103 protein-coding genes, 2 pseudogenes and 1 riboswitch (2 of these 106 only partly in view) are annotated in these 115,343 nt (G+C 60.4%); of the genes and pseudogenes, 47 read left to right on the forward strand and 58 right to left on the reverse strand.

What is annotated here, in order from left to right; genetic code table 11:
• The 3 genes from ISN74_RS20035 to ISN74_RS20045 form a co-directional block, all read right to left on the reverse strand.
• A protein-coding gene (locus ISN74_RS20035; protein WP_188795774.1) for an efflux transporter outer membrane subunit crosses the window boundary here: on the reverse strand, nucleotides 1-1,256 show its 5' portion. The gene continues 184 nt to the left of window position 1, outside the view; 1,256 of the gene's 1,440 nt are visible here — the first part of the coding sequence; the start codon lies at nucleotides 1,254-1,256; its stop codon lies beyond the left edge, outside the window.
• Nucleotides 1,257-1,441: 185 nt separating this feature from the next.
• Entirely contained in the window at nucleotides 1,442-1,900 is a 459-nt protein-coding gene (locus ISN74_RS20040) for a MarR family winged helix-turn-helix transcriptional regulator (RefSeq protein WP_188795776.1), read from the reverse strand.
• A gap of 87 nt (nucleotides 1,901-1,987) precedes the next feature.
• On the reverse strand, nucleotides 1,988-2,245 hold the full coding sequence (locus tag ISN74_RS20045) for a hypothetical protein (RefSeq protein ID WP_188795777.1): 258 nt from the start codon (nucleotides 2,243-2,245) through the stop codon (nucleotides 1,988-1,990).
• Between the two features lie 265 nt (nucleotides 2,246-2,510).
• Here ISN74_RS20045 and ISN74_RS20050 point away from each other — a divergent pair, with 265 nt between their 5' ends.
• The 6 genes and pseudogenes from ISN74_RS20050 to ISN74_RS21365 all read left to right on the forward strand — a co-directional run.
• Nucleotides 2,511-3,323, forward strand: a complete 813-nt coding sequence (locus ISN74_RS20050) for an AraC family transcriptional regulator (protein WP_188795778.1) — start codon at nucleotides 2,511-2,513, stop codon at nucleotides 3,321-3,323.
• Between the two features lie 71 nt (nucleotides 3,324-3,394).
• Complete coding sequence (locus ISN74_RS20055) at nucleotides 3,395-3,967, forward strand: TetR/AcrR family transcriptional regulator (protein ID WP_188795779.1); 573 nt, start codon at nucleotides 3,395-3,397, stop codon at nucleotides 3,965-3,967.
• Between the two features lie 70 nt (nucleotides 3,968-4,037).
• Nucleotides 4,038-4,916, forward strand: coding sequence for an SDR family NAD(P)-dependent oxidoreductase (locus ISN74_RS20060; protein ID WP_188795780.1), 879 nt, complete (start codon nucleotides 4,038-4,040; stop codon nucleotides 4,914-4,916).
• Complete coding sequence (locus ISN74_RS20065) at nucleotides 4,913-5,860, forward strand: SDR family oxidoreductase (RefSeq protein WP_188795781.1); 948 nt, start codon at nucleotides 4,913-4,915, stop codon at nucleotides 5,858-5,860. The genes ISN74_RS20060 and ISN74_RS20065 overlap by 4 nt, the downstream gene beginning before the upstream one ends.
• A gap of 149 nt (nucleotides 5,861-6,009) precedes the next feature.
• Nucleotides 6,010-6,693 (forward strand): annotated as a pseudogene (locus ISN74_RS21285) (DEAD/DEAH box helicase); the annotation flags it as partial.
• 240 nt (nucleotides 6,694-6,933) lie between these two features.
• Nucleotides 6,934-10,770: pseudogene (locus ISN74_RS21365) on the forward strand (Lhr family helicase); the annotation flags it as partial.
• A gap of 92 nt (nucleotides 10,771-10,862) precedes the next feature.
• Here ISN74_RS21365 and ISN74_RS20085 read toward each other — a convergent pair.
• The gene (locus ISN74_RS20085) at nucleotides 10,863-11,858 is read right to left on the reverse strand and encodes an integron integrase (protein ID WP_188795782.1); all 996 of its coding nucleotides are present in this window, start codon (nucleotides 11,856-11,858) and stop codon (nucleotides 10,863-10,865) included.
• 674 nt (nucleotides 11,859-12,532) lie between these two features.
• Between ISN74_RS20085 and ISN74_RS20090 the strand changes: the two genes are divergently transcribed.
• From ISN74_RS20090 to ISN74_RS20140, 12 genes are all read left to right on the forward strand, one after another.
• Nucleotides 12,533-12,997: a DUF4262 domain-containing protein gene (locus tag ISN74_RS20090; protein ID WP_188795783.1), complete on the forward strand. Its 465-nt coding sequence runs from the start codon at nucleotides 12,533-12,535 to the stop codon at nucleotides 12,995-12,997.
• A gap of 58 nt (nucleotides 12,998-13,055) precedes the next feature.
• Complete coding sequence (locus ISN74_RS20095; protein ID WP_188795784.1) at nucleotides 13,056-13,418, forward strand: hypothetical protein; 363 nt, start codon at nucleotides 13,056-13,058, stop codon at nucleotides 13,416-13,418.
• Nucleotides 13,419-13,491: 73 nt separating this feature from the next.
• Nucleotides 13,492-13,806 carry a hypothetical protein gene (locus tag ISN74_RS20100; RefSeq protein ID WP_188795785.1) on the forward strand — a complete coding sequence of 105 codons (315 nt, stop codon included), beginning with the start codon at nucleotides 13,492-13,494 and terminating at the stop codon, nucleotides 13,804-13,806.
• Nucleotides 13,807-14,308: 502 nt separating this feature from the next.
• Nucleotides 14,309-14,737 carry a DUF1801 domain-containing protein gene (locus tag ISN74_RS20105; RefSeq protein WP_188795786.1) on the forward strand — a complete coding sequence of 143 codons (429 nt, stop codon included), beginning with the start codon at nucleotides 14,309-14,311 and terminating at the stop codon, nucleotides 14,735-14,737.
• A 566-nt stretch (nucleotides 14,738-15,303) separates the two neighbouring features.
• A complete protein-coding gene (locus ISN74_RS20110; RefSeq protein ID WP_188795787.1) occupies nucleotides 15,304-15,546 on the forward strand; it encodes a hypothetical protein in 243 nt (80 codons plus the stop codon).
• A gap of 72 nt (nucleotides 15,547-15,618) precedes the next feature.
• A complete protein-coding gene (locus ISN74_RS20115; protein WP_188795788.1) occupies nucleotides 15,619-16,026 on the forward strand; it encodes a GFA family protein in 408 nt (135 codons plus the stop codon).
• 517 nt (nucleotides 16,027-16,543) lie between these two features.
• Complete coding sequence (locus tag ISN74_RS20120) at nucleotides 16,544-16,891, forward strand: hypothetical protein (protein WP_188795789.1); 348 nt, start codon at nucleotides 16,544-16,546, stop codon at nucleotides 16,889-16,891.
• 88 nt (nucleotides 16,892-16,979) lie between these two features.
• On the forward strand, nucleotides 16,980-17,450 hold the full coding sequence (locus ISN74_RS20125) for a group II truncated hemoglobin (protein ID WP_188795790.1): 471 nt from the start codon (nucleotides 16,980-16,982) through the stop codon (nucleotides 17,448-17,450).
• Nucleotides 17,451-17,532: 82 nt separating this feature from the next.
• Nucleotides 17,533-17,961, forward strand: a complete 429-nt coding sequence (locus ISN74_RS21190; protein ID WP_229678890.1) for a pyrimidine dimer DNA glycosylase/endonuclease V — start codon at nucleotides 17,533-17,535, stop codon at nucleotides 17,959-17,961.
• Nucleotides 17,962-18,019: 58 nt separating this feature from the next.
• Entirely contained in the window at nucleotides 18,020-18,766 is a 747-nt protein-coding gene (locus ISN74_RS20130; RefSeq protein WP_203546664.1) for a class I SAM-dependent methyltransferase, read from the forward strand.
• A gap of 96 nt (nucleotides 18,767-18,862) precedes the next feature.
• A complete protein-coding gene (locus ISN74_RS20135) occupies nucleotides 18,863-19,243 on the forward strand; it encodes a VOC family protein (RefSeq protein ID WP_188795791.1) in 381 nt (126 codons plus the stop codon).
• 20 nt (nucleotides 19,244-19,263) lie between these two features.
• The gene (locus tag ISN74_RS20140; protein WP_188795793.1) at nucleotides 19,264-19,776 is read left to right on the forward strand and encodes a DUF2199 domain-containing protein; all 513 of its coding nucleotides are present in this window, start codon (nucleotides 19,264-19,266) and stop codon (nucleotides 19,774-19,776) included.
• A 19-nt stretch (nucleotides 19,777-19,795) separates the two neighbouring features.
• Here ISN74_RS20140 and ISN74_RS20145 read toward each other — a convergent pair whose 3' ends face one another.
• From ISN74_RS20145 to zwf, 6 genes are all read right to left on the reverse strand, one after another.
• Nucleotides 19,796-20,167, reverse strand: a complete 372-nt coding sequence (locus tag ISN74_RS20145) for a nuclear transport factor 2 family protein (protein ID WP_188795795.1) — start codon at nucleotides 20,165-20,167, stop codon at nucleotides 19,796-19,798.
• Nucleotides 20,168-20,274: 107 nt separating this feature from the next.
• Nucleotides 20,275-21,858: a S10 family peptidase gene (locus ISN74_RS20150; protein ID WP_188795804.1), complete on the reverse strand. Its 1,584-nt coding sequence runs from the start codon at nucleotides 21,856-21,858 to the stop codon at nucleotides 20,275-20,277.
• 149 nt (nucleotides 21,859-22,007) lie between these two features.
• Nucleotides 22,008-22,661, reverse strand: coding sequence for a bifunctional 4-hydroxy-2-oxoglutarate aldolase/2-dehydro-3-deoxy-phosphogluconate aldolase (eda, locus tag ISN74_RS20155; RefSeq protein ID WP_188795806.1), 654 nt, complete (start codon nucleotides 22,659-22,661; stop codon nucleotides 22,008-22,010).
• 57 nt (nucleotides 22,662-22,718) lie between these two features.
• Nucleotides 22,719-24,530 (reverse strand): phosphogluconate dehydratase, encoded by a 1,812-nt coding sequence (gene edd / locus ISN74_RS20160; RefSeq protein WP_188795808.1) that lies wholly within the window; start codon nucleotides 24,528-24,530, stop codon nucleotides 22,719-22,721.
• Nucleotides 24,531-24,684: 154 nt separating this feature from the next.
• Nucleotides 24,685-25,380, reverse strand: a complete 696-nt coding sequence (gene pgl / locus ISN74_RS20165) for a 6-phosphogluconolactonase (RefSeq protein ID WP_268235678.1) — start codon at nucleotides 25,378-25,380, stop codon at nucleotides 24,685-24,687.
• Complete coding sequence (zwf, locus tag ISN74_RS20170) at nucleotides 25,380-26,867, reverse strand: glucose-6-phosphate dehydrogenase (protein ID WP_188795810.1); 1,488 nt, start codon at nucleotides 26,865-26,867, stop codon at nucleotides 25,380-25,382. Before zwf ends, pgl begins: the two co-directional genes overlap by 1 nt.
• Nucleotides 26,868-27,057: 190 nt before the next feature.
• Between zwf and ISN74_RS20175 the strand changes: the two genes are divergently transcribed.
• The 6 genes from ISN74_RS20175 to ISN74_RS20200 all read left to right on the forward strand — a co-directional run bounded on the left by ISN74_RS20175 (nucleotide 27,058) and on the right by ISN74_RS20200 (nucleotide 41,275).
• Entirely contained in the window at nucleotides 27,058-27,810 is a 753-nt protein-coding gene (locus ISN74_RS20175; RefSeq protein ID WP_188795811.1) for a GntR family transcriptional regulator, read from the forward strand.
• A 227-nt stretch (nucleotides 27,811-28,037) separates the two neighbouring features.
• Nucleotides 28,038-28,266: riboswitch (cobalamin riboswitch) on the forward strand.
• A gap of 402 nt (nucleotides 28,267-28,668) precedes the next feature.
• Nucleotides 28,669-30,573, forward strand: a complete 1,905-nt coding sequence (locus ISN74_RS20180; protein ID WP_229678892.1) for a TonB-dependent receptor domain-containing protein — start codon at nucleotides 28,669-28,671, stop codon at nucleotides 30,571-30,573.
• A 239-nt stretch (nucleotides 30,574-30,812) separates the two neighbouring features.
• Nucleotides 30,813-33,965 carry an efflux RND transporter permease subunit gene (locus tag ISN74_RS20185; RefSeq protein WP_188795813.1) on the forward strand — a complete coding sequence of 1,051 codons (3,153 nt, stop codon included), beginning with the start codon at nucleotides 30,813-30,815 and terminating at the stop codon, nucleotides 33,963-33,965.
• 415 nt (nucleotides 33,966-34,380) lie between these two features.
• The gene (locus ISN74_RS20190; protein WP_188795815.1) at nucleotides 34,381-37,548 is read left to right on the forward strand and encodes an efflux RND transporter permease subunit; all 3,168 of its coding nucleotides are present in this window, start codon (nucleotides 34,381-34,383) and stop codon (nucleotides 37,546-37,548) included.
• 214 nt (nucleotides 37,549-37,762) lie between these two features.
• On the forward strand, nucleotides 37,763-40,927 hold the full coding sequence (locus tag ISN74_RS20195; protein WP_188795817.1) for an efflux RND transporter permease subunit: 3,165 nt from the start codon (nucleotides 37,763-37,765) through the stop codon (nucleotides 40,925-40,927).
• Nucleotides 40,928-40,981: 54 nt separating this feature from the next.
• Nucleotides 40,982-41,275, forward strand: a complete 294-nt coding sequence (locus ISN74_RS20200) for a DUF6916 family protein (RefSeq protein ID WP_188795818.1) — start codon at nucleotides 40,982-40,984, stop codon at nucleotides 41,273-41,275.
• On the opposite strand, the gene ISN74_RS20205 is transcribed toward ISN74_RS20200, so the two are convergent.
• Genes ISN74_RS20205 through ISN74_RS20220 form a run of 4 tightly spaced genes read right to left on the reverse strand, consistent with a single transcriptional unit; the run spans nucleotide 41,268 to nucleotide 43,501 of the window.
• The gene (locus tag ISN74_RS20205; protein ID WP_188795820.1) at nucleotides 41,268-41,825 is read right to left on the reverse strand and encodes a GNAT family N-acetyltransferase; all 558 of its coding nucleotides are present in this window, start codon (nucleotides 41,823-41,825) and stop codon (nucleotides 41,268-41,270) included. The two genes, ISN74_RS20200 and ISN74_RS20205, sit on opposite strands and share 8 nt — an antisense overlap.
• Nucleotides 41,825-42,355 carry a phage tail protein gene (locus ISN74_RS20210; protein WP_188795822.1) on the reverse strand — a complete coding sequence of 177 codons (531 nt, stop codon included), beginning with the start codon at nucleotides 42,353-42,355 and terminating at the stop codon, nucleotides 41,825-41,827. Before ISN74_RS20210 ends, ISN74_RS20205 begins: the two co-directional genes overlap by 1 nt.
• Nucleotides 42,356-42,406: 51 nt before the next feature.
• A complete protein-coding gene (locus ISN74_RS20215; RefSeq protein ID WP_188795824.1) occupies nucleotides 42,407-42,946 on the reverse strand; it encodes a phage tail protein in 540 nt (179 codons plus the stop codon).
• Between the two features lie 36 nt (nucleotides 42,947-42,982).
• On the reverse strand, nucleotides 42,983-43,501 hold the full coding sequence (locus ISN74_RS20220) for a phage tail protein (protein ID WP_188795826.1): 519 nt from the start codon (nucleotides 43,499-43,501) through the stop codon (nucleotides 42,983-42,985).
• A gap of 317 nt (nucleotides 43,502-43,818) precedes the next feature.
• Here ISN74_RS20220 and ISN74_RS20225 point away from each other — a divergent pair, with 317 nt between their 5' ends.
• Nucleotides 43,819-49,170 (forward strand): putative Ig domain-containing protein, encoded by a 5,352-nt coding sequence (locus ISN74_RS20225; protein ID WP_188795828.1) that lies wholly within the window; start codon nucleotides 43,819-43,821, stop codon nucleotides 49,168-49,170.
• Between the two features lie 129 nt (nucleotides 49,171-49,299).
• Here ISN74_RS20225 and ISN74_RS20230 read toward each other — a convergent pair whose 3' ends face one another.
• From ISN74_RS20230 to ISN74_RS20250, 5 genes are all read right to left on the reverse strand, one after another.
• Entirely contained in the window at nucleotides 49,300-49,758 is a 459-nt protein-coding gene (locus ISN74_RS20230; RefSeq protein ID WP_188795830.1) for a hypothetical protein, read from the reverse strand.
• 80 nt (nucleotides 49,759-49,838) lie between these two features.
• Nucleotides 49,839-51,878 carry an alkaline phosphatase family protein gene (locus tag ISN74_RS20235; protein ID WP_188795832.1) on the reverse strand — a complete coding sequence of 680 codons (2,040 nt, stop codon included), beginning with the start codon at nucleotides 51,876-51,878 and terminating at the stop codon, nucleotides 49,839-49,841.
• Between the two features lie 208 nt (nucleotides 51,879-52,086).
• On the reverse strand, nucleotides 52,087-53,745 hold the full coding sequence (locus ISN74_RS20240; protein ID WP_188795834.1) for a multicopper oxidase family protein: 1,659 nt from the start codon (nucleotides 53,743-53,745) through the stop codon (nucleotides 52,087-52,089).
• Nucleotides 53,746-53,948: 203 nt separating this feature from the next.
• A complete protein-coding gene (gene glnA, locus ISN74_RS20245; protein WP_188795836.1) occupies nucleotides 53,949-55,358 on the reverse strand; it encodes a type I glutamate--ammonia ligase in 1,410 nt (469 codons plus the stop codon).
• A 78-nt stretch (nucleotides 55,359-55,436) separates the two neighbouring features.
• Nucleotides 55,437-55,637, reverse strand: a complete 201-nt coding sequence (locus ISN74_RS20250) for a hypothetical protein (RefSeq protein ID WP_188795838.1) — start codon at nucleotides 55,635-55,637, stop codon at nucleotides 55,437-55,439.
• 12 nt (nucleotides 55,638-55,649) lie between these two features.
• Between ISN74_RS20250 and ISN74_RS20255 the strand changes: the two genes are divergently transcribed.
• Complete coding sequence (locus tag ISN74_RS20255; RefSeq protein WP_188795840.1) at nucleotides 55,650-56,447, forward strand: undecaprenyl-diphosphate phosphatase; 798 nt, start codon at nucleotides 55,650-55,652, stop codon at nucleotides 56,445-56,447.
• 78 nt (nucleotides 56,448-56,525) lie between these two features.
• Here the strand turns inward: ISN74_RS20255 and ISN74_RS20260 are convergent, their stop codons facing one another.
• Nucleotides 56,526-57,506 (reverse strand): LysR family transcriptional regulator, encoded by a 981-nt coding sequence (locus ISN74_RS20260; RefSeq protein ID WP_188795842.1) that lies wholly within the window; start codon nucleotides 57,504-57,506, stop codon nucleotides 56,526-56,528.
• Between the two features lie 166 nt (nucleotides 57,507-57,672).
• Here ISN74_RS20260 and ISN74_RS20265 point away from each other — a divergent pair, with 166 nt between their 5' ends.
• The 3 genes from ISN74_RS20265 to ISN74_RS20275 all read left to right on the forward strand — a co-directional run bounded on the left by ISN74_RS20265 (nucleotide 57,673) and on the right by ISN74_RS20275 (nucleotide 63,728).
• Nucleotides 57,673-58,932, forward strand: coding sequence for an efflux RND transporter periplasmic adaptor subunit (locus ISN74_RS20265; protein ID WP_188795843.1), 1,260 nt, complete (start codon nucleotides 57,673-57,675; stop codon nucleotides 58,930-58,932).
• Between the two features lie 175 nt (nucleotides 58,933-59,107).
• Nucleotides 59,108-62,293, forward strand: coding sequence for an efflux RND transporter permease subunit (locus ISN74_RS20270; protein WP_188795845.1), 3,186 nt, complete (start codon nucleotides 59,108-59,110; stop codon nucleotides 62,291-62,293).
• 1 nt (nucleotide 62,294) lies between these two features.
• A complete protein-coding gene (locus tag ISN74_RS20275; RefSeq protein ID WP_188795847.1) occupies nucleotides 62,295-63,728 on the forward strand; it encodes an efflux transporter outer membrane subunit in 1,434 nt (477 codons plus the stop codon).
• 174 nt (nucleotides 63,729-63,902) lie between these two features.
• On the opposite strand, the gene ISN74_RS20280 is transcribed toward ISN74_RS20275, so the two are convergent.
• The 6 genes from ISN74_RS20280 to ISN74_RS20305 all read right to left on the reverse strand — a co-directional run bounded on the left by ISN74_RS20280 (nucleotide 63,903) and on the right by ISN74_RS20305 (nucleotide 67,239).
• Nucleotides 63,903-65,078 (reverse strand): AI-2E family transporter, encoded by a 1,176-nt coding sequence (locus tag ISN74_RS20280; protein WP_188795849.1) that lies wholly within the window; start codon nucleotides 65,076-65,078, stop codon nucleotides 63,903-63,905.
• Entirely contained in the window at nucleotides 65,075-65,386 is a 312-nt protein-coding gene (locus ISN74_RS20285) for a hypothetical protein (protein ID WP_229678894.1), read from the reverse strand. Before ISN74_RS20285 ends, ISN74_RS20280 begins: the two co-directional genes overlap by 4 nt.
• The gene (locus ISN74_RS20290) at nucleotides 65,383-65,847 is read right to left on the reverse strand and encodes an ABC transporter ATP-binding protein (RefSeq protein ID WP_188795851.1); all 465 of its coding nucleotides are present in this window, start codon (nucleotides 65,845-65,847) and stop codon (nucleotides 65,383-65,385) included. Before ISN74_RS20290 ends, ISN74_RS20285 begins: the two co-directional genes overlap by 4 nt.
• A 33-nt stretch (nucleotides 65,848-65,880) precedes the next feature.
• On the reverse strand, nucleotides 65,881-66,252 hold the full coding sequence (locus ISN74_RS20295; RefSeq protein ID WP_188795853.1) for an ElaB/YgaM/YqjD family protein: 372 nt from the start codon (nucleotides 66,250-66,252) through the stop codon (nucleotides 65,881-65,883).
• A 71-nt stretch (nucleotides 66,253-66,323) separates the two neighbouring features.
• Nucleotides 66,324-66,479: a DUF1328 domain-containing protein gene (locus tag ISN74_RS20300; RefSeq protein WP_188795854.1), complete on the reverse strand. Its 156-nt coding sequence runs from the start codon at nucleotides 66,477-66,479 to the stop codon at nucleotides 66,324-66,326.
• Nucleotides 66,480-66,615: 136 nt separating this feature from the next.
• Nucleotides 66,616-67,239 (reverse strand): YbhB/YbcL family Raf kinase inhibitor-like protein, encoded by a 624-nt coding sequence (locus ISN74_RS20305; protein WP_188795857.1) that lies wholly within the window; start codon nucleotides 67,237-67,239, stop codon nucleotides 66,616-66,618.
• Between the two features lie 178 nt (nucleotides 67,240-67,417).
• On the opposite strand from ISN74_RS20305, the gene ISN74_RS20310 reads away from it, so the two are divergent.
• Nucleotides 67,418-68,896 carry an AAA family ATPase gene (locus tag ISN74_RS20310; RefSeq protein ID WP_188795858.1) on the forward strand — a complete coding sequence of 493 codons (1,479 nt, stop codon included), beginning with the start codon at nucleotides 67,418-67,420 and terminating at the stop codon, nucleotides 68,894-68,896.
• Nucleotides 68,897-68,923: 27 nt separating this feature from the next.
• Here ISN74_RS20310 and ISN74_RS20315 read toward each other — a convergent pair whose 3' ends face one another.
• The 4 genes from ISN74_RS20315 to ISN74_RS20330 form a co-directional block, all read right to left on the reverse strand.
• Entirely contained in the window at nucleotides 68,924-70,504 is a 1,581-nt protein-coding gene (locus ISN74_RS20315) for an MBL fold metallo-hydrolase (RefSeq protein ID WP_188795861.1), read from the reverse strand.
• 137 nt (nucleotides 70,505-70,641) lie between these two features.
• Entirely contained in the window at nucleotides 70,642-71,586 is a 945-nt protein-coding gene (locus ISN74_RS20320; RefSeq protein ID WP_188799407.1) for a YheT family hydrolase, read from the reverse strand.
• A 223-nt stretch (nucleotides 71,587-71,809) separates the two neighbouring features.
• Complete coding sequence (locus tag ISN74_RS20325) at nucleotides 71,810-72,610, reverse strand: lysophospholipid acyltransferase family protein (protein WP_188795863.1); 801 nt, start codon at nucleotides 72,608-72,610, stop codon at nucleotides 71,810-71,812.
• Nucleotides 72,611-72,769: 159 nt separating this feature from the next.
• On the reverse strand, nucleotides 72,770-73,378 hold the full coding sequence (locus ISN74_RS20330) for a TetR/AcrR family transcriptional regulator (protein WP_188795865.1): 609 nt from the start codon (nucleotides 73,376-73,378) through the stop codon (nucleotides 72,770-72,772).
• 68 nt (nucleotides 73,379-73,446) lie between these two features.
• Here ISN74_RS20330 and ISN74_RS20335 point away from each other — a divergent pair, with 68 nt between their 5' ends.
• Entirely contained in the window at nucleotides 73,447-74,748 is a 1,302-nt protein-coding gene (locus ISN74_RS20335) for an MFS transporter (protein WP_188795867.1), read from the forward strand.
• 1 nt (nucleotide 74,749) lies between these two features.
• On the opposite strand, the gene ISN74_RS20340 is transcribed toward ISN74_RS20335, so the two are convergent.
• Complete coding sequence (locus tag ISN74_RS20340; RefSeq protein ID WP_188795869.1) at nucleotides 74,750-75,226, reverse strand: Lrp/AsnC family transcriptional regulator; 477 nt, start codon at nucleotides 75,224-75,226, stop codon at nucleotides 74,750-74,752.
• 149 nt (nucleotides 75,227-75,375) lie between these two features.
• Between ISN74_RS20340 and phhA the strand changes: the two genes are divergently transcribed.
• Nucleotides 75,376-76,269: a phenylalanine 4-monooxygenase gene (phhA, locus tag ISN74_RS20345; protein WP_188795871.1), complete on the forward strand. Its 894-nt coding sequence runs from the start codon at nucleotides 75,376-75,378 to the stop codon at nucleotides 76,267-76,269.
• Between the two features lie 133 nt (nucleotides 76,270-76,402).
• Here the strand turns inward: phhA and ISN74_RS20350 are convergent, their stop codons facing one another.
• The 11 genes from ISN74_RS20350 to ISN74_RS20400 all read right to left on the reverse strand — a co-directional run bounded on the left by ISN74_RS20350 (nucleotide 76,403) and on the right by ISN74_RS20400 (nucleotide 85,658).
• The gene (locus ISN74_RS20350) at nucleotides 76,403-77,068 is read right to left on the reverse strand and encodes an SGNH/GDSL hydrolase family protein (protein WP_188795873.1); all 666 of its coding nucleotides are present in this window, start codon (nucleotides 77,066-77,068) and stop codon (nucleotides 76,403-76,405) included.
• Between the two features lie 134 nt (nucleotides 77,069-77,202).
• The gene (locus ISN74_RS20355) at nucleotides 77,203-77,895 is read right to left on the reverse strand and encodes an RES family NAD+ phosphorylase (RefSeq protein WP_188795874.1); all 693 of its coding nucleotides are present in this window, start codon (nucleotides 77,893-77,895) and stop codon (nucleotides 77,203-77,205) included.
• Nucleotides 77,896-78,059: 164 nt separating this feature from the next.
• On the reverse strand, nucleotides 78,060-78,458 hold the full coding sequence (locus ISN74_RS20360; RefSeq protein ID WP_188795876.1) for an MbcA/ParS/Xre antitoxin family protein: 399 nt from the start codon (nucleotides 78,456-78,458) through the stop codon (nucleotides 78,060-78,062).
• A 145-nt stretch (nucleotides 78,459-78,603) separates the two neighbouring features.
• Nucleotides 78,604-80,361 carry a DUF885 domain-containing protein gene (locus tag ISN74_RS20365; protein WP_188799408.1) on the reverse strand — a complete coding sequence of 586 codons (1,758 nt, stop codon included), beginning with the start codon at nucleotides 80,359-80,361 and terminating at the stop codon, nucleotides 78,604-78,606.
• Nucleotides 80,362-80,408: 47 nt separating this feature from the next.
• A complete protein-coding gene (locus ISN74_RS20370) occupies nucleotides 80,409-82,049 on the reverse strand; it encodes a SulP family inorganic anion transporter (protein ID WP_188795878.1) in 1,641 nt (546 codons plus the stop codon).
• The gene (locus tag ISN74_RS20375) at nucleotides 82,046-82,663 is read right to left on the reverse strand and encodes a ParB-like protein (protein ID WP_188795879.1); all 618 of its coding nucleotides are present in this window, start codon (nucleotides 82,661-82,663) and stop codon (nucleotides 82,046-82,048) included. The genes ISN74_RS20370 and ISN74_RS20375 overlap by 4 nt, the downstream gene beginning before the upstream one ends.
• A 94-nt stretch (nucleotides 82,664-82,757) precedes the next feature.
• Complete coding sequence (locus ISN74_RS20380; RefSeq protein ID WP_188795882.1) at nucleotides 82,758-83,462, reverse strand: helix-turn-helix transcriptional regulator; 705 nt, start codon at nucleotides 83,460-83,462, stop codon at nucleotides 82,758-82,760.
• A gap of 162 nt (nucleotides 83,463-83,624) precedes the next feature.
• Complete coding sequence (locus tag ISN74_RS20385; protein WP_229678896.1) at nucleotides 83,625-84,275, reverse strand: glutathione S-transferase family protein; 651 nt, start codon at nucleotides 84,273-84,275, stop codon at nucleotides 83,625-83,627.
• Nucleotides 84,276-84,298: 23 nt separating this feature from the next.
• A complete protein-coding gene (locus ISN74_RS20390; protein WP_188795883.1) occupies nucleotides 84,299-84,703 on the reverse strand; it encodes a GFA family protein in 405 nt (134 codons plus the stop codon).
• Between the two features lie 49 nt (nucleotides 84,704-84,752).
• The gene (locus tag ISN74_RS20395; RefSeq protein WP_188795885.1) at nucleotides 84,753-85,028 is read right to left on the reverse strand and encodes a hypothetical protein; all 276 of its coding nucleotides are present in this window, start codon (nucleotides 85,026-85,028) and stop codon (nucleotides 84,753-84,755) included.
• A gap of 9 nt (nucleotides 85,029-85,037) precedes the next feature.
• Complete coding sequence (locus ISN74_RS20400) at nucleotides 85,038-85,658, reverse strand: DJ-1/PfpI family protein (RefSeq protein ID WP_188795887.1); 621 nt, start codon at nucleotides 85,656-85,658, stop codon at nucleotides 85,038-85,040.
• Nucleotides 85,659-85,807: 149 nt separating this feature from the next.
• On the opposite strand from ISN74_RS20400, the gene ISN74_RS20405 reads away from it, so the two are divergent.
• Entirely contained in the window at nucleotides 85,808-86,824 is a 1,017-nt protein-coding gene (locus ISN74_RS20405; RefSeq protein ID WP_188795889.1) for a class 1 fructose-bisphosphatase, read from the forward strand.
• 38 nt (nucleotides 86,825-86,862) lie between these two features.
• Here ISN74_RS20405 and ISN74_RS20410 read toward each other — a convergent pair whose 3' ends face one another.
• The gene (locus ISN74_RS20410; RefSeq protein WP_188795892.1) at nucleotides 86,863-87,768 is read right to left on the reverse strand and encodes a 2OG-Fe(II) oxygenase; all 906 of its coding nucleotides are present in this window, start codon (nucleotides 87,766-87,768) and stop codon (nucleotides 86,863-86,865) included.
• 198 nt (nucleotides 87,769-87,966) lie between these two features.
• A complete protein-coding gene (locus ISN74_RS20415) occupies nucleotides 87,967-90,027 on the reverse strand; it encodes a M3 family metallopeptidase (protein ID WP_188795894.1) in 2,061 nt (686 codons plus the stop codon).
• 130 nt (nucleotides 90,028-90,157) lie between these two features.
• Here ISN74_RS20415 and ISN74_RS21265 point away from each other — a divergent pair, with 130 nt between their 5' ends.
• Both ISN74_RS21265 and ISN74_RS20425 read left to right on the forward strand, forming a co-directional pair.
• A complete protein-coding gene (locus tag ISN74_RS21265; RefSeq protein WP_188795896.1) occupies nucleotides 90,158-91,921 on the forward strand; it encodes a patatin-like phospholipase family protein in 1,764 nt (587 codons plus the stop codon).
• A gap of 9 nt (nucleotides 91,922-91,930) precedes the next feature.
• Nucleotides 91,931-92,464: a gamma carbonic anhydrase family protein gene (locus ISN74_RS20425; RefSeq protein ID WP_188795897.1), complete on the forward strand. Its 534-nt coding sequence runs from the start codon at nucleotides 91,931-91,933 to the stop codon at nucleotides 92,462-92,464.
• A 14-nt stretch (nucleotides 92,465-92,478) separates the two neighbouring features.
• Here ISN74_RS20425 and ISN74_RS20430 read toward each other — a convergent pair whose 3' ends face one another.
• From ISN74_RS20430 to aroE, 5 genes are all read right to left on the reverse strand, one after another.
• Complete coding sequence (locus tag ISN74_RS20430) at nucleotides 92,479-92,991, reverse strand: hypothetical protein (protein ID WP_188795899.1); 513 nt, start codon at nucleotides 92,989-92,991, stop codon at nucleotides 92,479-92,481.
• A 316-nt stretch (nucleotides 92,992-93,307) separates the two neighbouring features.
• The gene (locus tag ISN74_RS20435) at nucleotides 93,308-93,604 is read right to left on the reverse strand and encodes a hypothetical protein (protein ID WP_188795901.1); all 297 of its coding nucleotides are present in this window, start codon (nucleotides 93,602-93,604) and stop codon (nucleotides 93,308-93,310) included.
• Between the two features lie 102 nt (nucleotides 93,605-93,706).
• Nucleotides 93,707-95,479 (reverse strand): peptide-N4-asparagine amidase, encoded by a 1,773-nt coding sequence (locus ISN74_RS20440; RefSeq protein WP_188795903.1) that lies wholly within the window; start codon nucleotides 95,477-95,479, stop codon nucleotides 93,707-93,709.
• Nucleotides 95,480-95,567: 88 nt separating this feature from the next.
• Nucleotides 95,568-95,831, reverse strand: a complete 264-nt coding sequence (locus ISN74_RS20445) for a YkgJ family cysteine cluster protein (protein ID WP_188795905.1) — start codon at nucleotides 95,829-95,831, stop codon at nucleotides 95,568-95,570.
• 9 nt (nucleotides 95,832-95,840) lie between these two features.
• Complete coding sequence (gene aroE, locus ISN74_RS20450) at nucleotides 95,841-96,668, reverse strand: shikimate dehydrogenase (RefSeq protein ID WP_188795907.1); 828 nt, start codon at nucleotides 96,666-96,668, stop codon at nucleotides 95,841-95,843.
• Nucleotides 96,669-96,937: 269 nt separating this feature from the next.
• Between aroE and ISN74_RS20455 the strand changes: the two genes are divergently transcribed.
• Nucleotides 96,938-97,195 (forward strand): hypothetical protein, encoded by a 258-nt coding sequence (locus ISN74_RS20455; RefSeq protein WP_188795909.1) that lies wholly within the window; start codon nucleotides 96,938-96,940, stop codon nucleotides 97,193-97,195.
• A gap of 262 nt (nucleotides 97,196-97,457) precedes the next feature.
• On the opposite strand, the gene ISN74_RS20460 is transcribed toward ISN74_RS20455, so the two are convergent.
• Nucleotides 97,458-98,945, reverse strand: coding sequence for a RimK family protein (locus tag ISN74_RS20460; protein WP_188795911.1), 1,488 nt, complete (start codon nucleotides 98,943-98,945; stop codon nucleotides 97,458-97,460).
• 254 nt (nucleotides 98,946-99,199) lie between these two features.
• Between ISN74_RS20460 and ISN74_RS20465 the strand changes: the two genes are divergently transcribed.
• Nucleotides 99,200-99,676, forward strand: a complete 477-nt coding sequence (locus tag ISN74_RS20465) for a GNAT family N-acetyltransferase (RefSeq protein ID WP_188795913.1) — start codon at nucleotides 99,200-99,202, stop codon at nucleotides 99,674-99,676.
• 51 nt (nucleotides 99,677-99,727) lie between these two features.
• Here the strand turns inward: ISN74_RS20465 and ISN74_RS20470 are convergent, their stop codons facing one another.
• Complete coding sequence (locus ISN74_RS20470) at nucleotides 99,728-100,006, reverse strand: hypothetical protein (RefSeq protein ID WP_188795915.1); 279 nt, start codon at nucleotides 100,004-100,006, stop codon at nucleotides 99,728-99,730.
• A gap of 115 nt (nucleotides 100,007-100,121) precedes the next feature.
• Nucleotides 100,122-100,811, reverse strand: a complete 690-nt coding sequence (locus ISN74_RS20475) for a hypothetical protein (protein WP_188795917.1) — start codon at nucleotides 100,809-100,811, stop codon at nucleotides 100,122-100,124.
• A 115-nt stretch (nucleotides 100,812-100,926) separates the two neighbouring features.
• Between ISN74_RS20475 and lptM the strand changes: the two genes are divergently transcribed.
• The 8 genes from lptM (at nucleotide 100,927) to ISN74_RS20515 (ending at nucleotide 107,092) form a co-directional block, all read left to right on the forward strand.
• Nucleotides 100,927-101,142 (forward strand): LPS translocon maturation chaperone LptM, encoded by a 216-nt coding sequence (gene lptM, locus ISN74_RS20480; RefSeq protein ID WP_188795919.1) that lies wholly within the window; start codon nucleotides 100,927-100,929, stop codon nucleotides 101,140-101,142.
• A gap of 14 nt (nucleotides 101,143-101,156) precedes the next feature.
• Complete coding sequence (gene dapF, locus ISN74_RS20485) at nucleotides 101,157-102,005, forward strand: diaminopimelate epimerase (RefSeq protein WP_188795921.1); 849 nt, start codon at nucleotides 101,157-101,159, stop codon at nucleotides 102,003-102,005.
• Nucleotides 102,006-102,357: 352 nt separating this feature from the next.
• Nucleotides 102,358-103,041 (forward strand): DUF484 family protein, encoded by a 684-nt coding sequence (locus ISN74_RS20490; protein WP_188795923.1) that lies wholly within the window; start codon nucleotides 102,358-102,360, stop codon nucleotides 103,039-103,041.
• 3 nt (nucleotides 103,042-103,044) lie between these two features.
• Nucleotides 103,045-103,935, forward strand: a complete 891-nt coding sequence (xerC, locus tag ISN74_RS20495; protein WP_188795925.1) for a tyrosine recombinase XerC — start codon at nucleotides 103,045-103,047, stop codon at nucleotides 103,933-103,935.
• Nucleotides 103,935-104,285 carry a GlpM family protein gene (locus tag ISN74_RS20500; RefSeq protein ID WP_188795927.1) on the forward strand — a complete coding sequence of 117 codons (351 nt, stop codon included), beginning with the start codon at nucleotides 103,935-103,937 and terminating at the stop codon, nucleotides 104,283-104,285. The genes xerC and ISN74_RS20500 overlap by 1 nt, the downstream gene beginning before the upstream one ends.
• A gap of 119 nt (nucleotides 104,286-104,404) precedes the next feature.
• Complete coding sequence (gene hslV, locus ISN74_RS20505) at nucleotides 104,405-104,938, forward strand: ATP-dependent protease subunit HslV (protein WP_188795929.1); 534 nt, start codon at nucleotides 104,405-104,407, stop codon at nucleotides 104,936-104,938.
• An 88-nt stretch (nucleotides 104,939-105,026) separates the two neighbouring features.
• Nucleotides 105,027-106,367 carry an ATP-dependent protease ATPase subunit HslU gene (gene hslU, locus ISN74_RS20510; protein ID WP_188795930.1) on the forward strand — a complete coding sequence of 447 codons (1,341 nt, stop codon included), beginning with the start codon at nucleotides 105,027-105,029 and terminating at the stop codon, nucleotides 106,365-106,367.
• Between the two features lie 110 nt (nucleotides 106,368-106,477).
• Nucleotides 106,478-107,092 carry a hypothetical protein gene (locus tag ISN74_RS20515; protein ID WP_188795931.1) on the forward strand — a complete coding sequence of 205 codons (615 nt, stop codon included), beginning with the start codon at nucleotides 106,478-106,480 and terminating at the stop codon, nucleotides 107,090-107,092.
• A gap of 274 nt (nucleotides 107,093-107,366) precedes the next feature.
• Here ISN74_RS20515 and ISN74_RS20520 read toward each other — a convergent pair whose 3' ends face one another.
• Nucleotides 107,367-108,053, reverse strand: coding sequence for a glutathione binding-like protein (locus ISN74_RS20520; RefSeq protein ID WP_188795932.1), 687 nt, complete (start codon nucleotides 108,051-108,053; stop codon nucleotides 107,367-107,369).
• A 184-nt stretch (nucleotides 108,054-108,237) separates the two neighbouring features.
• Here ISN74_RS20520 and ISN74_RS20525 point away from each other — a divergent pair, with 184 nt between their 5' ends.
• Complete coding sequence (locus ISN74_RS20525; RefSeq protein WP_188795933.1) at nucleotides 108,238-108,675, forward strand: hypothetical protein; 438 nt, start codon at nucleotides 108,238-108,240, stop codon at nucleotides 108,673-108,675.
• A 146-nt stretch (nucleotides 108,676-108,821) separates the two neighbouring features.
• The gene (rbsK, locus tag ISN74_RS20530) at nucleotides 108,822-109,709 is read left to right on the forward strand and encodes a ribokinase (protein ID WP_188795934.1); all 888 of its coding nucleotides are present in this window, start codon (nucleotides 108,822-108,824) and stop codon (nucleotides 109,707-109,709) included.
• Nucleotides 109,710-109,744: 35 nt separating this feature from the next.
• On the opposite strand, the gene ISN74_RS20535 is transcribed toward rbsK, so the two are convergent.
• The 5 genes from ISN74_RS20535 to rnpA all read right to left on the reverse strand — a co-directional run.
• Nucleotides 109,745-110,533 (reverse strand): dienelactone hydrolase family protein, encoded by a 789-nt coding sequence (locus ISN74_RS20535; RefSeq protein ID WP_188795935.1) that lies wholly within the window; start codon nucleotides 110,531-110,533, stop codon nucleotides 109,745-109,747.
• A 6-nt stretch (nucleotides 110,534-110,539) separates the two neighbouring features.
• On the reverse strand, nucleotides 110,540-111,754 hold the full coding sequence (locus tag ISN74_RS20540; RefSeq protein ID WP_188795936.1) for an acyltransferase family protein: 1,215 nt from the start codon (nucleotides 111,752-111,754) through the stop codon (nucleotides 110,540-110,542).
• Nucleotides 111,755-111,864: 110 nt separating this feature from the next.
• Nucleotides 111,865-113,217, reverse strand: a complete 1,353-nt coding sequence (gene mnmE, locus ISN74_RS20545) for a tRNA uridine-5-carboxymethylaminomethyl(34) synthesis GTPase MnmE (protein WP_188795937.1) — start codon at nucleotides 113,215-113,217, stop codon at nucleotides 111,865-111,867.
• A 55-nt stretch (nucleotides 113,218-113,272) separates the two neighbouring features.
• On the reverse strand, nucleotides 113,273-114,958 hold the full coding sequence (gene yidC / locus ISN74_RS20550; protein ID WP_188795938.1) for a membrane protein insertase YidC: 1,686 nt from the start codon (nucleotides 114,956-114,958) through the stop codon (nucleotides 113,273-113,275).
• 61 nt (nucleotides 114,959-115,019) lie between these two features.
• On the reverse strand, nucleotides 115,020-115,343 hold the 3' portion of the coding sequence (gene rnpA / locus ISN74_RS20555; protein WP_188795939.1) for a ribonuclease P protein component. 57 nt of this gene lie beyond the right edge of the window; 324 of the gene's 381 nt are visible here — the last part of the coding sequence; its start codon lies off the right edge, out of view — the gene reads right to left on this strand; the stop codon is at nucleotides 115,020-115,022.

The raw sequence follows: 115,343 nt of genomic DNA on the forward strand, positions 1-115,343 counted from the left end.
TCGGACAATGTCCAGGCATCGCTGGCCGCATCGACCGCACGTTGCTGCGCGGCGACTTGATCCTTCAACGAGTTGAGGGCGTCGTAGTCGTCGGAGATTTCGTTGATCGCCGACACCAGCGTCTGGTTGTACTGCGCAACGGCCAGGTCGTATTGCGCGTCCTTGCTGTTGAGGTTGGCGCGGCGGCGTCCGCCATCGAAGATCGGCAGGCTGATCGCGGGCGCTACTTCATAGAAGCGGTTCGCCATCTGGAACAGGTTGGAGCCGCCCAGATTGACCAAGCCAACCATCGCACCGATGTTGACGTTGGGCAGGAATTCGGTTTTGGCCGATTTGATGTCCTTGCCTGCGGCTTCGACGCGCCAGCGTGCAGCCACCAGATCAGCGCGATGACCGACCAGTTCCATCGGCACATTGGCCGGCACAGTCAGCGCATTGGCCGACACCAACTCGGGACGGCCGATATCCAGGCCGCGATCCGGACCCTTGCCGAGCAGCACGGACAACGCTGAACGCGCTGCATCGATGGCACGATCCGCCTGCGCCTTCTGCCCTTCCGCGCTGGCGACTTCGGAATCGCTTTGCTTGAGCTGTATCTGGTTGTCGATGCCCGCGGCCACGCGCTGGCGCGTAAGGTCACGTGCTTCGCTGGCACGCTTCAGTTCGGCAGCAGCGACATCCTGTTGCACATAGGCGTAGCTGAGTTGCACATAGGCGCGTCCAACATTGGTCGACAATTCGATACGTGCCGCCTGCGCATCCACTTCCGAGGCGCGCAACTGGCCCAGTGATGCTTCCCACGCAGCGCGCTGGCCGCCCCACAAGTCCAGATCCCATTTGAAGCTGCCGTAGACGTATTTGGCAGCGCCCAGGTGACCATTGCCCAGCGCGGGAATCGATGTGGGGATGCGCGCTTCGGCAACGCTACCGCCCACGCCGACGGTCGGCTCACGTGCTGCATCCGCAGCGCCAGCCGCAGCCTGGGCGGCGCGTGCGCGTGCATCGGCGACGGCAAGCGTTGGATTGTCATGCAGTGCCTCGGCGATCAGCGCATTGAGTTGCGGATCACCCAGCCCGGTCCACCAATCCTGCTTCGGCCACGCCGCATCGGACACCTGCACCTTCGCCAGACTGCGGTCGGCCTTGAGCGAAGAAGGATCGATCGGCGTGCCGTCCGGATGAATGCCGCCGCTCGTGGCGCAACCCGCCAACGCAAACGTCAGTCCGACAGCAGCCGCAAGAATGTGCAGACGCATGGCTTTCAAGTCTCGATGTGTTTAGCAAAGGTGTCGGAAAGACACGTCCGGGTGCTTTTCCAACTCACCCGCTGCGGCACGTGTCCGTATCGGGCTCCGGTGGATCCAGCCAGTTCGTCGGGATCCACGACAGGTCATCCATGGCCTGCTTCAGTCGGCTGCGCTTCACAGCCTGGTTGGATGAATCAGTTCTTGTCGCGAAGCGCGTGCAGTACGCGCTCCAGGTAGTTGTGCAAGTTCTTGCTTTCGGTTTCGCTCAATGACCGCTGAGCTGCTTGCAAGACACGTTCGTTGCACCCTGTCAGTTGCTGCCACAGCGTACTGCCGTTCTCTGTCAGCTCGATGCGCAGGGCGCGACGGTCCTGCTCATGCGGATGCCGGCGTAGAAAGCCCCTGCTCTCCAGCTGATCGAGCTGGCGTGTCATGGCGCCGCCATCCAGTTCCACGGAACGGGCCAGCTCGGTAGCCGTCATCGGGCCGAGCACGGCCAGCCGCTTGAGGATCAGGAACTGAGTAAAGCGCAAATCCAGGCCCTTGGCAGCGATTTCCGCTTCAATGCCGCGCACGAGTTCCGAGCGGACGAGGCCTATCAACACACCAAGGCTTTCCTGGCTGATGGGGGTAATGAGCGGTCCTGTGTTCATGGGGGCGCACTCTATTGCCCTGCACAATATTTGTCAAGGCAAATATAGTTTACGCACCTATTGTTTCAGCAAATGGACAGAAATGAACTACTTGCGTGGCTGGCCGGTCAGTTCGGCCAGCTCGTCGTCCAACCAGGCACGCAGTGCCGGGTCGCGCAGTTCGAACAGCTCGAATACACCCAGCGCCCGCAGCGCCGGCAACTGGGCCAGCAGGCGCGGTTCCATGGCGCGGCGCATCGGCTCGGGGGTTGCCGGGTCCAACATCTGATGCGCGCAGGCAACAAAGGTCTCCAGCGGGGTCTTGGAAACCTGGGACTTCAGAGACACCAATTGAATCGGGGACATGGCCTTTCCTTTTCTTATCAGCGTTGCTGTGCAGTCGCGGGACCGCTCATGAAGACGGACGAATGAGACGTGCCGTGACAGACATTGCTTTGGGTCAGACAACGGGATATCGCGCGAGTGCGCGCTCCTGCGGGTCTGGCAGATTCAGGAACCGCGAGCGGCGGCAGCGGCTGGGGACGGCTCTAACACCGGATAACGCAAAGCTTAGGCAAAGTCCGATCGAACCTGATAACGTTATTTGGACAAAAAATGTCGAGTTTCAGCCATGACGCGATCCAAAGCAGAGCTGTACGAATACATCGAGCAGGCGGGCGGCCCACCCATCGTTGCCCACTGGAGCGAAGGCGAAGCGACCAGCGAATACCGCCAGGACACGCACACCTACGACTGGCACAGCCATGTGCGCGGCCAGTTCTGGTGCACGGAAAGCGGGTTGGTGCACATCCACACCGCCCGCGGCTCGTGGCTGCTGCCGCCGCATCGCGCTGGCTGGATGCCACCCGGTGAAATGCACAAAGTCACCCTCAGCGGCGTGTTGAGTGGCTGGGGCGTATTCCTGACGCCAGAGATCTGCCACTGCCTGCCCGACCATCCCTGCGTGATCGGCATCACCCCCTTGATGCGCGAGCTGGTGCGGCGCGCCAGTTTATGGACCTGGAACACCGAGCTCGATGATCGGCAGGATCGTTTGATGACCGTGTTACTGGACGAAATAAGCAACGCGGCGCACGAACCCGTGTTGCACCTGCCCATGCCCGACGACCGTCGCCTGCTGCGCATCGTGCATGCCGTGATCGAACAACCGCAGGACAACCGCAGCCTGGAGGAATGGGCCGCGTGGGCAGGGCTTTCGCCGCGCACGCTGAGTCGGCTGTTCCGCGTGGAAACGGCGCTGAGTTTTGCGCAATGGCGGCAACAGGCGCGTTTGACCAAGGGGCTTGAACAGCTGGCTGATGGCGTACCCGTTGCCACCGTGGCGGATGGATTGGGCTATGCCAGCACCAGCGCTTTCATCGCCATGTTCCGCAAGAGCTTTGGCCGCCCGCCGGCGCAGTACTTCGGGCAACGCGCAGCCTGAGGCAAGGGGCCCTTGTGATGGCGCCACAGCGCCCTTATAGTTGAGCAATCACTCAATCATTTAGCCGCAACATGGCCCGCCCCCGCAGCGAAGACAAACGCAACGCCATCCTGGAAGCCGCCACCGAGATCGTGGCGGAGCAGGGCGTGAGCGCACCGACCGCGAAGATCGCCAAGCGGGCGGGGGTCGCCGAGGGCAGCCTGTTCACCTATTTCGAGAACAAGGACGTCTTGCTCAACCAGCTGTATCTGGCGCTGAAAGACGACCTCCGCCACGCCATGCTGGATGGTTTTCCCGCGGCCGAGCGCATCGCGGTGCAAGCCCGGCATGTCTGGAACGGCTATATCGACTGGGGCGTGGCCAACCCGCTCAAGCGCAAGGCCATGTCCCAGTTGACGGTGTCTGACCGGATCAGTCCCCAAAGCCGTGAAGCCGGCATGGCCGGTTTCAGCCGGGTCAACGCCATGTTGCAGGAGAGCTTGACGGGCGGTGTCCTGAAGGACCAGCCGCCATCGTTCGCCGGGGCCATCATGTCGTCGCTGGCCGAAACCACCATGGAATTCATCATCCGCGAACCGGCCATGGCCGAGCGCTACAGGGACGCCGGTTTCGACGCGCTCTGGGCGGCCTTCACCAAACACTGAGCTGTTTTTTTGATCACTTAATGAGTGTGTACATACTCAACTAAAAGCAACCACCGACGGAGTTTTTGTCATGTCTAAGATCTGGTTAATCACAGGTAGCGCCCGCGGCCTTGGCCGTCATCTTGCCGAGGCCGTTCTGGCCGGCGGCCATCGTCTGGTCGCCACGGCGCGGCAAACCGACAAACTGCAGGATCTGGTCGATCGCTACGGCGACCGCATCCGCACATTCGCACTCGATGTCACCGACGCATCGGCCGCACAGGCTGCCATTGATGTTGCGGTATCGGCCTTCGGCCGCCTCGATGTACTGGTCAACAACGCCGGCTTCGGCCATATCGCGCCGTTCGAGCAAGCTGCCGCCGAGGATTTCCGCGCGCAGATCGATACCAATTTTTATGGCGTGGTCAATCTCACCCGCGCTGCCTTGCCGGTGATGCGCAAACAGCGTTCCGGCCACATCTTCCAGATCTCTTCGGTGGGCGGCCGCCTCGGCATGCCTGGCCTTAGTGCCTATCAGGCGGCTAAATGGGCGGTAGGCGGCTTTACCGAAGTATTGGCGAAGGAAGCCGCGCCGTTCGGCGTCAAGGTCACGTCGGTGGAGCCGGGTGGCATGCGAACCGGTTGGGGCGAGATCGCCCGCGGCGCCATACCCGATCTGTTGCCCGACTACGAACCGTCGGTCGGCACGATAAGCCGCATGCTTTCCGGGCATATCGGCCAAGAAGCCGGTGACCCCGATAAGGTGGCGCAGGTGCTCCTGCAGCTCGCCGATCACGACGCCACGCCGGAACACCTGCTGCTCGGCAGCGACGCGGTGCATTTCTTTCATCTGGCGGATGAGGCACGCCGCGCCGAAGCCGAACGCTGGCGCGCGGTGAGCCTGTCCACCGACGTCGATAGCGGCGTGACGCTGCCGGAGATCTCATTGGCCAGGGAACCGATGCCATGAGCCGGCCCTGGTCGATCCAGAGCATTCCGCCACAACGCGGGCGCCTCGCCGTGATTACCGGCGCCACCGGCGGCATCGGTTTCGAGGCGGCGCTCGCGCTGGCTGACGCCGGTGCCGACGTGGTGCTGACCGGCCGCGACGATGCCAAGGGAGACGCCGCACTTGAGCGCATCCGCGCACTGCATCCGCAGGCGACGATCCGCTACGCGCATCTGGACCTGGCTAGCCTGGCTTCGGTATCCGCGTTTGCCGACCGATTTGCGCAGGAGCATGACGCACTTGATCTGTTGATCAACAACGGCGGCGTGATGGTACCGCCCAAGCGCTTCACTACGGCCGATGGTTTCGAATTGCAATTCGGCACCAACTATCTGGGCCATTTCGCCTTGACGCATCACCTGCTCCCGCTACTGCGCAAAGGGCGCAAACCACGCGTAGTGAACGTGAGCAGCCTTGCGCACCGTCAGATGGCGGCTATTCATTTCGATGACCTGCAATGGCAACGCCGCTACCATCCCTGGCAGGCCTATGCGCAATCCAAACTGGCCTTGCTGATGTTCGGTCTGACCTTGCAGCGCCGCAGTGACGCCCTGGGTTGGGGACTGATGAGCAATACCTGCCATCCTGGTTATGCGCGCACCGGATTGCAGACGTCCGGACCGAACCTGGGCAAAGACAAGCCACAAAAGTTCGGCAGCTTGCTGGAACCCGTCCTCTCGCAATCCGCCGCCGAGGGCGCATGGCCGACATTGCTTGCCGCCACCTCGCCCGATGCGCGCGGCGCCACCTATTACGGCCCGCAAGGATTGTTCGGGCTGAAAGGTCCTCCGGGCGTGAGCAGCATCGGTAAGCGCGCACGCGACCAGACCGTGGCGGAGCGCTTATGGGAGGTCTCCGAGCAACTGACCGGCGTGCGCTGGCCCGCTGCGCGCGAGGCGGCCTGATCCCATGCGCTTGCGTCTCAGCGGTTGAGACGCAAGCGCCGCAGGATGGAGCCAGCCGGCACAGCCAAGTGGGTCGGCCTTTACGCGACCCCATCAGGCCCCTATGTATGATCGACGAACCGCACCCGCCCAGCCGCGGGCACTCGACGATGCCGCTGCAAGCCTTCCATCCAGCCGTTTCCGCGTGGTTCGACGCCACGTTCCCCGCGCCGACCTCGGCGCAGGAACGCGCGTGGCCGGCGATCAGGGCAGGGCAGCACACGCTGGTGGCGGCGCCGACCGGTTCGGGTAAAACACTTACCGCCTTTCTTGCCGCCATCGATGCGCTGGTGCAGGAAGCCGTCGCACGCGGCGGCACGCTGCCGGACGAAACGCGCGTGGTGTACGTCTCGCCGCTGAAAGCGCTGTCGAACGATATCCACATCAACCTCGAAGCACCGCTGGAAGGCATTCGCGCGCAACTGGCACAACTGGGCCTACCCGACGCGCCCATCCGCACTGCCGTACGCACCGGCGACACGCCGCAGCCCGCGCGCAACCTGATGCGCAAGGTGCCACCGCATATTCTGGTGACGACGCCGGAATCGCTGTATGTGCTGATGGGCTCGCTGTCCGGACGCGAGATGCTCAAAACAGTACGTAGTGTGATCGTCGATGAAATTCATGCCGTCGCTTCAAGCAAACGCGGCGCGCATCTGGCGTTGACACTGGAGCGGCTGGAAGCACTGTGTCAGCGGCCGTTGTTGCGTATTGGTTTGTCGGCGACGCAGAAGCCGATCGAGGAGGTTGCAAAATTTTTGGTAGGGGAGGGCGTCGGGTTGGCTCCTTCTCCCCTTCGGAGTGAGGCGACAACCTCGCGAGAGACCTCCAAACGCGAGCAGCCCTTCATACCCGACCTTTTCGCAAACTCTGCGCCCATACCTAATCCGTCCTACAACGACGCCGTCATTCCCGCGAAGGCAGAGGCGCTTTTCAACAGCGAATGCTGGTCAATCCATCCTGCTTTTACGCGGAAGGAAAACATGGATTCCCGCCTTCGCGGGAATGACGGCCAGGAAGCATTCCATCCTTCGGGTAACCCAAACGCCTGCACCATCATCGACATCGGCCACACCCGCGCACGCGATCTCGCCATCGAAGTACCCCCCGTGCCGCTGGAAGCGGTGATGTCCAACGACACCTGGGAACTGGTCTACAACCAGATCACCCAACTCGTAGAGCAACACCGCACCACGCTGGTATTCGTCAACACGCGCCGCATGGCTGAGCGCGTAGCGCGGCATCTCTCCGAACGCCTGGGTCACGAAGCCGTCGCCGCGCATCACGGCAGCCTGGCGAAGGAACAGCGGCTGGATGCCGAGCAGCGCTTGAAGCGTGGCGAACTGAAAGTGTTGATCGCCACCGCATCATTGGAACTCGGCATCGATATCGGTGACGTGGATCTGGTGTGCCAGCTTTCATCACCGCGCTCTATCGCTGCGTTCCTGCAGCGTGCCGGCCGTTCTGGTCACGCGGTGAACGGCACGCCTAAAGCACGCCTGTTTCCTGCCAGTCGCGATGACCTGATCGAATGTGCGGCCTTGCTCGACTGCGTGCGCCGCGGCGAACTCGATACCCTGGTGCAACCACCGCAACCGCTCGACGTGCTCGCCCAGCAGATCGTGGCCGAAGTAGCCTGTGCCGAATGGGACGAAGATGCGTTGTTCGATCTGGTGCGACGCGCCTACCCGTATCGCACGCTGCCGCGCGAACAGTTCAATGCGATCGTGCGCATGCTGGCCGATGGCTTCACGACGCGACGCGGTGCGCGTGCTGCGTACGTGCATCGCGATGCAGTACATCACGAATTACGTGCGCGGCGCGGCGCGCGACTCACGGCTGTCACTTCCGGCGGCACCATTCCCGATACCGCCGACTATCTCGTCGTGCTGGAACCGCAGGCCACCATCGTCGGCACGGTGAATGAGGATTTCGCCATTGAAAGCATGGCCGGCGATATCTTCCAACTCGGCAACACCAGCTATCGCATCCAACGCGTAGAGCGTGACCGCGTGCGCGTGGAAGATGCGCAAGGCGCGCCGCCCAGCATTCCGTTCTGGCTGGGCGAAGCGCCCGGCCGCAGCAACGAGCTGTCGCTGGGTGTGTCGCGCTTGCGCGAGGAAATCACCACGCGCATCGACGCAGGTGGCGTGCAGGCTGCGTTCGAATGGCTGCGCGATGCGCTAGGACTCAACGAATCCGCGGCACAGCAGATCGTGGAATACCTCGCCAAGGCCAAGGCCGCGCTCGGCGTGCTTCCGACCCAATCCACTCTGGTGTTCGAGCGCTTCTTCGATGAATCCGGCGGCACCCAACTGGTGATTCACACGCCGTGGGGTAGCCGCATCAACCGCGCGTGGGGTCTCGCACTGCGCAAGCGCTTCTGCCGCCAGTTCAACTTCGAACTGCAGGCCGCGGCGACGGAAAACGCCATCGTACTGTCGCTTTCCACCAGCCATAGTTTTCCGCTGGAAGAAGTCGCGCGCTATCTGCACAGCAGCAGTGCCGAGCATGTGTTGATACAAGCCTTGCTCGACGCACCACTGTTCCCCGTGCGCTGGCGCTGGAACGCGGTCACTGCACTCGCGTTGCCGCGCTATGCGGGCGGCAAGAAAGTACCTGCGCAATTGCAACGCATGAAGAGCGAGGATTTGCTCGCCATCGTCTTCCCCGATCAGGTGGCATGCCTTGAGAACATCGTCGGCGAACGGCAGATTCCCGATCACCCACTGGTCAACCAGACCTTGCATGATTGCTTGCGCGAGGCCATGGATATCGATGGCCTGCTGAACATTTTGAAAGGGCTGGAATCCGGCGCGATTACCGTCGTCGCCCGCGACCTCACCGCACCGAGTCCGCTCGCCAGCGAAATTCTCAACGCCGCGCCCTACGCCTTCCTCGACGATGCGCCGCTTGAAGAGCGCCGCACGCGCGCCGTGCAGACGCGTCACTGGAACGGCATCGAAGATACCGATGATCTTGCCAAGCTCGATCCCGAAGCCATTGCTGCGGTACGCGCGGAAGCATGGCCGGAAGTGCGCAGCGCGGATGAGATGCACGAAGCACTGAACGTGCTGGGTTTTGTCACTCGCGAAGAAGCTGAAACGAACACCGGTTGGCTCGACTGGCTGCATAAACTCGCCAAATCACATCGCGCCACGCTCTTTACTCCCTCTCCCCTCCGGGGTACGCGGGGAGAGCACACGGATGTGCTCGGCTTTGAGGAGCGAGGAGAGGGTCGGGGTGAGGGGCCAACCTCGCAAGAAGCTCCAAGCAGACTCCACGCAACTATTGATGTCACGGCAAGCCCCAACCCCTCATCCGACCCTTCGGGCCACCTTCTCCCCGAAGGGGAGAAGGGAAAAGCTGCCTGGATCTGCGCCGAAAAACTCCCGTTGTGGCAAATCATCCATACAGATGCGGCGATGCATCCACCCATCACCGCGCCTGCTGAATACGTCGTACAAAGCTGGACCCGAGAAGATGCCCTGCTCGAGCTGGTCCGCGGCCGCCTCACCGGCCTCGGACCTTGCACGGTTTCCACGTTGGCCGCGTCCATGCAAGTGGATGCAGCGGATATCGATCTTGCGCTGATCCGCCTGCAATCCGAAGGCTACGTCATGCAAGGCCGCTTCACGCCGGAAGCCACCGACACGGAATGGTGTGAACGCCATCTGCTAGCACGCATTCATCGCTACACCATCGGCCGCCTGCGCCGCGAAATCGAACCGGTCAGTCGCCGCGACCTGATGCGCTTCCTGCTGGAATGGCAACACACCACGCCCGGCACCCGCCTCAAAGGTCCGGACGCACTCGGCGCCGTCCTCGCGCAACTCGAAGGCTACGAAGCCGCCGCTGGTGCGTGGGAAAGCGAACTGCTCGGCTCACGCATTGAAGATTATTCCAGCCGCTGGCTGGACGAACTTTGCCGAGCCGGCCGCATCGGCTGGAACCGCCTGCGTAGCGGTGGCGGAAGCGGCGGTCCGGTACGTGCCACACCCATCGTGTTGCTGCCGCGTCGCCAACTCGGCACCTGGACCGCGATAGCCGATCGCAACCAGGAACAGGAACTGCTGCTGTCCTCGCGCGCGCAAGCCGTTGTTGATGCACTCGCTGCACACGGCGCGCTGTTCTTCGACGAACTGCTCGACATCGCACGCCTGCTGCGTACCGAACTGGAAGACGCACTCGGCGAACTCGTCTCCGCGGGGCGCGTCACCGCCGACAGCTTTGCCGGCCTGCGTGCCTTGCTGACGCCTGCAGCTAAGCGCGAATCATCGCGGCATCGCCGTGTGCGCCGACATGCCTTGAGCGACATCGAGGACGCGGGCCGTTGGTCGCTCGTCCGAAAATCTCCTTCGGCGGAAACGACAGCCGACGAAACCATCGAACACATCGCCCGCACCCTGTTGCGCCGCTATGGCGTCGTGTTCTGGAAACTGCTCGAACGCGAAGCCCCCTGGCTTCCGTCCTGGCGCGAACTGCTGCACGTCTACCATCGCCTTGAAGCCCGTGGCGAAATCCGCGGTGGCCGCTTCGTGGAAGGTCTGGTCGGCGAACAATTCGCGTTGCCAGAAGCCATCGGTCAGCTACGCGGCATCCGACAGCGACCTTTCGAACAACAATGCATCTGCCTCAGCGGCAGCGACCCACTCAACCTCGCCGGCACCGTCCTCGCCGGCGACCGTCTACCGGCCCTTGCCGGCACCCGCGTGCTGTATGAAGACGGCATGCCCGTCGCCGCGCTGGTTGCCAACAAACCGCAGTGGTTGATCGACAGCGATCTCGCACAGCAACGCAGATGGTTCAACGCCTTGCTGCGCCGACCTGAGCCAGATGGCACCAGTGATGTGAGCTACGTACATCGCTGATCGCCTTTGCTTTCCATCTGTTCACGATCGCTGCTACCTGGGATGGTCGCGAATGGAGCCCGATACCATCGCCCGCCATTTTCACGCGCTCATCAATGGTCTAACGGACTCAGCACACCCAAGCCGCCGCGATTCAGTACATGGGTATAGATCTGCGTGGTAGTCACATCCTTATGGCCCAGCAACTCCTGGATGGTGCGAATATCGTGACCGGACTCCAATAGATGCGTGGCAAACGAGTGCCGCAACGTGTGACACGTGGCTGGTTTGACGATGGCCGCTCTCATACGCGCCCTTTTGACAGCGCGTTGCAACGATGCCTCATCGATATGATGGCGTCGCCAGGTACCGTCGCGCGGATCTTGCGATAAGCGGGTTGCTGGAAAGACATATTGCCAACCCAACTCACGCGATGCCGAAGGATACTTGCGTGCAAGCGCGTGCGGGAGCCAGACCTCGCCGACTCCCTCCATCAGATCATGCTTGTGGATAAGCCGCACGCGTTCAACCTGCTGACACAGATTCTGGCGCAGGCGCGCCGGCAGTGGCACATGACGATCCTTACCGCCTTTGCCATCACGCACGCAGATTTCATTGCATGCAAAGTCGACATCCTTGACTCGCAAGCGCACACACTCCATCAACCGCAACCCAGACCCGTACAACAGCGATGCCATCAATGCCTGCCGCCCTTCGAGCAGCGCAAGCAGCCGTGTGACCTCATCGCGCGACAGGACAACGGGAACACGTTGCGGACGCTTGGCCCTCACCATGCTTTCCATCCAAGGAAGCTGCATGCCAAGCACCTCACGGTAAAGAAAGAGCAGGGCCGAAAGCGCCTGATTCTGCGTCCCCGCCGCCACTTGGCCTTCTGTAGCCAGCAAGCTGAGAAACCGCTCCACCTCAACCGCTCCCATCTCGCGCGGATGACGTTTGTCGTTGGCGAGAATGAAACGACGTATCCACGCCAAATACGCCCGCTCGGTGCGCAGGCTGTAATGCCTTAACCGCAGACGCGCCCTTACCTGATCCATCAAGCGTGGAGCGCTAATCCCTGCTACACCGGCAACTTCGCCCGCATAACTCATACACCCTCCAAAACGACTGATAACAAAGTCATCCTGCCGCTGCCGAAGAGGGTCTTATGTCCTCTAAACAATTGATTTAAAGAAGGAACCAGCCGCTTGTGGCCGTCAGTCGATTGCCTGCATACTGCTCGCAACACCTCGTTTTTGGGGTCGAATTAGAGTTAGGCCATATGCTGCACAAGATCATCTTGTTTTGGCTTGCAGTCTACGTTGGCTTATTGGCGTTACGGTTTTATTCAACCAGCTCGTTAGCTCGAGCAGCTTTCACGTGGATCGGCCCTGCCCCGAAGTTGAACGAACGTTGGTCATCGTTTCAACTCAGATGGGCTGCCTATTCCTTTGGCTGGCTTTGTCAAATCGCGACGGCTGTGTGCGTAATTGCCTACGTACCCAATTTTTGGCCAACGACCAAAGACACAACTTGGTTCCTGGTCAGTCTATTTGCGCTTGGTATTGGTGGCCTCATAGCGGCGTCGGCCTCCGTGGCCTTTCTATTTAAGTGGCTCAAATCCCGTTATATTGGCCCCAACCCGCAATTTAGATTGCCTACCTCTCGCGAACGAGCGTCAGCTAAATAATAATTTTTAAATAATCATATCGGCGCCTAACAGATCGTCCAAGCGGACGCCTGCGGCGCCGCTTAACTCAGGCGTTAGCGCACAAGGACGGCCCTTATGGATACTGATGAAGAAAAAGCTTTGGCAGACATATTCGAATACGGTTGTCATGTGCTGCATGTTCTTGCCGAGGGCAACCTTCCGCCTTTCACCTACACAGTCGGCGTAGAGCGCACATCTTCCGCCCCAGAAATTGTCGTCATCGGCCTCAAACAGCCCATCGCCCATTCTGTGGTTAACGAATACAACCGGCGTGTTCGGTTGGGCGAGCGATTTAGCCCGGGGCAGTTCGCTTCCGGCTTTGTCGGAGGCTTCGATTGCCAGTTTCGTGAGGTACATCGTTCGCACTATCACGAGTATTTCGGCTGGGACATTTGGTTGTATGGAGGCACAGAATTTCGCGTACTCCAACTCGTCTATCCCACGACCGACGGAATCTGGCCCTGGGATCAAGAGGCAAGTAAGTGGTTTGCGGCTTGGCAGCCTCTTCTAGACATTGAGGCCGCTGCAGTTGCCCGCTAACTACTCATTCAAGCGGACGGGCATAGTGCCCGCCACTTAACTCAGGCGTTAGCCGTCCATGACAGATCATCCCAGCTGCCTTTCCCGTCAAGATCAATTTCCCCATAAGGCCGAAGTCTTAGCCGCAATAAACAATGGTGCTCATGTTCGTCGCGATTCGCGCTCGGCCATCTCCAGCTCATTGGTCGGCACGTATCAAATCCGCCTAAGAATTGCCAAAGATTTAATCTCGTCAGAGCCGCTTACTCAGCATCACAGAAGCGTGGCGCAAGATATGGAGTTCTTGGTCAATCAACTCAACCAATATCCGGACGCACCCATCCGGGTTTGGTACATTCATGGCGAAAGTGGCGACCGTTATATGCTTATGGAAAACGAGCAAACAGAAATGGTCATGGGTTGTTTGGTGGGGCGAGTCTAACTATTCATCCAAGCGGACGCCTCCGGCGCCGCTTAACTCAGGCGTTAGGCCCAATTTTCGCGGAGCATCCCCTATGCCAGAAGTACTGTTCGGTCCGCCGCTGCACATTGACTTGGAAACCAAGAAAGTCACAAAGCTTCCAGGCGTAATGATTGACGCCTCTAACGTTGGTGAGTTATTCGAAGCGTATGAAAAAGCAACAGGCTCCTATCTCGTTCCACACGAACCGCCGAAGTATTTTCGGTACTACAAGAGCCGCGAATCGTCGGACTGGATATTGGTCGACGTTCATATACATCGGAGCGATTTAGACATCTGCATCAAGCAAGAGCTCGATTTTCCGCTCATGCCTGACGATAAAATCGTCATCGGCGCTCTCGCTTGCTGAGGCTCACCGCTGGTAACGGGCTATTCGCGCCTAACAATTCATCCAAGCGGACGCGCTATCCGCGCGCCGCTTAACTCAGGCGTTAGGCACCAAAAACATGATTCACACAATCTGGAATTGGATACAGTTCAACTTTTGGCTTGGCCTGGCCTGCCTTGTTGCGGGCTTTGTCGTAGCGCTTCCTCTTTTGCTAACCAAGTCTTCTCGAAAAAGCTTCTTTCGCTCGTCCTACGACATAGAAACGTTGGGCGCAATTGCGTTGCTCATTGCGATTGTTGTCATCAGCTTGTACAACCATCTTGACCCTAGTGGCGCCTAACAGTTCATCCAAGCGGACGCCTCTGGCGCTGCTTAACTCAGACGTTGGATGGACCTTGCGTGAGCGCCATTGGCAATACCGTCTTCCAAGTGTTGGTCACAAGAAAGATATATCAGTTGTCATAGAGGGCTACATCCAGAGTCTGACGACAAGCGAGCCAGAGAGCTAGGTGAGGGGTTCTGTATGAGCATTGACGAACAAATCAAAGAATATATCGCTACTCAGCCTGAGCCAAAACGCAGCGATATGAAGGAATTGCACCGCATCATTCTGAATGTAATGCCGAAGTGCAGATTGTGGTTCCTGGATGGCAAAGACGATTCAGGTAAAACCGTTTCTAACCCTAATATAGGGTACGGAACTCAGATGATTAAGAATGCCAGCGGAAATGCCAGAGAGTTCTACCAGATTGGCATCAGTGCAAACACAACCGGAATTTCCGTCTACATCCTTGGAATCGAAGACAGGAAATACTTAGCGCAGGCATATGGAAAAGACATCGGTAAGGCAAAAGTAACTGGGTATTGCATTAAATTCAAAGCGCTGAGCGATATAAGGATAGGGGCACTTAAAGCAGCAATACAATATGGCATTGATCAGACAACCATCTAGCATGGCTGCGGAATAGAGTCGCCGCACAAGTGAGTCGACTGAGCTCACTCAGACTCAGATATATCTATGACAATGTAGAGTGGCTTCGGGGTCACTGCACGCACGGATAGATGTAACTGGAGAAATCGAGATCCACCTACTATTCATTCAAGCGGACGCGCCTACCGCGCGCCACCTTACTCAGGCGTTAAGCATCATCAACAGGGAGATTCAATAAATGTCACCTCGGATGTGGTTCACACTAGTACTGCGCTATCTTGGCGCTTCCGAAGTTTTTAATGGCCTAAATAGCTTCGTCACCGCGTACAACGTTCATACAGGCAATTTCTCTGGTGCAGCTACTGCTATGGCGTTTGTAAATCATGGAGTCGCTAGCACCGCTGTTGGTCTTGTTGTCCTTCTCGCTGCCGCACACATTTCAGCGCTCTTAGTGTCTGCACTACCTTCAAAGCAAAAAGAACCTAGTAATGTGGAACCATCGAATGTCTAATATCTTCTCCAAGCGGACGCGCGTATCACGCGCCGCTTTACTCAAGCGATCACATTAAACAGCAAGGAAGCGTCGCATGAATAAACCTCATATTACCTTACGCAAAATTATCGTTGGTGCTGGCAGCGGCTTAGCTGGTGTAATTGTCGGCGGCGCGCTCGTAAGGTTCGCGGCTCCTAAGTTTAACGGCTCTGCGCCTTGGCTACTTCCTGCAATTGTTATCGGCACTCTTACCGTTTTGGTAATGGCTGCTTTAATCGTGCCTACCATCCTTAGCGAACGTCGCCGCGCAAAGCACAAGGATGCGGCATTGCGCTAACATTTCGTCTAATTGAGCGCGCTAACCGCGCGCCACTTAACTTAGGCGTTAGGTGGCAAAGGAAGTTTCGATATGACCACTCCATTTTCTGGTGGGTGCACATGTGGGGCAATTCGTTACGTGTGCTCACGCACGCCCGTCGCGATGCTCAATTGCCACTGCCTGGATTGTCAGCGTTCCAGCGGTGCCCCATTCGCCTCGGGCTTCATCGTCGCGGACTCGGGCATAGAGATCACTGGTACACCTAAAACGTACTCGGTTCAGGCAGCCAGTGGTGGTGTCGCGACTCGCAGCTTCTGTCCTGAATGTGGATCGCCATTGTTCACGCGGGGCGATGTGAACCCAGGATTCATGTCCGTTCGCTTTCCTACGCTGGATGACGCTTCGAAGTTTCAGCCGATGCTGGACATTTGGACAGCGAGTGCCCAGCCGTGGGCTTGCCTTAATCAGGCAATTCCACACTATCCTCAGTTACCCTAATTCAGCTATTTGCATCCGCTGCCGGACTATTCGTTCAAAGCGGATGGCTCTGTCGCCGTTTAACTCCAGTGTTAAGGTCTAAATGCGTCGGCTCATTTTCTTACTGTTACTGACATTCTTTGGTGCGGCTTTTTGCCAGGGGGCTGCGAAGGTGTTGCCTTTTTCTCGGCAGCAGAATACGGATGACGCAAGGTGGGTCTGGTTCGTCTTTGGAAAGGTGGGCATTTCATATGACTACATATCGGCGAACGATTTCCCGAAATCGCATAATTTCCGTGAAGTGAAAGTCCCTCAATCCGGTGACGTAGCTTGGTGGCCTGGCTTAGTTGCAATTGTCGATGCCAAGGCTGGACACGTACTCACATACGATACCCAAGGGAGTCAAAGCGCACCGCAGGTACTCGAGTCTCGAATGGGTAGCCCGCGTTACTATCGTTACAATTCGCCCTGACAATTCATCCAAGCAGACGCCTCCGGCGCCACTTAACTCAGGTACTAGGCGCATCAAAGGAACCAAATGATTGCTTTGTTTCTAGTGGCTACTCTTTTTGCAACGTTGCTGATTCTCCCTGGCTGGATTTGGCTCGGTCGTACGCGTCCGCAAACTTTTTGGTTATTGGCATTGCCTTTCTGTGGCGTGACTCTTTGGGTGGCGCTCAACGCCCTTGGCGTTGGAGCGCAAAGTCTGGCAAACCTCTCCGAGTTATTTTGGGTCGCAGTCTCGGCAGTCGTTGTTTCGTACTTGAAGCTCTTTGTGCTCGATCGTTCTCCAGCACTACGTGGCAAAGGCACAGCAATTGCTTTTTTATTTGTCGGCTTAGTAGCGACTGGCCTTCGTTTGTTTATGCCGGCTCTACCGGAATAACAGACATAGGGCCTAGCCCATCATCCAAGCGGACGCCTCTGGTGCCGCTTGGCTCAGGTGTTGGATCACATCCCACTGTCAGGTCACTATGTCAAATCAAAGCGTTCCCACTCTTTACGAATGGCTAGGTGGCATGGATGCACTTACCCGCCTGACTACGCGGTTCTACGAACACGTCAAGATGGATTCGTTGTTAGCGTCTGTCTTTGCGCATATGGGCGCAGATCATCCGAATCACGTCGCCGCTTTTCTAGCGGAGGTCTTTGGCGGTCCAGACACGTACTCCACTCAGCATGGCGGCCATCCACACATGATTCGGCAGCATCTCAATCGTCACCTGGGTCAAGACCAGAGGCGACGTTGGGTGGTTCTGCTGCTCGAGACCGCGGACGAGCTTGGCATGCCGGATGATCCCGAGTTTCGTTCTGCGTTGGTCGGTTATTTAGAGTGGGGTTCTCGCTTGGCGGTTATCAATTCGCAATCAGGTGCTGAGGCGGATGAGGATGCTCCCATGCCAAAATGGGGTTGGGGTGAGGTCAAAGGGCCGTATACGGGTTAATCACGCCGATGTGATCTAACAGTTCATTCAAGAGGGCGGGCTTTCGCCGCCGCTTAACCTCAGCGTCAGGTGCCGTACACGCATGCGTCTTTGGTCATTACATCCCAAATATCTGGATGCTCAGGGCCTCGTCGCACTGTGGCGGGAGGGTTTGTTGGCTCGGGCAGTTCTTCGCGGGGAGACGCGCGGGTACAAGCACCATCCGCAGCTCGACCGCTTCCATGCACACGCGCAGCCGCGTCTGGCGATCAACGCCTATCTTGCCGAGGTCCACGCGGAGGCAGAGGCGCGCGGATACTCGTTTGATCGCGCGAAGATAGGGCCGGTCAGAGTTGTTGAGCCTATCGTCGTGACTACTGGCCAAATGCATCACGAGTGGCAGCATTTGCTTGCCAAGCTGGCTTTGCGTAGCCCTGCTCTGTTTGAGCAATGGAAACGACTTGAGCGACCGATGTGCCATCCACTACTTCGCCAACGCGCAGGTCCGGTAGCATCATGGGAGCGGTTGTAAGTGGTACCTGGCAATTCATTCGAGGCGGATGCCTAGGGCGCCGCTCAATCAGACATTCATGACCGCAGGGATCCGCATGTCCTCCGTCCACGAGCACTACGACTCTCACCTCGCGCCGATTTATCTATGGATGGTAGGCGGCTTCGATAACGCTGTCGCACTGGGAAAGTCGGACCTGGACGCTCTAGGCATTAAGCCGGACACCCACAAGGTTGCACTGGACCTGGGCGCCGGATTCGGCATGCACGCTATACCGCTGGCGCGAGAAGGTTGTTCGGTGACGGCCATCGACAATTCCTCCTTGCTGCTGGACGAACTTCGGGCTCGTGGCGCCGGTCTCCCCATTCACGCGATGGAAGGGGATCTCTTGAACGCTAGCCGTTACGTCAGTGAGGCGCCGCAGCTTGTACTTTGTATGGGAGACACACTGACCCATATTCAGAGTAAGGGAGAGGTGGAAGGTCTTTTTAGCGAAGTCTCCCGCCTACTCGCTCCGAAAGGTTTGTTTGCCATGACGTTTCGTGACTACACCTCTCCAGCCGCCGGGGACAGGCGGTTCATTCCCGTCCGTAGCGACGACAGCCGGATACATACCTGCTTTTTGGAAGAGGAGCCAACCCATATGGTGGTTCATGACATTGTGCATGAGCGAACAGGGGATGCCTGGCTTATGAAAGTAAGCGCATATCGGAAGTTGCGCCTATCGCCGGATTGGGTGTCGAGTGCGCTGCGTGAGGTTGGGCTGAGTCCAACGATTAGCGCAGGCCCGCGAGGGATGGTGCAGATCGTAGCTCGCGCCGCCTGACTCCTGTCATGAGCCCATTACGCATCAACAATCAGGCGCATACTGTTTTCCGTCATTGAAAAAGTAGCGGGTATCGGCTGGCCGGAGGGCGTGCATGTGGCAACGATCGATCACATCATCGTCAAGGTCAACGATCTGGAAGCGAGTGTGGCTTTCTACACGCAGATCATGGGATTCAAGCTGGAGGGCAAGGACGGTCCATTCACCCTCATCCAGGTCGGCCGCGATTTTCAACTGCTGCTACATCCGCATCAGACCGATGGATTTGAGCACTATGCCTTTGCGATGACGCGCGCCGAATTTGATGACGTGTTGGGGCGGATCAAGGCAGCCGGCATTTCGCACGGACCGAGCTTCAATACCGTTGGATCGAACACGGGCATCGGCCATGAAAGGGGTGCGCAAGGGATGGCGCCGACGCTCTATTTCAGCGATCCGAATAACCATCTGTTGGAAATCAGGACTTACGAAGCTTAACGTTTGTCTTGGAGGCAAACATGTCGGCTTTATTGACGTTTACGTGCTCGTGCTGCGGCAAGACGCACGAAGGGTCACCGAGTTTTAGCTGCAAATCCCCTCACTATTACGATCAGCTTAGTGATGAGGACAAAACACGTATCGCGATTTTGCAAGACGACATGTGTGTCATCGGCATCGACGAGAACAGTGATTTCTTCGTGCGCACTATTCTGGAGGTGCCTATCCACGGCGTCGCTGAGCCCTTCATGTGGGGCGTATGGGTGTCATTGAGCCAGGCCAACTTCAAGCGTTACATGTCGACCTGGGATAATCATGACGAGACCGACAACTACTTTGGCTGGTTCAGCAACCGGCTTCCGCACTATCCGGACACGCTAAGCTTGAAGACCAGTGTCCGTCCTCGTAACGGAGGCCTCCGTCCGCTTCTGGTGCTGGAGGAATCGGATCACCCTTTAGCCGTGCACTTTCATCAAGGGATCAGCGTTGGCGAAGCGCAGCAGATCGCAGAGCGCGTCATGCATCCTGAATAACACGGCATCGCCGTGCGCATCAGTCGCTGTGGTCGGCGATGTAGATCAGCAAACCATCACGCTCGCGAAACTCGCTGCGCCCTGGCATGGCGATGCGTTGTCCGGCGCGCACGCCATTAAGCAGGTCGATAGCGAACGTGCCTTCGAAAAAGATTTGCAGATAGGCGGTACCGGCCGCCTCGCTATAGCCGGTAATCGTTTGACGCCGCGCTGAAAACAGACCTCGCGAGCTTTCAGCGAGGTGACGCAGCTCGTCGATGCCGAGGGTACGAACGCTGAGCGTGCCGGCCGTGTAGTTTTCGAAGATCACTTCACGGTGGACGGCGGTCAGCATGGCATCGACGTCCAGGCGGTTGTAGGCGTCGATGTAGCGGTCGATAAGCGTACGCATGGCATTGAGGCGAATAAAAAAGGGCTATCAGCTTAACGCACCCCGATCCCTGAGGTATCTCCGCTTTTTTCGCTGTTCAAAAAAGGGGCACTTTGCTGTGGAAAGCCTCAGCGCTTGACGTTGTCGGTCTGCTCGATAAAGCGCGCGACATTGTCGTGCAACAGTTTCAGCGAAGGTTCGTTGGCGTAGACCATGTGACCTGACGGATACCATGCGTAGCTGATGTTGTTCATCAGTGCCGATGGGACCGGCATATGGTGCATTTCGTAATCGGCGGCATAGAACGGGGTGGCCAGGTCGTAATAGCCACCGTTGAGCAGGATCTTCAGATTCGGATTGGTTTTCATGGCCGTGGCCAGATCCGGCATTACATTCACCGCCCCATCGTGGCCGTTGTGTTTGAAACCCCATTCGGTTTGGTCGGTGGCGAAGTCGCGATAGGTCTGATCCTGGCCGAACTTCAGATCCTTGCGCACGTAATCATTGAACGCTGCGATATAGGCAGAGCTGATGGACGAGGACTGTGGATCGTATTCGGATTCCTTGCTTAGCGGATCGAGCGAGGGGCCGGAGAAACGGCTATCCAGGCGGCCGGTGGTGTCGTCGGCGTCACCCAGCAATTCGTGCTCGAACATGCCACCACTAACGCGCAGATTGGCCTTGAGCAAATAGGCCACCGGCAAGCCGGTGTATTGATGCAATTTTTCAGCGATGGCCTGCTTGCGCGTGTCGTCCAGGCGCGAGCCAGCCATCATCGCTTGTGCATAGTCGCCCAACGCGAACTGTTCCACTTCCTGCAGGAAAGGTTCGAGTTCGGCGGGCTGTTGCGGCAGCTTGTGATGGTAATACGCGGTGGCAGCGAAGGTCGGCAGCGCCAGCTCGTAGGGCAGGTCGACGCCGGGATTCTGGTCGGGCCCGTCGATGCTGGTGTCGAAGTTGAGGATCTGCGAAAGCAGGATCACACCATTGAGGTCGACGCTGTTCTCGTTTTCCAGGTCGTTCGCCAGTACCGCCGAACGGGTGGTGCCATAGCTTTCGCCGAACAGGTACTTAGGCGAATTCCAGCGGCCGTAACGGGTCAGGAACTGGGTGACGAACTGCGCGAAGGCATGGCCGTCGCCGTCAACGCTATAAATGTCCTTGCGGCGATCCTTCATCTGATCTTCGCGTTTTGAAGCATCTGGGTCGTTGGCGATCAAGCGGCCAAAGCCCGTGCCGGGCGCGTCGATAAATACGAGATCCGAAGCATCAAGCAGGCTGTAGTCGTTGTTGATCAACTGATACGGCGCTGCGGGCGTATGGGTGTCGTCCTTGGTAACCACCCGGCGCGGGCCGAATGCGCCCATGTGCAGCCATACGCTGGCCGAGCCCGGGCCGCCGTTGTAGATAAACGTCACTGGACGCTTGGAGGCATCTTCGCCTTTCTTGAAATAGGCGACGTAGAACATGCTGACAGTCGGTTCGTTTTCCTTCTCGTTCTTGCCGTGCAGCACGATGGTCCCGGCCATCGCCTTGTACGCAATGCGCTTGCCTTCGACCGACACCGATCCTTCGCTTTCCGCAGACTGGGGATGCAGCAACACCGATTCTGGCTTTGTGTCTTCCGGTGATGCCTTGTCTTTCTTGTCGGCGGCCGTGGCGCTGCCGAGCAGCAACGCGGAAAGTGCGATAACGAGCGGAAGCTTACGCATGGACTAACATTCCCCGGTAACAGGCACAAAAGCCGAACACTGAGCTTAGGCAGGCCAGGGGAGGGTTTCGCACCCCAGAAGTCACAGATCCTAGGGCGACATGCATGATTTCCGTCGTCCCGGCGCAGGTCGGGACGACGATGGCGTGATCAGGCCATCACACCTTTCAGCAATACCGCTTCGCGCGCCAATTGCTCGATACCGGTCCAATCCCCGCTCTTGAGCTTGTCGCTCGGCGTAAGCCAGGACCCACCCACGCAAAGCACGTTGGGCAGGGCGAGGAAATCCGGCGCGCTGGTGAGCGAGATGCCGCCCGTAGGACAGAAACGCAGCTGTGGCAACGGACTGGCCCAGGCGCCTAGCAGTTTGGCGCCGCCGGCCGGCACGGCCGGGAAGAATTTGAGATGACGATAACCGCGCTCCAGCAAGGTCATGGCCTCGCCGGCGGTGGCTACGCCGGGGAGCAACGGCAGGGCGCTGTTATCGGCGGCATCGAGCAAGCCCGGCGATACGCCGGGCGATACAGCGAAGCGCGCGCCGGCCTGCTCCGCGGCATGCAGATCTCTGGCGCTGAGCACGGTGCCGACACCCACCACCGCGCCTTCCACTTCAGCGGCAATCGCGCGAATCGCATCGAGTGCAGCAGGTGTGCGCAAGGTCACTTCGATCGCAGGGATGCCACCGGCCACCAGGGCACGCGCCATCGGCACGGCGTACCTGGCGTCATCGATGATCACCACCGGAATCACCGGTGCCAGGCGCATGGTGGTTTCGACGTGTTGTTGCTTGGTTTCGATGTTCATGATGTAAGCCTGAAAGAGGTGCCATCTCCTCTCCCCCTGGGGGAGAGGGGGTAAAAATCACAACACGCCGGCACCGAGATCGGCCGCCGTGGCATTGCGGCGGAACATGCCGAACAATTCGCGTCCCATGCCGCGCTGATGCTTCGACAGGTCCTCAATGGCAGGCGTGCGTGAGGCAAATTCGCTCGCGTCTGCCAGCACTTCGAGTTTTCCGTGCACAGCATCGAGGCGAATGATGTCGCCATCGCGGATTTTCGCGATCGGGCCACCATCATCGGCTTCCGGCGTCACATGGATCGCCGCGGGTACACGGCCACTGGCGCCGGACATGCGGCCGTCAGTCAACAGCGCGATGCGATGGCCGCGATCCTGCAATACCGACAGCGTTGGCGTGAGCTTGTGCAGCTCCGGCATGCCGATCGCACGCGGTCCCTGGAAGCGCACCACCGCAATGAAATCGCGATTCAGTTCGCCGCGATCGAAAGCACGCTTGATCTCGTCCTGATCATGGAACACCACGGCAGGTGCCTCGATCACCAGACGGTCTTCCGGCACCGAGGAAACTTTGATCACCGCACGGCCAAGATTGCCGTGCAGCATGCGCAGGCCGCCGTCAGGACGGAACGGCTCATCCACCCCGCGTAGCACACCGCGATTGCCGCTTTGCTTGAGCACCGGCGTCCAGATGAGTTCGCCCGATTCGTCCAGCGTCGGCACCTTGGCGTAGTCCGCCATCGTGCCGCCGGTGATGGCGCGTGCATCGCCGTGCAGCAGGCCGGCACTGAGCAATTGATCGATCAGGAAGCCCATGCCGCCGGCTTCGTGGAACTGGTTTACATCGGCATAGCCATTCGGATACACGCGCGCCAGCAGCGGCACGACCGACGACAATGCATCGAAATCCTCCCAGCGCAGCGCAATGCCTGCAGCCTGCGCGATGGCGACCAGATGCAGCAGGTGATTGGTGGAACCGCCCGTGGCATGCAGGCCGATCACGCCGTTGACGATCGCCCGTTCATCGATGATCTGACCGATCGGCAGGTTCTCGCCATGCTTGCCCAGTGCAGCGCTGCGTCGTACGGCCTCAGCGGTGAGCGCATCGCGCAGCGGCGTATCCGGCAAGACGAAACTCGCGCCCGGCAGATGCAGACCCATGATCTCCATCAGCATCTGGTTGGAGTTCGCCGTGCCGTAGAACGTGCAGGTGCCGGGGGAGTGGTAGGAACCCGCTTCCGCTTCCAGCAGTTCCGCGCGGCTGGCCTTGCCTTCGGCATAGGCCTGACGCACTTTCGATTTCTGTTCGTTGCTGATGCCGCTGGGCATCGGGCCGCTCGGCACGAACACGCCAGACAGATGGCCAAAACTGAGTGCACCGATCAGCAGACCTGGCACGATCTTGTCGCAGATACCCAAGTAGAGCGCGCCATCGAACATATCGTGCGAGAGCGCTATCGCGGTGGCCATGGCGATCAGATCGCGCGAGAACAGCGACAATTCCATGCCGGAACGGCCTTGCGTCACGCCATCGCACATCGCCGGCACACCACCGGCCACCTGTGCGGTGAAACCTGCGTCGCGTGCGATCTGGCGGATAAGGGCCGGATAGCGCTCATACGGTTGATGCGCCGAGAGCATGTCGTTGTACGCGGTGACGATGCCGATATTCGGCGTATGGCCTTCGCGGAGTGCAGCCTTGTCATTCACGCCGCACGCGGCAAAGCCGTGGGCGAGGTTGCCGCATGACAGGCGCGCGCGATGCGTGCCTTCGCAGGCCTCGCCTTGGATGTGATCGAGATAGGCCGCACGCGTGTCGCGGCTGCGTTCGCGCAAGCGCTCGGTGACTTCGGCGACGACGGGGTGCAGACTCATTTCAGACTCCAGCCGAGCGGGCTCGGCGTTGATGCAGTTTCGATAAGGCTTGATCTTGCCCTGTCGTCATTGACCAGCTTCGCTGTTGTAAAGCGCTTCCGCGAAAGCGGGAATGATGGCCACCCTGTATTCAGTTCAAATAACTCTGCTAGCTTCACGGGCACCAATAGATATCCAACTGCCGTGCATGGCGCAGCACGCTTGCAATGGGCAGCTGGCTGTCAGGCTGCTCTGCCTGATCCAGCACCACGCGCTTGTCGTCGCCCTGGATGTGCAGATAAAGCGTCTGCGCCTTCAGCAATTCGCGCAGCGTGAACGTGATGCGCGGCTCGCCGGCACCCGGTGCGCGCATCGGCAGGACCAGCGCCGTATTGGAAAGATCCAGCGCTTCGCCGAGCCGGTCGCCGCCAGGGAAGAACGAGGCGGTGTGGCCATCCGGCCCCATGCCTAGCACCACGACGTCGAACGGCTGCGTCATCGAACCGACGCGTGCACGCACCTCGGCAATGCCCGCTTCCGGCGTAGCTGCTTCCACATACAGCGGCATGAATTCGGCATCCGCCGCTTTGTGTTGCAACAGCAGGGATTCCACCAGACGCGCATTGGAACGCTCATCCGTGTCCGGCACCCAGCGTTCGTCGACCAGCGTGACGGTGACGCGCGACCAGTCCAGCGCTTCGTTGGAAAGCGCTTCGAACAGCCGCTTGGGTGTACTGCCGCCGGAGACCGCGATCACCGCTTCGCCGCGGGTTTCGATCGCGGTACGCAGCTTGTCGGCAATATCCGCAGACAAGGCCATGGCCAGCGACTGACCCTCATCGAAAGCGTGGAGTTGTTGCTCGGCGGACACTATTCGTAATCCTCGTCCCAGGTGCGCCCATCACGTTCAATCAAGGCGACCGCTGCACTCGGCCCCCAGGTGCCGGCCGTGTACGGACGCGGCGGCTCGTTGCCACCCGCCCATGCCGCCAGGATCGGATCGGCCCAACGCCATGCGGCCTCGACTTCATCCCGGCGCATGAACAGCGTGGGATTGCCGCGCACGACATCGAGCAACAGGCGCTCGTACGCATCAGGCTGTTGCACGCCGAAAGCTTCGACGAAGCTCATATCCAGCGGCACGTGGCGCAAACGCAAGCCGCCCGGCCCCGGATGCTTGATGGTGAGCCACAGCTTCACGCCTTCATCCGGCTGCAATCGCAATACCAGTCGATTCTGCGCCAACGGACCTGCAGCGGCCGTGAAAATGGAATGCGGCACCGGTTTGAAGGCCACCACGATTTCCGACACACGCTCGGCGAGACGCTTGCCGGTACGCAGATAGAACGGCACGCCAGCCCAGCGCCAGTTGCCGATTTCGGCTTTCAGGGCGACGAACGTTTCGGTGTTTGATTTCTCGACCTTGGTTTTGCTGTCCGCATTCAGGTCTTCGATATAACCGGGCACGCTCTGGCCTTCCGCGACGCCAGCACGATATTGGCCACGCACGGTGAATTGCGACGCGTTGCTTTCGTCGATCGGCTTGAGCGCATGCAGCACTTTCAGCTTTTCATCGCGTACCGCATCCGGCGACAGCGAAGCGGGCGGCTCCATCGCCACCATGCACAGCAGCTGCAGCATGTGGTTCTGCACCATGTCGCGCAGTGCGCCGGCATGGTCGTAATACGGACCGCGGCGGCCGACGCCGAGGGTCTCGGCCACGGTGATCTGCACGTGATCGATATGGCCAGCGTTCCACAGCGGCTCGAACAGCGCGTTGCCGAAACGTAGCGCCAGCAGGTTCTGCACCGTTTCCTTGCCGAGGTAGTGATCGATGCGGAAGGTCTGCGATTCAGCAAATACCGCGCCGACGTCATCGTTGATGCGATTGGCGCTGGCCAGGTCGTGGCCGATCGGCTTTTCCAGCACCACGCGCGACTGGCCCTGGTTGAGGCCGTAATGGCCAAGACGCTGGCAGATGTCGACGAACAGTTCCGGCGAGGTGGACAGATAGAACACGCGCACGTGATCGGGGTGTTCGCCCATCAGCTTGGCAAAATCGTCCCAGCCCTCGTCCTTGCGCGCGTCCAGCGGGCGGTAATGCACCAGCTTGAGGAAGGCGTTGAGCTTCGCCGGGTTGGATTGGGCGGCGCCATTGAGCGCGGAGCGGATCAGGTTGCGGTAGCCGTCGTCGTCGAGCGCTTCGCGGGCCACGCCGATGACACGGCTGCCTTCCTGGATCTGGCCGTCAACGAAGCGATGGAACAGGGCAGGGAGCAATTTGCGCACGGCCAGATCGCCAGTGCCGCCGAAAATCACCAGGTCGAACAGCTCGACCGGTTGAGCAGGTGCAGTCACAACTCACCTCTATGAATGCTGGTGGCCACGGGGGTGCAGCCGCCGGGGAGTTTCGATCGTACCAATGACATACCAGGCAATACCAGTCTTTTGTGCGTTGCAATCGTATGCAATTTTTTCCTAAGCCAGCTGGCGTCTGGCTGAACCTCTGGTTGTACCAGTGGTTCGGCATTGGTATTGTGCGGGAATGATGCAAAACGCCTTGGCTGACGAATACCGGCGCCTGAGCCGCGAAACGACCACCCACCAGCCGCTGGCCTACCTGCGGCTGCGCCGGGCTATTCGCAACGTGATCCAGCAGCGGGATATCGAGCCGGGCCAGACCCTGCCCAGCGAACGGGACCTGTCACAGGCCCTGGGGCTGTCCCGGGTGACCGTACGCAAGGCCATTTCCGGCCTGGTCGAGGAAGGTCTGCTGACCCAGCGTCACGGTGCCGGCACCTTCGTGGCCGAGCGCATCATCAAGCCGATGTCGCGCCTGACCAGCTTTACCGAGGACCTGCGTGCCCGTGGCCTGCATCCGCGCTCGGAGTTCTTCGAGCGCAGCGTGGGCGAAGTGACCCCAGAAGAATCGATGGCGCTCAACCTGTCACCCGGCGTGCTGGTCGCCCGCCTGCATCGCGTGCGCTACGCCGAGGACGAGCCGCTGGCGATCGAACGCACCGTGGTGCCAGCCAGCATATTGCCCGATCCGCACGAAGTGCATGACTCGCTGTACGAAGCGCTGGAGAAATACGACTGCCGCCCGGTACGCGCTTTGCAGCGGCTGCGTGCCGTTCTGCTCGGTGCACGGCAGGCCCGCTTGCTGCATGTGACGGCAGGCAGCGCGGGTTTGCATATCGAACGCCGGGGATTTCTCGACGATGGGCGCGTGGTGGAGTTCACGACCTCGTGGTATCGCGGGGATATCTACGATTTCGTGGCGGAACTGCAGACGGATTAGGCGCCTCGACGATCTACATTTCTCGTCATCCCGGCGAAGGCCAGGATCCAGTTCAATTACGTCGTGCGAAGCACTCAGAACCTTTTGTATCGAGTGCTTCGCACAGCGTGTTCATACTGGATCCCGGCCTTCGCCGGGATGACGGTGAGGCGAGAACCGGCGACCTAGAAAGAACGTAAATCTTGGGCGAAAACCGAGCCGAATTGCCCCCACCCACCCCCACCGGCTACAGTTCGCCCGTTTCGGGTGTCCCCTGGGCCTCAGGTCCGAGGGGATGAAACGGGAAGCCGGTGCGCTGTTCACTCAGCAAGGCCGGCACTGCCCCCGCAACGGTAAGCGAGCCTTTCGCGAACGATAAAGCGCCACTGTGCATGGCATGGGAAGGCATCGTTCGATGGCGTGCACAACTGCATGCCACTCGCGAGTCCGGAGACCGGCCCGAGACAGAGCCTATCTACGGCCTCTGCATGGCCCGCGCTGGGATCTGTTTGCACGCAGAACAAGGAAGAACGAGGGCGTGTATGTCGATACACAACCGAGTGATGACGCCGTTATGTGGGCAAACAGATCCAGCCCGGAGGGTTGTCGTTGAATAGCTGCCAGGCGGCAGCGCACGGCTTGACCTGACAGTGAGTCAGGCGCTGCGCCGAGCACTGCCGCCTGGCAGCTATTCAACGACAACGCGGGCTATGCAGAGACCGTAGAGAGGCTCTTAGGTTCTGGCAACTCGCGGTGGGCGAGGGTTCGGAGCGCGTGCCCCGCGACGGCTGTCGCCTGCCCGCCATTCCGTTCCCGACTCCCCAAGTTCGCCGGCTTATTTATTCACGCCGCGCGGGGACGTGCGGCAGGGGAACTTACATGTTGAAAAAGACTGCGCTAGCAGCCGCACTTCTGTCTGGTTTGGTCGCACAGGCCGGCCATGCCCAGACCGCCACGGACCCGAACAGCACGCTGTCGCCGGTGATCGTCACCGCGACGCGCACAGCGATCAGCGCCAATGACGCGCTGTCCTCGGTCACGGTGATCACGCGCGAGGATATCGATCGCCTGCAGCCGACCTCGGTCGCCGATCTGCTGACCGGCCTGCCCGGCGTTTCCATTTCGCAAACGGGCGGTATCGGCGAATCGACCTCGCTCTATCTGCGCGGCACCAATCCCACCCACGTGGTAGTACTGATCGATGGCGTGCGTATCGGCTCGGTGAGCCTGGGCCTGGCAGCCCTCGAACAGATTCCGGTCGACGCCATCGAGCGCATCGAGCTGGTGCGCGGCCCACGTTCCAGCCTGTACGGCTCCGATGCGATCGGCGGTGTGCTGCAGATTTTCCTGCGTCACGGCCAGCCCAATGGCGGCGTCTCGCCTTCTGTGAGCGTGAGCGGCGGCAGTCATGGCTACGTGAACGGCCAGGCCGGCGTGTCCGGCGGCGATTCGCACCTCTGGTACAACGCCAGCCTGGGCGGCACGTATACCGGCGGCATTCCGGCCTGCCGCATGGGAGCGGCGGAATTGGGCGTGGCGTGCGACGTGGATGATCCGCGCAACGACGCGTATCGCAACTGGAACGGCTTCGCCAACTTCGGTTATCGCTGGGATGATGGCACCGAGCTGTCTTTCGACTGGATGCGCAGCAAGAGCAACGTGGAGTACGCCGGCAGCCCCTACGGTGGCAACGATGCCATCGAGGAACAGTACGTCGCGGGCGCGCACCTGAGCTTCACACCTTTGGATATCTGGAAAGTCACCCTGACCGCCGGCCAAAGCCGCGATGACGATGCCACCTATTACGAAGGCACCTACTTCGGCGAGTACTACCCGCGCATGCCGACGGGCTACTTCGATTCCCGCCGCAACCAGGCGTCGTGGCAGAACGACATCACGCTGGCCAGCAACCAGCTGCTGACGGTCGGCGTGGATTACCAGCAGGAACATATCTACAGCGACACCGCGTTCCAAGAAACCACACGCGGCGACACTGGCACCTTTGCGCAGTACCAGGGCACGTTCGGGCAGAACGAAGTGCAGTTGTCGGTGCGCCACGATAACAATGATCAGTTCGGCGACCACAACACTGGCGCGGCGGCATGGGGTTATCACTTCGATCAGGGCCCGGTGCTGTCGGTGAGCTATGGCACGGCCTTCCATGCGCCGACCTTCGATGACCTGTACTTCCCCGCCTTCGGTGGCGTACCCACGGCCAACCCGGACCTGAAGCCGGAAACCTCGCGCAGCGCGGAAATCGGCCTGAACCAGCAGCTGAGCAACTGGAACTGGGGCGTGAATGCCTATCAGACACGCATCACCGATCTGATCGCGTTCAATACCGAGTTCATCCCGATGAACATCAGCCGGGCGGTGATCCGCGGCATCGAAGGCCAATTCGGCTTCAACGTGGATGACTGGCGCGTGCAAAGCTACCTGACGCTGATGCAGCCCAAGAACACCGAAAGCCCCTACAACGGCAATCTTCTGCCACGCCGCGCCAAAGAGACCGGCCGCGTGGATGTCGATCGCAGTTTCGGCAAGTTCGGCGTGGGCGCCACCTTCTTCGCCTCCGGCAAGCGCTACGACGACACCGCCAACCAATACCGCATGGGCGGATACGCCACCACGGATCTGCGCGTCAGCTACAACTTCGCACCGAGCTGGCAGGTGGAAGCGAAGCTGGCGAACGTGTTCGATCACAACTACGAGACGGCGTATTACTACAACCAGCTGGGCCGGACCTGGTATCTCACGCTGCGTTACAGCCCCTCCATCCATTGATGCCGAACGCTCCCTGGGAATGCCGGGCCCCGGCTCGGCCATCCCAGGGGCGGAAATATAGGAATGTTCGCGAAGGAAAGGGAGACATGACTCCCATGTCTTCCGGCACGGCCGGACTTCAGGCACATTCAATGGGATAGGATCCCGGGGCATAAGGTGCCTATGAATGCGTCTTCTCTTCCATGCGCCGCCTCCCGCGCGGTGTGTCTGCGCTCGTCTGACATGGCACGGGCAAGGCCGTGAACGTCTTCGAACCCATCATCCGCCGGCCGATCGGCACCTCGCTGCTGGCGATCGGACTGACGATTGCGGGCTTCTGCGCCTATCTGCTGCTGGGCGTGGCGGCCTTGCCGTCGCTGGATTTTCCCGGCGTGGTGGTGATCGCCCAATACCCGGGCGCCGATGCACAAACCATGGCCGCCACGGTGGTGGCGCCGCTGGAACGCCAGCTGGGCCGCATTCCTGGCATCCAGCAGATGACCTCCGACAGCAACGCCGGCGGTACGCAGATCCAGATCCTGTTTGATTTCGGCCGCAGTGCCGACAAGGCCGCGCGCGATGTGGAGGCCGCCATCAACGCGGCACAGGCGGACCTGCCGGCCAGCATCCAGCCGCCGCAATATTTCAAGTTCGACACGGCATCGATTCCGATCCTGCTGATTTCGCTGACCTCGACCGGTATGCCGCCGGACAAGCTCTACGACCTGACGGATACGCTGCTGATGCCGGCCGTCGCGCAGATTCCCGGCGTGGCGCAGGTGCAGGTGTTTGGCGGCACGCCGCATGCGGTGCGGGTGAATTTCAATCCTGCCGCACTCACCGCCAAGGGACTGACCGCCAACGACATCGCCAACACGCTGCGCGCGGCGAATGTCACCTCACCGCAGGGCATCATCACGGACGGCATCACCCAGATGACCGTCACCGCCAACGATGCGCTGCATACCCCGCAAGACTTCGCCAGGTTGGTAGTCGCCAATCAGAAGGGCGTGCCGGTGTACCTGTCGGATGTCGCCACCATTACCAGCGGCGAGCAGGACAAATACCAGGCCGCGTGGTTCAACGGCCAGCGCGCGGTGTCGATGCAGATCAGCAAGCGACCCGAAGCGAACTCGGTGGAGGTGGTGCAGGAAATCCGCAACCGGTTGCCAGCGCTGCGCAATCTGGTGCCTGCAGATGTGCAGATCACGCCGATCTTCGACCTGACAGTCTCCACCAAGTCCGCACTGCACGAAGTGGAATTGGCGCTGCTGCTCAGTATCTTGATGGTAGCCCTTGTGATGCTGGTGTTCCTGCGTCGCGTACGCCCCACGCTGATTGCCATGCTGAGCGTGCCCTTGTCGCTCGCCGGTGCGTTCGTGGTGATGTTTACGCTGGGCTTTACGCTGAACATTCTCTCGCTGGTGGCGCTGGTGCTGTGCATCGGCTTCGTGGTCGACGATGCCATCGTGGTGATCGAGAACATCGTGCGCCATATGGAACACGGCATGAATCCGCTGGAATCGGCGCTGCTGGGCGTGCGCGAGATCGGCTTCACCGTGATTTCAATCACCGTGTCGCTGATTGCCGTGTTCGCACCGATGGTGTTCGGCAACAACACGCTAGTGATGTTGATGCGCGAATTCTCGGTCACGCTGATCGCGACGATCGTCATTTCCGCACTGGTATCGCTCACGCTGACACCAGCCTTGTGCGGTCGCTATCTGTTGCCGGAGAATTCGAAAGAGCACAAGCCAGGCAGGCTCGAAGCCGCCGCGGAACGCTTCGACCGCAGCATCCTGCGCATCTACGAACGCGGTCTGGACTGGGCCATGCATCACCGGCGCATCATGCGCTGGCAGCCGCTGATCCTGTTGATCCTTACCGTGCTGTTGGCGGTGGTGGTCGCCAAGACCGCTGGCGGCGCGATCATGCCTAAAGAAGACACCGGCATGCTGATCGCCCAACTGGAAGCCGAAGCGAACATTTCACCCGCCTTGATGGCTCAACGTACGGAAGCCATTGCCGCCATCATGCAGGCCGACCCCGCCGTCACCGACGTGACGACCATCCTTGGCGGGAACAACAACAACGGTGCAGTCGGCAACGCCTCCACACTGTTCGTCGATCTCAAGCCACTCGGCAAGGGACCGGGCGAACGGCCCGATTCGCTGGAAAAAGTCATCGCCCGGCTGGACAAGAAGTACAAAAGCATCGCGGACATGAAAATCACCATGCGCGGTTTGCAGTTCCTTGGCGGCGGTAGCAACAAGGGCGGCGGCGAACTTGCCTTCGACTTGGGCAGCAATACCGGCACACCATTGCAGCCGTCGACGCTGAAACTGGCGCAGGTGATGCGCACGATGAAGCAGTTCAAGGACGTCCATACCAGTTACGACAGCATCGGCAAGCAACAACTTTTACGCGTGGACCGCAACGCCGCTTCGCGCTTGAACGTCGGCATGGGTCAGGTCGACCAGGCGCTGGCAGATGCGTTCGGGCAGACTCCGGTGTCGGTGATCTATTCGGATGTGAATCAATATCGCGTGGTGCTGACGGCTACCAATGCCGACACGCTCAGTCCGGATACGCTGCTCAACACCTATGTGCGCAACAGCCAGAACAAGATGGTGCCGCTTTCGGCGATGGCACATATCGAACCGTACATCGCGCCCGTGGAGATCGAGCATTTCAATCAGGTGGAATCAGCAACGATAAGCTACAACCTGACCGATGGCGTCACCCAGGCCGATGGCTTGAAATATATCGACCAGGCTATCGATGCCGCGCGGTTGCCCGATGGCATTACCCGGCGCTACACCGGCGATAACCAGAAACTCGTCGAAGCGCTGGAGAATGCGCTGATCGTGTTCGCGGCGGTGATCCTGGTGATGTACATCGTGCTGGGCATTCTCTATGAGAGCCTGATCCATCCGTTGACCATTCTGTCGACACTTCCTGCCGCTGGTGTCGGCGCGTTTCTCGCCATGCTGCTCACTCACACCCAGGTCACCACGATGTCGGTGATCGCGGTGTTGATGCTGATCGGCATCGTGAAGAAGAACGCCATCCTGATGGTGGATTTTGCGCTGGTCGCCGAACGTGAAGGTGGGCGCACGCCGCCCGAAGCAATCCGTGAAGCCGCGCTGGTGCGCTTCCGTCCGATCACCATGACCACCCTGGTGGCGATGGGTGCGGCACTGCCGCTGGCGATCGGTTTCGGCAGTGGCTCGGAAATGCGTCAGCCGCTGGGTATCGCGATACTTGGCGGCTTGTTCGTATCACAACTGCTGACCTTGCTCAGCACACCGGCGATTTATCTGTGGCAACACGATCGGCGCGAGCGCAAGGCGAAGCGGGCGGAAAAGCGGCGGTTGCGGAGGCTGGGTAAGCAGGCGACCGCCGCAAATTGATGTGACACTCGATTGTTTGTCGAGATGCCCAACAGGTTTCGTTCGAAGCGAATCGTCATTCCGGCGTAGTTCGGAATCCATTCTCAATGCTTCGCGCAAATCATCCCTGGGCGAGCTTGCGACTTAAGGACCGGTGCTGGAAATGGATTCCGGCTTTCGCCGGAATGACGGCAAAGGGACATAAGGCACGGCGCAAGAGATCGGCTTTCTCATCAAAAACGCCACGCAGGGAACTAAATCACCGCCACGCGAACCATAACCCTATCGCCATGCCTTCCGGCACGGCCGGACTTCAGGCACATTTACGCGATGCCTAGGGAGGGTACAAAGTGGTTATGGATTTGCCCGCATTTTCTTCGAGCCTGCTGCCCACGCATCGCCTACGCCGAGCTGACATCGGCGCAAGGGCGATGGCATGAATGTTTTCGCGCCGATCATCCGCCGTCCGGTTGGTACCTCGCTGCTCGCTATTGGAGTGATTATCGCCGGCATTTGCGCCTACATCCTGCTAGGTCTGGCTGCTTTCCCATCGCTGGAGTTTCCTGGCGTGATGGTGGCGGCGCAGATGTCCGGCGCCAGCGCGCAGACCATGGCCACAACGGTGACGGCGCCACTGGAACGTCAGCTCGGCCGCATCCCCGGCATCGAGGAAATCGATTCGGATACCAGCGAAGGCGCGACGCAGATCCAGATCATGTTCGTCAGCGGCACCAACGTCGACCGGGCTGCCCGCGACGTGCAGGCGGCGATCAACGCCGCTTTACCGGAGCTGCCGCAGCAGATGGCGTCGTCACCGCCGCAATATTTCAAATTCAATACGTCGCAAATCCCGGTGCTGTTGCTGGAGGTGACCTCCACCAGCATGGCCCCGGACAAGCTTTACGATTTGGCCGACACTTTCATCAAGCCCGTGGTGTCGCAAATCAGCGGCGTGGCGCAAGTGCAGGTGCAAGGCGGCGCCCCGCATGCCGTACGCGTGTCGCTCAATAGTGCCGCCTTGACCGCGAAGGGGCTGATCGCCAACGACGTGGCCAATGCCTTGCGCGCCGCCAACGTGACCTCGCCGCAAGGCGTGTTGTCCAACGGCACGAGCCAGATAACCGTTACCGCGAACGATGCGCTGCAGTCCGCCAGCGACTTCGCTTCGTTGGTGATCGCCAATCAGAAAGGCGTACCCGTCTATCTGTCGGACGTAGCCAAAGTCGAAAGCGGCCAGCAGGATGCCTACCAGGCTGCCTGGTTCAACAACCAACGCGCGGTGACGCTGAATATCGCCAAGCGCCCCGAAGCCAATGCTGTGGCGGTGGTGAAGCAGGTCAAGGAAGCCATACCGCGCTTGAAGGCGATGCTTCCTGCCGACGTGCAGATCACGCCGATTTTCGACCTGTCGACCTCGACAACCTCGGCGCTTCACGAAGTGGAAATTGCGCTACTGCTCAGCATCGTGATGGTGGCGTTCGTGATGCTGGTGTTTTTGCGTCGCGTTCGCCCCACCTTGATCGCGATGGTGAGCGTGCCACTGTCGTTGGCGGGTGCGTTCGTGGTGATGTTCGCGTTCGGCTTCACCCTCAATATGCTGTCGCTGATCGCCTTGGTGCTGTGCATCGGCTTCGTGGTCGACGATGCGATCGTGGTGATCGAAAATATCTTTCGCCACATGGAGCGAGGGGTCGAGCCGCTGGATGCCGCACTGATCGGCGTACGCGAGATCGGCTTCACGGTGATTTCGATCACGCTGTCACTGATCGCCGTGTTCGCACCGTTGCTGTTCGGCAACAATGGACTGGTAATGGTCATGCGTGAATTCTCGGTCACGCTGATATCCACCATCATCATTTCCGCCGTCGTATCGCTCACGCTGACCCCAGCGCTGTGCGGCCGCTATTTGATGCAAGAGCAACCCGGACGGCACGTCCCGGGCCGGCTTGAACAGCTGGCCGAACGGTTCGATCGCTGGTCGCTGGCCGTTTACGAGCGCGGGCTGCATTGGGCCATGCGGCATCGACGCATCATGCGCTGGCAGCCCGTGTTGTTATTGGTGCTGACGGTGTTGCTGGCCGTAGGCGTAGTGAAAACCGCGGGGGGTGGCTTCATGCCCAAGAGCGATTCGGGCATTGCGCAGGCTTTCCTGCTTGCCGACGCGAACATTTCGCCCGATCTGCTCGCCAAACGCACCCAGGCTGTCTACGCCATCATCCTTGCCGATCCTGCGGTGCAGGATGTCGCCAGCTTTCTAGGCAACGGCAATGGCGGTGGTGGTGTCGGCAATCAGTCCTCGTTCTTCATCGATCTCAAGCCGATAGGCAAAGGGCCCAACGATCGCCACGATTCGGCGGACGCGGTGGTAACGCGTCTCAGCGACAAGTTCAAGCAGTTCACGGACGTGGAGGTGTCCGTCACCAGCTTGCAGTTGTTTGGCAACAACGGGTCCAGTTTCGGTGGCGCAAAGGGGCAATACGCGTTCAATCTCACCAGCAACAACGGTGATCCGCTGCAAGAGCCGACCCTGCAGCTGGCGCGGGAAATGCGCAAGATGAAGCAATTCCGCGACGTCTCCACCACCTTCGACAGCATCGGCAAGCAGCAGATGATCGAGGTGGATCGCAACGCGGCCTCGCGCATGCAGGTGAATATGGGACAGATCGACCAGGTGCTGTTCGATGCCTTCGGCCAGACGCCCGTGTCCACCATTTATTCGGACGTCAATCAGTACCAAGTGATCCTGATCGCCGACAACGCCAATTCGTTGCGGCCGGAAACGCTATTGAATCTCTATGTGCGCAACAGCCAGAACAAAATGGTGCAGTTGTCGGCGATGGCACACATCAAGCCCTACATCGCACCTGTCGACGTTCAGCACTACAAGCAGCTCGAAGCGGCGTCGATCAATTACAACCTGACCGACGGTGTGACGCAGACCGATGCACTGAAACTGATCGACGTAGCCATGCTCAACGCGCAGGTTCCACCTGGCATCGCCAAGCAGTTCACCGGCGACAATCAAAGGCTGGCCGAGGCGGGGACCAATTCGGCCATCCTGCTTGTTGCGGTGATCCTGGCGATGTACATCGTGCTCGGCATTCTTTACGAAAGCCTGATTCATCCGCTGACGATTCTTTCCACGTTGCCGGCGGCGGGCATGGGTGCGTTCCTGGCGATGCTGGTGACGCAAACGCAGCTCACCACCATGTCGGTGATTGCGGTGTTGATGTTGATCGGCATCGTGAAAAAGAACGCGATCCTGATGGTGGATTTCGCCCTGGTTGCCGAACGCGAAGGCGGACGCACACCACCGGAAGCGATCCTCGAGGCGGCGCTGGTGCGCTTCCGTCCGATCACCATGACCACTCTGGTGGCGATGGGGGCGGCGCTGCCGCTGGCGGTCGGCTTTGGCATCGGTTCGGAAATGCGCCAGCCATTGGGTATTGCCATTCTGGGAGGTCTGCTCGTATCGCAGTTGCTTACCCTGCTCAGCACGCCGGCCATCTACCTATGGCAACACGATCGACGCGAACGCAAGGCCAAGCGCCAGGAAAAACGCCGCCTGCGCCGCTTGGGCAAGCAGGTCGCGGCAACGTCCTGATGCAAAGGTATTCATCCGAACAGAACGATTAGATCGATAGAAGGCGTCGTTCATCCCGCCATCGTTCAACAGGCTGCATGCCGTATGGCAGGGATGGACGAAAGGCACATTTGTACGCCCGATGTTCAGGGTATGAGGTATGCATGGATAGCTTCGTACAACCCTGCCCATCTGGATGTGTCCGGTATCGACTCGCGGACCGGCAGGTGCACGCGTGAATATTTTCGAGCCAATCATCCGCCGCCCGGTCGCCACATCGTTGCTGGCGATCGGGTTGATGATCGCGGGGTTCTGCGCCTATCTGGTGCTAGGGCTGGCAGCGTTTCCGTCGATGCAGTTTCCCGCCATCACCGTGCAAGCAACCTTGCCAGGTGCGGATGCGCAAACGGTGGCGTCCACGGTGGTAGCGCCGCTGGAGCGCCAGTTCGGCCGCATTCCGGGTATTCAGGAAATGACCTCTGACGCCAATCCTGGCGGCATGCAGATCCAGATCCGTTTTGAGCTCTCGCGCAACGCCGATGACGCGGCACGCGATGTGGAAGCGGCCATCAATGCGGCGATACCCGATCTGCCCGCCGTGATGGCGCTGTCGCCGCCGCAGTTATTCAAGGCCGATACCACGCAGATTCCGGTACTGCTGCTGGCCATGACGTCCACCAGCATGGCGCCGGACAAGCTCTACGATCTGGCCGACACCTTGATGCGGCCGGCCATAGCGCAGATTCCCGGCGTCGCGCAGGCGCAGCTCATCGGCGGTACGCCACACGCCGTGCGTGTTTCGCTCAACAGCGGCGCACTGACCGCCATGGGACTCACCGCCAACGACGTCGCTAATGTGCTGCGTGCGGCCAGCGTCACTTCTCCGGAAGGCATGTTGAGCGACGGCGTGACGCAGATGACCGTCACCGCCAACGACGGACTGATCCATGCACGCGACTTCGCCTCCCTGGTGATAGCCAATGAGAAAGGCGTGCCGGTGCGCCTTTCGGATGTGGCCACCGTGACAAACGGCCAGCAGGACGCGTATCAGGCGGCCTGGTTCAACAACCAGCATGCCGTGATCCTGCAGGTGATGAAGCGGCCGGAAGCCAACGCCGTGCAACTGGCGCAGACCATTCGCGATACGGTGCCGCGTCTGGAAGCGCTGGTGCCCGCGGATGTACGGATCACGCCGATTTTCGACCTCACCGATTCCACCAAATCGACGCTGCATGAGGTGGAAGTGGCACTGCTGCTTAGCGTCGTGATGGTGGCGCTGGTGATGCTGGTGTTCCTGCGTCGGCTACGCCCCACCCTGATCGCGATGCTGAGCGTGCCGTTGTCCCTGGCCGGCGCACTCGTGCTGATGTACGCGCTCAGCTTCACGCTCAACATGCTGTCACTGATCGCGCTGGTCTTGTGCATCGGTTTCGTCGTGGACGATGCCATCGTGGTAATCGAGAACATTTTCCGCCACATGGAACGCGGTGCCGATCCGCTGGAAGCCTCGCTCAGCGGTGTGCGGGAAATAGGCTTTACAGTGATATCGATCACTCTGTCGCTGATCGCGGTGTTCGCGCCGATGGTGTTCGGCCACAACGCGATGGTGATGCTGATGCGTGAATTCTCGGTCACCTTGATCGCGACCATCGTCATTTCCGCGCTGGTATCGCTGACGCTGACTCCGGCCCTTTGCGGCAGCCTCCTGCGGAGAGAGCAAGCCGATGCAAAGCCTGGCAAGCTCGAAATCGCGGTGGAACGCTTCGACCGAAGCTTGCTGCGCATCTACACCACCGGGCTGGAATGGGCGATGCGCCATCGCCGCATCATGCGCTGGCAGCCTCCCTTGCTATTGATCCTGACGGTGGTGCTGGCCATGGCCGTGGTCAAGACGGCCGGCGGCACGCTGATGCCGGAAGGCGATACTGGCAAGATCGAGGCGGATCTGGTGGCCGATGCCAACATCTCGCCAGACCTGTTAGCCAAACGCACACAAGTGCTGGAGGCCACCATGTTGGCCGATCCGGCGGTGCTCGACGTTACGTCCTTTCTTGGCGGCAACAATACCAACGGCGCGGTGGCCAACGAGGCCACGTATTTCATCGATCTCAAACCGCGCGGCAACGGCCCCGGCGAGCGACCGGACTCGGCGGATAAAGTCATTGCCCGTCTCAAAGCGCAGTACGAGAAACTGACAGACGTGCAGATCGCTCTTACCAGCATCGGCTTTTTCACCAGCAATACTGGCACCAAAGCCAAGGGCAAATACGCTTTCGACCTCACCAGCACCAACAGTCAGGCCCTGCAAGGTCCAACCTTGAAGCTTGCGCAGGTGATGCGCACGATGAAGCAATTCCACGATGTCAGCACCAGCTTCGACAGCATCGGCAAACAGCAACTGCTGAACATCGATCGCAATGCCGCCTCGCGGATGCAGGTGGGCATGGGCCAGATCGATCAGATGCTCGCGGATGCCTTTGGCCAGACACCGGTTTCGGTGATCTATTCGGATCTCAATCAATACCAGGTCATCCTGACTGCCGACAACGCCGATTCATTGAGCCCGCAAACGCTGTTGAACATGTATGTGCGCAACAGCCAGAACAAGATGGTGCCACTCTCTGCGATGGCGCACATCCGGCCGTTTATCGAGCCGATCGATATCCAGCATTACAACCAGCTGGAATCGGCCACCATCAATTACAACCTCGCCGACGGCGTCACCCAGGCTGATGGTCTGAAGCTGATCGATCAGGCGATGTTCGCTGCACAACTACCGCCTGGCGTGATGAAGAAATTCACCGGCGATAACCAGAAGCTGGTGGAAGCAGCGACCAACGCGGCGGTCATCCTGATATCCGTGATCCTCGCCATGTACATCGTGCTTGGCATTCTCTATGAGAGCCTGATTCATCCGCTGACGATTCTTTCCACCCTGCCTGCGGCGGGTATGGGCGCGTTCCTGGCGATGTTGATCACGCACACACAGGTATCGACCATGTCGGTGATCGCGGTACTGATGTTGATCGGTATCGTGAAGAAGAACGCGATCCTGATGGTGGACTTTGCCCTGGTCGCCGAACGCGAACACGGGCTCGCGCCGCCTGAAGCGATCCGCGAAGCCGCGCTGGTGCGTTTCCGTCCGATCACTATGACCACGCTTGTAGCGATGGGCGCAGCGCTACCGCTGGCATTCGGTTTCGGCATGGGTGCGGAGATGCGCCAGCCGTTGGGCATTGCCATCCTCGGCGGATTGTTCGTATCACAGCTGCTGACGTTGCTCAGCACGCCTGCCATTTATCTTTGGCAGCACGACCGACGTGAGCGCAAAGCAGCGCGCAGGGCTCGCAAGGCGCAGAAACGTCTGCGCAAGCTGAGCGCCGAACCTTCCGTTTCCTGATACGCGGACTTTGTGTGACACTTTCCGGCCAGCAGGCAAATCAGGGGTGATGTCATGCAAGATCTGACGCTTGAACATTTTGTTGCGTTCGTGGATCAGGATTTTGCGGCCACGACCGAAGCGGGCGACCGCACCTGTTTCACCCTGACCGAAGCGCAGGCGGCCGGAAGTACGCCACCTGGGATTACGCGCCCGCCTTTCGCGCTGCTGTTTCACAACCCGGCCGAGGTGTTATTCCCGCAAGGCACGTATCGGCTGAGCCATCCTACGGTGGGCGAGGTGGAGATTTTCCTGGTGCCCGTCGCACGCAAGCAGCCTGGCTTCGTTTATCAGGCGGTCTTCAATTGAGACGGGACGGCACTTCCCAGCGCATGCGCAGATAAGGACCTTCTGCTCCGATGTGTTGGAAGCCCTGCCTTGTGTAAAGGCGCTTCGCGCCGAGATTGCGTTCGTCGACGTGCAAATCGACGCCTTGCGCTTGACTGTCCAGCGCACGCTGCTTGGCCCATGCCAGCAGCGCGGCGCCGAGGCCGCCATTGCGCCAAGCCGGCAGCAAGGCAATATCGATGACCAGGAAGTAAGGCGACTGACTCAGTAGATAGAAGCGCCCTATATCCACGCCTTCGCGTACCACCACGTAGAAATCGGCGGCGGAGAAATAGGTGACGAAGTGTTGGTGCTGCAACTGGAACTGGCTGTCCAGAAACGCGCGCCTGGCCTGTTCAGGCCAATCAACTTGATCGAGTTCACCGGCACGCAATTGGCCATACAACTCGCGCATGAACGGGAGATCGTCCAGCGTTGCCAAGCGCAGCTCCATGCCGTGCGCCGCCAACGGCTGGACATACGCCAGCGCGTCGTGGCGCTGCACCGGAAAGGGCGCGACGGCCATGCCCATCAGAACTGCGGGAAGTCGCCTTGCAGCGCTATGCAGTAATTCAGGGCCAGGAAGGGCTGGCGATTCTCATGCGGCAAGTTACCGCCAGCCGGGCCGATCGTGCCGGCTGCGAAAGGTGCATTGGCCGGCGCGCCGGATACAAACGGAAGGGTTTGGCCTGGCGGCAAGATGCCGTAGTTGGCCGCTGGCAAGCCCACCCGCTTGGTCGAATCGGTTTGCACGAACAACGACATGGCGTGTGTGTGTGCCGGCATGGTGCTTTGAGTCAGCGCCACTGTCTGGCTGCCGAAGGTCCCGCCCAGGTTGCGCTGCGTCAGGCCTGGCCCTTGCCCTGTGCCGCAAGGCGCAGCTCCCATCAGATTAGGCAAAGCGAAAGTCTGTCGACCGTCGCCGCCGTACGTCGTTCCGATCAGCGAAAACAAAGCCGTATATTGACGGATCGGAAGCAACGCTCCGTTGCAGAGCGCCCAGCCGACCGGCGCGAAATTGAAACTGAGAATCTGGATTTCGCCCAAGTATGGCGTGGTCATGTCGATATCCCCTGATGTACCGTTGCGACCAATGAGATGCTCGCTGTTCGATCAGCTTTGCGGTGGGTAGATGCCTGCGTAAGCGATGCAAAATGTGAGCGGCAAGGTGGGCATGGTGTTGTCATGCGGCAAGCTTCCACCTGTAACGCCGACACTTTGCGGCGCAAGCACCAGGGCGGGCAGGCTTGGCGTGACAACTGTGGTGTACATCTCGTCGTTATTGAGCGAAGCCAGCTCGAGCGTATTGGAAGGAACGTTTTTCGACGCCGCCGCGGTGGTCGCCCAATAGCTGTGCGTATGCTGTGGCAAGTTGGGTGTGGTCAGGGTTACTGTCTCGAAGCCACCTGTTTGCCCCCTGACACGCACCGATAGTCCCTGTCCTTGGCCCTGATGCAGGGGTATCCGCCCGCGCAGATCCGGCATACAGAAACCAGTTTGACCGTCGCCGCCATAGGTCGTGCCAATCAACATAAACAACGTCTGATAGGCGTTGATGCTTTGCAGGCTTCCATCACAGGCAAGCCAACCAACCGGAATTCTCCCGTTCGCATACGTAAACAGCCGAATTTCTCCAACATAGGGCGTGGCCATCACATGCTCCGCATCAAATATGGATAAGGGAAACGATCACGGCCGCGAAGGGAAAACGCCCACTAACGCGATGCAATAGTTGATCGTGAGAAATGGCTGCATGTTTTCATGCGGCGCTCCGCCACCGGCCATGGCCAGTGTCTGCGGATTCAGCACCACCTGCGTACCCGGTGTGCCGTAGATCGCTTCATTTCCCGTATTGCCGTAGAGCGCACCCGCCGGATTCTTGAATACGCCCGTCGCTGTCGTTCCCACGGCAGGATGCGTATGCGAAGGCATCTGCTGCTGTTGCAGCGAAACGGTTTCAGCACCCGCGATCAAACCTAAGGGATACAACGTCCCATCCTGCGCTGTACCCATTCCTATCGGCACTCTGCTTTGCAAGTTAGGCAACCCGAATGTGCGGATTCCATCACCGCCGTATTGGGTTCCGATCAATGAAAACAGCGCAGCGTTCTGTTGGATCGGCAACAACTGCCCATTACACAGTGCCCAGCCTTTTGGCGGGAAACCGAATCCCGTAGGCATGATCTGCCCGATAAAAAAAACAGCCATCGTCCCTTCCCCCTGGATGGTGATAACGACGTCCCCGCTGTGGCGAGGGCCAGCCACTGTCCTCCAGGCATCTTCAACTTACAAGTGACAATTGACCTCGTCACGCAATCTTCACATGGCAAGTCATGTTGACCAACACTATCGAGTGCGCCGCTTTCCTGTTCCAATGGCGATAGGAGCACCGACAACGGGGACGGGGCATCCTTCGCTTTTTGCACCGCAAGAACGTGCATCAAGGCAAGTAGCGCCCTGAGGGACCGGACGAGTTGCTGCAATGGCACATCTTCCGGTGGTGAAGCAGGGAAGGGGGAATCGTTATGTCGCACCATATGCGTGGGCGTCTTTTGGCGTGCGCGGAATTATTCCGCCGCATCACGTTGCGCGTTACTGCAGACTGCCGCATACCTCGTGCGCGACGCGGTAACAAACTGACCCGGCTGCTTGTGCTGTTGCTGCTTGCAAGCAGCGCCATTGTTCCAGCGCTGGCGCGCGCGAACGAATGTCCAACCTTCAACGAAACGGTATCACCGCTGGGCAGCGTCACGTTCAACATCACGTGCTCTCCCACCGGAGCGGAAAGCGTCACCAACGGTCAATACGGTACCGTCACCTCTTCCGGCGAATCGGACACGTTGACCTACACCAACACGAAGACAAGCCCCACCAACACCGATCAATTCACCTTCGTCGACGACAAAAGCGAAACGATTACCGTCGATATCACCATCGGTACGCCGACCTATCCGCCAATCACGCTCAGTCCGTCACCTCCTCTGCCCAGCGGCTCGGTAGGTACTACGTACACAACTCAGACATTTACAGCCAGCGGTGGCAACGGTGGCCCCTATACGTACAACATCGTCAGCGGCAATCTGCCCAACGGCCTCAACTTCAGCGGCAACACGATATCTGGCACACCCACCGAGTCAGGGTCGTTCTCGATCGAGGTGACCGCATCGGATACCGCCGGGAATGTCTCCAACCCTGTTACCTACTCGTTATTGATTAACGGCGGCGTGCTTTCTGTTTCACCCAGTGCAGCACCCGCAGGCAATTTGTACGCGCTGTATTCACTCACGATGAGCACCACCGGTGGTACCCCACCCTATACGTATACCTATGGCAACACCGGTAGCCTGCCACCCGGCATAAGCTTCAATGCCGGTACGTTCAGTGGCACGCCATCGCAGACTGGCACCTTCACCTACGCCGTAAATGTTGCCGACAATGCCGGCAACAGCGAACGTGTCGATTACACCTTCGTCATCAATCCGCCGGACATCACGATATCGCCAACGACGCTGCCGGCCGGCACTCAATACACCGCATACAGCCAGGCATTGGGCGCAAGCGGAGGAGATCCCAGCGGCAGCTACACCTTCCAGCTGTCCAGCGGCACCTTGCCGACTGGCCTGACACTCAGCTCCGCCGGCGTGCTGAGCGGCACGACCAGCGCGAGCGGCACTTACACCTTCTACGTTGTCGCTACGGACAGCAGTCCCGGCCCTGCTGGCCCGTACAGCAGCAGCCCGCAGAAATATACGCTGACCATCAACGCAAACCTGCCGACGATTACCACCACATCACTGCCAAACGGTACCGTTGACGTCGGTTACAGCGAGCAGATCACCGCAAGCAATGGCGAGGCGCCCTATCAGTTCTCTGCTACGAGCTTGCCGGCTGGAATGCAGATCAGTGCTTCGGGCCTGATCACCGGCACGCCGACCGCCAGTGGCAACAACTTTTCGCCCACGGTGACAGTGACTGACCACGTCGGCAATACGGGAAGTCAGACGTTTGCGATGACCATTCTGGCACCGACGATCGCGATATCGCCGAGCAGCCTGACCAATCCCGCCCTGCATGTTGCCTACAGCCAGACCATCGCAGCCTCTGGCGGCACGTCGCCCTATACCTACGCACCGCTCAACGCTGCCGCGCTGCCGCCGGGCTTGACCCTTTCAAGCGGCGGCGTGCTCAGCGGCACACCAACGACGAACGGCAGTTATACGTTCAGCGTGACCGCCACGGACTCCACCACCGGACAAGGGCCGTATTCGAAAACCGCCAATTACACGGTAACGGTCAGCGCGCCGGATATCGTGGTATCACCGAGCAGCCTGTCGAATCCGCAAGTCGGCGTGCCCTATAGCGTGACATTCGGCGCGAGCGGGGGAAGCGGCTCCTATACCTATGCCGCCAGCGGTACGCTGCCGCCGGGTTTGACGCTGAATGCTGGCGTCCTGTCCGGCACAGCCACAGCGGGTGGGAGCTACAACTTTACGATCACGGCCACCGACAGCAATACCAACACTGGCAGTGCGTCTTATCCGGTGACGGTGAGTAATGCGTCGATCACGCTGAGTCCGTCCACGCTCAATGCTATGACGGCCGGAGCAGCTTTTTCGCAGACGCTCAGCGCCAGCGGTGGCACGCCGAATTATCAATACAGCGTATTGACCGGCACACTGCCGGCCGGCTTGAGTTTGAACAGCAACACCGGTGCTATCTCTGGCACGCCTACGGTCGAAGGTCCGTACAACTTCACGATACAAGCCAGAGACAGCAGCACCGGCAGCGGGCCTTATACGGGATCACTGCTATACAGCGGAAACATCGCAGCACCCAACATCGTCATCTCGCCATCTGGCAATACGCTCAACGCCAACTATGCACAAGCCTATTCCCAGACGTTTGCCGCCAGCGGAGGCACCGCGCCGTACACCTATTCGATGAGCGGCGTGAGCATTCCAGGCCTTTCCTGGAACGCTGCGACTGCAACACTGTCCGGCACACCGACGCAACCTGGCAATTATTCGATCACCATCACCGCCACGGATCACACCGGCGGAACTGGTCCCACCAGCTTCAGCCAGAGCTACACGTTGACGGTGGGCACGGCATCGATTTCGATCGCACCCTTGTCGTTGTCCAATGGCAGTGTCGGAACGGCTTATCCCAGCACGACGCTTTCGGCGAGCGGAGGCATTGCGCCTTATACGTATGCGCTCGCGGCGGGAAGCAGCATGCCGCCCGGCCTCACCCTCAGCTCATCGGGTACGATCAGCGGCACACCGACGTCCGCCAATAGTTTCACGTTCAGTGTGGTCGCCACCGATCACGATGGCGCGACCGGAACCCAGACGTACAGCAACGTATTAATCGGTGCGGCAACGATCACACTGACACCCAGTTCGCCCGCACTGCCTGTCGCCATCGCCGAAACGGCTTACAGTGGACCCTTCAGTTCATCAGGCGGCACGGCACCGTATCACTACGCCATCACCGCGGGTGCGCTTCCCCCCGGCCTCACTCTGAGCAGTACAGGTGTGTTGAGCGGAACGCCAACCGCGTCGGGTAACTACAGTGTGACGATACGCAGCACCGACAGCAGCACGGGCACCGGCGCGCCATTCTTCACCAGCATCGCCTACACGCTCACCGTCAACGCGCCGAGCATCACGATCAGTCCGAGCACGCTAGCTGGCGCCCAGGTTGCCGCCGCGTACAGTCAGCAACTCACCGCCAGCGGCGGCGATGGTAGTTACACCTTCAATGTCAGTGCGGGCTCGCTGCCGACCGGTCTGAGCCTGAGCACGTCGGGCCTGCTTTCCGGTACCGCCACTGCTGCAGGCAACTACAGTTTTACCGTCACCGCGAAAGACAGCCTGAACTTCACCGGATCGCAGGCTTACACGATCAACACGCTGCAGCCCAAACCGGTGACCGTCAATGACACGGCCAGCACGCCAGCCAACCAGGCGGTGACGATCAATGTCACCTCGGTCGATACCGGGCCGATCACCAGCATCGCCCTGGGTACGCCGCCGACGCATGGCACTGCCGTGGTGAATGGACTGGCCATTGTCTACACGCCGACGCATGACTTCTACGGCACGGATACGCTCACCTATACCGCGACCGGCCCGGGTGGCACCTCTGCTGCGGCCACCGTGACGATAACGGTGGCACCGCTTGCCGTGCCGACCGTGATTGCGCAAAACGTTACGGTGCTGGCGGGCAATAACATCAGCATCAATCCGACGACGGGCGCGACCGGCGGGCCGTTCACCGCGGTCAACATCGTCAAGGCGCCTTCGTCCGGCACAGCCACCGTATCGGGCAGCACGATCAACTACAGCACTGAGGTGAGTGCATCGGGCCAGGTCGCTTTCACGTATACGCTGAGCAATGCGTTCGGCGCCTCGCAACCGGCAACGGTAACGGTGACGGTCAATCCGCGTCCGATGATCGCACCGCAAAACATTTCTTCCATTGCCGGCCGATCGGCGCAAGTGAATCTCACGCAGGGTGCCAACGGTGGCCCGTTCACCGCAGCGACGCTGGTATCGCTGTCGCCGAGTTCCGCCGGCAATGCGCGAATTGTGCCGATATCGGGTGGTTATCAGCTCGACTTCACTTCATCGCCCACCTTCAGTGGCGCCGCGGTCGTGACCTATACGTTGAGCAACATGTACGCGACATCGGCGCCCGGCACCGTGACCATTACGGTGGCTGCGCGGCCCGACCCCTCGAAAGATCCCGAGGTGCTCGGCGTGCTCAACGCGCAAGCCGACGCGGCACGTGAATTTGCACAAGGCCAGATCGGAAACTTCCAGCAGCGCCTGGAAAGCCTGCACGGCGGTGGCGGCGATGCAAGCGGAGGCTTCCAGAACAACCTGACCTTCATGTCGGGCGACAGCAATAATGCCGCCCTCTCTCCGCAATGGCTCAACAACAATTCGCAGAACACGCCCGGCAATCTCAATCGCCGCTATATGGTCGATCCGCAAACACCAGCCAATCCGACCACAACCTCGTCATCGACACTGCCCGATGGCTATGTGCTGTGGTCCGGTGGCGCGGTGAATTTTGGCTCGCGGGATACGACGGCGACGGCGAACGGCTTCGACTTCACGACCGCCGGCGTCAGCATCGGCCTGGATCGACGCTTCTCGTCCTCGTTTGCGACTGGCGTCGGCATCGGTTACGGCCATGACGATACCGATATCGGCCACAACGGCAGCGACGATACCGCAGACAGCTACAACGTCGCGTGGTATGCGAGCTTCAGCCCGAGTCCATCGACCTTCATCGACGGATTGATCGGCTATCAATGGCTGTCCTTTGATTCACGCCGTTATGTCACGGCCGATAGCAATACGGTGAATGGCAACCGCGATGGCCACCAGACGTTCGCCTCCGTGTCTGCGGGCTATGAATATCGCAGCGACACATGGCTGATTTCACCGTATGGCCGCCTTGATGTCGCATCCGCACGACTCGATCAATATACCGAGCAAGGTGATGCGATCTACGCCTTGAGCTACGGCAACGAACTGGTGAAGACCACCACGGCCAGCCTCGGTCTGCGTATGAACTACGTCATCAAGGAAGACTACGGCAGCGTGATGCCGCAGCTGCGGATCGAATACGGGCACGATTTCCAGGGCTCCAGCCAAGCCACGATGACTTATGCCGACCTGCTGGCAGGCCCGATCTATCGGGCGCAGGTGGATCAGCTTACGCAGAATCATTTCATGATCGGCATCGGCCTTAACTGGGAGCTGGCTCGTCAGTTGACCTTGCGATTGGAGTACGAGAATGAAATCAATGCCGGCGACCAGAACGATCAGTCGGTGTTGTTCAATGTGCAGAAGAAGTTCTAGGCCAACTACGTGGCGTAGAAATGCCTGTCGTCCCGGTGCAGGCCGGGACGATGCCTATGCGTTGTTGCGTTTGCGGACAAACCTGAGCCACTGCGAAGCAGGTCTTAGCGGCGCCTAAACATCAAGGCATCAATCGCTCGGACCCGTGCAAGCAGCGTAACGCTTGCCCTCGACCTGCAGGACATCGTGTTCATTCAACACGACATTTCCGGTGTAGTGCTGCGGTGAATCGAGCGTGATGCGACCGTGGCCTGTCTGCGCGCCACAACTGATATTCCACGCCAGCGCGGTACTGGTGCGATGCTCGCTGCTGCGCTGACAGCTGGCATCTGGCGCCATCACGTCCACGAAGGTTTGCCACGGATCGCCACCGTCATAGAGGCATTTCCACTTCACCAGCCCTTCCCCGATGTGACCATCCTTCACGGTGTGCAGGGTGATCTTCCACAGACCGGGCATGCTCTGAAAATCGCCCGGATCGGCGTGTGCACCGGGGCTGATCGTGCTGGAAGCACCAAGCAGCAACAGGGCGGCGACGGGATTGGACCAGCGGCTGAAGTGACTGACGGATCGCGCAAACAAGCTCATCGTAGGGTTTTCCAGTTCAGCAGTAACAGAAAAACATACCCCGCCCGCACGCGGCGGGCGGGGTATGTGCAGCAGGATACTCAGTTCTGTGTTGCGGCAACGCTACCGTTGTTAGCTTCCCAACCACGACGGAAGTCGAACATATCCATCAGGTCACCGATGGCCGGCGCATTGACCGGTACATACGGATTGTTGGGGAATTGAATCGGGTTAGGCAGGTTGTCGCGGCTGCGGCCCGAGATCGTCTGGTTGATGCCCCAGTTGGCTTCGACGAATTTGTCGAACGACACATGGTCGAAGTAGGTGTGCACGACGCGGCCACCGGTGGAGTACTTGGAAACCACGAGCAGCGGGATGCGTGTGCCGTCGCCGAAGAAGTCGATCGGCTGCACGTAACCGGAATCGTAGTAACCACCACCTTCATCGAAGGTGATCATGATGGCGGTGTTGTTCCACAAGGTCGGGTTGGCTTGCACCATCTGCACGATCTTCTGCACATAGCCTTCATACAGTTCCAGCTTCGACGAAGCGGGGTGACCGTCCAGCAGTCCGTCCGGTTTGGCGATGGCTACCGCCGGCAGAGTGCCGTTCTGGATGTCGCTGTAGAGGTTGTTGATGTCCTGGTTGTTCGCACGCAGGGTCGGGTTGGTCATGACCTGCGTGGAGTACAGGAACGGGTCGCAAATGTTGCAGAACGTGCCAGCTTCACCGGATTCCGTGCCGCTTGCCCAACCTTCGCCGTAGTACTTCCAGCTGACGTGATGGCGCGTCAGCAACAGCGCTAGGTTCTGCTGTTTGGTCGGTGGAACAGTGTATTGATCCGCACCCAGCGGAGCTGCTTCACCGGTACCCAGATAGCCCGGGTTGTAGTTGTTGACCAGGTAGTAAGCGCCCGGCTTGCAGTCGGTGCCGCGGAAGGTGTGATACGGCAGGGTCTTCAGGTAGCTGCGCACTGCGCCGACGCCCGGCTGGGTGTCGTCTGCGCAATTCACATAAGAACCACCGCTGTAGCCATCCTGCACCCACCAGTTGTTGGTGCCGCTCTGCGAGTTCGGGTTTTCGATTTGGTTGGTCGGCGGTACGGCCGGATTACCGTTTGCATCGGCGTAATAGATGGCGTCACCGAAGCCCAGCATGATGTGGTTGGCACCCGTACCGCCCATCACTGACTGGTGGAAGTTATCGCTCAACGCATACTGCTCGGCCAGCTGCTTCAAGTACGGCGCATCGCCCTGGGCCATGTTGAGGAACTGCATCGAGGTGGAACCTTCACCCGTGCTTTCATCCGTGAAGCCAGCCGGCTGGGTCACACCGTTGTTACCGGCGCCCATGGTGACTTCCACCCAGGGGAACAGGTCAGCGCGGCAACCGCTGGGATTCTTCGCGGTGGCATTGGCGACGCTGCAATCGAGCTGCTGCCACATCTGGAAGAAGCGATGCACCGGGCTGTTGGCGTAGTCGTTGTAGCTGATCGACGCATGCATGCTGACCGGCGCGTTCGCCAGCGTGGCCGGGAAGCGCGTATCGACCACGTCATTCGGCAATCCGGTGCCGCCTTCGGCGAGTTCAACGTAGTCAGCGCTCGGCAGCGCCGGCTCGATCGCCTCGGCTTGCGCGGCGGAAGCGAGATAGGGCTGGGTCGGTGCGCTGCCGGTATTCATCTGCGGCAGGTTGCTGTAGGCGCTGGTGTGCGTGGGCGAATTCGAATAGTTACCAGCCTGGTTGGCTTGCCACTGCTCGGCCTTGGCCACATTCGGGCCAGGCGTGCCGTCGGCATTGACGATGCCTTCGGAGAGCAGATTCTCCACCTTCTGTCCGGCCGGTGGCGTGTAGGTAGCGAACACGTGATCGAAGGTGCGGTTTTCACCGATCAGCAAAATGACATGCTTGATCGGCGTGCGCGTGCGATTGCTGGCGTCCTGGCCGTTGTTCGGGTTGTAGAGCGTCACGATGCCGCCCGGCTGGCCATTGGTGGCTGCCGAGGCGTTAGGTGCGCTGGTGAGGCGCGCGTCGTTATCGAGCTGCTGGTTGGTTTGCGCATTGGCGATACCGACAATGCCGGTCGCGAGCGCGCACAACATGAAAGGTTTCAACCGGGTACGGCCAAACTTCGTAGGCATGACTGGTGTCTCCTGCTGGCGTTCTGCGAAAGCCCGCAATCGAAGTAATCCCCCTGATTACAGTTCGCGCGCGTGAGCCCCTCACGAACCGCAGAAAAGTCTGCGCCGCTTAGATGACGTAACGTTGGCAGGTCCACGACACTTGATCGGTGCCTCATGACAATGGCGCGACAAATGTGACATCGCACACTTCATTTTGACGCAACGTTCACGAATGCGCCGGCAAGACCTCGTACGGCCGCATCATTTCGTTGTCTTCGTGCTCAAGGAAATGGCAATGCCACACGTAGCGGCCGGGTTCGCCTTCAAAGCGCATGGCGATGCGCGTGACCATGCCCGGATCAGCACGCACCGTATCCTTCCAGCCCATTTCATGCGGTTCTGGTGACTGCGCAGGTCCGGTGAAAATCAGCTCGCGACGCGCATTCCATGCGAACAAGTCGAACGGTCGGCGATCCAGCAACTGGAAACGCACCAGATGCAGGTGGATCGGATGCGCGTCGCCGGTGAGATTGACGAAGCTCCAGGTTTCAGTGCTGTTCTGGCGGGGATTTTCGCTGATCGGATCGGACCAGCGCTTGCCATCGAGCAACATCTGCATCGCGTTGCCGTTGGCATCATCGATTTCGTTCAGCGTCATTACGCGGTGGCGCACGGCGCTGGCCGGATCGATGCGCGGCACGTCACGCAGCGCAGCAGGCAATACCGACGTATCACGCTGACTGCTACTGCGCACACGAAATTCCAGAATGCCTTGCGACTGGTGGCGCAGCTGAACCGTCTTGCCGGCCAAGCTCGAAAAATCGACAACCACATCGGCGCGTTCCGCGGGATACAGCTCGATACGCGCACGCTCAAGCGGTTTGCTCAACAATCCCTGATCGCTGGCGATCTGCATGAATGCCTGATCGTGCGACAGCGTGAGATCAAAGAAACTGGTGTTGGCCACGTTGATGAGACGCAAACGGTAACGTTGCGGCTCCACCTCGAAATACGGAAAGATCTTGCCGTTGCACAGCGGTATATTGCCGTTGCACTGCATGACCCACGGCGCGGAAGGATCGTCGGAAACCGGGTAATACAGCTGGCCATCCTGCGCCAACAGGCGATCGCAAAGGATCAGCGGGATATCGTGGTCGCCCGATGGCAGGCCCAGCTTCTGCTCTTCCGCATCGCGCACGATGAAAGCACCTACCAGCCCGGCGTAGATGTTCAAGCGCGTAATACCCATCGCATGATCGTGGTACCAGAGCGTGGCGGCATCCTGACCGTTGGGATAGTGATAAAGCGCCGAGCGGCCCGGCACGTACCAGTCTTCCGGATAGCCATCCGCATCAGCCGGTACGCGTGCGCCATGCACATGCGTCACCGCGCGCACTTCCGGTTGGTCTTTTCCGGCGCCGTGAATGGTGTGATCGATCGGCAGAAAGTGTTGCGTGGGCAAAGCGTTCGCCCATTCGATCAGCAGCGGCTCGCCGCGGCGCGTTTCAAATGTCGGTCCCGGAAACTGTCCGTCGTAACCCCACAACGGCGTGGGCGGCACATCGCGATGCAAACGCGCTTTGAAGGCACGCATTTCCATGCGGTAGTAAGGCAGTTGCTGACCTGGATACGACGCATGCGCACGTTGTCCCGCCACGCGGGCAATGGTCGGTATCGGCAAGGGATCGACGAAACGCGCCAGCGATGTGGGGTTGATCAAGGGCACCTTCGGCGCCGCCAGCATCGCTGCCGAGGTGCGTTGCGCCATCGGCATGCTCATCGGCGGCGGCGTGAACGCATTGGCTTGGCGCCAGATATCGGCAAACGCAGAGACGCCGATCAAGCCACTGGCCCCGCGCAGGAATCCGCGTCGACTGATGGTCATGTCTGTCCTGCTTTGCTGTCGTGGAGCACAGCCACAAAGATGCAGTGGCAGGCAGCCAACTGCCCGCTGGCGTCATAGGAGTGAGTCATTCCCGCACCCTAAGCAGCCAGGATGACAGAAATGTGGCAACAGCTACGTGATTCACGCAAACAACAACGGGCGCCACGGCGCCCGTTGTCATGCCATTCACGATGACGGCGCGATCAGATCGCGTAGTACATCTGGAATTCCAGCGGATGTGTGCTGGCGCGATAACGCGTCACTTCCTGCATCTTCAGTTCGATGTAGGCATCGATGAAGTCGTCGGTGAACACGCCACCGGCCTTGAGGAAGTCGCGATCCTTGTCCAGCGCTTCCAGCGCAGCGTCGAGGCTGGAGCACACTTGCGGGATGTTCTTCTCTTCTTCCGGCGGCAGATCGTAGAGATCCTTGTCGGCCGGCGCACCCGGGTCGATCTTGTTGAGGATGCCGTCGAGGCCGGCCATCATCAGTGCGGTGAAGGTGAGGTAACCCGACTGCATCGGATCGGGGAAGCGCACTTCGATACGGCGACCCTTCGGGTTCGACACGAACGGAATGCGGCAGCTCGCCGAACGGTTGCGCGCGGAGTAGGCCAGCATCACCGGCGCTTCGAAGCCCGGCACCAGACGCTTGTAGCTGTTGGTGGTGGAGTTGGCGAAGGCGTTGATGGCCTTGGCGTGCTTGAAGATGCCGCCGATGTACCACAGCGCGGTCTGCGACAGACCACCGTAAAGATCGCCGGAGAACAGGTTCTTGCCGTCCTTCGCCAGCGACTGGTGCACGTGCATGCCGCTGCCGTTGTCGCCAACGATCGGCTTGGGCATGAAGGTGACGGTCTTGCCGTTCTGGTGGGCGACGTTCTTGATGACGTACTTCATCGTCATCAACTCATCGGCCTTCTGCACCAGCGTGTTGAACTTGACGCCGATTTCGCACTGACCCGCATTGGCCACTTCGTGGTGATGCACTTCCACCACCTGGCCCAGCGATTCGAGCACTTTGCACATGTCGGCGCGCAGATCGTTCAGCGAATCGACCGGACTGACGGGGAAGTAACCACCCTTCACACCCGGACGATGGCCGCTGTTGCCTTCGTCGTACTTGAAGCGCGAACTCCACGCGGCTTCCTGCGATTCGATTTCATAGAACACGCGGCCCATGTCGTTCTGCCAGCGCACGGAATCGAAGATGAAGAATTCCGGCTCCGGACCGAAGAAGGCGGTGTCGGCCACACCGGTGGACTTCAGGAACGCCTCGGCGCGCTTGGCAATCGAGCGCGGATCGCGGCCGTAGGCCTGCATGGTGCTGGGCTCCAGCACGTCGCAATGCAGAACCAGCTGGGTGTGACCGCTGAACGGATCGAGATAGGCGGTATTCGGATCGGGCAGCAGCACCATGTCCGACTCATTAATGCCCTTCCAACCGGCGATCGAGGAACCATCGAACATCTTGCCGTCCTCGAAGGTCGACTCATCGATGGCGTGGGCCGGGAAGGTCACGTGGTGGTGCTTGCCGAGCATGTCGGCGAAGCGCAGGTCGACGAACTCGACCTCATGTTCCTGGATCAGGTCGAGAACTTTCTTGGCGGACATGGTGAAACCTCGAGTCGTTAAAGGGGATCGCGCGTGCTTTAGAGCAAACACCGTACCAACTGTGAAAAACCCTGTGCATCAATTATTTGAATGCAAACCTGGCAGATTGGCAAGCCCCTTTTGCACCAAATGATCAAGTAATTTGAACCAAAATGGTGCAAAAAAGAATGACGGCCGTGCCGACAGAAATCCGGGCGTGATACGAAAGTCGCCCATCATCATTCCGCCTAAGCTATGCCATTTGATGTCGGTTGCCTGACCGCGCCGCCCGTTTGCCATGGAGCCTTCCGCGTGCACGACCTGATCAACGTCATCCTGCTCGGCATCATCGAGGGTATTACCGAATTCCTGCCCGTCTCCAGTACCGGCCATCTGCTGATCGCCGAGAACGTTGGACTGGGCGCGCGCTCGGATCTGTTCAACGTCGGCATTCAGGCCGGCGCCATCCTGGCGATTACGCTGATCTACCGGCAACGCATCTGGCAACTACTGACGCAATGGCAAGACCAAGCCAATCGCAGCTATCTGTCCAAGCTGACGGTGGCTTTCCTTATGACATGCGTACTCGGCTTCATCGTGACGCACTTCGGCTTCAAGCTACCCGAAACGGTGACACCGATTGCCTGGGCGTTGGTGATCGGCGGATTCTGGATTCTGGGCGCTGAAGCTATCGCTGCCCGGCAGGTCGATCGCAAAGAGGTGACCTGGCGCGTGGCGATTCTGGTCGGTATTGCGCAGATCGTCGCGGGCGTGTTTCCCGGCACCTCGCGTTCGGGCGCCACGATTTTTACGGCGATGCTGGCCGGTACCAGCAACCGTTCTGCTGCAACGGAGTTTTCATTCCTGGTGGGCATACCGACCATGTATGCCGCCACCGGCTACGAACTGCTGAAAGTTTTGAAGGGCGGCGACGCTGCGCATGAAGACTGGACAGCGTTGATCGTCGGCTTCGTGGTGTCGCTGATCGTCGCTTTTGTCGCGGTGAAGTGGTTGCTTGGCTACATCCGCACGCACCGCTTCACGTGGTTTGCGGTCTATCGCATTGCGTTGGGCGCTGCGCTGTTACTGCTGATGCCAGCGGGCGCGTGATGATGCGCAAACGCGCGACTCCATCGCGCATGAACCTACTTTCTCTCCTGTCAGGCAGGAGAAAAAGCAGGTTCGATGTCATTGCGTTCTGCGCTGGGGTGCCGGCAATTCACGCACCGGCCGCAACGCATCAACCACTGGCGCGGGCGCCATCTGGCATACCGATTCGAACGGCCGCTCGAACAGCTCGCGCGACCATTCGATAAACGCCTGCACGCGCGCCGACAGATGCTTCTTCTGCGGGTAGACGATCCACACGTTCTTGCCCGTGGACACGGTATCGGTCATCACCGGTTCCAGCTTGCCCAGATCCAGCATGCATGCCGCCAGCACGTGCGGCGCCTGGATGATTCCCAAGCCGGCGACGGCTGCCTGGATGACCGATTCACCGTCATTGATCAGCATGTGCGCGTTGACGTCCACTTCGATGCGGCCGCTCGAGGTATCGAACTGCCACTGACGCGGACGCCCGTTGGGGTAGACGTAGTTGATGCAGCGGTGGTTCTTCAGGTCATCAAGACTGCTCGGCGCACCATACTTCTGCAGGTACTCGGGCGAGGCCAGCAGCACATTGCGGAAATAGCCGATCTTGCGGGCGATCAGGCTGGAATCTTCCAGCTCGCCCATGCGAATGGCGCAATCCACCCCCTCCTCATTCAGGTCATAGGGGTAGTCGCACATCATCAACTCCAGACGAATGTCCGGATAGCGTTTCTCGAATTCGGAGAGCAGAGGGATGATCGCCGCCCGCCCCACCGACACCGACATCCCCACCCGCAGCTTGCCCGTTGGCTTGCGATGGGAGTAGCCCAGCGCCTCGGTCGCTTCGGTGAGATCGGCAAGGATCTCCTTGCAACGTGTATAGAACGAGGCGCCATCGTCGGTTAAACGCAGGGCGCGGGTAGAGCGAAACAGCAGTCGCACGCCCAGATGCTCCTCTAGGCGGGAGACAGCGCGGCTAACGCCCGAGGGAGTCATGCCCAGCTGCGCGGCAGCGGAGGCAAAACTTTTCGCCTCTACCACCCGGACGAAGGCAGAAATAGCGGAAAAGTCTTCCATAGCTAGGTCCAAAGCAAGTAGTCATCATTATTGTGCACCCATTCGTGACTACGAGTCACGAGTGGGTTGCGCAAGAAACGGATTTTCTAAACTGTACGGTATACCCATTATTCGTTTCCCCATCGTTGCTGCATTGCGGCACGACTATTTCCAGGGAGCGATAAAGATGTTGAAGAAGACCATTCTGGCCGGTGTGCTCGTAGCTGCGATCGCCGGTAGTTGGGTATTACTAAGCCACCACAGCGCCCAGGCCCAGGGCGCCGGTCCCGGCGGCGGCGGTCCACCCGAAGTCACCGTGGCTCCGGCGATGGTCCGGCCGGTCAGCGACAGCGCCGATTTCACCGGCCAGCTTCAGGCCGTTGATACCGTTGATGTACGCCCCCGCGTAGGCGGATATGTGGACGCCGTGCTGTTTAAGGAAGGGGCCGAGGTGCATCAGGGCGATGTGCTGTTCCGTATCGACCCGCGCCCGTTCCAGGCCGAGGTGGATCGGCTGACTGCCAATCGCGCCCAGGCGCAGGCCCAGTTGGGTCTGGCCCAGGCCAACGCCGCCCGTGCCAAACGTCTGCTTGCCCAGCATGCAATTTCGCAAGAAGACGCCGACAGCATGAGCACCAGCGAGCAAAGCGCCACCGCCACGCTGGCGGCGGCCACGGCAGCACTCGCCACCGCCAAGCTCAACCTCGACTGGACCCAGGTGCGCGCGCCGATCGACGGCCGGGTCAGCAATGCCCACATCATGCCGGGCAACCTGGTCACCAGTTCGGATGTGCTGACCAGCGTGGTATCGGTCAACCCGATCTACGTGTACTTCGACGTGGACGAGCAGACGTGGCTGAAGCTCGATCGCCTGCGCCGCGATGCCACCAGGAACGGCCGCAACGCACGCATCGAAGCGACCATGGGATTGGCCGATGAACAAGGCTATCCGCACGAGGGCCGCATCGACTTCGTCGACAACCAGTTGCGCCCGAACTCCGGCACGATGCGTCTGCGCGCCGTGTTTGACGAAGAAGACGGCCTGCTGACACCAGGACTGTATGCGCACGTGCGCCTGCAGAGCGGCCAGCCGCGTCCACGCGTGCTGATCGATGACCGTGCTGTCGGCACCGATCTGGGCAATCAGTTCGTCTACGTGGTCGACGGGCAGCACAAGGTGCAGTACCGCAAGGTCGACACCGGCCCGCTGTTCCATGGTCTGCGCGTGATCGATGACGGGCTCAACGGCGGTGATGTCGTCGTGGTCAACGGCTTGCAGCACGTACGTCCCGGCGTGGAAGTGACGCCGCAGCAAGTCGCGATGGATTACCGCCTTGATGTGCAGGACAAGGCGCTGGTCGATGCGGCGGCGACGAATCCTGATGGTGACGATACGCGTACCGCGCAGGCAGATAACCGCACAACGCAGAAGCGCCCGCAAGGCTGAGCGCCCTTCTTCCTCTCTCCTCTTCGGAGAGAGGACCGAGGTGGGGGCCCGCCTCGCGATGAACTTCAAAGAAGCATCGCGGAAATATTGAGCTTCTCCGCACGAGCGAGCCCTCACCCCAACCCTCTCCCCCGAGGGGAGAGGGAGGCTTTACGGCAAGAATGAGAAAACATCCATGAAAAACATTGCACAGTTTTTCGTCGACCGGCCGATCATGGCCGCCGTGCTTTCGCTGATCCTGGTGATCGCGGGCAGCATCGCGGTGTTCAAGCTACCGATCAGCGAATATCCCGAAGTCGTGCCGCCCACCGTGGTGGTGCGCGCCAACTATCCCGGCGCCAGCCCTGAAGTGATCGGCGAAACCGTCGCCACGCCGCTGGAAGAACAGATCAACGGCGTCGAAGGCATGCAGTATTCGTCTTCGCAGGCAACCAGCGACGGCCAGATGACCTTGACCGTCACCTTCGCGCTGGGCACCGATCTCAACAACGCGCAGGTGGAAGTACAGAATCGCGTGTCGCAAGCCCTGCCCCGTCTGCCGGAAGAAGTGCAGCGCCTGGGTGTGACCACGCAGAAAAGTTCTCCCGACCTGACCATGGTGGTGCACCTGACCTCGCCGGATAAGCGTTACGACATGCTTTATCTGTCGAACTACGCGCGCCTGCACATCAAGGACATCCTCGCTCGTCTCGATGGCGTGGGTGACGTGCAGCTGTTCGGTGCTGGTGAATACAGCATGCGCGTGTGGTTGAATCCCGACCGACTCGCCCAACGTCACATGACCACCAGTGACGTTGTTCACGCGATCCAGGAACAAAACGTCGCCGTGGCGGCGGGTGCGCTGAATGCGCCACCGGTGCCGGGCAATACCGACTTCCAGCTCAATATCCACACGCAGGGCCGCCTGAGCACGACGGAAGAGTTCGGCAACATCATCGTACGCACCGATTCGGATGGCAGCGTGGTGCATCTGCGTGACGTTGCACGCGTCGAACTGGGTTCCGATCAGTACGCGCTGCGCAGCTTGCTGGACAACCAGCCGGCGGTGGCGATTCCGATCTTTGCACGCCCGGGCTCCAACGCGATTCAGATTTCCAACGAAGTGCGCGCCACGATGGCGGAGCTGAGCAAGGAATTCCCCCAGGGAATCGAATACCACATCGTGTACGACCCGACCGTCTTCGTGCGCGGCTCGATCGAAGCGGTGGCGCATACACTGCTGGAAGCCATCCTGCTGGTTGTGCTGGTGGTGATTCTGTTCCTGCAGACGTGGCGCGCGTCAGTGATTCCGTTGGTGGCCGTGCCGGTGTCGTTGATCGGTACGTTCGCCGTGATGTACGTGGTGGGCTTCTCGCTCAACGCGCTATCGCTGTTCGGCCTGGTGCTGGCAATCGGTATCGTGGTGGACGACGCCATCGTGGTGGTGGAGAACGTCGAGCGTAATATCGAACTTGGCTACACGCCGCGTGAAGCAACGCGACGCGCCATGAACGAAGTGACCGGCCCCATCATCGCTACGGCCCTGGTGCTGTGTGCGGTGTTCGTGCCGACCGCGTTCATCAGTGGTTTGACCGGCGAGTTCTATCGCCAGTTCGCGCTGACCATCGCGATCTCCACGGTGATCTCCGCCTTCAACTCGTTGAGCCTGAGTCCGGCGCTCGCTGCTGTACTGCTGAAAGGTCATGACGCACCGAAGGACCGTCTCTCGATCCTGATCGAGAAGGCTTTCGGATGGCTGTTCCGTCCGTTCAACAAGCTGTTCCATTTCGGCTCTGAACGTTATGTCGGCGCCGTGCATCGCATCGTGGGCAAGGGTCCGGTTGCGCTGGTGATCTATGGCGGTCTGATCTTTATGACGTGGGTAGGCTTCTCGCACGTGCCGATGGGCTTCGTGCCGGCACAGGACAAACAGTACCTGGTGTCGTTCGCGCAGTTGCCGGATGCCTCGTCGCTTGATCGCACGGAAGATGTCATCAAGCGCATGTCCGAGATCGCGCTGAAACAGCCGGGCGTGCAGAGCGCTGTGGCCTTCCCCGGTCTGTCGATCAATGGCTTCACCAACAGTACCAATGCAGGCATTGTGTTCGAAACGCTCAAACCGTTTGAGGAACGGCGCGATCCTTCCCTGTCGGCGGGCGCAATTGCCGCAGCGTTGGACAAGCAGTTCTCGAATATCCAGGACGCCTACATCGCGACGTTCCCGCCACCGCCGGTCCAAGGCCTTGGCACGATCGGTGGTTTCCGCATCCAGATCGAGGACCGTGGTCAGCTTGGTTTCGATGAGTTGTACAAGCAGACGCAGAACCTGATCGCGCAGAGCCAAAAAGTGCCGGCGTTGGCTGGGCTATTTTCCAGCTATGAGGTAAGCGTGCCGCAGGTGGACGCCAACGTGGATCGCGAAAAGGCGAAAGCCGAAGGCGTGGATCTGGCCGATGTCGACGACACCCTGCAAAGCTATCTCGGCTCGCTGTACGTCAACGATTTCAACCGTTTTGGTCGCATCTATCAGGTGAACGTCTCGGCCGATTCCAGCTACCGTCATGAGCCGCAAGACATCCTTCAGCTCAAGACGCGCAATGCGCAGGGCGACATGGTTCCGCTGGGTTCTTTCGTCACGGTGCATAAGACCGCGGGTCTTGAACGTGTGATGCATTACAACGGCTATGTCACCGCGGAAATCAATGGCGGCCCCGCACCGGGTTTCAGTTCCGGCCAGGCACAGGCAGCGATGGAGAAGCTGGCGCAAGACAATCTGCCGAACGGCATGAGCTATGAGTGGACCGAGCTGACCTATCAGCAGATCCTTGCTGGCAACACCGCCATTCTTGTATTCCCGTTGTGCGTGCTGCTGGTGTTCCTGGTGCTGTCGTCGCTGTACGAAAGCTGGTCGCTGCCGCTGGCGGTGATCCTGATCGTGCCGATGGTCTTGCTGTCCGCGATCGCCGGTGTGTGGCTGTCGGGTGGCGACAACAACATCTTCACCCAGATCGGTTTGATCGTGCTGGTTGGACTTGCGTGCAAGAACGCGATCCTGATCGTCGAGTTTGCCCGCGAACGCCAGCATGAAGGCATGAGCCGCCACGATGCGGTGCTGGAAGCAGCTCGCCTGCGTCTTCGCCCGATCCTGATGACGTCGATCGCTTTCATCATGGGTGTCGTGCCGCTGGTTACCTCGCACGGCGCGGGCGCGGAAATGCGTCATGCGATGGGCGTTGCGGTGTTCTCCGGCATGCTCGGCGTGACCATCTTCGGCTTGATCTATACCCCGCTGTTCTACGTGCTGATCCGCGCCGTCGTCGAACGCCGCGAAGCACGCAAGAAGCAGCACACATCGATTACGCCCGCTTTGGAGGGCCATTGAGATGACACGTTTTATCCGTAATACCGCGCTGTATGCAGCACTCGCGCTGGCCGGATGCGCCAGCGTGGGGCCGGATTACAAGACACCGAACACTCCATCTGCAAAAGTGCAGGGCATCGACGTGGCGCGTGAAAGCGCCGCGCAGTTCCAGGCAACCTGGTGGAAGCAGTTCAATGATCCCGTGCTCGATACGCTGATCCAGCGCGCAGCGAAGGGCAGTCTGGATCTGCGCATCGCCGAGGCGCGCCTCAAGGAATCGCGCGGCTTGCTCGGCAGCGCCAAGTCGAACCAGATCCCGACCATCACTCCCGGTGTTTCCTATACCCGTGCGCTGGAACAAGACCCTGGATTCACCACCGGACGCATACCGATCGATACCTACCAGGCTGGCTTCGACGCTTCTTGGGAGCTGGATCTGTTCGGCGGCGTGCGCCGTTCCGTGGAAGCAGCGCGTGCCGATGTCGGTGCCAGCCAAGCGTCGTTGCAGGATGCGCAAGTCAGCCTGTTTGCCGAAGTCGCGCGCAATTACTTTGAACTGCGCGGTGCCCAGCAACGGTTGGCCATTGCTCAGCGCAACATCGATAACCAGGCCGATACGCTGAAGCTGATCCAGGCGCGTGCACAGATCGGTACGGCATCCGATCAGGATGTCGCCAGCGCCAGCGCGCAGCTGAATGCAGCGAAAGCACAATTGCCGGTGCTCGACACACAAGCTCATGCGTACGAATATCGGCTGGCGGTGCTGCTCGGCGAGCGGCCCGGCGAACTGGATGTCGACGTATCACCGGCGACGTTCAAGCCGATCGCTACGGTGTTGCCGATGGGCGATGACGGTGACGTGCTTTCACGCCGTCCGGATGTGCGTATCGCCGAGCGTCAATACGCCGCCGCTACCGCGCGCATCGGCGTCGCCAAGGCAGATTTCTTCCCGCATATCTCGCTCGGCGGTTTTGTCGGTTTCCTCGCGGGTCGCAGCAACGACTTTGGCGGTCCTGCTTCGCGTGCTTTTTCGTTCGGCCCCAGCATTACCTGGAATGGCTTGAACGTCGAACGTGTGCGCTCCAACCTGCATGTCAGCGAAGCACGCGCTGATGAAGCCGAGGCGAACTACCAACAGACCGTGTTGCAGGCGATCGAGGATGTCGATAACGCCGTGGTGGGCTACAACGCCGAACATGCGCGCGTCGAGCAATTGATTGCACAGAGCGAGCAAAGCAAGCGGGCCGCGGATCTGGCACGCATCCGTTATCAGGAAGGCGCGACCGGCTATCTGGAACTGCTGGATGCCGAACGTGTACAGCTGGCTGCGGAGGATGATCTGGCGCAGTCCGAGACAGCGATCGATACGCGCGCTGTGTCGTTGTACAAGGCGCTTGGCGGTGGTTGGCAAGCCTGTGGTGATGCGAGTTGTTCGCAGGTGGCGCAAGTCCCGTAAGTGTTTCAGATAAATTTTGAATCTTGCTTCACCGTCATCCCGTCGAACACCGGGATCCAGCGACTTGTCGATCTTCAAAGTCACTGGGTTCCGGCCTTCGCCGGGACGACGCATCGGGAGCGCTGAATGTCCCGGCTAGCGTGCATACACCGAACAACCAGCACGTCATCAGCGTCAGCGCTGCACCATCCGTGCGAACCACTCCCAGCCGCGCACGCGCTCGGCGATCAGTTTGAAGCTGGTCAGCATCGGCACCGCAAGTAACGCACCGGGCACGCCCCACAGCCAACCCCAGATCAACAGCCAGATCAGGATCGCGATCGGGCTGACGCGCATGCGCCGTCCCAAAATCATCGGCGCGATCAAATTGCCCTCGAACGCGGTCATGCAGGCAAAGCAGAACGCCGGCAGCAATGCGTGCGCGACGTCGTCGAAATGCACCAGTCCCACCAGCAGCAGTGTCGTGGTGGTGACAATGGCGCCGACGTAGGGAATGAAATTGGCGAACATCGCCACCGTTCCCCATAACAACGGATCGGGCATGTGCAGCATGAACAACATGCCGGCGGTGGCCAGGCCGAGCGATGCGTTGATCACCACGGTGGTGAGGATATAACGCGATACTTCAGTCTGAATGCCGCGCACGATGGTCACGGCATGGCGCTTGTAACCAAAGCTCGGCGCAATTTCGACCAGACGCCGCAGAATCAGGTCGCCGTAGACGAGAAAGAAGTAAACCAGCAGCAGCACCGTCAGCACCGCAGCCAGCACTTTCGGCGCATTGGCCAACACGTCCCACACACTGAACGCTACATCGCTGGGATTTTGTCCGGCGTCCGGACGTGTGGGATGGCCATTCACCAACGTCTGCGTCGCACGTCCCGCCGCTTCGAGTGGCCGGGTAATGTGTTCCAGCTTGGGAATGAAGCTGCGAATGGTCGACGGCGCGGTGTGCAACCAAGTGGTGGCAGGCTCGGCGAGCATGCTGATACCCGCGACGATGGCTGCGATCAGGGTGATCATCAGCACGCTCGCACCGAGCCAGCGTGGGATGCGATGGCGCGTGCCACGGGCGACGATCGGGTTCAGCGCCAACCCGATGAACGCCGCCAGCACCAACGGAATCACCAACGCCTTGACCAGAGTGACGGTGTAAAGCAGGGCGAGGATCAGCATCGCGTTGAGCGTCATGCGGATCGCGCGCAAGTTCCAGCGCAGGCGATAGACGCCCTGCGTCGCCTGTTTGATCTGCTTGGGAGTAAGCACAGCAGCCGGAGCTGGCGCTGTTCCTTGCGATGCTCCGGCCACGGGCGCATTGCTTTGCAATGCCGTGGGCTCGATGCCGGTCATGTGTCGTCGCTATCTTGATCGTTGTCGCTATCGTCCATGCCCAATTCGGCGATCAGACGGGTGCCGTGCGCCACGATATCGGCGATGCCGGTGCTGATCATCGAGGCCATGCCCGGCACGCGCAGCGCACCGACACCCACGCTGCCAAGCACGAAACCCGCGCCAGCAGCAGCGCCGACCGTGGTCAGCGGATGACGATGACCGCGGGCCAACAGGGCTGCCGCGGGCGTTGCAAGCTCATTGCGGTGCATCGCCACGCGCTCACGCGCTTTGCGGACTTTTTCGATCTGCTTAAACAAGCTCGTCACGGTTCCCCCTTCTCCGCCTCGATATCCTGCTCAGCCTTTTGCAGGGTATCGCGCATGATCGCACGCCATTCCTGCCGGGTGGCAGGCAGGCTCATCCAATGCATGCAACGGCGGAAGAGCAGGATCGCGCCCAACAGCGCCAGCACCTCGAGCACGGCCAGCACCAGGAAGGCGAAAATCCAGGAGTTGAGCCACTTGGCCAGCACCAAGCCGATCAGGCCGAGCACGGTAAGGCCGAGGCCGACGCCCGCCACCGTAGCGACCAGACCCGCAACCAGCATCCAGGAAACGGCAGCTCGGGCCAGCCCCAGCTCGGCCGCCAACAGGTTCAGTTGGGCACCGAACAACTGGCGCACCGCGCGCCATATCTGGCCTAGCTCATCGAGCAGACCGGCTGGCGCCGGCCCGGACGGCGGCTCGGCTGGCCCGGCCGCCTCGTTATCGCGCACGGAATCATGCATCGCTTCACCGCCTCCGTGCTGAAACCATGGTTATCAGCGACGAAGAATACGGCCGAGCAGCCAGCCTGCGCCCAGGGCGATGGCCACTGCCTGCACCGGTTTCTCGCGCACGTAGTCGCGCACTTCGTCCAGCCATTCGTCGGCGCGATCCTTCGCCTGGTCCATGGCGGCGCGCCCACGCTCTTTGGCATCGGCCACTTTGTCGGAAGTGCGGTTGGCAGCACCTGCGGCCTTGTCGGTGGCGCGGTGCAGGCCTTCCTCAAGATGGTCGGCAGCGCGTGAGAACTTTTCTTTGCTGGTGGCAACGGCCTCGGATGTGGCCTGCTTGATGCGCTCGGCGCCGTGGTCGATGCGTTCGTGGATGTCGTGCTCGGGCGTCTCGTGTGCCTGGACTTCTTTGTTCATGACATTCTCCGATGGCAAGGTCTTCACTTTAGCGGGTTGCCGGCCCGTTGGCTGAACCGCCGCTGCGCCGTTCAGCTAGCTCGCCGCAAGAAGGCGACCACGGCCAGGATCAGAAACAGTACAAACAATACTCTGGCAATCCAGGCCGCGGTACCGGCGATGCCGGTAAATCCGAGAAGGGCTGCGATGACAGCGATAACCAAAAAAACCAGGGCGTAATGCAACATGAAGGCGCTCCTCGTGAAACCGGGGCGTCATGAAACGCCGCCCCGTTCCCTCATGTTCCACATCACACGCCGTCTGGGCGTGAAGGTTGCGCGGTGTAACTTTTATGGCTCGCCGTTGCGTTCAGCGTCACGCCATTCAGGCTGGCACAGCCGGATTGAGGCTGTAGGTGCCAGTGAGCGTCGCTTCTGCCAGCACATGCCCGTTCATGGCAGCACGCAACTGGGCGAGCGTAAATCCCTGCGCCAGCGGCAACGCTTCCGTGTCCAGCGCGTAAATGTGGAAGTGGTAATGATGGACCAGCGTATCGTTCCACGGCGGGCACGGGCCGTCGTAACCCAGATAGGTGCCGCCCATATCGGCATCGCCGGCAAACCAGTGGGTGTAGTCGTTGACGCCCTGCACGCTGCCGGGCGGACCGAACGGCTGCTGCTTGCCGCGCGGCGTGATCTCGTCGCTGCAGGCGCCTTCCGCCAGTTCGGCGCATTCCACGGGAATGTTCGCCATCAGCCAGTGCACGAATTCCACACGTGGCAGATCGGCCGGCACAGTGCGGCCCTCTTTGTTTACGTCATCCGGCTTGCTGGGCACATCGGTATCGATGACGGCGAGTACGAAGGACCGGGTTCCATCCGGCGCGCCCTTCCAGGCCAGGTGCGGGCTGTAGTTGTCCGACAGGGCGACAGGGCTACCGGATTTGCCGAACGCCAATGTGGACGGAATCGGTGCACCGTGCTGGAAGTTGTCGCTGCGTAACTGCATGAAAATCTCCGGTAAGCCTGGGAAAGCCTTTGAGGTTGGGGCAAGGTCAAGATGACGCAAGTCAGTGCTTGCCACCACGCAATCCCACCCCCATGTCGCCGCCGAGCTTAACGCGATCGCCATGATCCGGTCGTGACAGCTCTGCTAAGTTAGGCATTCGCAGGGAGGATGCATGGGCGTGAGCGAACTTGACGACTTGAGTACCTTGGTGCGTGCTGCCACGCCCTTGCTGGTGATCGAGACGGTGGACGAACAGCGAGTGATCGAATGCTTCCGGCATGTGATTGCCCAATCGCTCTATCCGCTTTGGCGTTGGACCATGACCGATGGCCTGGAACGCCTTGATTTCAATGGTCCGCGCGATCAGGACATTGCGCCTGACGCCACCTCTACGCTCAATGCCATTCGCGATGCCGAGCAACGCGGCATCTACCTGCTGTTCGATTTCCTTCCCTGCCTGCAATACGCGATGTCACAGCGGCAGATGCGCGAAATCGTGCAGCGCGAACATTCGGCCGCACATACGCTGGTGCTGGTGGGCGCGAAAGTGGAACTGCCGCAGGAACTCGATGCACTGGCCACACGGGTGCCACTGTCGCTGCCGGATATCAAGGAACTAGCCGGCATCATGCGCGGCGAGGCCGCCGCATGGCAGCGCGAAAACAACCGCAACCTGGAAGTCGATAACGAGGCAGCCCGCACCATCGTGCGCAACCTGCTGGGACTGACCGCGCCCGATGCACGGCGCATCGTGCGCAAACTGATCTACAACGACGGCGCGCTCAACGCCAATGACTTGCCAGAATTGATGCAGGCCAAATTCGATCTGCTCAACCGTTCCGGCTTGCTGCATTACGAATACGCGACCGCCAGCTTTGCCGATGTCGCAGGCGTCAGCCATGTGCGCGACTGGGTGCAGCGGCGGCGCCTGGTGTTTCTCGATCCGAACCCTGCGCCCGCGCTCGATCCGCCCAAGGGCGTGCTGCTGCTGGGCGTGCAAGGTTGCGGTAAAAGCCTTGCCGCCAAGGCCATTGCCGGCGGCTTTGGCGTGCCACTGATCCGATTGGATTTTGGCTCGCTGTACGACAAATACCAGGGCGAAACGGAAAAGAACCTGCGCGAAGCGCTGGCGAGCTGCGAAGTGCTGGCACCCTGCGTGCTGTGGATCGACGAGATCGAAAAGGGATTGGCCGGTGGCGGCGACGATGGCGGTGTGTCGCGGCGCGTGCTTGGCTATCTGCTGACCTGGATGGCGGAACGCAAATCCAAAGTGTTCGTCGTGGCTACCGCCAACGCCGTGGACGAGTTGCCGGCGGAACTGTTGCGCAAGGGGCGCTTCGACGAAATCTTCTTTGTCGATTTGCCAAGGACCGAAGTGCGCGCCGCCATTTTTGCTATGCACCTGAAGCGCCGCAAGCTCGATGTCGATACGTTCGACTTGAATGCGCTGGCAGAAGCCAGCGATGGTTTTTCAGGTGCCGAAATCGAACAGGCTGTGGTTAGTGCGCTTTACGATGCCGGGGGCAATGGTGGCGTGCTGGATCAGGCAACACTGTTACACGCGCTGCAATCTACCAAGCCGCTTTCGGTGTTGATGCATGAGCAGGTTGCAGCGCTGCGTGCGTGGGCGAATGGGCGGTGCGTGCCGGCCGATTGAATCCCTCCTGACTCGCCGGCATAGCGATCAGCTTGCTGATTTGCTCTCCACTGCTGGCGACATCGCCTTGGCAATCTGCTGCTGCACCTCCACCCACGGTGTCGGCCCTTCATGCATGGCATAGACGGTTTTCACTTGCAGATGCTCGCGCGCAACCGCCTGTGCCACTTCGTACATCAACTCCGGATCGTAGAGTGACTTGTCCGCATTCAACGCCAGCGTATCGCTCGCGTAAAGCAGCTGTTGCTGCGGGAAATACACCATGTACTGGCGCTCGGTCGATGCACCACGCAGCGGATACAGCACCACCTTGTTGGCGCCTTCACCGAGTTCCAAACGGTTGCTTACAGTGATCCAGTGCGCCGGCTTCGGATGCTGCTGCAAATCATCCGGCTGCAAGCGATGTGGCGCATCGACAAGGCGATCCAGCAGCGACCGATTCAGATCCAGCGCATAAACCGGCACACCTTCGGCCACTGCTTGCCTGACACCCGCCATATGCGGCCAGGAATCGGAGGTGCTGAGCACGCCCTTGATCGGTACGCCCGGATATTCGCTGCGGACCTTGGCCAGAATACCCTGCACATAGCCCGGAGAAATGGGTGCTTCCAGCACCAACACACCATCGTTCTGCTTGATCAGCGTGGTGTTCCATGCGCCTTGATATAACTCAATGCCAGGTGCCAGCTCGACTCGCTTCTTGTCGCTGAAAACACGGTTCCATCCTTTGGATTGCGCACTCTTGGCGGCAACGGCTGAATCCATCGCGAACAACTTGTCATCGACATCGACATTGAAAACCGGATTGAGCACTTGGGTCGAGGCATACCAAACGCCATTGCGTTGATCGACGCGATTGGTCGGAAACACCACTCCCTGCACGACATGCCAGTTGTCGAAGTAGATGCGTTGATCCACATCGCCCCAGGCAAACCAGAAATCCTTGAAGGTACGCGTACGCTCCAGCGCATCGGGAAGATGATTGTCGGCGTTCAATAACACGTTGACAGGCGCGCCCTGCCAAGTGAACGCCACCACGCTATGCGGGGTGGCGCGCAACCATTGCGACGGCGCGTAATGTAGATCATTCGCTACCGCGGCATGGAGCAAGAGTTGCTCTGGTCCCAGTCCCAACGTATCGCTGCTGTCGTCCAGGTCCGCCAGCGAACATGGCGAATCGCCCTGTTTGCTGTGATAGACGCCGCCTTGCGGTGTCGTAATCAGGGTCACATCCAGACTTTCTGTGTGCGGATCGGCCTCCGGCCAGGTCAGGTGCACATCGCGTGTCAGCCGTTGCCCGCTGAAATCGACCGTGACCTTGTCACGCTCATAAGACGTAATGAATGGCTGCTGCCGGTACGATTGTTCCGAAAGTACCGTGTGCCCGATGGTGTCGTAGCTCGCGCTGTGAATGTCGGCCAGCCGTTCCCTGCCGCCCATCGCTGCGATGGCCTGTTCGACGCAGGCTTTGGCATTGAGCTTTTCGCAACCGGGATGCGCGGCACCATTCACGATGTCACCATCCTGCGGCACGCTGCTTGCGAGGCATGGTGTTGCGACGGCCAACGCCAGTAACGCAGGTAAAACGGCATGGAGACGGCGTTCCATTTCGATTCCCCCATCGCGCCCGGCGTGCCCAGGCCATGCAGCGCAACTTACGCGCGTCGCGCATCACATCCGCATGCAGGAAGTCACGCGTAAGGGGTGCCTATGGCACAGCTCGAAGAATGCAGCCTATGCAAGCTTTACGCAGCGGCGTGCGCGATCGCGTTGAAACGTGCCGCAATATAGTCGTCGCAGAAGCTCGTCATGTCCCATCCGCGGATAAAGCCGCAATGACCGCCGTACGGGGAGATATCCAGTTCGACGTTGCTGGGCAGCTCGAGCTTTTCGAAGGCATCGACCGGAATCACCGGATCGTCGCGCGCCGTCAGAATGGTGGTTGGAATCTGCATATTGGCTAACGCGCTGCCCGCTACCGAATAGCCGTCCAGATAAGCCTGCAGTGAGCCAAAGTCGGTATGACGCAGCACCAATGCTTCGGTCAGGCCGCGCAGATTTTGTTTTAATTCCTGCAGCTCGAAATATTCGCGATGCGGAAATGCCGCCTGCTTGGCGCGCAACGAGTGGCGCCATTTGTTCATGAAATAGGCCTGGTAGAACCAGGGTGCCGATTCTTCCAGCGAAAACAGGCCTTCACTGGGATCAATGATCGGGCACACCGCCAGCGCATAACTCAGTGGAATGCCGGCCTCGGGTGCCTTCATCGCAACGCGCAACGCGAAATTGCCACCCAGCGAGAAGCCTGCCAACGCCAGTGAGCGCGATGGCCAGCGACGAGCGATGTCGCCCATGGCATGCACGACTTCATCCAATCGACAGGAATGAAACAACGCTTCGTTGAGCGAATGGCTCTCGCCATGGTCGCGGAAATTGAGCCGGAAAATATCCCAACCGTCGTCCAACAGCCGGCTGCCGGTTTGCAATACGTAGGTGGAATCGACGCTGCCTTCCCAGCCATGAAACAGCACGGCCAGACCACGCGAGGCGGGTTGTGTTTTTTGTGCGGTGTAGGCGCCGGTGAGCCGGACGCCCTCCCCGCCATCCACCATTACCGGCTCGGCGCCTTCAAGCACCTTGTAGGCGCTACGCGGCAGCAGCGAGCGACGCACGCCGCTGGAAGAAAGCATGGTCTGGATATGGCCGCTGGTCAGCGGCCAGGGCGGACGGAAATCCCGCCCCTGTGGCAAGAGCCTTTTCAATGCGTCCACGTGGCTCACGTTGTTGGGCAGTCGTCAGGTGATGACGCGTGGTGACGCGCCTGACTGGCTATCAGATCATGCCGCGGGCTGACGCCTGATGGCTGCTCAGCGGCAACACGCGCTGTGTGGGCTCGTTGAACTGACTCTCCGGTCATGCCGTTCGGTCCTCAAGCGCCATGGCGATGCGCTCGCGCGCTAGATCTGCCATACGGCGTCGGCCATCCTGGCTGACCGGCACCTGTTCCAGAAAGTGCACTTCCGCATCCATCGGCGCACCGCCGAGCATGCGCAGGAAATTCTGCAGGAAGTTTTCGTTGTCGCGGAAACCGGCGTCGATCTGCCGCTTGCCGTCGCGCGCGAAGCGCAAGGCTACCGGTTGCACAGGCACTTCCGCATCCAGTGCGGCCTGGAAGATGCGCGCGTGGAAAACCTTCAGGACGCCGTTATGACCTGTGCCGCCTTCCGGGAACACGGCGACAGAACGGCCCTCGCGCAGGCGGTCGACCATCACCTGCATCACCGCGGCGAGCGAATGGTTATTACCACGGCGATGGAAAATGGTGCCGCCGCTGGCGGCCAGCCACCCGACCAGCGGCCAGCTGGCGATCTCGGCCTTGGCGACAAAGCACGCAGCACGCTGGCTGTGCAGCAGCTCGATGTCGATCCACGAGGTGTGATTGGCGACAAACAGCACCGCATCGGGCAACGGCTTGCCCACGCGCACTGAGCGCAATCCGAAGATGCGCATCAGACCTCTGGACCAGGCGCGGATCATGCGATGCGTGAAAGGCTCGCGCCCGTTCTTCATCACCGCATGGCGGTTCCAAGTGAGGACGAACCCGCACAGCATGATGCCGAGCACGACGTGCAGCAGCAGCAGGGGTACGCGCCACAGATAACGTAGCGGGCGTAGCAGGTCTCGGTCCGGGGTAGAAACGGCTTCGATACTCATCAGTACATCATTTTAACGTTAAATGCGCCGCCGTCAGCAGTACGCGAGCGCACAGTCGTCAAAGTGTTTTAAGCGTGCGAATGCGTGGAGGTCAACAACACCCGCGTAAGTGCGCCGCAAGCTGTGACTGAGCATGCTCTGCGCAAGAACGCGCGCCCGCTACAGGGCCGCATCAATCAATCGGCGCGCGGCGGTACCCAGCATGCGGGCCGGTCCACCTTCGCCGAACGTCTGCCCCGATACATAACTGCCCTCGATCAGCAGCAACAGGCTGTCGGCAAGCTCATCCGGATCGCGTGCTTGCATCGCCCGGCACATCTCGCGCAGGCGTTCACGCAGGGCCTGCTTGCTCTCCACGGCCACCCGGTGGGCTGGGTGAGCATGATCGGGATATTCGATAACGGCGTTGGTCAGGCCACAGCCACGGTAACCATCGGCGCTGGCGCGCACGGCGAGCCTGTCCAGGTAGGCGAGCAATTGCGCCTTGGGATCATCGGGGTGATCAACGGCCGGCGCCTCGAAGCGCTGGCAGAAGCGTTGGTCGTAATCGCGCAGGTAATCGGCGATCAACTCGTCTTTTGATTCGTAGGCGCGATACAAGCTGGGCTTGGTGACCCCGGCGCGAGTGACGATTTCCTCCACACCGACGGCGCGGATGCCTTCGCGATAGAACAGGTCGAAAGCGGTATCGCGGATGCGGTCTGCCGCGCGGCGCGGCGATTCCGGGGCAGTGGTTACAACTGGTGCGGTTTTGGAGCGCGTGGACATAGCGAGACCCATTGACAATGTTACCGACCGGTACGTACTCTGCGCCTCTACCCGTACCGATCAGTAACATGACTATACAACGCCATCGGCCCTTCGGCCAAAACTATGCCTTCATCGTGGTCGCCGTGGTGTTCCTGGCCTTGTTGGCTTCGGCCGGCATGCGCGCCACGCCCGGCGTACTGATGCTGCCGCTGGGCCGCGCGTTCGGCTGGAGTCGGGACGATATTTCGTCTGCCGCCGCGGTCGGCATCCTGCTGTACGGGCTGATGGGGCCGTTCGCCGCCGCGTTGATGCAACGCTTCGGTATCCGGCACGTGCTGGTCACCGCGCTGGTGGTGATGACGGCAGCTGCCGCGTCCAGCGCACTGATGACGCGTCCCTGGCATCTGCTGCTGACCTGGGGCGTACTTTCGGGCGCCGGCACCGGCTGCGTGGCGGTAGTGCTGGGTGCCACGGTGGTGGGGCGCTGGTTCAGTACGCACCGCGGCCTGATGATGGGCCTGCTTACCGCCAGCACGGCTACCGGCACGTTGATTTTCTTGCCCGGCCTTGCCGCGATCGCCGAGTACGCCGGCTGGCGATCGGTGGTGCTCACCATCGCCGCCGTCTGCGCGGCGCTGGTGCCGCTGGTGCTGTGGCTGCTGCCCGAACGCCCGGCCGATATCGGCCTGACCCGTTATGGCGCGCAGGCGGAGGAGCCCGCGGATGCCGGTTCGTCATCGGGCAACCTTTTCGCGATCACGCTGGGTGTACTGCATCGCGCGAGCAAGCGCGGCGTGTTCTGGTTGTTGTTCGCCACGTTCTTTGTCTGCGGCTTCACCACCAACGGGCTGATCGGTACGCATTTCATCGCGATGTGCGGCGATCACGGCATCCCGGAAGTGCGTGCCGCCGGCGTACTGGCGATGATGGGCTTGTTCGACCTGTTCGGCACGACCGCATCGGGCTGGCTCACCGATCGCTTCGACCCGCGCAAGCTGCTGTTCGCCTATTACGGTTTGCGGGGACTCTCGCTGATCTATCTGCCGTATTCGGATTTTTCGCTCTACAGCTTGTCGCTGTTCGGCATCTTCTACGGCCTGGACTGGATTGCCACGGTGCCGCCCACGCTGCGGCTGACGACGGACGCGTTCGGAGATCGCGACGCACCCATCGTGTTCGGCTGGGTGGTGGCGGGGCATCAAGTCGGGGCGGCCGTCGCCGCCTTCATGGCCGGTGTGCTGCGCGTGCAGCTGGGCAGCTATCTCGCGCCGTTCGTGATTGCCGGTGCCACCGGCGTGGTGGCAGCGTTTCTGGCGCTGCGCATCCAGCGCCGCGATCAGCGCAACGATGAGAATGCATCGCTCACGGTCGCAGGCGAAAGCGCCTGAATCAACGCTCCAGTTGGCTCAGCGGGAGCGCGGCGGAACGTTTCACCGTGCGCAACACAAAGCTTGAATTCACATCGGCCACGCCCGAGGCATTAAGCAGGCGATCCAGCAGGAAACGCGAGAAATGCTGCAGGTCGGCGACGTAGATGTGCATCAGGTAGTCCATGTCGCCGGTAAGCGCGTAGCAGGCCACCACTTCGTCCCAGGTATTGACGTGCTGGACAAAGCGCTCGATGGCTTCGGCCTCGTGTTTGGTCAGTTGCACGCGCACAAAAGCCTGCAGGCCCAGCCCGACGGCCTCCGGATCCAATTGCGCCGTATAGCCGGTGAGGATGCCCTCGCCTTCCAGTCGCTGCAGCCGCCGCAGGCAAGCGGAGGGTGACAGGCTGACCCGCTCAGCCAGCTCCGCGTTGGTGATGCGCCCTTCGCCCTGCAGCACGGCGAGGATGCGCAAGTCGGTACGATCCAGCTCGACCATGCATGATTCTCCGGTGATCTGGCCATTTGACGCATGAATATTGCATCCAAAGGGATGGCTCATGCAATAAAACAAGTTTCGTGCGAGGTCTTGGCCCTATGCTGTTGCCATGGCCCTACAGGCCAGTCCCAAGTACAGCCGGAGCCCCCATGGATACCAACACCCCGCGCCGAGTCGAACACCAGCAAACCGATCGCGGCTATGTGCCGGTGTATGCCACGGGTGTGGTGGAACAGCCCTGGGAGTCCTACAGCCGCACTGATCACGAGGTCTGGGACACGCTGTACAAGCGCCAGCGCGAGCTGTTGCCCGGACGCGCCTGCAAGGAATTCATGGCGGGCGTGGAGCGTTTCGGCCTGGGTGACGGTGGCATTCCGAAGTTTTCCGAGCTCAACAAGGTGCTCGGCGAGGCCACCGGCTGGGAGCTGGTCGCCGTCGAAGGCCTGCTGCCGGATGAAGTGTTTTTCGATCATCTGGCCAATCGCCGCTTCCCGGTGAGCTGGTGGATCCGCAAACCGGAACAGCTCGACTACCTCAGCGAGCCCGACCTGTTCCACGACCTGTTCGGCCATGTGCCACTGCTGCTCAACCCGATCTTCGCCGACTACATGCAGGCCTACGGCCGCGGCGGCATGAAAGCTTTCGCCATCGGCGCCGACGCGCTGATGAACCTCACGCGCTTGTACTGGTACACGGTGGAATTCGGCCTGATCAACACCGACGAGGGCATGCGCATTTATGGCGCCGGCATTGTCAGCTCCAAAGGCGAGTCGATCTACTGCCTGGATTCGCACGCGCCCAACCGCATCGGTTTCGGCCTGGAGCGAGTGATGAGCACGCGCTACCGCATCGATACCTACCAGCAGACCTATTTCGTGATCGACAGCTTCGAGCAGTTGTTCGACGCCACCCGGCCCGACTTCACGCCGATCTACGAAAAGCTCAAGCCGCTAGCCGCGCATGCAGCAGCCGATGTGCTTGAGAGTGACCGCGTATTCAATCGCGGTACGCGCGAAGGGTTTGCGACTGACGCGGATGCGTAGCCCATAACCACAATGTTCGTCGTCCCGACGAAGGCCGGGACCTAGTGCCTTTAAGCATCCACGAGTCGCTAGGTCCCGGCCTTCGCCGGGACGACAAACTATTAAACCTGCGGCAAATTTTGGAAATTACGTATCAACGCGCGTGCGCATCCACCCACGGCTTGAGGATCCCGATCCACAACGCATAACCGCTGCGGTTCATGTGCAAGCCATCGGGCCCGAACCATTTCTGCTGCGGCTGACTATCCGCACCCAGCATCGGCGTAAACACATCGATATAGGTCACGCCCTTTTGCGTGGCCGCATACGCGCGTACCAGATCGTTGGTCTGCTTGATTTGCGACAGCAGTGACTGGCGGGCCACGCTGGGTTTGATCGACACGAACGCGACCGGCACGCCAGGGTCGAACGAACGCACCTTGCTTACGAATGCGGCGAAATCGTCGCGCACCTGCTGTGGCGTGTGGCCGTAATAGAGGTCATTGTCGCCCGCATACAAGACGATGGCGCGTGGGTGATAGGGCGCCACGATACGGTCGGCGAAATAGGTGGAATCGCCCAGTTCGGAACCGCCGAAACCGCGATTGATCACTTTCACTTCCGGAAAATCAGCGGCGACCGATTTCCAGTGTTCGATCGACGAACTGCCGATAAAAAGTACTGCACCTTGCGGTGGCGGATTGGCACGATCAGAAGCTTCGAACGCAGCGATCGCGGGATTCCAGTACGAATGAGGGGATTCGCCCGCGCAGATAACGCATGACGTGAGGGCAAGCAACAGCGATAGCAGGATTTTCATGACGCTCCCGGAATGGCCCGTAATGACAAAAGCAGCGCCATTGCTTCGCGCGCACACGACGACTGCGAATCCGATCATAACTGCGTTGCGTCACCCCGGACTTGATCCGGGGAATCTTAACTGGCGAAACGCGGTTACAGTCCCGCGCGCTTCATTTCGCTTACTTCCAGCACTTTGGCGATGTGCTTGCCATCCCAGCGATAGATCAAATGCTGCGCTTGTGTGCAGGGTGCAACCACATCGGGATAGAACGCGGCCAGGCATTCGCCGCCCTGATGCCGCACGCTGTCGTAGACGATGCCATTGGATTCGGCCTGCCGCAGTTCGCGCGCCAGCTTCACGCTGGCCACGTAGCTGTCGGCATCGTGCGCCGCCGGCCAACCGCCACGGATATCGTGCAATTTGCAGTCGACGCTGGTGCGGTAGCAACGCATCTCAATGTCGCAGGCCGGCTCGGCGGTCGCGGCGAGAAAGCGTTCGCGGTGATAGACCGTTTCTTCTACCGCCGTGATCACATTGCGCGCCGCGTAGAACACGCCCCACGTGCCGTCGGAAAAGCGGCTACCTTCCGGATTGAGGTGCGTAAACGCGGCCATCACCGGCGTCGAGCCCGGCCCACTGATGCGGCGGTCCTTGGGAATGAGGCGCAGCGTATTGGCCTCTTCGCGCAGGCGCGGATTGGTTAATGCCTCAAGCGCGAACACTGCCTCCAGATCGGCGGGATCGGCGATGCGATCGAATAATCCGGCGGGCGGAAACCGACTCGGCACGATGCGATAGGCCTGATTCCAGCGGATGCGTCGAATGGGGGGCGTGTCGGTAGGCATGAATGTCCTGTGGCACGAATCGCCATCGATTCGTGTGATTCCCTGGTCGCCTGCAAAGTGTGCCCGAATGGGCTCTCGCCGATTGCGACGATCGACAACGTTTGCGCCTCAAAGGCGCACAGGCGCCTGAGTGTACTGAACGTACATGAGGGGGCTGAGCTCGCTTAGTGACCGCCGCGCTGCGCGTCCAGATATTGCCGCACCACATACAGGTCGGCGACGTTGCCGGAGAGCATACGCTCCAGCGCCGAATGCCCGCCGAACAGCATCGACTGGTTCGGCCTGTGCAGCCACGTATCGGCTTGTTCGGGATTGGGGAAAAGAATCTGCAGCGCCTTGTAGATACCGAGCAGATAACTGATGCGCTCCAGCGTGTCGCGCCCCAGCACGCCATCCTGGTGGCGCTTCCACTTGTAGAACGTGGATTCGGGCGGATCGCCCAGCAACTTGCGCTGCTCTGAAATGCGCAACTTCCACAGATCCGCCAGCTTGAAGAAGCTGCGAAGGGCAGGACCGCCCAAGCCTTTAGTCGGCTCGGTTCGGGGCACGGGATAAGCTGTCATAGCAAACTCTCCCTATAAAGTATGTGAAGATATTACTTCATGGGTGTAGTTTTGACCAGCCCCGCCGGGAGGCTGCGTGGCGATTGAGGGTGGCTTTTGACCCATCTCATCGCCACTGCAGCTCAGGTTTGGCGAATGCCTTGCCTCAAGGTGCCGTCTTAGCGGCTTTTAGGCCGTCAGAGCCAAAATCCGGCTCCGGCCCACCTTCCGCGATAAACCGATCGATCCGCTGCTCCAGCACCGGCAATGGCACGGAACCAGTCGACAGAATCGTGTCGTGAAAAGCGCGGATATCGAACTTCGGTCCCAGCGCTTTTTCCGCTTTGGCGCGCAACTCCAAGATTTTGAGATAGCCCAATTCGTACGACAGCGCCTGCCCCGGCCAGCTGATGTAGCGGTCGATTTCGTTGGCGATTTCGCGATCGGAGAGGGCGGTGTTCTGCGTCATGAAATCGATCGCCTGCTGACGCGTCCAGCCCAGGTGATGGATGCCGGTGTCGACCACCAGGCGGCAGGCGCGCCACATCTGGTAGGTGAGGAAACCGAAGCGCTGGTAGGGCGTCTTGTAGATGCCCATTTCGTTGCCGAGATATTCCGAATACAGGCCCCAGCCTTCGCCGTAGGCGGAGATGTATCCGTTGCGACGGAAGGCAGGCTGGTCATGTTCTTCTTCCGCCAATTCCAGTTGCAGCGCGTGGCCGGGATAGGACTCGTGCAAGGTCAGCGCCGGCATGTTGTAGAGCGGGCGCGATGGCAGATCGTAGGTATTGACCAGATAGACGTCCGGACCGCCGCGACCCGACGTGTAGTACGGCGCAATATCGTCCGGCACCGGCTGGATGGTGAAACGTTCGCGCGGCAGATGCCCGAAGAATCTACCGACCTGGCCATCCACTTCCTTGGCGACCCAGGCACTCTTGTCGAGCAGCTCCTGCGGCGTCTTGGCGTAGAACTGCGGATCGGTGCGCAGGAAGTGCAGGAAGTCCGCAAAGCTGCCTTTGAAGCCGGTCTCCTGCATGGTTTGCAGCATTTCCGCGTGGATCTTGGCGACCTGCTCCAGGCCGATCTTGTGGATGGTGTCCGGATCCAGATCAAGCGTGGTGTATTCGCGGATCTGCTGGCGGTAATACGCCTTGCCATCGGGCAGCGCTTCGGCAGCCAGCGTGTTGCGGGCTTGCGGCACGTATTCGTTGCGGAAGAAGGTGAGCAGATTCGCGTAAGCAGGAATCACGTCCTTGCTGATTTTCTCGCGCGCATCGGCCTGAATCGCTGCCGCGGTCGCAGCGGGAATGTTCGATGGCATGTGCTGCAACGGCGCGTAGAACGAGGTCTGCGTAGGATCCTTCGCGTCAGCGACGGAGGCGATCGATACATCGCGGCCATTCAACACAGCGCGTGGCACGCTGAAACCGCGCTTCAGACCAGCACGCATGTTGGCAATCTGCTGATCGAAATACGCCGACACTTCGCCGAGCCGGTCGACATAGTGGCGATAGTCGGTTTCCGTGCGCAAACCGTCGCTGCCGAGATCGTCATCCAGCTCGCTCCAGAACGCGGAGTCGCTGTTGAATGGCATCTGCCACTGCTTGAATTGCTGGTCGGCGATGAAGTTGCGGATCTGCTCGCGGTAAACCGCATAATTCACTTGGTCAGCCGGGGTCAGTTGCTTGACGTCGATGGCGTCGAGCTGGCTCATCACTTTCTGCCAGTAATCCAGGCGCTCCTCTTGGCTTTTCGCGTCGACCTGGTCGAGCCGGCCATTGTTGGGTTGCGACTCGCCCGACGCGCTGATGCCAGACTGGCCCGTGCGCCAAGCCCATTCCTGTTGGTAGATCTGCCTGAAGTGTGCGTCAGCATCCTGCTGTGCCATCGCCGGCATGGCCAACACCAAACCCATGGCCATGTAGCTGATACGTGTTGCGTTTTTCACTCTGGAATACCTTGATAAGGCTATGTAGACGAGGACGCGCCGGCCAATGCCGACACGGCATCTTCCACGCTCCAGTTGTTGAGTGCCTGTGGCGAAAGCTGGGGCAGGGCGGCGCGCAACAGCAAGTCGCGCGTCTCGTCCTTCAGGCGCGCGACGTGCAGGCCGATGTTCAGTGATTGCAGCCAGCTCGAAAAATCGCTGAGCGATTCCAGCACCGTGCTGTCGAGATCAGGAGATTCCTCCAGACTGAGGATCACCTGCTTGAGGCCGGCGCGTTGCGTCACTTGCTTGCGCGCCAGGCTCATCACCGACTCGGCGTTGGCGAAAAACAGCGGCTCTTCCGGACGTAGGATCAGGATGCCCTTTGGCTCCACCGCATCCGGATGTTGCGCGATATCCACGAAATCATGCCCATCGGCGAGTCTGCCCAGCACGCTCAGGCGCGCGGCGGCGAGCTGGCGCAGCAGCATGATCAGGCTGAAGGCAATCGCCACCAGCAAACCATTGAGAATGCCCAGCGACAACACGGCCACCACAGAAGCCAGCGCCAGCAGACGATCACGCTTCCATTGCAGGTACGGGCGGAACACCGAAAGCCGCCACGATTTACTTACCGCGTGAATCACGATGGCTGCCAGCACTGCCAGTGGAATGCGTTCGATCCAGCGCAACAACAGCAGAACCATCAGCAACACGGTGGCACCCGCTACCAGGCCTGCCAGACGCGATTGCGCACCCGCCGCTTCGTTGGCCGAGGTGCCCGAATAACCGGCGCCGACCGGCATGCCTTGCAGCAGACCGCACAATACGTTGGCCACACCCAACACCAGCAGATCGCGATTCGGCTCAACGGGATCGTTGTGCTTGAGCGCAAAACCGCGGATCGAACTGTAGGACTCCGCGTAGAGAATCAGCAGCAGCGCAGCGGCAAGCTCGACACTCGGTAGCCACTGATCACCGGATGGCCAGGTGGGCATGGCGAGATTCATGTGCAGATGAATGGCGCCCGTCAACGGCACCCCACGTGCGGCCAGCCAAGGGGAAGCGATCACGCCTAAAGCGATCACCAGCAGGCTGCCCGGCAAGCGTCGCACGCGCTCGCAAACAAACAACAGCGCCAGCGCCAGCAAGCCGGTACCAAGCGTCACTGCGTGCACCTGGTTGGAGGTCTGTACCAGATCTTTGATCAACAACGGCACGAAGTCGCCGTGCAGATCCGGCCATCCGCCCAGATGCGGCAGCTGCTTCAGCGCAATTACGACGGCCAGGCCAAAGGTGTAACCGCGCAGTACCGGACGGGCGATGAGATGCGACAGGCCGCCCAGTCGCGCAAACCCCGCAATGAGGAAACAGATGCCGCCGAACAGCACCAGGGTTTCGGCAATCGCCGCGCGCGCGATCACTGCATTGCCGGCCAACGCCAGCGTGCCAGCTGCCAACACCGCTGCCGATGACGACGTGGACGAAACGATGGCGTAGCGGCTGGTACCCAGCAAGCCGTAGCAGATCAGGCCAATGAACAGCGCGATCACGCCCGCCTGCGGCGGCATGCCGGCGATGCCCGAGTACGCTACCGCTTCGGGCACCAGCAAACCGGCAATCGCCAGACCTGCCAGCAGGTCCACCACGTTGAATGCGGGACGGGACGACGTGGCACTCATTGCACGATGACGCCGCTCCAGCCAGGCAGATAGGCCGTGTCATGCGAGTGCGCGTACAACATGGCGTCCTTCAGCACCTTGGGTGTGATGCGCCCGTCTTTGAGCTTCATGTGGCGCCGGTAGAAATCGGCCCAGAGGAATTCGGAATAGGGCGTGGCGTCCTTGGAATAGCCACCTTCGTTGCGCACCCGTGCGGCTAATGTGCGAAACGGGTCATCGCGCATGTCGGTCAGCTTGGCCGGGATCGCGTCGTATTGCTCGCGCAGACCCTGTTCGTTGTACGGATGCGCCCAGCGATTGAACTCCATGGTGTGCCAGAACACCGCCGGTTCCAGCCAGGAGAAATCGCGCTGGATCATCACCGGCACCTCTTTCACCTTCTCTTCGAACAAGGCCAGGCCAAGGTGATGGTGATCGACGATATAAACCTGATTCTTCGGCCCCAGCACACCCGGAAACCAGTGCTCGGCAAGCATCTGTTTGCGCTTTTTCTTGCCGAGTCTTTCCCACTCGGCACGCTTTTCCGCCACTTCGGCCTTACCCACAGTCATTTGGGTCGGGCGCAGCTTGGCTGGCGCGATGGACAACAGAGGATGACGCACGCCTGATGACATGAGGGGGCTCCTGCAGTGACCGTGGTTGGCGCAGGGTACCTGAAGAGTGATGTGCCGAGGTAGGCTGGGTCAGCGCAGCGCCGCCCGACAGGTATTACTCCAGCCCGGCGAAATAACCCCGCATCGCCTGCAGATAAGACCCAAGATCCCGGTTTGGCGCACTCTGGAACACCTCGCCCGTTTCCTCCATCAGCTCGATGCGGTCCGGACGGAAATTGCGGAAATCGCGGCGCAAGCGGCACCAGGTGCCCAGCGTCCATTTGCCTCCCCAAAAGGCCAGGCACAACGGCTCCACTTCACGCTCGCTGTCGCGTCCGACTTCGTCGCGGTAGCGCAGACGCAGCACGCGTTGGGTTTCGATCGACGCATGCAGCTGGTCGATGCGAGCGGCAAAGGCTATCGATTCTTCATCGCGCCAGATCGGTGCATAAATGCGGGTGCGCGAGGAACGTTCGCGCAGCTCGGGCGGCAACACCGCCTCGATCTTGACCAGCGCGGCCTGCGCGCCCGCTGCCAACCTCTCGCCAGCAAACGCGCGCACGAAGCGCGTGCCGACCACCAGCGATTCGAGCTCGTCGGCGGTAAACATCAGCGGTGGAATATCCGAGCCTTTGCGCAGCACGTAACCGACGCCAGCCTCGCCTTCGATGGGTACGCCCGAAAGCTGCAGGTCTGCCACATCGCGGTAGACGGTGCGCAGTGAGACGCCGAGCGTTTCCGCAAGCTGACGCGCCTGCAACGCTGTACGGCGTCCACGAAGGGCATTGATGATGAGGAAGAGGCGATCGGCGCGGCGCATGGGTACATGATCGCCCAGCGGGAAGGTGCAGGCCAGCGTCCGAAGTCATGCAATGGCATCGCAGCCATTGAGACGACGACGTGCTGCGCGAGAGGCCAAACAAGCCCCTCTCCGAAAGGGAGAGGGGAGAAATCTTCGTGGATGTTGTACTGCATACCCATTTCACGCCGCCTGCTGGGCAACGAATGCCTCATCCCTCGCAGCGGCGCGCTGCATCGCGGGACGCGTGATCACGCGCTCGATGTAAGCGCGGATATCCGGGGTGTCAGGCACCAGATTGAACAGCGTGGTCCAGTGCAGCGCACCACCCCACAACACGTCCGCCGCGGTAAACCGCTCACCCAACAGGTAGGGACCTTTGGCCAGTTGCGCGTGAATCGTATTCATCACATCATCCCAGCCACCGTAGGGCGATGTCATCGGCGGTACGGGCGCTCGTTTTTGCGAACGATCCACAATGGCCGGTTCGAATGACGAACCGTAATAGACCAGCCAGCGTACATACGGACCACGCAACGGATCGCCGATCGATGGGGCAAGACGCGCTTCCGGATAGAGATCGGCCATATAAAGGAATACCGCCGGTTGCTCGGTGACCAGTGCATCCCGATGCAAGATCGCGGGCACTTTGCCCATCGGATTGATCGCCAGATAGCTCGACTGCCGCTGCTCGCCTTGCTTGAGATTGAGCAGGTGCAACTCGTAATCGGCATCCAGTTCTTCCAACAAGGCCAGCGTGCCGCCGGATCGGCTTTGCGGGGCGTGGAAGAAAATCACCTTGCGATCGGACTGATCATGGATGTTCGGCATCATGATGCTGATCTCCGTGTAGACACTTACAGGTGTCGTGTTTCGGCAGGCGGGTTCTGCCAGTTGTTGTTGCGCCCGTCGGAGAAATGCATCGGCGACTCGATCAGTTCCCATGGTTCGGCATCGTCCAAGCACGCCATGTTGACGGTGTAGAAATCACCGCCCAGTACATCCAGATGTCCCTTACCGAACGGACGCACACCGCAGTGACGACAGAACAGGTGGTGCATGCTGCGGGAGCCGAATTGATAATCGGACAGATCGTTTTCGCCGCTGATCAGATGAAAGGCTTCCGGCTTGACGATCACGCTCCAAGCGCGTGTCTTGGTGCAGATCGAGCAATTGCAGCGACCAGTGCCCTGCACCAGGTCGATTTCCGCTGCGATCTTTACCGTGCCGCAATGGCAACTGCCGTGATAAGTCTTTGTCATGATGAAGATTCCTCGCGGTACAACCCAGGTGAAAGTTTTTGCAGGAGCCTCAATGCTCATCTGCGCGTTCGGGGGACGATTCCACCGTGCCGTCCGTTGCCGTCAGCATCGAACGCGTGCAAAGCGTCACCGCAGCAGCGGTTGCCGTAGCCACCAGCACACGCCGACGATCCGGCTCAAAAGCAGGGCGAAGATGAGCCACCCGCTTGCCTGATTCCGGTGGTTTTTTCGGTGCCGCGGGCAAGTGGTATTGCCCATCCATCAGCAAGCCGCGCAGATACAGCGGACGGTATGCGGTCAGAACTTTGTCGATCCAATGAGACATGTCATCACCTCAGGCAGCCCGGGCAACATCGACGGTTTCGGTAGCGAGCCACGGCGGCGGCAGCGCGTGCTTGAACAGGCGGTACCAGTGTTCGCGGTCGCTGCTGGTATACAGATCCAGCGTGTGAATGATTTCGCGTGCGAACTCGATGCTGCCCAGATGGCTGGCGGTGATGACACCACCATCGCTCACGGCCAGCACATTCGCGTCATATTGGTCTTGGCCTGCGTACGCCGGTGCATCACGACCAATCTGGCCAGCCCAGCTACCGGTATGACGGCAGTCATCGATCAATCCTGCACGCGCCACCGCGAACACACCCTCGCCAATCGCCGCGACCGGTGCGCCAGCACGATGCACCTGCTGCGCGAGCTCGGCGATCTTCTCGACCTGCGATGGCAGCCAGATATGACCGCCGGGCAATATCAGCAACGCGGCCGCATCCAGATCCAGTTCGCGCATATCGCCATCCGGCAACACTTGCAAACCGCTCATCGATGTCACTGGAGCGCGGTCAAACCCGATGCTGCGCACCTCCCAATCGCCAGGGCGGCGGATCTCGCCCAGCGCCAGCGCCACCTGCCAATCGGCAAACCCCTCAAAAACCAGCACATACACCACATCGCGCATGATCGTCCCTCCTTTTCGATAATGAAAGCTTGCGCCCCTGCTACTGCCAGCGTGTTGTCAGCAGCAGCGTGGTGGCCGGTTCAGGCGCGTGGCTGGCGTCAACGGGGCGGACCCGGGAAAATGGCGGCTCCTTTGCCTGCGGGTTCGCCATGAAGTCCATTTCGCTGATCCAGTTCCTGATCGAGGAACGCCGCGCCGGCCGCGTCAATGCCGAGCTTTCCCTGTTGATCGAAGTGGTGGCGCGCGCCTGCAAGCGCATCGCCGTCGCCACCAACAAAGGCGCCCTCGGCGGCGTGCTGGGCGAAGCCGGCACCGGCAACATCCAGGGTGAAGCGCAGAAGAAGCTGGACGTGATCTCCAACGAGATTCTGCTGGAAGCCAATGCCTGGGGCGGTCAGCTGGCTGCATGCGCGTCGGAGGAAATGGAAGACCCGCAGCAGATCCCCGACATGTATCCGAAGGGCAATCACCTGTTGTTGTTCGATCCGCTGGATGGCAGCTCAAACATCGACGTGAACATCTCCGTCGGCACCATCTTCTCCATCCTGCGCTGCCCGGATGGCATCACCCAACCCAAGGCCGAACACTTCCTGCAGCCGGGCACCACCCAGCTTGCCGCGGGTTATGTGGTTTATGGTCCGGCCACGGTACTGGTGCTGACCTTCGGCTACGGCACGCATGAGTTCACGCTCGATCGCGAAGTAGGCAGCTTCGTCCTCAGCCGCCGCGATATCCGCATTCCGGAAGAAACCGCCGAATTCGCGATCAACATGTCCAACCAGCGCCACTGGGAACCGCCGATGCAGCGTTATATTGGCGAATTGCTGGCCGGCAAGGATGGCCCGCGCAACAAGGACTTCAACATGCGCTGGGTCGCATCGATGGTTGCCGATGTGCACCGCATCATCACGCGCGGCGGCACCTTCTTCTATCCGCTTGACGTCAAGATCAGGAGCAAGGGCGGCAAGCTTCGCCTGATGTACGAAGCCAACCCGATGGCTTTCATCATCGAACAGGCGGGCGGCGCTGCTACCACCGGTCGTGAACGCATCATGGAACTCCAGCCGACCGGACTGCACCAGCGTGTGCCGGTGTTCCTGGGTTCGAAGAAGGAAATTGAAGTCGCCACGCATTACCACCTGACGGCGGATGGGGCACAGGGCTGATAGATGAGCGAGGCGCGATCGAACAGATCGCGCCTCCGTCAGCTTGTTGCGGCTTTTTCAGTGGTTGGCAGCGACTCGCCATACCGCCGCTGCCGCATCCATTTGGTCACGATCCACTTCTCGCCACGCGTCACGGGCGCGCCTGCGTGCAGAGTGAGCTTGTCGAGCTGGTTCTGGCTGTTGGTGTATTCGAAATAGACGGCCGAACCTTTTTTAGGCACGACTTCCAGACCGATCTCCGGGAAGATGGTGGTGCCGCCTTCTTCCACTTCGTTCAAATACATCACCATGGTCGAGACACGCTGGCCGCCGATGGTCATTTGCACTTGGCTGCCCGGATCTTCAGGCGGGAAGTAATCGAAGTGCGGCTTGTATTCGCCGCCGACGCCGTAATGCAGCACCTGCAGGCCTTCGCCGTTTTCCACTGGCCAGTTCATCACTTCGCCAATGCGTCGGTCGATACGGGTAATGAAAGGGTCGGCGTTGACCAGGAAGAAGGTGCCTTCGCTGCTGCGGTCGGCGATGACTTCATGCTTGCCGCTGATCGGATCGACCGTGGTCGAGCGACGCATCTTGTTGGCGGATAGGCGCATCAGCTCGTCGCACTCGTCTTCGCTCAGCACACCGTCCAGCACGGCGATAAGCGGGCGGTTGACGCGCGTGACCACGCGTACATCGCGATCGGATGTGCGAATCAGGTTACCCGCGTGAAAGCGCGGCTTCTCGTAGACATAGCCCGTGGTTGCTGGCTTTGGCTTCTCTTCGAAAGGTGCGGTAATCGGTCCGTTGTTGGTCATCACGCCGTTGACCGCCGCCCGCGCAAAGACGGGATCGAAGCGGTTGCGCACCATGTCCTCGATCAGCGATTGCGGCGCACAGCCGCGCGCGAGATTTTCACGGATCCAATCGAACCATTCAGGCGGCAAATGCGTCATGGCATTCATCGCAGACTCCCCAGTCCACTGAGCTTTCAATAACAGTATCGCGCTACCTACGGCGATACTGACAGAGCGAATGAGAGCCGATTGTGAACTTGTTGACGGCGGCGGGGGAGAGGCTCGCCAGCGGATGATTTGGGCGAGATTGTCTGACCCCATCTTGACTCTCCCCTGCTGACACAGGGGAGGGCATGAAGGCGCGTATCAGGCGGCCAGGCCGTGGCTGCGCAGCAGTGCTTCCGGCTCGGGCGCGCGGCCGCGGAAGGCCACGAAGCTTTCCAGTGCGGGGCGGCTGGCGCCCACGGCCAGGATCTCGCGGCGGAAGCGGTCGCCGGTTTCGGCATCGATCACGCTCAGGCCCTTGGTGGCTTTTTCCTCGAAGGCGCCGAAGGCGTCCGCGCTGAGCAGCTCAGCCCACAGATAGCTGTAGTAACCGGCTGCATAGCCGCCTGCGAAGATGTGGCTGAACGCTTGCGGGAAGCGCTGCCAGGCCGGCGGATGAAGCACGGCCACTTCGCGGCGTGCTTCTTCCAATACGTCGAGCGTGCGCGCGCCCTTGGCTGGGTCGTATTCCAGGTGCAGCAGGAAATCGAACAAGGCGAATTCCAGCTGACGCACCAGGAACAGGCCGGCGTGGAAATGGCGCGCCGCGAGCATGCGCTCAAATAGCTCGTCCGGCAGGCGTTCGCCCGTTTCCCAATGCTTGGCAAACAGATCCAACGCTTCGCGATTCCAACCGAAGTTCTCCATGAACTGGCTTGGCAATTCCACCGCGTCCCATTCCACGCCATCGATGCCGCCCACGGAAGGAAGCGGTACTTCGGTGAGCAGATGGTGGAAGCCGTGACCGAATTCATGGAACAAGGTCAGCACGTCGTCATGCGTGAGCAGCGCGGGGCGACCTTCGGTCGGCGGTGCAAAATTGCAGGTGAGGAACGCAACGGGCAATTGCAGGTGCGCGCCGTCATCGAAACGTGCGCGGCAGACATCCATCCATGCGCCGCCACGCTTGCCGCTGCGTGCATACAGATCGATGTACGCACCGGCGAAGACGCGGCCATCCTTGTCGGTGACGTCGTAATAGCGAACGTCTGGGTGCCAGACATCGACGCCATCGCGTGGTGTCAGGGTGATGCTGTAGAGCTTGTGCACCAGTCCGAACAGGCCGTCGATGACGGCAGGCAGCGGGAAGTATGGCTTGAGTTGTTCCTCGTCCAGCGCGTATTGCTTCTGACGCAGCTTTTCGGATGCGTAAGCCACATCCCAGGTTTCGAGGTTATCGAGTTTGAGTTCGCTGGCGGCGAAGTCGCGCAAGGTGGCCAGTTCCTTTTGCGCCACCGGCTTGGCGCGTGCGCCGAGATCGCGCAGAAAGGCGAGCACTTCTTGCGGCTCACCAGCCATCTTGGTCGCGAGGGATTCTTCGGCAGCGTTGGCGAAACCGAGCAGCTGCGCAGCCTCATGACGCAACGCCATGATGCGTTCGATACGTTCGCTGTTGTCGTACTTGCCAGCGTGCGGGCCCTGGTCGGAAGCGCGCGTCTGGTACGCCCAATACACGCGTTCGCGCAGTGCGCGGTTGTCGGCATAGGTCATCACCGCCTGCACGCTCGGCTGCTTGAGCGTGACGAGATAACCATCGATACCCTGCTCTTTCGCATACTGGCGTAGCACGGCACGGCCGGATTCGGGAATGCCGGCCAGATCGCGCTCGTCGGAGATGCGTTCGTGCCAGGCGTCGGTGGCGTCCAGCACGGCGTTGGAGAATTCGGTGGAAAGCTTGCTCAACTCAACACCGATTTCGCGAAAGCGCGAGCGCGCCGGTTCTTCCAGCGCGACACCGGAAAGCTTGAAATCACGCAACGCATGTTCGACCAGCGCGCGCTGCGCACGGGACAGGCTCGCGAAGTCTGGCGCATCGGCCACCGCTTGCACGGCAGCATAGAGACCACGATTCTGACCGACTTCGAGCGCGTGATCGGTGAGCTTTTCCTCTGCCGGTCCATATACCTTGCGAAGCGCTTCGCTATCGGCCACCGAATGCAGATGCGATACCGGCGACCAAGCGTGGGCGATGCGCTGTTCCAGCCGCTCCTGCGGCAGCATCACCGCGCTGAAATCACGCATGGCACCGGGAGCGGTCAAGGCGTCGATGGCGGCGCGGCTCTCGGCCACCAAGGCGTCGACGGCCGGCGTCACATCCTCGGGCTTGATCTGCGAAAAGGCCGGCAGTCCGGTATCGGCAAGCAGGGGGTTATTTTGGCTCATGGGACACTCCTTCAGACCCGACAGCGTGCTGGCGGCAGTGGCCGAAATCAAGGCGGCAGACGCCTGTTCCGATCATCTGTCATAGCCGTCATGCGTACGGTGTCATCGCTGCCGTCGTAACATCAGGCGCATGCTTCCTGCCGATATCCCCGCCCTGATCGGTCGCATTCCCCTTTTTGCGCATATGAACGATGCGCAACGCGCTGCGTTGGCGACCAATCTGCGTTGGATCTGCCTGCCCGGCGGCCAATACCTGTTCCGGGCCGGGGAGGTCGCGGATGCGTTGTATTTGCTGCGCAGCGGCAGCCTGGGTGTATTCGATGGCGCCACGGATCTCATCCGACAGATGTCGGCAGACGACAGCGTGGGCGAAATCAGCCTGCTCAGCGGCGAGCCCTTCCGTTACAACGTCCGCGCCCTGCGCGATTCGGAACTGCTGCGGCTGGACCGCAGCCTGTTCGAGCACCTGATCGAGCGCCATCCGCGCGCCATGCTTGAGGTATCGCGGCAAGCCATTGACCGTCTGCTGCGCCGCGAGCGCCACGTCGAGCCGCCGGACAAACCTCGCACCTTCGCGATTCTGCCCGTCGACAAAGGCGTGCCCGTGCGCGGCTTGGCCATCCAGCTGGCGCAAGCGCTGGAGGCCTACGGCAGCTGCTTGGTGATCGATGCCGAACACGGCGCGAACCGTGGCAGCGATTGGTTTGCCGAGCGCGAGGCGCAGGTGCGCTTCGTGATCTACCTGGACAGCACCGGCGACGCGTCCTGGCGACTACGCTGCCTGCGCCAAGCCGATGTGTTGCTGCTGCCGGCGCTGGCCGCACAACCCGCGCAGCCCTGGCCCGAAGCTGCACCCGGCCATCCGGCACGGGTACGGCACCGTCCTCGCCATCTGCTGCTGATCCACCCTGGGCATCGCGTGTTGCCCGGCGCCGCCCGGCGCTGGCGCGCGGAATTCAGCGGTGAATTGCAGCATCACCATATCTGCGGCGAAGGTGATATTCCACGCATCGCGCGGCTGATCAGCGGTCATGCGCGCGGGCTGGTGTTGGCCGGCGGTGGTGCGCGCGGGCTGGCCCATCTGGGCGCGTTGCGCGCACTGCGCGAAGCCGGCCATGACTTCGATGCGATCGGCGGCACCAGCATCGGCGCGATCATCGGTGCCGGCGTCGCCAACATGTGGGGCATCGACGACATGATGCGCGTCTATTACGAGGCTTTCGTGCGCGGTAAACCGTTGTCGGACTGGACCTTGCCGTTCGTCGCGCTGACCCGTGGACGCCGCGCCGCCATGATGCTTCGCCGTGCGTTCGGTGCGATCGATATCGAGGATCTGGAACGGCCGTTCTTCTGCGTGTCCACCAATTTGTCCGGCGAGGGCAGGGTGGTGCATCGACATGGACCGCTGTGGCTGTGGTTGCGCGCCAGCAGTTCGATTCCCGGCATCCTGCCGCCAGTGCTGCATCGCGGGCATGTTTACGTGGATGGGGCGCTTGTCGATAACTTGCCGACCGACGTCATGGCGGAGGACGGCATCGCCCACATCACCGCGGTGGCGATCCGCGCGGACATCGCGCTGCATGCCAAAACCGAGGAATTTGCCACCCCGCCCTGGTGGCGACTGTGGATGCGCCAGCGCCGCGGCATCGGCTGGCCGGGCATTGTTTCCACCCTGACGCGCGCGGCGATGGTCAACAGCGAGGAAACCAGCCTGCATTGCATCGAGCGGGCCGACATGTTGATTACGCCACCCCTGGAGCATGTGAGCATGCTCGACTGGAAAGACTGGCAACTGGCGGTGGATTCCGGCTACCAGGAAACGTTGCGCGTACTGGAGATCCGCGAGCAGGGGCAGCTGCCCGCCGGCAACGAGAACCTTACGGTCACCGGCTAAAATGCGCGCATGAATCATTTACGCAGCTTCAAGGGCGTCACGCCCACTCTCGGTGCCCGCACCTACGTCGATCCTGCCGCCACGGTAATCGGTGATGTCGTGTTGGGCGATGACGTTTCCATCTGGCCCGGCGCGGTCTTGCGTGGCGACGTGCACTACATCCGTATCGGCGCGCGCAGCAATGTGCAGGACGGCGCCGTGGTGCACGTCACCCATGACGGCCCGTATTCACCCGGTGGTTTTCCCACCATCGTCGGCGAAGGCGTCACCATCGGCCATGCCGCGGTGATCCACGCTTGCACCATCGAGGATTACTGCCTGATCGGCATGCACGCCACCGTGCTCGATAGCGCGACCGTCAAGAAATACGGCTTCGTCGGCGCCGGCAGCGTAGTGCCGCCGGGCAAGGTCGTGGGTGAACGTGAGCTATGGCTGGGCAATCCGGCCCAACGCGTGCGTCTGCTTACCGACAAGCAGATCGAGCAGCTGCATTACTCGGCTGATCACTACGTGCGGCTGAAAGACGTTTATTTGGCTGGATAAGCCTGGGGTCGCTTCTATCCGCCAGCAGCCTGCTGCGACTGCATGCGCTCCGCCTCGGCTTCGTGCTGCCTGCGTTCGATCACGCGCTGCGCATCCAGCACGCTGCCGAGCAGGGCCAGCTTGTAGTTATGCGGATCGTACATGCGCAGCAGCGACAGTTCGCGCTGCGCTTCATCCAGATCACCCGAGTTGATGGTGGTTTCGACCACATCGCACGCAGGTTTGAACGCCTCGCGTAAACGGTCCTGCGCGGTCGGGTTGTTCGGATCGAGCTGCAGCACGCTGAAGTAGAACTCGTAGACGTTGCTACCCACGGGTGCAACCAGATGCTTCTGCTGATAAGCCGTATCAGCCAGCCCCATCATGATGCCGACATCGCTGCCGTCATTGGCGGTATGGCCGGTGGGTTTGGCGCTTATCGCGGCGTGGGCGTACCAAAACCCGCCACCGGCAATCACTACTACTGCAGCCAACGCGGCAAGCAACAATCCACGCCGCTGGGGCGTGGTGGAATTTGAAGAAGACATGACACCTGGCGTTGACAATGCATGGAAATGCGGCTGCTCCGCGAAATCCGAAGCAGCCCCCGCTGTCGCTCCAGAGTAGCGATGCAAGATGTCAGCAAAATGACTCAAGCTGTCGAATATGACAGGTGAGTCACAAATGGAATGGGCGCGCGTTGAAGCTTGCGCTGCCACTGCCCTCATTCCCGCGAAAGCGGGAATCCATCGCAGCTTGTTACTTCAGAGCAACATGGATTCCCGCTTTCGCGGGAATAACGGCAAAGGGGAACGGAGCTTCACGCAGCTGAGCCGCGTGTCGAAAGTCTTGACGCGGACGAACTCAGTGGAAGTCACCACCGATGATGCGCCCGTCCTTATCCAGCTGCGGGAAGAAGCGGGAATTGTCGTAGCGGATTTCCATCGTGCTGATCATGCCAGGCATCATCAGCTGCACGCCCGGATACATTTTCTTGAAGTCTTCCGGCGTCGGATGCGTAGAGATGTAAGACTCAAACGAGTCCATGTTGACCACGCCCTTCTTATCTACCCGCGACCCATCCGGACGCGTGGCGTGATGGCAGCCGGCGAGGGCAATGGTCACGCCAAGGAGGGAAAGGGCAAGCAGGCGGATACGCATCGGTAAGAACTCCAGGGGGACGTGGTGCTGATGGAATGCCGGCAAAACTAGCACGCCGACACCCCCTCGGACCATCCGAGGGGGTGCGGGTTCCCGTGCCGGTTACCAGCCCAACAGGCTGTCGCCCTGATAAGGAGAGCCATCCGGATGGGTGAACCACAGCACTCGGTTCTGCTGTCCGGGGCAGCCTTGACCGCTGCTGTAGGCGGTCACCACGTTATTGGCGGAGCTGACGCTGCTGCGATAGCAGCCACCCAGCGAATCGTCGAACGCAAAAGTTTGCGTGGCCTGCTGGCCGCTGTGGCTGACGATGCTGTAGCTCGGCGTCACGACCAGGGTATCGGAACCATCCACGCGGTTTTCCACCTGGGCTGAGTACAGCGTGATGCCATCCAGCCCCTCCTCGGTGTGCTGTTTATAGCCCTGGCGCACTTTAGTGAAGATGGAATAGTTGCCGTCGGAGAGCGTGCTCTGATCCGATTCCACATACAGCGGATAGCGGTAGCTTGCCTTGAACTCACCGACCAGCGCCTGCCCGAGCTTGCTGCGACTTACGCCCTCCACCGTGGTGAGCTGATCGGTGATCTGATCGTAAATGGTGGCGCTGGTGTTGAAGCTCTCGGTGTTGGTAAATGCCACCGTCTGGTCCACCGTGGTCGTCACGCGCCCACGTGAGGTGTTGGCGTAACCTTCGATGATGAAGTGACGGCTAAGCGCCGTGGTCACGCCGCCGGTGACATCGCCAGCAGCGTTCTGGCTCAGAGCGCTGCTGATCGTGGGTGTCGGCGGTTGATTGGCCAAGGTATTGCGCGTGACTTGTCCGGTCACCTGCTGGGCATGTTTATCCTGATACACCAGTAACGCAGCCGTGGCGGAGAAGTAGCTGTCCGCGCCCTCCACATTCACCGCCACCGTGTGCGGCGAGCCATTGCTGAGCACGCCAGCGAACGGCGTCAGATCCACGCGATAAGGAATGAAGTTCAGCGTCTGCACGCCGGGCGTCGGCTTCCAGATGAATAGATCAATGCCGCCGGTATAGATCCACGGATAGACCGGCGCCACGCCTGCCGGCTGGCCGTCGATGCTGACCTCCGCCTCGCGGAAATTGCCGTTGTTGCATTCGCCGGTTTCGGCTGCGTATTGAGCCGGTACACAGGTGTACCAGAACTCGTCATTGCTCTGGCTCTGCGTGAAAACATCCAGATAGGCCCGATCGACATTGCGCGGCAAGCTCAGCGTTGCAGTCAGCTGGCTGCTGGAGTCGTTCAAGGCAACGGTGCTGCCGATCGGATCACTGCCCAACGGGTACACGGCATCCGGTGCTTTCGCTGCCGGCGCAAGGACGTTGGCAGGATAGAAGAGCAACCGTGCATTGCCGTGGATCACACCGGTGTAAGTGCTGTTGACGATATTGCCAATGAACGCCTGGCCTTGACCTGCGTTGCTGAACAAGGCGCTGTAATCGGTCAGGTCACGCTCCACATGCCAGCTCGGCGACAGCGTGGAGGCAGGCTCCTGGGTGCTGCCGAAATACAGGTTCACACCGGCCAGGAAAATGGTGGCGGTGCGGTCGTACTGCACACCGGCGGTCACCGAGAAATCCGCTTCCAATACCACCTTGGCCCAATGCGTGCCGCAACCAGTCGGTGGCGTATAGCTGAAAGGCCGCGGACTGTAATCGTCGAACGTGTCATTGCTGAAAAGCTGCACGACGCACGGCTGTCCAGGCGGGCGTGGCACGGTCGGATCGGCGACGGTCACATTGGCCGAACCCACTGGACTGCTGTTATCTGGCGCCGCCTGCGCAACGCCAGCAAGAAACAACGAAAACCCGGCCGCAGCCAGGCAACGACGGAAACTCCCCTTCGGCAACATGACGCAACTCCCCACGAGTAATGCCCCCTGTCAGCCCAAGCTAGCATGACATGAAATTTAGAGATGCTAAATGGATCTGCAAAGCGCGTTACGCGATGCGGGTTGCTGCCTCCAGTCGCGCAAGCCAGTGCATGGCATGCTCGCGATCCGGTCCGCACATGACAGGCTCGGGCTGCAGGCTGGCGCACACGGCCGGACGCCGCGGGTCACCGAAGATGGCGCAGCGATGGTCATAAGTAAGCTGTATGCATCTGACGCCCGCCGGCTTGCCATGGGGCATGCCGGGAATCGGTGAGCTGATGGAAGGCGCGATGCAGCACGCACCACAACCGGACCGACAGGCAAGGCTCATCGGGGCATGCTACGCATGCAGTGATCGATAAACCGGCTCGGTCTCCGGCCGCTTGCCATGCCACAACTGGAATGCATCGGCCGCCTGCTCCACCAGCATGCCGAGACCGCCGTAAGCATGCAGCGCACCGGCAGCGCGCGCCCAGGCGATGAATGCAAACGCGGACTTGCCATAGCCCAGGTCATAGCAAACCGCGCGCGATCCAGCCAATGAAAACGGCAAGGTGAGCGACTGGCCCAGCGTGCCGGCCGAAGTGGCGTTGACGATCAGGTCAAAGCTGCCGATGTTGCCGAGGTCTTCCCAATAGCGCGTATGCACGCGCGCCGGTTCGCCGATGGCATCGGCCAGCGCATCGGCGGCTTCCGGCGAGCGGTTGACGATGGTGAGCGTTTGCACGCCTGCTTCGAACAGCGACCACGCCACCGCGCGTGCAGCGCCACCCGCGCCAAGCAACAGTGCGTCATGACCGCGAAGATCCAGGCGGTGGCGATCGGTGAGGTCGCGCACGAGGGCCGCGCCGTCGGTGTTGTGCGCGGCAAGGCGACCATCGGCGAGACGCGTGAGCACGTTGGCGGTACCAGCGCGCGTTGCAGCCTGAGTGCGTTCGTCTGCCAGCGCAAAGGCGGCTGACTTGTGCGGCAGGGTGACATTCGCGCCGCGGCCTTCTTCTTCGTTGAAGAAATGCCGGATGGCGTCGGCAAAAGCGTCCGGCGCGGCGTCGATGGTGCGGTAGTCGAGCGCAATGCCGAATTGCTGCGCGAAGGCCTGGTGGATTTGTGGCGACAGGCTGTGCGCGATCGGGTGACCGAAGACGGCGAACTGAAGGTGGCGGGACATGCGTGGGGCTCCTTGCTCAGGCCGACGATTTTACGGTGTTCGTCGCTGCGGCAGTGCGTAGTGGGTATTGAAGGTCGTCACTACCTCATCGTCGCCCCGGCGCAGGCCGGGGCCCAGCGTCTTTGTTGCGCAAAAGTCACTAGGCCCCGGCCTGCGCCGGGGCGACGGTGAGGCACGTGTGCGGTTTGATGGTGGCTGCAGCGCTGCAATCGCAAGCTATGAGATCACCCCTGGGCAAGCTTCATCCATCGCCCGTTCCGGAGTTTTCCATGCGTTCGCAGATTGCTGTTTCCGATCGTCGTTCTCGCCTGCTGGCCGCGTCTTTGGTGTGGCTGCTGGCAGGCAGCGTATTGCTGGCGACCACGCTGGTGCCTGCGCATACCGAGTTGCTGGGCTGGTCGCCGATGTTCTGGCTGCTATGCGCGCCGCTGGCCGTGGCGCTGACCCTGGAGCCCAGCTTGCCGCGCCAGTTGCTGGCGTTGTGCCGCGCGCGTCGCCGCAATGCCTCTTCGTTGATCTGGCACTGAATTCCGCTTGGCAGTGGAGCCAGGTGTGGCCGGAGTGCCGCACACAGGGATGCTCGCCGGTTTGGTAGGGATGTGGTCGCTTGCCGGCGGCAGCGCGAGGGATCGCGCCGATGTCCGGTTCACTCAGGGAAGAGTGGGCCGCGACAACCCGCTGGGTGAATTTTTTGCTTCTGACGTGATTGACCCGATACCGCGGCTTCAATCCCACCTCGCCGGAATGACGTTGCGGCGAGATTGCTGCTGACTTCCCTCGTAGCCACCCTCAGCCGTTGATGCCCAGACGCTTGCGCTCCATCCGGCGCAAAAACTCCTGCATGATGCGCCGATAGAGATCTTCGCCCAGGTATTTGTCTTCCACGCCGGCGTCGATCGACGGGTTGTCGTTCACTTCAATCACCACGGCCTTGTCGCCGACCTGCTTGAGGTCCACACCGTACAGGCCGTCGCCCACAGCATTGGTGGCCTTGAGCGCCAGCTTCACCACTTCGGCCGGTGCATCGCGTGTGGGAATGGTTTCGAAGCCGCCGGATTTGTCGGTGCCCTTGGTGGCGCCGTGGTTGTAGATCTGCCAGTGGCCGCGCGACATGTAGTACTTGCAGGCGAACAGCGGTTCGCGATTGAGCACGCCGATGCGCCAGTCGAAATCGGTGTAGACAAATTCCTGCACCAGCAACAGGGCGCTGTGCTGGAACAGTTCGCCGGCCGCTTTTTCGAGCTGGTCTTCGCTTTCCACCTTGACCACGCCGCGCGAGAACGAGCCGTCGGGAATCTTCAGTACCAGCGGGTAGCCGAGTTTGCTGGCGACTTCCTTCAAGCCTTTGGTGTCGTCGCGGTAAAGAATCTCCGTGCGTGGCACGGCGAGCTTGCGCGAGACCATCAGGTCATTGAGGAAGATTTTGTTCGTGCAGCGCAGGATCGAACTGGGATCGTCGATCACCACCATGCCTTCGCGTTCGGCGCGGTGCGCGAAGCTGTAGGTGTGGTTGTCGCTGGCGGTGGTTTCGCGGATGAACAGGCCGTCGTATTCGGCCAGACGCTGGTAATCGTTCTTGCCGATGGGATCGACTTCGATGCCCAGTTCCTTGCCGGCGCTGATAAAGGATTTGAGCGCCTTCTTGTTCGATGGCGGCATCGCTTCGTTGGGATCGACCAGCATCGCCACGTCGTAGCGATACAGCCGCCTTGCGCGAGGCTTGCGCCACAATTTCTTGGAGAATCGGTCCAGCTCGGCGGCGAAGGCATCTTCCTGCGCGTCGTCCAGCGTGTGCAGACCTACCGGCTTCACCGAGGAAATCTGCCACACGCGCTCGCGCTCGAACTCGATGCGCAGCAACGGACACGGAAACATTTCGAACACCTGCCGCGCCAGATCCTGCAGCGCGGGGTAGGCGGTTTCACCGAAGTAGACCAAGATGCCGAAGTCGGTGGTGTCGCGCCCACCCGCAGGCAGGAAGTGCGTGAGCTTGGCATTGAGGTCATCGATGGCGATGCCGTAGAGCGAGCGGCGTCGCAGATCGTTTACCGTGCGCACCGACGGCATCACGCGATGCCCGCGCGCCTCGGCCAGCAACGACACGTAGTAGCCCGTACCCAGGTACTTGTAGCTGCGGCACAGGTTGATCACGTGTGTGCGTTCGTCGTCGCCGCCGACCGGTTCGCGCAGGTAGTCCGTCGCGGTGACGACGTCGACGGACGGATAATAGGAGCCCCAATCGGAAGCTTTCTCGACGACGATGACGAGTCGGGTCATGACACCTCAGAAGACGAGCAGGAGAGACGTCGTCGCGTAGGGGAACGAGGCGGCGCAGCGCAAGGCGGCAGTGTCATGCACCGCGGCGGAGCGCACAAGAGCGACGGATGAAGCGGGCTTAAACGCAGGCGCACGGCGCGTCGCGAAGTGGCCTATGGAAAATTGGACGAAGCACCCCTAAAGTGCCGCGCTTACTCGAACCCCATTGTGACCTGCGCCCGGCCGAGCACCGGCGCGTCTGACGAGAACCCCTGATGACCCCATCGCCAGCAACCGCCGCCGTGCGGGTGCGCCGAGCCGAACTTTCCGATCTCGATGATCTGGTCGCGCTGGAGCATGCCACCTTCGACAGCGACCGGGTGAGTCGTGCGCAATTCCGCCGTCACCTGGACAGCGACTCGGCGCGCGTGCTGGTGGCCAGCGCCAACCATCGCCGTTTTCTCGGCACCGCGCTGGTGTTTTTCCGCAAAGGCAGCCGTGTGGCACGGCTGTATTCCATCGCCAGCTTGCCCGAAGCGCGCGGCAAGGGCGTGGGCACCGCATTGATCGAGGCGGCGGAGGCCGCGGCCCGTCAGCGCCGTTGTCACGCCTTGCGTTTGGAAGTGCGCACCGATAACGAGACGGCTGTCCGCCTCTACGAGCGATTCGGCTATCACCGCTTCGGTCCGGTCGTAAAAGGCTTCTACGAGGATGGGTCGGACGCTTACCGCTACGAAAAGATCCTGAAGTGATCCACAAAAAGGGCCTCCCATAAGGAGGCCCTTTGGTTTTGCACAGCGGACTCAGTGGTTCGCGTTGGAGACTTCGGCAGCCTGCTTCAATTCCTGATTGGCCTGATCGAGCAATTCCTTGGCCTTGGCTGCATGACCACCCAGATCGAACTCGTTGGCCTGCTGCGCGGCGACGATGCTCTTGTAGGCCGCATCGGTCTGATGCTGGGCGCGGGACAGGTTCGGGTGCTTCTTGGCGCTGATGTCACGAACCGGCTGTTGCTGGGCCATGGCCGCGCTGGCAACGAAAGCAAGGCCGGCCATCATCGCCACGGATGCGAAACGTTTCATGCGTATCTCCCCTTTTTGTCTGCGGTGCAGGTTGATGGTGGGGGAAATCTAGCACCGCCTGATGATCGGAAAAACGGGGATTTCTTGCGATCTGGCGCGCAGTGGGCCGCGCCGGTCAGCCGCCCAGCGGCTGACCGATGCGCTGCTGCGTGGCGTCGTCCGGACGTGCCACCAGCGCGCCGGTGCGCATCAGGCTCACGCTGTAGTGACCACCATCCACCAGCGGCAGGAAGGCGCCGCTGCCGAACAACGTGTCCACTTCCGGCAACCAATCGGGAAGCTGTTTGCGCAGGTCGAGCAAGTCGCCCTGGCCGGCCTGGCTGAAATCGATGACCGTGCGCGGTGATGCCATTTCCTGCCGAGCGTCGTCGTAGCGTCCGGAAATGCGGTCCAGGCGATACAGCGGCGGCAACCCTGCGAGTACCGCCGGCAGTTTCCACTTCAGCACGATCGCATCGACCTGGAAGTCATCGCCGGCAAGCCTCACCTCGCGCGTGGCACCGTCCGGCCAGGTCAAGGTCAGCGCCCAGCGTTGTGGCGTGAGAATGCGCGAATCGATCTGCACGACCGGCGCCTCCTCGCTCAGGAAGCGATATCCCTGCAGCGACACAGCGAGACCGCCCAGGAAAATCCCGAGCGTCAACAGAACCAGCATCAGCAGCGTATGTCCGCTCGCGGCGAGATGGCGGCGATCCCGCACGTGCTGGCGCGCCGCCAGCAGCTGGGCCAGGGCAACCAGCAGGACGATGCCTGCCAGGATCGCCAACAGGGTCGCCGGCAGGCGCAGTAATTCATTCCAGTTCATCGATGACTCCAGATACCCGCACATCCTGTGCAATTCGATGCGCATGATAAACGCTGGCGCGGTGGCATCCTGACGGCTTGGCTATACTGCGCCCGTTTCCCCAGGATTTTGTCTCATGCGCCGATCGATCCTGCTGCTACCGGCCTGCCTCGCTTTCGCCGCGATCTCCGGCTGCGGCAACAAAGGCCCGCTGTATATGCCACCGCCGGAGCTGAAGCCCGCGCCAGCCAAACCTGCGCCGGCGCCCACGCCTGCACCAGCGCATGCGAGCACGGCCGCGGAGCCGGCCAGTTCAAGCAGCGTGGTCACCAAGCCGTTGAGCGGAAGCTGACATAGCATCACGTCATGGCCCTACGCTTCTCCAAGATGCATGGCAGCGGCAACGACTTTGCCGTGATCGACAGCCGCGGTGGCGCACTTGCGCTGAGTCCGGCGACGATCCGCGCGATGGCCGATCGCCACACCGGCATCGGCTTCGACCAATTACTCAGCGTCGAACCGGCGCGCGACCGCGCGAGCGCGTTCTATTACGGCATCTGGAATGCCGACGGCTCGCCCTCCGGCCAGTGCGGCAACGGCGTGCGCTGCGTGGCCGCATGGCTGCATCGTGCGGGTGCGCTGGCGCTGGACGATACCGTGCAGATCCAGAGTCCTTCCGGCCCGGTCGCCGTGCGGGTGATCGATGCACATCGCGTCACCGTGGACATGGGCGTGCCGATCTTTGAGCCGGCGCGCATCCCGTTCGAAGCCCCGCACGCCGCCAAGCATTATGTGGTGGATGCGGATGGCCAGCCGCTGGAAATCGGCGCAGTGTCGATGGGCAATCCCCATGCGGTGATGGTGGTGGAAGATCTTTCCGCACCGGCGTTGGCAAGGCTTGGCCCCGCGCTGACCGGACATCCACGTTTCCCTGAAGGTGTTAACACCGGCTTTGTGCAGAAACTGAGCACCCGGCACGTGCGCCTGCGTGTGCACGAGCGAGGATCAGGCTGGACCCTGGCTTGCGGTACCGGCGCGTGCGCCGCGATGGCGGTGCTGCGGCAGCGCGGCGAAGTCGACGCCAGCGTGCAGGTAGACCTGCCCGGCGGCAGCCTGCAAATCGACTGGAATGGTCCCGGTGAACGGCTATGGATGACCGGTCCGGCGGCGTTTGTGTTCGAAGCCGAGTGGCTGGATCCGCAGGCTGGTGATTGATGTACCGGCGCGTCCATCGCACACTCGGCCCTAGCCTTGGGATGCGCTGATCCATTCTGCGCGGGTGGCATGATGAGCAGAAGGCTCGCAGGGTGTGTTGCGCGGCACAGAGAAGGCCGGGTGCCTTTTCAAGATGCGCGGCGCAGCCTGCGAGCCTTCTGCTCATCACCCCATCATTTAAACCAACGCGTTGGGGCCGGCTCTGTCCGTCCGCATGCCTTCGGCCCATCGTCTCGACAGACGGCCAGTCTGTCTTCGCCGATGATCCTATGGCATGCGAACGGACAGAGCCGGTGACACCCACGTAGAATGGATCAGAGCATCCCATGGTTTCCGGCCTGAGGTTTCGCGCATGACCAACGCCCTGCTCGACGACACGATCAAAGCCAGCGATGTCGCTGCGTATCTGCGCCAGCATCCCGGTTTCCTCAGCGACTACCCGGAACTGGCCACGCTGCTGACCCTGCCACGGGAGCAAGGTGCCGTCGCTTCGCTGGCGGCCTATCAGCTGCAGACGCTGCGCGAGAAGAACACCGAGCTGGAGCGCAAATTCAACGAACTCACCGTCATCGCGGCGGAGAATGAACGTCTGATGCAGCGCGTGCACGAGCTGAATGTCGCCGTATTGCGCGCCAATACGCCGGCGATCGCCGCGCGCAGCGTGGTGGCCCGGCTACTGGAGGATTTTGGCACCGACCAGATCCGGCTGGTGCTGTTCGGCGAGCCGATCCTGCCGCCCGCGGACTGGCTGATGCAGGAACCCGGCGGACGTATGGCGATGCCCGAGTTCGTGGATTTTCTTGCCCATCACGAACCGATTTCGGGCCGTCTTTCCGCCGAACGCCTGTACCGCCTGTTTGGCCAGAACGCGCCGGAGATTCGATCCGCCGCGGTGATGCCGCTGGGCGAACTGGGCCTGCTGGCCATTGGCAGCCACGACCCGGACCACTTCCAGCCCGGCATGGGCACCATGTTCCTGAAGATGATCGCCGCCACGCTCACCGCGGCGCTGGCACGCCTGAAGGACGGCGCCTGAGCGGTGGACGTTCAAAGCCAGATTGATGCATGGCTCACGCGACTGGCTAGCGAACGCAAGGCGTCGCCACACACCCTCGAAGGCTACCGGCGCGATTTGGGCAAACTGGTGCGTTACATGCAAACGCAGCAGATCACCTCGTTCGATGCGCTGGTTCCCAACCGCATGCGCGGCTTTGTCGCGGCGGAACATCGCGGTGGCCTGTCGCCGAAAAGCCTGCAGCGTCTGCTCTCCTCCTGTCGCAGCCTGTTTCGCCAACTTACCCGCGAGGGCTTGCTGACACATGACCCGCTGGCCGGTGTGCGCGGCCCGAAAGTGCATCGCAAATTGCCTGAAGTGCTGGACGTCGACGAAGCCACCGCGCTCGTGGAAGCCGAGGGCGGTGACGCATTGAACGTGCGTGATCGCGCAATGCTGGAATTGTTCTATTCCTCCGGCCTGCGTCTGTCGGAGTTGACGGGATTGCACTGGCTGGATCTGGATCTCGACGCAGGCGAAGTGCGCGTGCTCGGCAAGGGACGCAAGACGCGCATCGTACCGGTGGGCCGGCATGCCATCACCGCCTTGCGCGCGCTGGGTGAAGCGGAAGGACGTGAACCGGATTCGCCGGTATTTCGCGGGCGCAACGGCGCACCGATCAGCCCGCGCACCGTACAGGCGCGCATGAAGACGCTGGCATTGCGGCAAGGTTTCGCCAAACACGTCCATCCGCACTTGCTGCGCCACACCTTCGCCAGTCACATGCTGGAATCGTCGGGGGATTTGCGCGCGGTGCAAGAACTGCTCGGCCACGCCGACATCGCCACGACGCAGATCTATACGCATCTGGATTTCCAGCACTTGGCCAAGGTGTATGACGCGGCGCATCCGCGCGCGCGGCGCAAAGGTTCCTGATGCTTTCCGCATCGACGACGAATCTGCTGATCAAGGCACTGATCGGCGCATTGATGGTGGTGTTGATCGGCGTGCTGTCACGCACGCGCAATTACTACATCGCCGGTTTGCTGCCGTTGTTTCCGACCTTTGCGCTGATGGCGCATTACATCGTCGGCAGCGAACGCGGCACGGCGGATCTTAAAGCCACCATCGTGTTCGGCATGTGGGCGGTGGTGCCTTATCTGGCCTATCTTGCAAGCCTTTACTGGCTGGTCGATCGCCTGCGGCTGGTGCCTGCATTGCTGACCGCGTTATTGGCGTGGTGCGTCGTGGCCGCTGGCGCCGTGCTGTTGTGGCAGAGACGCTGATCCCCGTCGCGCCGGCCGGCGACGGGCGACGGAATGGGTCGTTTGACTAGCCCCATAGATCTTGGAAAAGCCTGCGTCGGCCCCACGTTTGGCAGCTGAGCCTTTCTTCGGAGATCTTCATGGAATCGTTCCACGCCACCACCATCATCTCGGTACGCCGCCAGGGCCGCGTGGTGATCGGCGGTGATGGCCAGGTCACGCTGGGTAATACGGTGATGAAGGCCAATGCGCGCAAGATCCGCCGTCTCGGCAAAGGCGATGTATTGGCCGGCTTTGCTGGTGCCACGGCCGACGCCTTCACGCTGTTCGAACTGTTCGAGCAGAAATTGGATAAGCACGGCGGCAACCTGACCCGCGCTGCCGTGGAAATGGCGAAGGAATGGCGCACCGACCGCCGCCTGGGCCGCCTGGAAGCCATGCTGGCCGTGGCCGACAAGGAAGCCTCGCTACTGATCTCCGGCAATGGTGACGTGCTTGAGCCCGAACACGGCTTGATCGCGATCGGATCCGGTGGCCCCTACGCGCAATCCGCCGCGTTGGCCCTGATGGAAAACACCGAGCTGGATGCGCGCGCCATCGTGGAGCGTGCGCTGAAGATCGCCGGCGACATTTGCATCTATACCAATCACAACACCACGATCGAAGAACTGTGAATCGGGAGTCGCGAACAGGGCGTTGAAGAACCCTGAACCCGCGCTCTTGCTCTTCCCATTTCCCATTCCCTATTTACGATTCCCGACCATGTCCGAACTCACTCCCCGCGAAATCGTCAACGAACTCGACCGCTACATCATCGGCCAACATGACGCCAAGCGCGCCGTGGCCATCGCGCTGCGCAACCGCTGGCGCCGCATGCAGCTGGATCCGACGCTGCGTGAGGAAGTGACGCCGAAGAACATCCTGATGATTGGCCCGACCGGCGTAGGTAAGACGGAAATCGCACGCCGTCTGGCGACCCTGGCGAATGCACCGTTCGTGAAGGTGGAAGCGACCAAGTTCACCGAAGTGGGTTATGTCGGCAAAGACGTGGAGTCGATCGTGCGCGATCTGGCCGATGTCGCCTACAAGCTCACCCGCGAGCAGGCCATGAAACGTGTGCGTACGCAGGCCGAAGATAGCGCCGAAGACCGCATCCTCGATGCACTGCTACCGCGCCGCCAGGCACCGAGCGATTGGAGCCACGATGCAGCGCCCGCCTCGGCCATCGAAACCGAAACCCGCCAAAAATTGCGTAAGCAGCTGCGCGAAGGCGCGCTGGATGATCGCGAAATCGAGCTGGACGTGAACATGAATGTCGGCGTGGAAATCATGTCGCCGCCCGGCATGGAAGAAATGGGCCAGCAATTGCGCCAGATGTTCCAGAACCTCGGTGGCGCCAAGACGCAGAAGCGCAAATTGGCGATCAAGGCCGCGCGTCCGCTGTTGATCGAAGAAGAGGCGTCGCGTCTGCTCAATGACGAGGAAGTGCGCGCGCAGGCGATGGAAACCGCCGAACAGAATGGCATCGTCTTCATCGATGAGATCGACAAGATCGCACAGCGCTCCGAATGGGGTGGCGCGGGTGTCAGCCGCGAAGGTGTGCAGCGTGACCTGCTGCCGCTGGTGGAAGGTTCCACGGTGTCCACCAAGTACGGACCGATCAAGACCGATCACATGCTGTTCATCGCTTCCGGTGCGTTCTCGCTGGCCCGTCCTTCGGATCTGATTCCGGAACTGCAGGGCCGCCTGCCGATTCGTGTGGAGTTGTCTGCGCTGTCCGTGGACGACTTCAAGCGCATCCTGCGCGAGCCGCACAACGCGCTGACCAAGCAGTACGAAGCACTGCTGAGTACCGAAGGCGTCACCCTGACCTTCGAAGCATCCGGCATCGACCGCCTGGCCGAGATCGCCTTCCAGGTGAACGAGCGGACCGAGAACATCGGCGCCCGCCGCCTGCATACGGTGATGGAGCGTCTTCTGGAGAAAATCTCCTACGAAGCCGCAGACAAATCCGGCGAAAACTACCTGATCAGCGCCGAATATGTGGACAAAAACCTGGGTAGTCTGATCAAGGACGAGGATCTCAGCAGGTATATCCTCTGACCCTCTGCCACTATCTATAATTCATTGTTTTAGAAAGGAAAAACAAACAACCAGTCGCGCTTAGCAGGCTGTAAACAAGCTGCCGGACCCCCTCTGGTAAAATGGCGCCCATGGGTAAGATTATTGAACTGAAAACCACCGGCCAGCGTGCGCAACTCCGCGAAGCGCAACAGAAACAGCAGCTGGTGCGTCTATGGCGCGGCGACCTCGAACACGGCAGCTTCTGCGGTTATGTCGGCAGTGTCGGCCGGGAGTTTTTCCTGTTGTGGGTGGTCGGTGACGGCATTACCTACGACGGCATGTACGTGATGCGCCATCGTGACATCACCGAACTGGAAGCACCCGATAAGCACAGCTTCTTCATGGAAAAGGCGTTGACGCTGAAGAACCTGCTGCCGCGCCTGCCACGCAGCTTCCCGCTCGACAGCATCCGCGAGGTGGTGCAAGCCGCCAGCGCGATGGCGCCGGTGATCGGCGTGCATGTGGATAGCGAGGACGAGGCGGAAGTCTGCTACATCGGCCGACTGGTCAGCGTTGAGGAAGAAGGTTTCAATATGCAGGAAATCACTCCCGATGCGGAGTGGCTGCGCGAGGCGTCGTTCTTCAGCTGGGATGAAGTGTCGACCGTCACTATGGAAGACGGTTACGCACAGTCGTTGCTAGCGGTCGCTGGCGCACCACCTCCGTTGTTGCAAGGTGATTCTGGCGTGGGCCAGGCGCATTGAAACTTTGATAATGGATTGCCTCAAGAGACCCGCCTCCGGCGGGTTTCTTTTTTACGGTGCGCTGAATCTTAATCTGACGGATCACTCAACACGCCTCACCGTTATTCCGGCGAAGGCCGGAATCCATGTCAAATACAAGTCCGAAAGACGCAAGAACACGGATGGGCCTTCAATCAAGTATGGAAATGGATTCCGGCCTTCGCCGGAATGACGATGAGGCTGAACGTTGCATCTGCTCAAGTTGCACAACTACCTCAACTTGAAAAGCAACGCATCACCGCTGAAATAAATTCCGCCGCGCCTCCTCATCCGTGCGCGCATCCATCTTGCCCTTGATCGTGTCGCCGATCGCATACGCCCGCTTCGTCGCCTCGCGATCACGGATATGTGTGAACCACCGCTTCACCTGCGGGAATTCATCCAGGTTGATGCCCTGATCTTCATACGACACGGTCCACGGATAGGCCGCCATGTCCGCAATGCTGTAATCCTTGCCGGCAATGAACTCGCCTTCGGTCAGGCGTTTGTCGAGCACGCCATATAAACGGCGCGTTTCGCGCTCATAGCGATCGATCGCATACGGAATTTTTTCCGGCGCGTAGCGATTGAAGTGATGGTTCTGGCCCAGCATTGGCCCCAGGCCACCGACTTGCCAGAACAACCATTCCATCACTGTCGTTTGGCCACGCACATCGGCAGGAAGGAAACGGCCCGTCTTTTTGGCCAGATACTGCAGGATGGCGCCAGACTCGAACACGCTAATCGGCTCGCCACCATCGGCTGGCGCCGTATCCACGATCGCCGGCATGCGATTGTTGGGTGAAATCTTCAGAAAAGCTGGCTCGAACTGCTCGCCCTTACCGATGTTCACCGGCTTGATCATATAAGGCAGGGCCGTCTCTTCCAGAAATAACGTGATCTTGTGGCCATTCGGTGTGGGCCAGTAATGCAGCTCGATCATGGGATGGATCCAGGGCGGAAAACCCAAGCGTCGGGGCCGAAGACCAGGCTTTCAAGGCCAAGCGACGGGTACAAACTTACGAATAGCTGAAGAAATGACAGGGTTTAGTAAACGTCATGCCGCCTCCCTCGTTTTCCACCTGACGGCACTCGCCGCGTTTACTCACGGAATCCGGAGACATCCCATGAAAAGCCTCAGCTCGCGTTTCGCTCTGCTCGCCCTCGCGCTCAGCGCCGTCAGCCTCGCACCTGCCGTTTTCGCGCAGGACAACGCTCCCAGTGGCGGTAGCGGCGAGTCGCATCAACACGGTGCTCCTGACCCCCAGCAGCAAGCAGCTCGCCTCACCAACAAATTGGGGCTGAGCAATGATCAGACCGCCAAGATCACCACCATCCTGCAGAACCAGCAACAGCAGATAAGTGCATTGCGTAGCGATAGCTCGCTTTCACAAGACGATCGTCGCACCAAGATGCATTCCATTCGCCAAGATACCGATACGCAAATCAACGCAGTGCTGACGCCGGCACAACAGACGCAGTACGCGGACATGAAGGCGAAGATGAAGCAGCACATGCAGAACGGTGGTAATGGTGGCAACGGTGGTGGATCAACGGGCGGCTGAGGCCGACACGGGCGGCGGCTGATTTGCTTTTGCAACACCTTCTACCCTTGCGTGCCGGCATTATGCCGGCACGCGTGCAAGGCACATCTACCAGGTAAACGACGATGGCTTTACGCTCTGCGGGTAACCACCGCTAGAGAACAAACATGACACGTCTGGTCGTCGTCGGCAGCATCAACATGGACCTGGTCACACTGGCGCAGCGTTTTCCTGGCCCCGGTGAAACCCTGCTCGGCGAACGCTTTCTCTCAGTGCATGGCGGCAAGGGTGGCAACCAGGCCGTGGCCGCTGCTCGCCTGGGTGCTGAAGTGCATATGGTCGGTGCAGTCGGTGACGACGATTTCGCCCAACCGCTATGGGATGCGTTGGCCGCTGAAGGTGTCGACATCACGCACGTTGCACGGATCAAGGATTGCGGTAGTGGCACCGCCTCCATCACCGTCGCCGACGGTGAAAACCAGATCATTGTGGTACCGGGCGCGAATGCGCGCGTAACGCCTGCGCATGTCGCCAACGCCAATAGCCTGATCGCAGGCGCCGACGCTGTATTGGTGCAGATGGAAATTCCACTTGAAACGGTGGAAGCCACGCTGCGTATTGCCCATCAGGAACACGTGCCCGTCATTCTCAACCCCGCACCCGCGCAGCGGCTTCCGGAAACGTGGCTCAAGCTCGCACGCTACATCACTCCCAACCAGCACGAACTCGCCATTCTACTTGGCGCCGATCCAGCAGAAGATTTTCGCAGCCTGATGCGTCGTGCACCTTGCCCCGTGGTTCTCACCCGCGGTGCGGAAGGTGCTTGGTATCGCGAGGAAGGTGAGCCCCAGCATCAAAGCGGCTTCCGTGTGGAGGCTGTGGACAGCACCGGCGCTGGAGATACCTTCAACGCAGCACTTGCTGTTTTCCTGCACGAAGGTCTGCCCATCGCCGTGCGCAAAGCCTGCGCTGCGGCGGCGTTGTCAGTCACACGCCTCGGTGCGCGCGGCGGCATGCCGCATCAGGCGGACATCGATGTCTTGTTGACGCGGTAAAGCCATGAATGAGCGTCAATGTCGTCGGACAACAGTCATAGGCCAACGCTCGAAAGCTTCGACATAAGAAAGTGGGCTGCACTCACATGCGCAGCCTGCGCTTGTTGCGTTTTTGGCCGCAAGAAGAAGTCATGCGCGCCGTCTTTATAAATATCGATGTCTGCAGCATCAACGAGATGTCGCGCTATTCGCTGAAGATTTAATCCAACCGGCACGGGGAAGGTTCGATCGGCACTTCCCCATATCAAATGCAAAGGCGGCAAGGATCGTACCGGTTGCGAATAACCATCCGGGAAGTTGCCGTCTACAATCACAAGCGCACCTATGTCCGCGCTATTCGCTGATACCGCGGCCGCCATTTCCGCACCAAGCGATATACCGAGCAAACCAACTTTGCCGACGTGATTGGGGCGTGCGTTAAAATAAGAAATTGCACCTCGAATATCGACAAGCCATGCTGACTGACGCTTGGCGTAATAGCGCTCACGAGCCTCTGAATTACCGGCACTGCCGATGGCGCTTAGATCCGTAGGGGAAAGAAAGTGCACAAGGCAAGCTTGCAAGCCGGCATCCAGAAAGGTCTTCCCGATCTCGTCATAGGCCGGGGAACCAAATCCTTTGCTGCCGCTCAAGATGAGAACAGTCGGCAACGTGGCATGTGTGCTTGCAAAACATTCGATCAAAACACTGCCGTTCGGTGTCTGCACTGTAAGCGGCTGGCGAGACGCCGCTTCAGCGTTTCTCAAATAGAAACCCAGTAACAGCGCGACCAAGGTATTGAAGATGATGTGCGCGATTAGATTTGACGCTGTCTTACGCAACATCGACACTCAACAAGTGTGCGTGTATTCATTGGACGATGCAGCGTCAGCTTGAAGTGCTTTTGCTTCGTCTTGCATCTTCGCTCCACCTCGTGCAAAACGGCTACGCAATACTCGATTCAATGGATCGCCAAAGAATCGGGCAGCCAGCCATGCCAGTATGGCCGACAAGGCCAAGAATGCCGCTAGCATCGGCAATTTTTGCTCGATAGTCATGGCTGTCTTTGGCACAAGCTCGACGATGACGCCAAGCACGACGATATGGAACAGGTATAGCTCGTAACTGTGCGCACCTAGCCATGCCAAGGGCCTTCCCAGTCGACGGGAGACACCATCTGCTGGTAACCGTGACACAGCAACGAGAAATAGCGCGGTTGCGATGCCCAAGAACGAAGCACCGAGCGCTTCATTCCCGTTAATGCCTCGCATGTACACCCAGCCTCCGATGAGGCACGTCAGAACGGCGAGCGTCCGTCGCAACGCATTTGTCACTTTCACGCTTTTTGCCAGGATAGCCGCGACACATCCGTAGGTCAGCATATCCATGCACGCCACGTTGCCGTACATGAAAAACAACTCGTTGTCCCTGTGTATACCGCGATAGATCGGCGCAATGATCACGCACAGACCTGTCAACACCACCAACTGCCAACGTCGCCGGGCCACCACGAGTAACAACGGGTATAGCAGGTAGAACACTTCCTCAACCGATAACGACCAATAGATGTTCATGGCGTAATTGAAGTAGCCAACCGCCTCCATGAGGAGGTTGTGCCAAAACGTCAACACCGACAGATCCGCGATCAGGAAGAATCCATTACCAAGATTCTCGCCACGATGAATGTTTGAGAAGTTATGGAGTCCTATAAGCCCAAGCACAGTGATAACGGCTAGGGCGAACACGACGAGCGGATAGAGCCTGAAGAAGCGAAGCTTGTAAAAATGCGCGACATCGACAGTCGCCAGTGATCCGTAACGACGCAGGATGTTGGATGTGATCAGGAAACCTGAAATCACAAAAAACATGTCGACGCCGTAATTACCGTTGTAGAAGATCGCACGTAGTGTCGGTATCGAAACCCAGTCTTGCAGGGGACTTATCTGTAAGTGATAGGACAAGCTGTAGTGCAGCAGCATCACCAATAAAATGGAGACGCCACGCAGCATGTCGATATAAATGTTTCTGCCTTCACGTTCATTCCCGGGAACAGCGGACGCATTCATCGTGTGTCAGTCCCTTGCGCGATGTGGGAGAAAAACCAATTCTTTAGCCATTTCCGGCTTTTTGCCTTTCTTTCAACCAAAGACGCTTTTCGCGTTCGCCTCACCGTTGACTACTTGCCAATGCAAAACGAGCTGAAGATAGCGCCAAGCAGATCGTCGCTGGTGTAGGTGCCAGTGATTTCTCCCAGGGCATGCTGTGCTTGCCGTAATTCTTCAGCGGCGAGTTCGCCAGCTCGGGTGTCAGCCAAGACTTTTGCCGTGTGGGTGAGATGATCCGCGACTCGTTCTAGGGCGAGGACATGACGTCGGCGTGCGCTGAACGCACCTTCACCGCCGCCAGCACCTGCCAGTTGCTTGAGGTGTTTGCGGAGGGTTTCCAGGCCTTCGCCGGTTTTTACCGATAGCCACAACCACTTCGCATCAGCATGTTGTTCCTCGTGCGCATGTTTGCCATCGAGATCGATCTTGTTGATGACAACGATGCGTTCGACACCGGCGGGAAGATCTTTTAGCCAAGCCAGATCCGCATCAGCATGCTGCTTATCGGTCACCAGAAGCACAGCATCGGCGCGGGTGCGTTCGTTGTGCGCACGACGAACGCCTTCGCTTTCTACGGGATCGTGCGTATCACGTAATCCCGCGGTATCAGCAAGTTCCAGTGCGATGCCATCGAGGCTGATGCTTTCGCGCAGCACATCGCGGGTGGTGCCGGCGATGTCAGTGACGATGGCGCGTTCGCTGCCAGCCAATGCGTTAAGCAAACTGGATTTGCCGGCATTGGGGCGGCCGACGATGGCGATGCGCAATCCGTCATTGAGTCGTACACCACGTCGCGCTTCACGGAGCAGATCGGCAAGCTGTGTGCGTAGTGCTTCAAGTTGTTGCGTGATGGCGGGATCGGCCAGGAAGTCGATTTCTTCTTCCGGAAAATCGATCGCGGCTTCGATATGCACGCGCAGGATGATCAGCGCCTTGAGCAAAGCATCGACCTTGCGCGAGAACACGCCCTCCATCGATTGCAATGCGGCGCGCGCACCGGTTTGTGAGCGCGCAGCGATGAGATCGGCAACAGCTTCGGCCTGCGCAAGATCAAGCTTGCCATTGAGAAAAGCGCGTTCGGTGAATTCACCGGGACGCGCCAGGCGCGCGCCAAGTTCACACGTGCGACGCAGGAGCGCATCCAGCAACACGGTGCTGCCGTGGCCCTGCAGTTCCAGCACATGTTCGCCCGTATAGGAGGCCGGAGCAGGGAAGTACAGCAGTAGACCGCGGTCGATCAGTTCACCCGCCGCATCGCGGAAGGCCGCAAAGTGCACATGCCGCGGTGAAGGTGCTTTGCTGAGCAGGGTCTGTGCAATGTTCGGTGCTTGCGGTCCTGAAACGCGTACGACACCGACGCCCGCGGCGCCCGGAGCGCTGGCAATGGCGGCGATGGTGTCCTGATGGTGTGCATCGGCGGTCATGGGCTATCAGCATAACCGCGGAGGGCGGCCCATGGCCGCCCTCGCGTATCGTTGATCAGGTGGCGGCCTTGGCCTGTGCCGCTTCGGCGCGGCGGGTGACCCACCACTGTTGCAGCAATCGACACAAGCCATTGACCACGTAATAGAGCACGAGGCCGGACGGGAAGAACAGGAAGATCACCGCGAACATCAGCGGCATGAACTTCATCATCTTCTGCTGGGTGGGATCCATGCCGGCAGCGGCGGGCATTATCCACTGCTGAACCAACATGACGACGGTGTAGAGCACCGGCAGCACGAAGTAAGGATCAGCCGCGGAAAGGTCGTGGATCCAACCGAAGAACGGCGCCTGGCGCAGCTCCACACTGTCGCGCAGCACGTAGTACAGGCCGTAGAAGATCGGGATGGTGATCAGCAACGGCAGGCAGCCGGCGGCAGGATTCACCTTTTCCTTCTTGTACAGCTCCATCATCGCCTGCTGCATCTTCTGGCGATCGTCACCGTAGCGTTCCTTCAACGCATCCATGCGCGGCTTGAGCTTGCGCATCTTGGCCGCGGACTCGAACTGCGCGTTGGTGAACTTGAAGGTGACCAGGTTGATCAGCAGCACCAGCAGGACGATCGAAACACCCCAGTTGCCGGTGAGCTTGTCGAGCTGGGCCAGCACCCAGTGCAGCGGCTCGGCAAAGATCTTGAGCATGCCGTAGTCGATGGTGAGTTCCAGACCCGGCGCGATGGTTTGCAGCTGGTCAGGCAGCTTGGGGCCCACATAGAGCTGAGCCGTGCTGCTTGCTTGCTGGCCGGGCGCCACACTGATCTGCGGTCCGACGCTGCGGATCACGTAGTGCGGGGTGCTGCCTGCTTCGTTGACGATGGCCGACGAGAACGTATCGGCTTCCTTCGCCGGCGGAATCCACGCGCCGAGGAAGTATTGCTGCATCATCGCCACCCAGCCGCCGGTGACCGGACTCTGCAGCGGCTCCTTCTCGAATTTGTCGAAAGGCAGCTTGCTGAATTTCTGCTCCGGGCTGTACCACGCGGCGCCGAAGAAGCCATAGCGCGATTGGTCGGAGATGCGTTGCAGGTAATTGCTGTAGACCGGTGCCGGACGATCCACGCGTTGCAGCTGGCGGTAGGCATTGCCGTCCCAGGTCTTGCCGCTGCCATTGTCGATCTGCTGATCAAGATCGATGACGTAGCTGCCGCGATGCAGGGTGTAGCGCTTGACCACCTTCAGGCCGGACGCGTCGGTCCAGGTGAGGTCGACATTCAGCGCGTCCTGACCATCTGCCAGCGTGTAGCTGGTCTGGGCGGTCTGGAACACGGTGCGGTGGTCCGGCGCGGCGCCATCGGCGCTGACCAGACCGCTCTGTGCGGCGAAGTAATCGGCGGCGCCATCATCCAGCAGGCGGATCGGGGCGGGATCCGGATTCTTCTTGGTACGCGGCTCAACCGGGTACTTCAGCAGCTCCGACCGTACGACGCTACCGCCACGCGTGTCGATGGTGAGGCGTAGTACGTCCGTGCTCACGGTAATCAGTTGCGCTGTCGCAGCGCCTTCTGCCGAGCCGCTCGCAATCGCCGGTGCAGCGCCCGGTACCGTGCTGCTGTCAGGCGTAGTGGCTGAGGCCGTGGGCTGCTGATTCACCGGATGCGGGCCGTAGTCCTGCTCCCAGGCTTGCCAAAGCAGGAAGCTCACCGCGAACAAGGCGAACATGAGGAAGGTGCGCGTTTGATTCATCGCGTAGCGATCCGATTTTAGGCGCCGCTTCAGCGGGCCACTGAAGAAAGAAAGAGAGGGGTCAGCACGCGATTGTGGCGGCGTCGCCAGCGCGCTTCAACGGCGGAAGCCTACGCCACAGGGCATCGAGCTCGGCCAGCAGCTCAGGGCCGGGCACACCGGCAGCCTGTTCGCGGGCCATCACCATCAGGTCCAACGCGGGGAGCTGACTGCGAACGCGGCGAAATGACTCACGCAGCAGCCGTTTGACCCGGTTGCGCTCCACGGCTCGCTTGGAGACGCGCTTGGATACCGCCAGGCCGAGCCGTGCGTAACCCAGTTCGTTGGACCGATAGCGCACAGAAAAACAGCGGCCGCCGAGGCGGCCGCTGGCTTGTCGCAAGAC

Origin of the sequence: Dyella caseinilytica (genome assembly GCF_016865235.1) — a bacterium.
In the GTDB taxonomy this organism is placed as follows: Bacteria; Pseudomonadota; Gammaproteobacteria; order Xanthomonadales; family Rhodanobacteraceae; genus Dyella_B; species Dyella_B caseinilytica.

Coding starts and splice junctions, on each gene's coding strand:
- ISN74_RS20120 (WP_188795789.1), top strand. CDS start 16,544: ATGATTGCTTTGTTTCTAGTGGCTACTCTTTTTGCAACGTTGCTGATT.
- mnmE (WP_188795937.1), bottom strand. CDS start 113,217: ATGACCGCCGATGCACACCATCAGGACACCATCGCCGCCATTGCCAGC.
- ISN74_RS20330 (WP_188795865.1), bottom strand. CDS start 73,378: ATGTCCACGCGCTCCAAAACCGCACCAGTTGTAACCACTGCCCCGGAA.
- ISN74_RS20040 (WP_188795776.1), bottom strand. CDS start 1,900: ATGAACACAGGACCGCTCATTACCCCCATCAGCCAGGAAAGCCTTGGT.
- ISN74_RS20145 (WP_188795795.1), bottom strand. CDS start 20,167: ATGCGTACGCTTATCGACCGCTACATCGACGCCTACAACCGCCTGGAC.
- ISN74_RS20335 (WP_188795867.1), top strand. CDS start 73,447: ATGACTATACAACGCCATCGGCCCTTCGGCCAAAACTATGCCTTCATC.
- ISN74_RS20095 (WP_188795784.1), top strand. CDS start 13,056: ATGACAGATCATCCCAGCTGCCTTTCCCGTCAAGATCAATTTCCCCAT.
- ISN74_RS20375 (WP_188795879.1), bottom strand. CDS start 82,663: ATGTCATCAGGCGTGCGTCATCCTCTGTTGTCCATCGCGCCAGCCAAG.
- ISN74_RS20405 (WP_188795889.1), top strand. CDS start 85,808: ATGAAGTCCATTTCGCTGATCCAGTTCCTGATCGAGGAACGCCGCGCC.
- ISN74_RS20230 (WP_188795830.1), bottom strand. CDS start 49,758: ATGAGCTTGTTTGCGCGATCCGTCAGTCACTTCAGCCGCTGGTCCAAT.
- ISN74_RS20235 (WP_188795832.1), bottom strand. CDS start 51,878: ATGCCTACGAAGTTTGGCCGTACCCGGTTGAAACCTTTCATGTTGTGC.
- ISN74_RS21265 (WP_188795896.1), top strand. CDS start 90,158: ATGCTTCCTGCCGATATCCCCGCCCTGATCGGTCGCATTCCCCTTTTT.
- ISN74_RS20050 (WP_188795778.1), top strand. CDS start 2,511: ATGACGCGATCCAAAGCAGAGCTGTACGAATACATCGAGCAGGCGGGC.
- ISN74_RS20320 (WP_188799407.1), bottom strand. CDS start 71,586: ATGCTTTCTTCCAGCGGCGTGCGTCGCTCGCTGCTGCCGCGTAGCGCC.
- ISN74_RS20425 (WP_188795897.1), top strand. CDS start 91,931: ATGAATCATTTACGCAGCTTCAAGGGCGTCACGCCCACTCTCGGTGCC.
- ISN74_RS20435 (WP_188795901.1), bottom strand. CDS start 93,604: ATGCGTATCCGCCTGCTTGCCCTTTCCCTCCTTGGCGTGACCATTGCC.
- hslU (WP_188795930.1), top strand. CDS start 105,027: ATGTCCGAACTCACTCCCCGCGAAATCGTCAACGAACTCGACCGCTAC.
- lptM (WP_188795919.1), top strand. CDS start 100,927: ATGCGCCGATCGATCCTGCTGCTACCGGCCTGCCTCGCTTTCGCCGCG.
- ISN74_RS20270 (WP_188795845.1), top strand. CDS start 59,108: ATGAAAAACATTGCACAGTTTTTCGTCGACCGGCCGATCATGGCCGCC.
- ISN74_RS20385 (WP_229678896.1), bottom strand. CDS start 84,275: ATGATGCCGAACATCCATGATCAGTCCGATCGCAAGGTGATTTTCTTC.
- ISN74_RS20215 (WP_188795824.1), bottom strand. CDS start 42,946: ATGGCCACGCCCTATGTTGGAGAAATTCGGCTGTTTACGTATGCGAAC.
- ISN74_RS20250 (WP_188795838.1), bottom strand. CDS start 55,637: ATGGCAAACGGGCGGCGCGGTCAGGCAACCGACATCAAATGGCATAGC.
- ISN74_RS20475 (WP_188795917.1), bottom strand. CDS start 100,811: ATGAACTGGAATGAATTACTGCGCCTGCCGGCGACCCTGTTGGCGATC.
- ISN74_RS20540 (WP_188795936.1), bottom strand. CDS start 111,754: ATGAATGCGTCCGCTGTTCCCGGGAATGAACGTGAAGGCAGAAACATT.
- glnA (WP_188795836.1), bottom strand. CDS start 55,358: ATGTCCGCCAAGAAAGTTCTCGACCTGATCCAGGAACATGAGGTCGAG.
- ISN74_RS21190 (WP_229678890.1), top strand. CDS start 17,533: ATGCGTCTTTGGTCATTACATCCCAAATATCTGGATGCTCAGGGCCTC.
- ISN74_RS20465 (WP_188795913.1), top strand. CDS start 99,200: ATGACCCCATCGCCAGCAACCGCCGCCGTGCGGGTGCGCCGAGCCGAA.
- aroE (WP_188795907.1), bottom strand. CDS start 96,668: ATGTCCCGCCACCTTCAGTTCGCCGTCTTCGGTCACCCGATCGCGCAC.
- ISN74_RS20490 (WP_188795923.1), top strand. CDS start 102,358: ATGACCAACGCCCTGCTCGACGACACGATCAAAGCCAGCGATGTCGCT.
- ISN74_RS20395 (WP_188795885.1), bottom strand. CDS start 85,028: ATGTCTCATTGGATCGACAAAGTTCTGACCGCATACCGTCCGCTGTAT.
- eda (WP_188795806.1), bottom strand. CDS start 22,661: ATGAACATCGAAACCAAGCAACAACACGTCGAAACCACCATGCGCCTG.
- ISN74_RS20350 (WP_188795873.1), bottom strand. CDS start 77,068: ATGAAAATCCTGCTATCGCTGTTGCTTGCCCTCACGTCATGCGTTATC.
- ISN74_RS20045 (WP_188795777.1), bottom strand. CDS start 2,245: ATGTCCCCGATTCAATTGGTGTCTCTGAAGTCCCAGGTTTCCAAGACC.
- ISN74_RS20430 (WP_188795899.1), bottom strand. CDS start 92,991: ATGTCTTCTTCAAATTCCACCACGCCCCAGCGGCGTGGATTGTTGCTT.
- ISN74_RS20130 (WP_203546664.1), top strand. CDS start 18,020: ATGACCGCAGGGATCCGCATGTCCTCCGTCCACGAGCACTACGACTCT.
- ISN74_RS20085 (WP_188795782.1), bottom strand. CDS start 11,858: ATGAGTTATGCGGGCGAAGTTGCCGGTGTAGCAGGGATTAGCGCTCCA.
- ISN74_RS20225 (WP_188795828.1), top strand. CDS start 43,819: ATGTCGCACCATATGCGTGGGCGTCTTTTGGCGTGCGCGGAATTATTC.
- ISN74_RS20370 (WP_188795878.1), bottom strand. CDS start 82,049: ATGAGTGCCACGTCGTCCCGTCCCGCATTCAACGTGGTGGACCTGCTG.
- ISN74_RS20090 (WP_188795783.1), top strand. CDS start 12,533: ATGGATACTGATGAAGAAAAAGCTTTGGCAGACATATTCGAATACGGT.
- ISN74_RS20060 (WP_188795780.1), top strand. CDS start 4,038: ATGTCTAAGATCTGGTTAATCACAGGTAGCGCCCGCGGCCTTGGCCGT.
- ISN74_RS20240 (WP_188795834.1), bottom strand. CDS start 53,745: ATGACCATCAGTCGACGCGGATTCCTGCGCGGGGCCAGTGGCTTGATC.
- hslV (WP_188795929.1), top strand. CDS start 104,405: ATGGAATCGTTCCACGCCACCACCATCATCTCGGTACGCCGCCAGGGC.
- edd (WP_188795808.1), bottom strand. CDS start 24,530: ATGAGTCTGCACCCCGTCGTCGCCGAAGTCACCGAGCGCTTGCGCGAA.
- dapF (WP_188795921.1), top strand. CDS start 101,157: ATGGCCCTACGCTTCTCCAAGATGCATGGCAGCGGCAACGACTTTGCC.
- ISN74_RS20210 (WP_188795822.1), bottom strand. CDS start 42,355: ATGACCACGCCATACTTGGGCGAAATCCAGATTCTCAGTTTCAATTTC.
- ISN74_RS20200 (WP_188795818.1), top strand. CDS start 40,982: ATGCAAGATCTGACGCTTGAACATTTTGTTGCGTTCGTGGATCAGGAT.
- ISN74_RS20440 (WP_188795903.1), bottom strand. CDS start 95,479: ATGTTGCCGAAGGGGAGTTTCCGTCGTTGCCTGGCTGCGGCCGGGTTT.
- ISN74_RS20100 (WP_188795785.1), top strand. CDS start 13,492: ATGCCAGAAGTACTGTTCGGTCCGCCGCTGCACATTGACTTGGAAACC.
- ISN74_RS20515 (WP_188795931.1), top strand. CDS start 106,478: ATGGGTAAGATTATTGAACTGAAAACCACCGGCCAGCGTGCGCAACTC.
- ISN74_RS20260 (WP_188795842.1), bottom strand. CDS start 57,506: ATGGAAGACTTTTCCGCTATTTCTGCCTTCGTCCGGGTGGTAGAGGCG.
- ISN74_RS20455 (WP_188795909.1), top strand. CDS start 96,938: ATGCGTTCGCAGATTGCTGTTTCCGATCGTCGTTCTCGCCTGCTGGCC.
- ISN74_RS20415 (WP_188795894.1), bottom strand. CDS start 90,027: ATGAGCCAAAATAACCCCCTGCTTGCCGATACCGGACTGCCGGCCTTT.
- ISN74_RS20325 (WP_188795863.1), bottom strand. CDS start 72,610: ATGAGTATCGAAGCCGTTTCTACCCCGGACCGAGACCTGCTACGCCCG.
- ISN74_RS20295 (WP_188795853.1), bottom strand. CDS start 66,252: ATGAACAAAGAAGTCCAGGCACACGAGACGCCCGAGCACGACATCCAC.
- ISN74_RS20390 (WP_188795883.1), bottom strand. CDS start 84,703: ATGACAAAGACTTATCACGGCAGTTGCCATTGCGGCACGGTAAAGATC.
- ISN74_RS20275 (WP_188795847.1), top strand. CDS start 62,295: ATGACACGTTTTATCCGTAATACCGCGCTGTATGCAGCACTCGCGCTG.
- ISN74_RS20290 (WP_188795851.1), bottom strand. CDS start 65,847: ATGCATGATTCCGTGCGCGATAACGAGGCGGCCGGGCCAGCCGAGCCG.
- ISN74_RS20180 (WP_229678892.1), top strand. CDS start 28,669: ATGTTGAAAAAGACTGCGCTAGCAGCCGCACTTCTGTCTGGTTTGGTC.
- ISN74_RS20535 (WP_188795935.1), bottom strand. CDS start 110,533: ATGTTGCGTAAGACAGCGTCAAATCTAATCGCGCACATCATCTTCAAT.
- ISN74_RS20140 (WP_188795793.1), top strand. CDS start 19,264: ATGTCGGCTTTATTGACGTTTACGTGCTCGTGCTGCGGCAAGACGCAC.
- yidC (WP_188795938.1), bottom strand. CDS start 114,958: ATGAATCAAACGCGCACCTTCCTCATGTTCGCCTTGTTCGCGGTGAGC.
- ISN74_RS20355 (WP_188795874.1), bottom strand. CDS start 77,895: ATGCCTACCGACACGCCCCCCATTCGACGCATCCGCTGGAATCAGGCC.
- ISN74_RS20265 (WP_188795843.1), top strand. CDS start 57,673: ATGTTGAAGAAGACCATTCTGGCCGGTGTGCTCGTAGCTGCGATCGCC.
- rbsK (WP_188795934.1), top strand. CDS start 108,822: ATGACACGTCTGGTCGTCGTCGGCAGCATCAACATGGACCTGGTCACA.
- ISN74_RS20110 (WP_188795787.1), top strand. CDS start 15,304: ATGAATAAACCTCATATTACCTTACGCAAAATTATCGTTGGTGCTGGC.
- ISN74_RS20525 (WP_188795933.1), top strand. CDS start 108,238: ATGAAAAGCCTCAGCTCGCGTTTCGCTCTGCTCGCCCTCGCGCTCAGC.
- ISN74_RS20175 (WP_188795811.1), top strand. CDS start 27,058: ATGCAAAACGCCTTGGCTGACGAATACCGGCGCCTGAGCCGCGAAACG.
- ISN74_RS20190 (WP_188795815.1), top strand. CDS start 34,381: ATGAATGTTTTCGCGCCGATCATCCGCCGTCCGGTTGGTACCTCGCTG.
- ISN74_RS20380 (WP_188795882.1), bottom strand. CDS start 83,462: ATGCGCCGCGCCGATCGCCTCTTCCTCATCATCAATGCCCTTCGTGGA.
- ISN74_RS20300 (WP_188795854.1), bottom strand. CDS start 66,479: ATGTTGCATTACGCCCTGGTTTTTTTGGTTATCGCTGTCATCGCAGCC.
- phhA (WP_188795871.1), top strand. CDS start 75,376: ATGGATACCAACACCCCGCGCCGAGTCGAACACCAGCAAACCGATCGC.
- ISN74_RS20055 (WP_188795779.1), top strand. CDS start 3,395: ATGGCCCGCCCCCGCAGCGAAGACAAACGCAACGCCATCCTGGAAGCC.
- ISN74_RS20115 (WP_188795788.1), top strand. CDS start 15,619: ATGACCACTCCATTTTCTGGTGGGTGCACATGTGGGGCAATTCGTTAC.
- ISN74_RS20460 (WP_188795911.1), bottom strand. CDS start 98,945: ATGACCCGACTCGTCATCGTCGTCGAGAAAGCTTCCGATTGGGGCTCC.
- ISN74_RS20105 (WP_188795786.1), top strand. CDS start 14,309: ATGAGCATTGACGAACAAATCAAAGAATATATCGCTACTCAGCCTGAG.
- ISN74_RS20280 (WP_188795849.1), bottom strand. CDS start 65,078: ATGACCGGCATCGAGCCCACGGCATTGCAAAGCAATGCGCCCGTGGCC.
- ISN74_RS20400 (WP_188795887.1), bottom strand. CDS start 85,658: ATGCGCGATGTGGTGTATGTGCTGGTTTTTGAGGGGTTTGCCGATTGG.
- ISN74_RS20500 (WP_188795927.1), top strand. CDS start 103,935: ATGCTTTCCGCATCGACGACGAATCTGCTGATCAAGGCACTGATCGGC.
- ISN74_RS20520 (WP_188795932.1), bottom strand. CDS start 108,053: ATGATCGAGCTGCATTACTGGCCCACACCGAATGGCCACAAGATCACG.
- ISN74_RS20340 (WP_188795869.1), bottom strand. CDS start 75,226: ATGGTCGAGCTGGATCGTACCGACTTGCGCATCCTCGCCGTGCTGCAG.
- ISN74_RS20445 (WP_188795905.1), bottom strand. CDS start 95,831: ATGAGCCTTGCCTGTCGGTCCGGTTGTGGTGCGTGCTGCATCGCGCCT.
- ISN74_RS20205 (WP_188795820.1), bottom strand. CDS start 41,825: ATGGGCATGGCCGTCGCGCCCTTTCCGGTGCAGCGCCACGACGCGCTG.
- ISN74_RS20125 (WP_188795790.1), top strand. CDS start 16,980: ATGTCAAATCAAAGCGTTCCCACTCTTTACGAATGGCTAGGTGGCATG.
- ISN74_RS20220 (WP_188795826.1), bottom strand. CDS start 43,501: ATGGCTGTTTTTTTTATCGGGCAGATCATGCCTACGGGATTCGGTTTC.
- ISN74_RS20410 (WP_188795892.1), bottom strand. CDS start 87,768: ATGAATGCCATGACGCATTTGCCGCCTGAATGGTTCGATTGGATCCGT.
- ISN74_RS20305 (WP_188795857.1), bottom strand. CDS start 67,239: ATGCAGTTACGCAGCGACAACTTCCAGCACGGTGCACCGATTCCGTCC.
- ISN74_RS20150 (WP_188795804.1), bottom strand. CDS start 21,858: ATGCGTAAGCTTCCGCTCGTTATCGCACTTTCCGCGTTGCTGCTCGGC.
- ISN74_RS20315 (WP_188795861.1), bottom strand. CDS start 70,504: ATGGAACGCCGTCTCCATGCCGTTTTACCTGCGTTACTGGCGTTGGCC.
- ISN74_RS20360 (WP_188795876.1), bottom strand. CDS start 78,458: ATGACAGCTTATCCCGTGCCCCGAACCGAGCCGACTAAAGGCTTGGGC.
- ISN74_RS20065 (WP_188795781.1), top strand. CDS start 4,913: ATGAGCCGGCCCTGGTCGATCCAGAGCATTCCGCCACAACGCGGGCGC.
- ISN74_RS20470 (WP_188795915.1), bottom strand. CDS start 100,006: ATGAAACGTTTCGCATCCGTGGCGATGATGGCCGGCCTTGCTTTCGTT.
- ISN74_RS20365 (WP_188799408.1), bottom strand. CDS start 80,361: ATGGCCATGGGTTTGGTGTTGGCCATGCCGGCGATGGCACAGCAGGAT.